The sequence below is a fragment of the Bacillus sp. FAU20 genome (genome assembly GCF_056033865.1).
The window spans coordinates 1-115,343 of record NZ_JBVYHY010000027.1 but is presented as its reverse complement, the minus strand read 5'-3'; the positions used below and the strand labels follow the sequence as shown (position 1 = coordinate 115,343).

Below are 115,343 nucleotides of genomic sequence, written 5' to 3'. Positions count from 1 at the left end.
ATAGAAGACGAAATCCTCTGCACCTGAAACTTTACCGTTAGCACCTACTAAGAAAATACTAACATCTAAATCGAAATCGTTTTGTCCGTCATAACGATTCGTATCCCAACCAAGTCCTACAAGAACTTTTGAAAGACCTGGATTCGTTTTTGTTAAGTCTACCTTTTGTCCTTTTTTCAATGAAATTGATGCCATACACAATTCCTCCTCGGTTTATTTTATTGATAACGTGATACAATCTCACTTAAGTTTTTATCTTGTGTACCTTCTCCAACAGCTGAGAATTTCCATTCACTTCCGTGGCGATACATTTCACCTGCAATTAGAGTCGTTTTGCCAGCATAATTATCCGATAAATTATAGCGTGCTAATTCTTCACCAGTTTGCGGATTTTGAATACGAATATATGCATTACGAATCATCCCGAAATCTTGACGACGATTTACACAGTCATAAATATTTACAACGAATACTAAACGATTAATACGGCTCGGAACTTTATGTAATTCTACGAAAATTGTTTCGTCATCACCAGCGCCTTCGCCTGTTAAATTATCTCCTGAATGAATAATACTACCACAAGTAGAAAGTTTATTTCCGAAGTAAACTAAATCATTTTTGTTTAAAAAACGATCTCCTTCTAACATAACAACAGATGCATCACAATCTACATTTGGTTTACTTCCAAATAATGAAGACAGAAATCCACCTGATTGCCCAATTGGATCCCAGCCTAAGCCAACCTGTAGTTTTGCTACTTTTGGTTGTCCTTTCGTTAAATCGATCTTTTGACCTTTTTCTAAAATAATAGGCATGAAGTTTCTCCCTCTCTACAAAGCATTTTCCAAATCGGAAAATATTGTATTCTTCTCTTATATTGTAGCATTATTTACCTAGCGATAAAAAGGATAAATTCTCAGTTATATGAAAACATTCATATAATTTACTTATGATGATGTAAGAAGTGGTAAATAGCACCAATCATTCCTGCACAATTACCGTTTTGTGCAAGTTCAATCTCACAATTATTATAAATCTCTTGATTTAAGTATTTACTGACCTCTTCTTTTACTTCTTTTAAAAACTTATTTCCTCTATCGGTAATTCCTCCACCAATAATAATCGTTTCTGGATTGAAAATATAAGCAAGATTACTAATTCCGATTGCCAAATGTCTAAAGAAAATCCCAACTGCTTGAGCAACTTCTCTATCTCCTTTATCATACAACTCAAAAATTGTTCTCCCATTCCACTCACCTTTGCCTTTATACTTTCTGACAAGACGAATTAATCCTGAAATCGAGGCAACCTCTTCAAACGTTTTTCCTTCTATTAACATATTCCCCCATTCACCAGCACTAAATGAATTTCCTCGGTACAATTCTCCATCTATAAAAATCGCTCCCCCAATCCCTGTTCCGAGGGTGAGCATAATAAAATTCTCTTTCTCTCTTCCACTACCATTCCATTTTTCTCCAAACGCTGCACAATTCACATCATTGTCAATCGATACTGAAACTTTTAATATCTCTTGCAATCTATCAATAATAGGAATAGTACTATATCCTGGAATATGATCCGCACCTCCCGTCACAATTCCTTTGTTAATATCAACAATTCCCGCAGTGCTAATACCAATTCCTACAATAGTATGTTCATTCATTATTTTTTTGGATACATATATAAGTTTTTGAATAATTTGTTCTCCACCTAAATGAATTTCTGTTGGAACTGTTTGATGCTTTCGTACTGTTCCTGTTTCTGAAACAATCCCATATTTAATTTGTGTACCACCAACATCAAATGCAATATATTCTTTCATCTGCTGTCACTTCCTCTATTATAATGAGTCTGAAACTCCCCACGCTCTACTTATTATAAAAAATTTACACTAACTCTTTTCTCTCTTTAGAAATACTCCACCTTTTTCTATATATAGTTTTTTTTGTATAAAACTCTTTTTCCTAAGAAATATTACAAAGGGATGTATTTTAGATGGAATATTAATTTCTTAGGAGGAAAACCATGAAGAAAATCTTCATTTTAGCCTCAACACTCTCTTTATCTTTTTTTAGCGGTTTAAATATCGGTAATGCAGCAACAGAAAACTTCTCTCCAGCAATAAACGCAATTGTACAAAATAACGATCATTTAGTAGAAGGTAACTCGAAAGATAATAATAAACCACCAGGAAACGGTGGTTCTCAGGACGATAGTGGCTCTGGTGGCAGTGGTTCTGGTGGTAACAGTTCTGGTGGCAGTGGTTCTGGCGGCAGTGGCTCTGGCGGCAATGGTTCTGGTGGTAACAGTTCTGGTGGCAGTGGTTCTGGCGGCAATGACTCTGGTGACAACGGTTCTGGCGGCAGTGGCTCTGGCGGCAATGGTTCTGATAGCAATGGTTCTGGTGGTAACGGTTCTGGTGGCAATGGTTCTGGCGGCAATGGCTCTGGTAGCAATGGTTCTGGTGGTAACGGTTCTGGTGGCAGTGGCTCTGGTGACAACGGTTCTGGTGGCAATAGCTCTGGTGGCAATGGTTCTGGTGGCAACGGTTCTGGTGGCAATAGCTCTGGTGGCAATGGTTCTGGTAGCAATGGTTCTGGTAGCAATGGCTCTGGTGGCAATGGCTCTGGTGACAATGGTTCTAGTGGTAGCGGTTCTGATGGCAGTGGCTCTCAAGGTGGCAACCGTGTTAAAGGCGATAGTAATTCTCAGGGTGGCAACTGTTCTCAAGGTGGTAATGTAAAAGATAATACGAAAAAACAAGGTGATAAATTACCGAATACAGCAACACATTATCCTACATCTATTTTAATGGGACTTTCAACATTCCTAATCGGTATGTTACTATTTATTCGCCGTAAAAACGTAAAATAAGAACAACATCCTTCCATCTAAATAACACATGAAATAATGTATAAAACTAAAAAGGACTTTGGATTGCATTTTATTATGCAGTCCAAAGTCCTTTTTATCACCTATCAGAAAAAGTATTAATACGCTTTTCCCCAATACACCATTTGTTTAGCGTCTTTACCACAACAAATACATTCTTCAGCTAAATGCTCTTGCTCAAAAGGCATACAACGTGAAGATACTCCAACTTCTTCTTTTAGTTTCTCTTCACAAGTTAATTCTCCGCACCACATTGCCTTAATAAATCCTTGTTTTTCGTCAGCTATTTTTTTCATCTCTTCGAAATTTGTCGCAACATACGTATTTTCATCACGAAATACTTTTGCTTTATTAAATAAAGAAATATGAATTTCTTCAAGTAATGCTGGAATACGTTCTTCTAATTGATCCATTGGTACAAACTCTTTTTCCTTCGTATCTCTTCTTACAAGTACAACTTGTTTCTTTTCAATATCTTTAGGGCCAACTTCTAATCGAATTGGAATCCCCTTCATTTCATACTCATTAAATTTCCAGCCTGGTGTTTTATTACTAGCATCTATTTTTACTCGTGCAACCTTTTGAATATGTGCTTGTAACTCTGTTGCTTTTGCTAAAACTCCTTCTTTATGCTGAGCAATTGGTACAATAACAACTTGCACTGGAGCGACTTTTGGTGGCATTACAAGTCCATTATTATCACTATGAACCATTATTAGCCCGCCTATCATTCTTGTTGATACACCCCAAGATGTTTGGTGCACATATTGCCACTTACCGTTACGATCTAAAAACTTAATATCAAATGCTTCTGAGAAATTCGTCCCAAAGTTATGAGAGGTTCCTGTTTGAAGTGCTTTTCCATCATGCATTAAACTTTCAATTGTATAAGTTGCCTTTGCTCCAGCAAACTTCTCTTTTTCTGTTTTTTGTCCTTTAATAACTGGTATTGCTAAATAATCCTCACAGAAAGAAGCATATAAGTTTAAAATATTTAATGTTTCAGCCTGCGATTCTTCTGCCGTTTCATGGATTGTATGACCCTCTTGCCATAAAAATTCAGTCGTACGAAGGAACGGCCTAGTTGTCTTCTCCCAACGAACTACTGAACACCACTGATTATATAACTTTGGCAAATCATTATAGGATTGCACAATTTTTGAAAAGTGCTCACAGAATAAAGTTTCAGATGTAGGACGTACACAAAGTCTTTCCGCTAACTTTTCATCTCCACCATGCGTAACCCATGCTACTTCAGGAGCAAATCCTTCAACATGATCCTTCTCTTTTTGCAATAAACTCTCTGGGATAAACATTGGCATATATACATTTTCATGGCCAGTTCCTTTTAACTTCTCATCCATCACCTTCTGCATATTCTCCCATAAGGCATAACCATACGGACGTAAAATCATGCACCCTTTTACACTTGAATAATCAACAAGTTCGGCTTTTTTTACAATATCGGTATACCACTGCGCAAAGTCCTCTTCCATCTTCGTAATGGCTTGCACTTGTTCTTTTGCCATAGTCAGTCTTCCTCCTTCTAGAAAATACAAAAAAGCCCGCATCCCTAAATAGGGACCGAGCTTTGCCGGCGTTACCACCCTGATTCATGCACAAAAATTGCGCATGCTCTCTTTTTGATAACGGGAAATTCCCGCTGCATATGCAGAACTCAAAGGCAGGTTCCATATTACCTTTTTAAGAATCTTTCAGCCTGACGGATTCTCTCTCTGCTAAAAAGGTTGAACATGTACTAATCCTTTTTCATCGTTATAACGAAATAAATTTATTGATTATCATAATACAAATTCTTTTTTTAAACAATAGCTAATTTTCTTATTTTTATATATTCTTTTCATTTTTTGCAGTTTTATACGTAGCTTTTCCGCGTAATTTTCACAAGTTGATGTGCAATCATACCGATAAGTGTACCAAGTAGGACGAAGAAACCAATAAATCCATATCCCATTCCTTCCCACCCACCAATGACCATCATTGTAACAGGAAAGGACGCTAAACAAAGAAGTATTAAACTAAGTGCAAATATAATATCAAACTGTTTGTCTGGAAACCGTTTCTTTAGTAAATATGAAATAGCAAATACAAGGATAATTGTGATTCCGCCAATGATGTAAAAGATACCAAATCCATCTAACCAATCCATAGTGTTTCCTCCTTCCATAGATTCCCTTATACTTAATTATATGTTTAATTTTTCTGAAAATAAATAATAAATTTTCACCTAAAAATATATTTTTATTACTAGGCATTAATAGCAATATATAATAATAGGTTTTATATAATCAGGAGGGAACTTTATGGATAAAGCATTAACAAACCACGTCATTATTTTATCATTCGACTGTTTATCAGCTTTAGATTTTCCTATACTACAAAAACTACCTCATTTCCAATCTCTAATAAAAAAGGGCACGATTGTCGAAAAAGTAGAACCAATTTATCCTTCTGTAACATATCCAAGCCACTCAACAATCGTAACTGGTAATTACCCTAACAAGCACGGTGTTGTTAGCAATACGTTACTTCAACCAGGGCGTGAATCACCTGATTGGCATTGGTATCGAAAATCAATAAAAGGAACAACATTGTATGATGAAGCGCGCAAAGCAAATTTAACGACAGCTGCCCTTCTATGGCCTGTTACTGGAAGAGCGAACATCGATTACAATTTACCAGAAATTTTTCCAAATAGACCTTGGCAAAATCAAGTGTTAGTTTCCTTATTTAGCGGTAGCCCGCTATATCAATTAGATTTAAATCGTCGTTTCGGCCATATAAGAAATGGTTTATCACAACCAGAGCTGGATGATTTCGTCCTCGCCTCTGCTGTGCATACAATCCAGACGAAAAAGCCTAATGTCATGTTCGTACATTTCACCGATTTAGACACACAAAGACACTATCACGGCTTTGAATCTAACGAAACAATAGCTGCTATCCAGAGGCACGACGGACGTCTAGGGAAAATTATTCAAGCACTAAAAGAAAGTGACCTATACGAAGAAAGTACAATTATTGCCCTTGGTGATCATAGCGCTTTAAGTGAAAACAAATCCATCCAATTAAATGTGCTATTCCATCAAAGAGGACTTATATCTCTTAATAAAAAAGGAAAATTAGTAGACTGGAAAGCCTATTGCCAAAGTTGCGACGGCTCTGCCTATGTATATGTAAAGGACAAAAATGATACGGATACAATTCGGGAGGTACAACTACTCCTTGAAGAACTACTTCAAAATAAACAAAACGGAATTGAATTTATACTTCTTGATGAAGCTGCCAAAGACTGCGGTGCAGACGGTAATTGTTTATTCATGTTAGAAGCACGAGAAGGGTATTATTTCACTGAAAACTATACAGGAGATTTTATAAAAGAAATTACTGAAAAAGATGTTACGCCTAGTAAAAAATATACATTTGGTACGCATGGATACTCTCCAACAAAACCTAACTATGAAACAATTTTTATCGCTGCTGGGAAAGGAATAAAAAGTGGCGTTACCGTCCCGTATATGAGACTTATTGATGAAGGTCCAACTATCGCTAGACTACTCGGTTTACACTTAGGTGAAACAGACGGAGCAATTGTAGAGGATTTACTCCAATTGTAAAGAACTGTGTATATATGTAAAAGTTATGTAAAATTCATCACTGTTTCTCTTTTTATAATTTTTATTTTTGTACACTGTTAGTAAAACAAATTTAAGGGGGAACATTATATGAAAAAAATGTCCAGACAAGAAAAAAGCTGGATATTATACGATTGGGCGAACTCGGTATATTCGCTCGTCATTACAACTGCATTATTTCCAATTTACTTTAAAGCAGCTGCAAAAGAAGCTGGACTATCCGGGGCAACTTCAACAGCATATTGGGGATATGCAAACTCGTTCGCAACACTTTTAATTTCTATACTTGCTCCTATTCTCGGCACAGTTGCTGATTATAAAGGATTTAAAAAACGATTTTTCACATTCTTCTTTGGACTCGGTATCGTATTTACAAGTATGTTAGCAGTCGTTCCAACATCTCAGTGGTACTTATTATTAGGATGCTATATGCTCGCCTTAGTCGGTTTTGCTGGAGCAAACATTTTTTATGATGCATTTTTAGTAGATGTCACTTCTGAAGATAGAATGGACCGAATTTCTACAAGAGGATTTGCATTAGGTTATATCGGGAGTACAATTCCTTTTATCGGTTGTATCGCTCTTATTATTCTTTCTCAAAAAGGAACTATCCCTTTATCTGTTGGTATTGCTAGTCAAATTTCATTTGCGATAACAGCTCTTTGGTGGGGGTTATTTACAATTCCAATGCTAAAAAACGTAGAGCAAACGCACTATATTGAACGTCACCCTAGACCAATTACAATGAGCTTCAAACGCCTTGCTGCTACTTTTAAAAATATTAAAGAATATAAAACTGTATTTATGTTTCTAATCGCTTACTTTTTCTATATTGACGGAGTCGATACAATTATTACTATGTCTACCGCTTACGGAACCGATCTCGGTATTAGTGCAACTAATCTATTAATCATATTATTTGTAACACAAATTGTCGCTTGTCCATTTGCTTTATTATACGGAAAATTATCAGCAACATTCACAGGTAAAAAAATGCTATATGTCGGTATCATTATTTATATCATCATTTGCATATATGCTTATTTCTTAAAAACGACACTTGATTTTTGGATTTTAGCAATGTTAGTTGCTACATCTCAAGGTGGTATTCAAGCACTAAGTCGTTCATACTTTGCAAAACTAGTACCAAAAGAATCTGCTAATGAATTCTTCGGATTTTATAATATATTTGGGAAGTTTGCCGCAATTATGGGTCCGGTATTAGTCGGTGTTACAACGCAATTAACAGGAAAAACAAACGCTGGTGTTCTTAGTATTATTGTTCTGTTTATTATAGGAGGATTCTTACTAACTAGAGTTCCAGAAAATAACACATCCGTTACACCACCTAGTCAAAAGACTAAAACGCTATAAGAAAAGATCCTCTTCTCATAAGAAGAGAATCTTTTTTATTTTTAAAGGTGCGCCTTATAATGAACGACTCTACTGCTTGTACAAAAATAATTTATCAACAGTTGTTCCTAATACTTCAGCTAAACGGAATGCTAACGCTAAACTTGGATCATATTTATTATTCTCAATTGCATTTATCGTTTGTCTAGAAACCTTACATTTATCAGCTAATGCGCCTTGTGAAATATTATTTTCAGTGCGTAATTCATAGATTTGATTTTTCACACCATTGCTCCTAACCTGTAAAATCGTTTTTACAACATCAGTATATAATTGGCTCATATAGTTGTCAAAAGTTCCTCAAAGAAAAAGGGAGCAATATTGCTCCCTTACAATAGTTATTTCGAAGCTAACGAATTTGTTAGTGCCTCTTTATTAGCAACATCTTCTTTTTTTATTTGCATACGTAGAACTGGCCCTATCGCTAATAAAATAAGTGCCATTGCTATACAAAACACAGTAACTAGTGAAGTTAGTTCCTTTAATCCTCCAGCTAGTGAAGTTCCAATTAGCATTGCCCCCATAAACAGTGGTAAAATCGTCCCATTTACTCTTCCAACCATATTTTCTGGTACAAGTTGAATCATAAGCGTACCGACAACAATATTAACACAAGCTAAACAAATACCTGTTCCAAATCTCATGAAACTAGTAATCCAAAATGATGTAGATAGCCCTTCTACTAAAAATGAAATCGCTAATATGCCCATACCGAATACAAACATCTTTTTCGGATTCACTTTTGAAGCGAAAATTGCAGCAACAATACCACCAATTAACATACCTATTCCATCAGCTGCAGCTAAATATTGAACTGCTTCCTTTTCCATTCCAAGGCGCTCTATTACAAGAAATACCTCTAATGGAGTTGTTAATCCAACAGCTAAGCCTATAATGGTGAAAGTGATCGTAATCATACGTAAATTTTTCGTATGAAGAACATACTTCCAACCTTCTTTTATATCATTTTTTAATGAATCTCTCGCCACTTGCTCTTTTTCAACCCATTTTGGTAAGAATGAAAGGGCGATAGCAGATAACAAAAATAAAATGATTAAGCTATATAGTGACGTAAATAAACCAAGTTGTGTATACACAAGCGATCCTACCACTGGTCCAAAAATCAGAAATAATGACTGTAATGTTTGGTTAAATGCAATCGCATTTGCTACCTCTTCTTCTTTTACATAGCGCTTAAATATACGCGAAGATGAGGGCTGAGAAAACTGACCTACAATCGCGGAAATGAGTGTTGCAAAAAATATAGCCTGCCAATAATCCATTTTTAACAACAAGACAATTCCTATAATAGACAGTACACTTAATACATCTCCAGCGACCATTGTTCTTTTCGGATTCCAGCGATCAGCTAGCGCACCACCGATAAACGAGAAAATAAAAATAGGTGCATATTCCATAACTGATAACAACGAAACAGAAACTGGATCATTATTCGTTCGCTCCATTATAAAATACAAAAGAGCCATATTTCTGATCCAAATTGCAAATTGTTGTAAAATATCAGACGCCATAACGAGCATAAATGCTCGGTTTTTAAATAAAGCGTTCATTTTCATTCCCCTTTCACAAACCGACCGTTCGGTCTAATTTATTTTGTAAGAAAAGCAACTGACCTATTATTCAGCTGCCATTCCTTTTAACAATACATCTATTGCCTTTTTATAAATACGTTTCAGCTCTTTATAATCTAATTCGTAGTAAAGCACTCCAAGTCCTGATAATAATCCGTTTACAATATACATAAGATCACGAGTATTATCTTCACGGAACTCTCCAGACTGTATACCTACTTCAATTAATTTCTCAAACATAACATATGATTCTCTAGTTAAAGCTAACAGTTCATCCAGAATCTCTTTACTTACAACTTGGCTCATAGAGAATTCCTCTATTGCATTTGAAATTGGTTGCTGTATGTCCTCTACATGATATTCCGCGAGACCATATAGTTTTTCAGTACTAGTGCTATACAACTTCTCTTTTTCATTCCATTTTTCAATCCAATCATACGTATGCTGTTTCACTACAAATAAAAATAATTCTTCTTTACTTTTAAAGTGATAATAAATACTTCCTTTACTTCGCTCTGTAATTTCACAAATCTCTTCCATAGATGTAGCTGCGTAGCCCTTCTGTGAAAATAGACTTTCTGCTTTATATGCAATTTCTTTCTTTATCTCTTCTGCGCTTCTTCTCATATTCACACCTCTTTAAACCGACCGTTCAGTCTAATAATAACAAATCAAAAACCTCTATCGCAAGAGGCTATATTCCTTATTTAAGAAAACGTACTTTCAAACCAAGTTCGAATCATATGTATGGTTCCAAATTTAAATGCTAATTTAACAAGAAATACGCCTCCCGCAGCTAATAAAAATAACACTACTTTCCCCTTATTTTTCACTTTCGGTTCCCTTTTCATTTCCATTCCCCTTAGTATGTTAAAAATATTAATCAAACGTTTGTTTAACTGTGTTTATGCATATGTAAGCCGACTAATCAAACGTTTGTTTAAAAAGAAATACGCCTATATAAGGCGCATTTTCATCAATCACCACCGCCACCGCAGCTTCCTCCGCTATCTCCCCCAAAAGACCCTCCACAATCATGTGAGCCGCCATCATGCGAGCTATCATTATCAGATCCAGCAAAGAAAAATAATGGTGATGAGCTGTTAGATGAATTATGAATGTTATTTTGTTTTGTAAGATTTACCTTCTTTTTGTTCGATCGAACTGCTGTTACGATTATTCCAACTACAACAAATAATAGTATGACAATAATAAATTCCATATAAAAGCCTCCCTTATTCCTCGAATAATTGAATGGTTCTTTCTAGATTTTCAAGTGAAATGAAGCGTGATTCACGAAGAATTTCTTTTCCATTATGAAATAATAAAATTGTTGGCCCTGTAAATACTCCATATCGCCCCGCAATCTCTTGCATATCTTGTAGTAATATCTCTATTTTCTCTACGTAATCATAATTCTCTAATACGCAATTTACTTTTCTTAGCATAACATCACAAACACCACAATTTTCCGTTTTAATAAACAGAAGTACCAATTGTTGTTCTTCGATATAGGTCGCTAATTCTTCTATCGTTTTAAATGTATTCATCTTATCCCTCTCAGCGTAATTTACGAAATACTTTGTCTTGATACATACGAAAAGCTGAACTATCTTTAATCTTTCTCTTTTCCATTACCTGCTGAAAACGCAGAGTTTTTGCTGTTAACTCTTCTCGTAATTTCTTTCTCTCTTCTTCATCATAACAGCAAGCAATTAGATCCTCTATTTTTAATATATCTTTTTGTAGTTCCATTTCTGGTGGAATCATTCCCGCATTTTTTAAAATTTTATAACTCATTCTAAGTTCTGGAGGTACCATTGAAAGATCTTCTAATTGTAGTGGTTTTCCTTTTCCCGGAAGATAATCAAGATCACCATTCCGTATTGCTTGTCGAATTTTTTCTTCAGCAATGTTCAAAAACACATCCACACTATTCCCTCCTTTACATATTTTTACTATTATTTTACATGATATTTCCTTATCTTTCTACGTCTTTAATAATTGGCTCTATACAATTTTTTCTCAAATTTATTTATAATGAGCTTTTTCCTCCCATACCGATTTTTCGTTTTCATATATAGTTTGTATTCAAGCCTTTTTGTATTGAGAAAGTCTTTTTCAACTTAATAAAGCGTTTACACTAAATCTTACATTTGTTACGATTTAATCACCCCCAGCTCCCTTGTATAGACTTCGTGATGTCTGATCATTTTATCTAGACGTTTCACACGTCTAGATTCATTTTGATTTATTGGCGTATGCCTTTAAATATATCTTTTATTTTGAAAGGAGAAATGGCTATGAGGTCTCAAAAATTCACACTGCTATTACTATCCATACTACTTTTCTTACCTCTTTTTCTCACAAATTTTATTACTCCAAATCTCGCATTAGCAGATTCACCAAAGCAAAGTCAAAAAATTGTTGGGTACTTTCCTTCGTGGGGGGTTTACGGACGTAATTATCAAGTTGCTGACATTGATGCATCAAAACTTACTCACCTTAACTATGCTTTCGCGGATATTTGTTGGAATGGAAAACATGGAAACCCTTCTACTCATCCTGATAATCCAAATAAACAAACGTGGAACTGTAAAGAATCTGGTGTACCATTGCAAAATAAAGAGGTTCCTAATGGTACTCTCGTACTCGGGGAACCATGGGCTGATGTTACCAAATCGTATCCTGGCTCAGGGACAACTTGGGAAGATTGCGATAAATATGCCCGTTGCGGAAATTTCGGTGAACTAAAACGATTAAAAGCTAAATATCCTCACTTAAAAACAATTATTTCCGTTGGTGGCTGGACTTGGTCTAACCGCTTTTCTGATATGGCCGCTGATGAAAAAACAAGAAAAGTATTTGCTGACTCTACAGTAGCTTTTCTTCGCGCATATGGGTTTGATGGCGTAGATTTAGACTGGGAATATCCGGGCGTTGAAACGATTCCTGGTGGTAGTTATCGTCCTGAAGATAAACAAAATTTCACTCTCCTTCTTCAAGACGTCCGAAATGCTTTGAATAAAGCAGGTGCTGAAGATGGCAAACAATATTTACTAACAATCGCTTCAGGCGCAAGCCAACGCTACGCTGATCATACAGAGCTAAAGAAAATTTCTCAAATACTCGATTGGATTAATATTATGACATATGATTTCCACGGCGGATGGGAAGCTACTTCTAATCATAATGCAGCTCTATATAAGGATCCAAATGACCCAGCAGCAAATACGAATTTTTACGTAGATGGTGCTATAAATGTTTATACAAATGAAGGTGTTCCAGTCGATAAACTAGTATTAGGCGTACCCTTTTACGGACGTGGCTGGAAAAGTTGTGGCAAGGAAAATAACGGACAATATCAACCTTGCAAACCAGGTAGTGATGGGAAACTTGCTTCTAAAGGTACTTGGGATGATTATTCTACCGGTGACACGGGTGTGTATGATTACGGTGATTTAGCAGCCAATTACGTTAATAAAAATGGTTTTGTACGCTACTGGAATGACACAGCTAAAGTACCTTATTTATATAATGCAACTACAGGCACATTTATTAGCTACGATGACAATGAATCTATGAAATACAAAACAGACTATATAAAGACGAAAGGTTTAAGTGGAGCAATGTTTTGGGAACTAAGCGGAGATTGCCGTACAAGTCCAAAATATAGTTGCAGTGGTCCAAAATTACTTGATACGCTAGTAAAAGAATTACTTGGTGGACCTATTAGTCAAAAAGATACTGAGCCACCAACGAATGTTAAAAACATTGTAGTTACGAATAAAAATTCAAATTCAGTTCAATTAAACTGGACTGCATCTACTGATAACGTAGGAGTTACGGAATATGAAATTACTGCTGGAGAAGAGAAATGGAGTACAACAACAAATAGCATTACAATTAAAAACTTAAAACCTAATACAGAATACACATTTTCAGTAATTGCCGAAGATGCTGCTGGAAATAAATCACAACCTACCGCTCTTACTGTCAAAACGGATGAAGCTAATACGACACCTCCTGATGGAAATGGCACTGCTACATTTTCAGTCACTTCGAATTGGGGCAGCGGTTATAACTTCTCGATTATAATCAAAAATAATGGAACGACTCCTATTAAAAATTGGAAATTAGAATTTGATTATAGCGGCAATTTAACACAAGTTTGGGATTCTAAAATTAGTAGTAAAACAAATAACCATTATGTAATTACGAACGCAGGATGGAATGGCGAAATTCCTCCTAGTGGATCTATTACAATTGGCGGTGCAGGAACGGGTAATCCTGCCGAACTTTTAAATGCCGTAATTAGCGAAAACTAGACGTAATATCCATTAATTCTTTCACTAAAGTTTGAATTTAGGTTTGAGCAATACCTCCTAAATTCAAACTTTTAATTTTATGAAAAATAAAAAAATAAAATAAACTATTATAATTATATTTAGTTTATATATGAAGTTTATATGAAGTTCATTTGAATTTTAAATGAATTCCCTTTAATTTCTATTGTCTTCCTATAATATCCATATTATCCTTTACATATAGGAATTATTTTCATTCCATTTTGAACTATCTATATATATAAAGAAAGATAGTCACCTGTTAGGGAAAGGCTTTCGTATTATTATAAATATAACAAAAGAAAAAGCACGCTTATAAGCGCACCATAAGAGTGCTTCTTCATACAATTCTCATGTAAGAGTTCTCGAAAATCATGTTAATCACAAAGAAAAGGCATTAGCTCATAAAAGCTAATGCCTTTTCTTTATTCATATTGTTCAGCATTCCAATCTTCTATATTCCATACTTTTGTTATCCACGATTCATAGAAAGAAGGTTCATGTGAGACAATTAAAACCGTTCCTTTGTATTGTTGTAACGCTTCCTGTAAAGCCATCTTAGTTTCTACATCCAAATGATTAGTCGGTTCGTCTAAAATTAAAACATCAGCTTTTTCTATTTTTTCATATAAGGAGCTAACACACTTAAAATCTCTTCTTTATCCTTTTTTAATTCGAGTGATGTTAACATATCCATCGTTCTCGGCCTAGGTAATTTCACTTGTACCTCGCCAACTATTGACGCTGGTCTTTGAGATAAAATAAATAAACGGTCAGACAGCAAGATTGCCTCATCTAAGTCATGTGTCACCATAACGATTGTTTGCTTCTCTTGATGCCAAGAGTTTAAAAGCCAGCTATGTACTTCCATTTTTGTAAATGCATCTAACTTTCCAAAAGGCTCATCAAGCAGCATAATTGGCTTTTCACATAAATAGGTGCGCAGAAAACTAATTCTTTGACGCATACCACCAGACAATTCATCTGGATAATGGTCTGCATATTCATCTAGTTCGAACTGCTTTAATGCTTCCATTCCTTCTGTCAGTCTTTGTTTTTTCGGCTTTCCTTCAATTTCTAACGGAAGAACGATATTTTGCAAAGCTGATCGCCACGGTAGTAATAAATCTTGTTGTGGCATATAACTAACAACATCTTGCTCTTGTACTTGCTTATCGTTATACGTTACATTCCCGCTTGTTGGTTTTTCAACATTTGCAATCATGTTTAATAATGTGCTTTTCCCGCAACCACTCGGGCCTACAAAGGAGACAAACTCTCCCTCTTGTATAGAGGCACTAATCTTCTCTAGTACATTCTTTCCATCGAAAGATTTCACTATATTTTTTATTTGTAATCCGCTCATTTTTCACTTGGAAGGAATTCATTTGTAAAAGCATCTTTTACATCGATTTTCTTTTTAATAACTTTGTTGTCATATAAGAAATTCATGTAATTCGTCCAAATTTCTTCCTTCTGTACTCCCCATGCTTTAGCATCATCTTGATACTTCGTACTTAACCATTTTTGGCTTTCTTGAACTAAATCTTTATTTACATCTGGAACAGCTTTAATTAAAATATCAGCAGCTTCTTTCGGTTCCTTAATTGCAAAATTATAACCTTCTGTTGTTGCACTCATAAACTTTTTCACAAAGTCTTTATCTTGCTTCGTATGTTTTTCACTCGTAATAATAACAGGACTATAGAAATCAAGCGCTGGGTCTAAGTCTTTTACCATAATCGTATTTAACTCTTTTCCTTGGCGCTTCGCTTCAATTCCATCCCATCCGTAATAAATCCATTCAAAGTCTGCATCACGGCCGATTGATTTAAAGAAATCGGTTTGTCCTAAGATGATTTTTTCAACTTTATTAAAATCAGCTTGATGCTTATCCATAATCGTCTTTAATGTCGCTTCTTCTGCTGGTCCTCCCCAGCCGCCGTAACGTTTACCTTCAAAATCTTTCGGTGACGTCATATTATCTTTCTTAAGTGATGCAAATGCTGAAGTGTTATGCTGAATAATCGCTCCGACAGATACAACAGGAATCCCTTCCACACGAGCCAACGTTACATTTTCTTGTGCGCTTATTGCGAAGTCAGCTTTTCCTGATGCTATCATTTGCTCTGCTGTTACATTGTCACCCGGTTGAATAATTTCTACATCTAATCCTTGCTTTTTGTAATAATCTTTCGTTTGTGCTACATATAAGCCAGTATGATTCGTATTTGGAAACCAATCTAATACTACTTTTACTTTTTGATCTTTACTTTTACTTTCTTCTTTCTTCGCCGGATTACATCCAGCCACACCTACCGCTACTAAGGCAGCTAACATAACTTTCAAACCTTTTTTCATTTTCTGCCGTCCTTTCTATATATCCATGGTGCTGTTATTCTTGCCATAAACTCTACGATAAAATACAGGCACAATGTCACCATAACGATGATTGCTGCAACACCAAATACTCGGGCAGTCAAAAAAGATTTTGTAGCCCTCGTAAGCATAACGCCTAATCCTTCACTTGCACCGAGCCATTCTCCGATAATTGCCCCCATTACGCTATATGTAACTGCAATTTTTAAGCCTGAGAAAAAGTATGGAAGCACTGCTGGAAATTTTACTTTCTGGTAAACTTGCCATTTCGTCGCCTTCATTGTTTGTAACAGCTTCAACATGTTTTTATCTACTGTTTGAAAACCTTCTAAAATACTAAGCGCAATTGGGAAGAAACAAACGAGTATTACGACCATTACTTTCGGCAACATCCCATATCCAAACCAAATAATAAATAGTGGTGCAAGTACAACAATTGGAATTGTTTGCGAAATAACGAGCAATGGATTTATTAAAATACGAAATAACGGTATAACGTCCATAATAATTGCGATGCTCGTCCCCAATAAAATTGCAAAGAATAGTCCAATTATAACTTCCTGCAGTGTTTGCATCGTATTTGGTAATAGTAAATCTTTCATCCCAATTAATTCTTGAACAATGGCAGAAGGCTTTGGTAAAATCCACGGTTCGATTTTAAATAATGAAACAGATCCTTCCCATATCGCAATGAGAAGGATAAGCCAAATAGTTGTAATAAGTTTAGATTGCTTCTGGTTTTGCATATTCATCACGGTACTTCCAAACCTTTTCATCTATCGTTACACCAGTGCTTGGACGATAATGGATTTTAATAGAAGTAATCACTTCTTCTGCTCCAGCATCGACGCAAGCTTGTTGTGCACGTTTAACGACATCAAGAAGTACATCTAATTCTCCTTCCAAAGTTGTTTCCATTGCCCCTACTTCATAACGAACTCCCGATTGTTGCACAACTTCAATTGCTTTATCGACAACAGAATATACATCTTTCGTTTTCGCTTGTGGTACTACTGAAAATGACATTGTAACTTGTTGTGACATAATAAAATCCCCCTTATAAAATTAAATTTCAAAAATAAGAAAAGGCTTTCCTACTGCGTAGGAAAGCCTTGTATGCAAGTTATTATAGAATAACATATGCTACATCACTTTAAGTAACTCCCTACGCTGGCATTATCCAGATCAGGTTGAGGGTCGATGTTTACTTACATCCTCTCAGCCAATTGGCTCCCCGGTCCTTAATTCGTTTTCATTGTAGCATGATTTATTTTATTGAACAAACAAAAGCATGCATAATCATTTCATTATTTTTGGAAAATATCCAACTTTTTCACCATAAGCTAATAACTGCTGTATAAATTCTTTATTAATTGCTGGTACTTTCAATTCTTTTTTCTTAATCCATTCATTCGTTCTACGCGTCCCCATTACAATTTCAGATTGCTGTGCTCCATCTCCTGCAACTTGAGAAGCAATTAACTCTGCTATTACTTCATTTCCCTTTGCTAATTCAAGTCCGGCATTTTCATATTCTGAAAGTGGAACCATTTCAAGATTGTATCCACACTCTCCAATTAGCTGTATAAATTGTTCAAACTCAATTTGATGTGGATGACAAATATGTAACGTCTCTCCTACAATTTGCGCATCTTGTAAATACGATACAATTGATTTACTAGCAAAATCAATTGGTGTGAAATCAACTTTCCACTTCACATTTGGTGCTTTCCCAATTAATAGCATTGTTTTAATAAGACGATAAAATGCGTTTCCTTCAATATTTTGTTGGAACGAACCTGTTTCTGAATGACATGCTAAATTACCTGCACGATAAATATTTCCACGCAAACCATTTTTCATTGCTTCACGAACAATGTTTTCCGCTTGTAGTTTACTATTTGAATATACATTCTCTAAGTCTACACTGTAATTAAAATCACCAGTTTTCATGTATGTATCCCATTGATCTACCGCTAATTCTAACGGGATACCAATTGTAGAAATAAAATGGAATGTAGCGCCTTTTTCCGCTAATGCTAGCATACGGCTAGTCCCTTGTACATTTATATTTTCAAATTGTTTTACATCTCCAAAATGTCTTACATCTGCACCGCAATGAATTATCGTATCCATCTTAGAACTGATGAACATAAATTCTTCTTCGCTCATCCCAAGATACTCTTCTCCTAGATCGCCAGCTACGGCCTGTATACGCTGTAACCATTCTTCACATATATCATTAAAGTAACCTGTTAATGTATCTATAATTCTTTGCTGCACATCTTTGGTTGGTCTTACTAAACAATAAATAGTAGCAGATGTATCTCTTAGCAATTCATATAATATGTGTGATCCTAAATAACCAGTAGCTCCTGTTAAAAAGACATTTGAAATCTGGGTTTCTTCCAAAACGTTTGCATACGTAATAGTATCCGGTTCGTGAATCACTTTATATTCACGAAATACTTCTTCTTTCTCTACTTTTACTTCTCGCTCAATTCGAGCTAATCCATATATCGTTCTTTCTTTAAAGAAATCTTGAATTGTTAAATGTGAGAAATCTTCTTTTAACAATGTTAAGACTCGTAATACTTTCAATGAATGTCCACCAATTGTAAAGAAATCATCATGCACTCCAACTTTTGAAATTCCTAATACTTTCGCCCAAGCATTCGCTATTTGTTTTTCTGCTTTATTAGAAGGTGCAACATATTCTTGTAGACGAACCGGTTCATACTTTTCTTCTAACTGAGCTAACTTCTTAACATCAATCTTTTTATTAGGTGTAAGTGGTAATTCATTAATATAAATTAGTTTAGATGGCACCATATAATCTGGTAATTGCTCTTGTAACTGATAAACTAATTCTGGTATTTCTTTTTTATTTAAAGTTGTATAGAACGCGATTAAATATTGGCTACCTTCCTTACTCTTCTTAGCAAAAACAGCATTTTCTTTTATATTATGATTTTGAAAAATTTTACTTTGGATTTCTCCTAGTTCAATACGATGTCCTCTAATTTTTACTTGATCATCTTTCCGATGTAAAAACTCTATATTTCCATCCTCTAGCAACTTAACGATATCACCTGTTTTATATATATTAACTATAGGATTAAAAGGGTTCGGAATAAAAGCTTCAATTGTTTTATTAGGTTTATTAAAATAGCCTTTTGCTAATCCTACTGAATCTATATATAATTCACCAGGTACACCAATTGGACAAAGATTCATATTCTCATCCAAAATCATAACTTGATAATTAGAACATGGTTTACCAATGGGAATACTCGCAACATCCTCATTTAACTGACTAGGTATTTTATAAGTTGTCGTCACTACAGTACATTCTGTCGGTCCGTATACATTATGAATTTCAACATTTGTACCTATTCTTTCTCTCCACAATTTAATAACCTCTACAGGCAACATTTCACCGCCAATCGCAATTCTTTTTAGGGAAGCTAGCTTATATATATCTTCTTCTGCTAAATACGTTGCTACTTGTCGAACAAAAATTGTTGCTAATGCCAAGATCGAAGTTGCTTTCACTTTATAGATTGCATGTGCAAATGCTTCTACAGACAATCGCTCTTCCTCTAATAATACATACAAGTTTCCTCCACAGAATAAAGAAGCAAATGACTCCCATACAGAGGCATCGAAACTAAAGGAAGGAAATTGGGCAAATACATCCTCTTCTGTCAATTCATATTGCTTTTTCATCCAAGTATACAGATTAACAACGCCTCTATGTGCTAACATCGTTCCCTTTGGATTCCCTGTTGAACCAGATGTATAAATCATATAAGCTACATCATCACAATGAATAGACAACTTTACATCTATATCTTCACAAGTTTCACTATCATAAATTGAAACAGTTTGAACTCCATCACATGTTATAGGCGTCTCTTTCATCAATATAACTTTCGCTTGGCTATCTTGAATAATGTACTGTATTCTACTTTCTGGATAATCTGGATCAATTGGAACATACGCTGCACCAGCTTTTAATATAGCTACCATACTTACTACTGTGTCTATGCTACGTTTCATAAATATTCCAACATAGTCTCCTAATCGTACGCCGTTTTTAATTAACATATGAGCTATTTGATTACTTTTTTTATTTAACTCCTCATAAGTTAAAGTACCTTCCCTTGAAGATAAAGCTATACGATTTGGAAATTGAGTAACAGTATTATAGAACATATCGACGATACTTTTCTCAGGATATACCGCTGTCGTATCATTCACTTGACTATAAAGTGCCATCTCGGCCTCTGTAATAATATTAAAATGTTTTATGTGTTTATTATTATTTTGTGATTTATCAATTAAAACAACTTGTATTTGTTGTGCATAACGAGTAATCGTTGTCTCTTTCCAATTAACACTATTAAATATTATTTCTACACTTTGCATATTTTTACTAAATACAAATTGTAATGTATTCGCATCTTGTAGCTCATAATATGTTTCACCAATAATAATAGGTGACATTTCATATAATTTCTTACCATTTTGAAACTCTTCTATTTCTTCCGCATTTATTTCTTTAATTTGTTCCAGTTGCTCTTCAATCTGTAGATTCAAACTTTCATAGGAAAGAAAATTAGAAACTTCAATAGTAATCGGAAATAAACTTCCTCTTACATGATAAAACACGACAATATGTTTTTCTTTAGAAATATGATATAACCACGTTGCAGTCGCTCCTATTAAATCTACAATGTGAGTCAAATTTAGAAACAGTTCCGTTTTTCTTTTCATTCTAATTTCTTTTCCTTGCACATCTTTAGGTATTGTAATATTTCCTTCTACTTTTCCTAAAAATTCTTTTACCATCTCATTATAAGAAATCGCTAATTTCATATTTATGTAAATTCCTCTCTCAAATATAATAAAGGTGTGAAAATTCACACCTTTTTCATCCCTTATTAACGGGCAGATTCGTTCAATTCATAATCAAAGGGGGATCCCCCCTTTGATTAGAATTGATCTTTCTTCTTATTCACTTTTAAACTCACCAATTAGCTCTTGTAATTCCTGAGAAAGCCAACTTAAAGAAGTCGCTAATTCTGCAATATCTTGTACTGATATTTCTTGCTCTTTCATGCTTTCTTCAACATTACTACTGCTGTTGGCATAAGTATTTGCAATATGCGATAATTCATTTACAACTTGAACAATATTTTGGCTATTTTGTAAAATGTCACTCGAATTACCAGAAACAGCTTTTACTTGATCTGTAACAGATTGCGCTGATTTTGAAATTTTTTCAAAGAAATCTCCACTACTTTGAACAAGTGAAATTCCAGTTTCTACTTCTTTTGAACCTTTTTGCATGGAAACTACAGCATCTTCTGTCTCAGCTTGTGTTTCACCAATTAATTTCGCTATATCTTTTGCAGACGCTTCAGTTTGTTCTGCTAATTTTCGTACTTCATCAGCAACAACCGCAAACCCTCTTCCAGCTGCTCCAGCACGTGAAGCCTCAATAGAAGCATTTAAAGCTAATAGATTTGTTTGATTTGAAATACCTGTAATTACAGTTACGATATCACTAATTTCTTTTGACCTTGTTTCTAACGAATAAATGATGGAAGATAAATCTTGTACTGCATTTTGGATTAAACTCATTTGATTAATAATTTGTCCAATCACTTCATTACCTTCAATTGAATGTTGCTCCATACCTTCAGAAGCAACCGCAACTTGTTTTGCAGCCCCAGTTATCTCTTCTACCTTATCTTCCATTCCATGTACAATTCCTAAACATTGTTGTACTGACGTTTTTTGAGACTGTGCCCCTACTCTTAAACCTTCAATAGAACTTGCAATCTCTTGAACTGCCATACTATTTTCCTCTGTACTCGCTGACAACTCTTGCGAAGAAGAAGAAACTTGCTCAGCAGTTTGCCTTACTTTATCTATAATCCCTTTAAATTTTTCAATCGTGTTATTGAAATAAACATTAATAATTCCAATATCATCTGGTCTTTCTTTTAATTTAATACTTAAGTCTCCTTCACCAATTTTACGTAACCCTTCTCGTAAATCTTTTAATGGAGCTAGCGAGTGACGCACGATAAAGAATTGAGTAATAGTCGCAATTGCTAATGAAATAATGATAAAGAGTAAGCCCTGTATCATAAACTTCTCTTTTGTAATAGGAACAATGGAAGCATCTAGGTCAGCCGCAATAATTGCAACAATATTGTTTTCTCCATCCGTAATTGGTTCTAATATTGTCACCCACGAACCTATTTCATCTTCATATACTTCTGTCATTTGTGCCTTTTTCGTATCAATCACTTTATCGTATGCCTTCATCCAATGAGCGGGTTGTTCATAATAATCTCCCGTCTTTATAGGGAATGCATTTGTTAACTCTGTAGTCAAACCAACGAGTTGTAATTCTCGCTTTTCATTCGGCTTTGCTCCTGTAACATACGTTTGTCCAACACTTTTCAATTCTTTTGAAACTTCATCTAATTTCTCTGTTAACTTTTCTTTTTTCACTTTTTCGGCTGTAGGATCTTTCGCCATGTCTCTAACTAACTCTAAATCCAATTTTTTTAATACTATTTCTCCTGTTTCAATAGACTGCCTTTCAAATAAAGACATCATACTATTTTGAAACATGTTGAAACTTAACGCACCCATACTTCCAACAAGCGTCAAAATAACTAGTACGGTTAATAAGACGTTCTTTTGAAGGAACGATAACTTATGCCAATATTTTTTCATTAATATCCACCTTCCTTAACTAACATAAACAAAAAAAACAAAATATATGAATATTTTGTTTAAAAATGTTTCTCAATATGTTCGAGAATAAAAAAAAGCCAATGTAAAAGCATTGGCAAAGACCAACCCTATCCGTCCGGTAACTGGCTAGCATAGCCTTTCGACCTTAGCTCCTGTAGTTTTGCGTCCTCATGTTTCCATCAGTTTGCCTTTCTCGCTGAACGAGTTGAACGATATGGGAGTTCTATGAGAATTAATTTATTCTCTTTCAAAGATTACAACATATAAATCAAAATGTCTACTTATTTAGAGATATAAATACAAATTTTTAACGCATTGTTTTTTCAAAATAATTTCAAAAAGTACGTGAATGTTACTTTTTTTGTGTTATATAATAAAAAATGTATTAATAACAAGGATTTCTTCGGGTATTTATTTAATTTTCATTCAAATTAAACTATTCGAATATATCTTAACTAATGAATTTCGGAGGTAGTTTATCATGTTTTGGCTACAATTTCTTACCTTGTTACTCTGTATTTTTATTGGTGCACGCCTAGGCGGAGTTGGTTTAGGAGTAATGGGTGGAGTTGGTATGGCAATACTCGTTTTTGTCTTCCACTTACAACCTACCGCGCCTCCTATCGATGTAATGCTTATGATTTTGGCAGTAATTACAGCTGCTGGTGCTTTGCAAGCTGCTGGAGGAATGGACTATCTTGTTCATCTAGCTGAAAAAGCATTACGAAAAAATCCAAAGCGTATTACTTTTTTTGCTCCAATTGTTACTTATTTATTCACACTATGTGCAGGTACTGGTCACGTTGCCTATTCTGTACTTCCTGTTATTGCAGAAGTCTCTCGTGAATCAGGGATTAGACCGGAACGCCCAATGTCGATTGCCGTAATCGCTTCTCAACAAGCAATTACAGCTAGTCCAATTTCAGCTGCCACAGTTGCTCTTTTAGCAATGTTAGCTGACTATAAAATCACTTTATTAGATATTTTAAAAGTGAGTATTCCTTCTACTTTCATTGCTTGTATGTTAGCAGCATTTGTTGCTAGTAAGATGGGAAAAGAATTAAATGAAGACCCTGAATACTTAAAACGATTAAACGAAGGAATGATTCCTAAACTTGAAGAGAAAAAAGAATTTGTAGGTGTAAAGGGCGCCAAATTATCAGTTATCCTTTTCCTTGTAGGAACCTTCCTTGTTGTACTTCTTGGTTCATTTGAAGCACTTCGTCCAGGATGGATAGTTGATGGGAAGTTAGCTCGTCTTTCCATGCCGAACACAATTGAGATGGTTATGTTAACTATCGCGGCCCTTATTATTATTTTCTGTAAACCAAATGTAGAAAGCATTGTATCTGGTAACGTCTTTAAAGCAGGAGCAACAGCAGTTGTTGCTATTTTCGGTATCGCTTGGATGGGAGATACTTTCTTTAACGGAAACTTAAATATGATTCAAGGATCCATTCAGCATTTAGTAACAAGTGCACCATGGCTATTTGCTATCGCATTATTCATTCTATCTATTTTACTGTACAGCCAAGCAGCAACAGTTCGTGCCTTAATGCCACTTGGACTATCTCTTGGTATTCCGCCAGCATTACTGATTGCTATGTTCCCTGCAGTGAACGGATACTTCTTCATTCCAAACTATGGAACAATCGTTGCTGCCATTAACTTCGACCGCACTGGTACAACAGGTATCGGTAAATACGTATTAAATCATAGTTTTATGATTCCGGGCCTAATTGCAACATTTACTTCTATCGGAATTGGAATGCTCTTAATTTCAATTATGTTTTAAAGAAAAAGCACAAACCTTTATTTAAAAAGGTTTGTGCTTTTTTAATCAAATATTTGTTTAAATTTTGGGGCAGTCTATTTCTCCATGTAGCACTTAAAATACTACACGTCCTTCCCTACAAACTTCTCTTTACTTCTTCAGCTAATTTTCTCGTACTTTCATACGCAGATTCAGCTAAGCTAATTGCTGAAATAACTGAAACACCGTCCGCACCCGCTTCTATAACTGCCACTGTATTTTCAATTGTAATCCCACCAATACCAACGATTGGCACTGTAATTCCTTGTTCTCTAAAATAAGCTAATCCTTTCGTTCCTTGAACCGCTTTCGTATCTTTTTTCGTACTCGTTGGGAAAATAGGTCCAACACCTAAATAATCTGCTCCGTTTTCGATTGCAAAGCGTGCTTCTTCAATTGTATGAGCAGATACGCCGATAATTTTATCTCCCATTTTTTCACGAACAGATGTAATTCCTTCATCATCTTGTCCTACATGAACACCATCTGCATCTAATTCAATGGCTAATTCTACATCATCATTTACAATGAAAGGAACACTATATTCCTTACAAAGCGCCTGCAATTCTTTTGCAAAACGCACTCTTTCTTCTCCAATTAAAGCCCCTTCTCCCTTTTCACGAAATTGAAAAAGTGTCACTCCACCATCTAATGCTTCTTTCAATACAGATAAAGGATCCTTCGCGCAATTATTACTTCCCATAATAAAATACACCTGTAATAACTTAGACATTTTCTTTGTTTCAATGCGCATCGTGTGTTTCCTCCCCCTTACTTTAACTCCTCAATCTTCCCATACTTCTCAATATCATCAGAAGTAGTATTCGCTAACTGATTTAAAAATTCAATTTGGAAACTACCAGGTCCTTTTTCTACCGTTTTAGCCGCTGCTAGTTCCGCTGCTACTCCATAAAATGTTAATGCAGCTACTGCTGCTTTTACATAATCTTTTTCTACTGCTACAAATGCTCCTATTACCGAAGTTAGTAAACAACCTGTTCCCGTAACTTTCGTTAAAATAGGGTGACCGTTTCGAATAACAATAGTTCTCTCTCCATCTGTAACAACATCTTCTTTTCCAGTAATAACCGCAACTGTATTTAATTCGTCTGCTGCCTGCCTTGCAATACTTACAACATTGCCATGTCCAGTACCAGCGTCTACCCCTTTAATTTCCCATTTCTCATTAATAACATTTGCTATTTCAGCTGCATTTCCGCGGATAATTGCTAAATCGATTTCAGCCGGAATATGTCTCGCAACTTCTGTTCGATACGAAGTTGCTCCTGCACCAACTGGATCAAATAGTACTGGCACATTGTTCGCATTTGCTGATTTACCTGCGAGTAACATCGCTTCTACTTCTTCAGGACGAAGTGTCCCCATATTTAATACTAACGCTCCAGCAATGCTAGCCATTTCTGCTACTTCTTCTTTTGCATACGCCATTACAGGCGATGCCCCAAGTGCCAACAAACCGTTAGCAGTAAAATTTGTTACAACAACATTTGTAATATTATGAACAAGCGGATTAGATTCTCTCACCAAATCCACTACTTTACTAATTTCTTTCATATTCATCCTTTTCATCTCCTAACTATAATGATGGGAGATACACAAAAAGACACTTCGCGCGTACGCAAAGTGCCTGAACATGTGCTTTTACACTCTCCCTACGCTGGCATTATCCAACAGGTTCAAATGGTCAATGACGGACTAGTCATACTCTCAGTTTGTATCCACAAACTCCCATGTGTTTCTTATTCATCTACTTCAAAGTCTACTCTTATTCTAGTAAAATAACAAGTTCTTTACTTTTCTATTTAATATAGAAGCAACTGATAAAGTGAAACTTTAATCAGTTGGGATTTTGTTCACTCCATTAAAAACAGCTCAAATATGGAGCGAAACTGAATCTCAAGAAGATGTATGCTATATTTAACTTATGGAAATTTGAAAGGATGTTTTTAATATGTCAAAAAGCGTTGTAATCGCTGAAAAACCTTCCGTTGCACGAGATATTGCTCGTGTACTGAAGTGTGATAAAAAAGGAAACGGCTATCTTGAGGGTAGTAAATATATTGTAACTTGGGCTTTAGGCCATCTTGTTACATTAGCTGATCCAGAAAGCTATGATGTGAAATATAAAAAGTGGAATTTAGAAGATTTACCGATGCTACCTGAGCGTTTGAAATTAACGGTTATTAAACAAACTGGTAAACAATTTAATGCTGTAAAAAGTCAGCTACTTAGAAAAGATGTAAATGAAATTATTGTAGCAACAGACGCTGGACGTGAAGGGGAATTAGTCGCACGCTGGATTATCGATAAAGTTAAGATAAATAAACCAATCAAACGTTTATGGATTTCTTCTGTAACCGATAAAGCAATTAAAGATGGTTTTGCAAATTTAAAACCAGGTAAAGCCTATGACAATTTATACGCTTCAGCAGTTGCGCGTTCAGAAGCTGACTGGTATATCGGTCTTAATGCAACTCGTGCTTTAACGACTCGCTTTAATGCCCAGTTAAATTGTGGGCGTGTTCAGACGCCTACTGTAGCCATGATAGCTGCACGTGAAGATGAAATTAAAAACTTCAAACCACAAGTGTACTACGGCATCGAAGCTCAAACAATGGAGAAGCTCAAACTTACTTGGCAAGATGCAAATGGCAATAGCCGTAGTTTTAATAAAGAAAAAATCGATGGTATTGTAAAAAGTTTAGATAAACAAAATGCTACTGTTGTGGAAATTGATAAGAAACAGAAGAAGTCATTCTCTCCTGGTCTTTACGATTTAACTGAATTGCAACGTGATGCAAATAAAAAGTTCGGTTACTCTGCTAAAGAAACATTAAATATTATGCAAAAATTGTATGAACAGCATAAAGTGCTAACGTACCCTCGTACAGATTCACGCTACATTTCATCTGATATCGTTGGAACACTTCCAGAACGTCTAAAAGCATGTGGTGTTGGAGAATACCGTCCCTTCGCACATAAAGTATTACAAAAGCCTATCAAACCTAACAAATCATTTGTCGATGATAGTAAAGTAAGCGATCATCATGCGATTATTCCAACAGAAGGATACGTTAACTTCTCAGCATTCACAGATAAAGAACACAAAATTTATGATTTAGTTGTAAAACGTTTCTTAGCTGTTTTATTCCCAGCATTCGAATATGAGCAACTAACATTACGTACCAAAGTTGGTAGTGAAACGTTCATTGCACGCGGAAAAACGATTTTACATGCTGGTTGGAAGGAAGTATACGAAAATCGATTTGAAGACGATGATGTAACTGATGACGTAAAAGAGCAGATTCTACCTCACATTGAAAAGGGCGATACATTAACTGTAAAGTTACTTATGCAAACATCAGGCCAAACGAAAGCACCTGCACGCTTTAATGAAGCAACTTTACTTTCAGCAATGGAGAATCCTACAAAATATATGGATACGCAAAATAAACAACTTGCTGATACGTTAAAATCAACTGGTGGATTAGGTACTGTAGCGACACGTGCAGATATTATCGACAAACTTTTCAATTCTTTCTTAATTGAAAAACGTGGTAAAGATATTCACATTACATCAAAAGGTCGTCAATTACTTGATTTAGTACCAGAAGAATTAAAATCACCTACACTAACTGGTGAATGGGAACAAAAACTTGAGGCAATTGCAAAAGGAAAATTAAAGAAAGAAGTATTCATTTCGGAAATGAAGAACTATACGAAAGAAATTGTTTCTGAAATTAAATCGATTGATAAAAAATATAAACATGACAATATTTCAACGAAGTCTTGTCCAGATTGCGGTAAACCAATGCTAGAAGTAAACGGCAAAAAGGGAAAAATGCTCGTATGCCAAGATCGTGAATGTGGTCATCGTAAAAATGTATCTCGTACAACAAACGCTCGCTGTCCGCAATGTAAAAAGAAACTAGAATTACGTGGTGAGGGTGCAGGCCAAATTTTCGCATGTAAATGTGGCTATCGCGAGAAATTATCAACATTCCAAGAGCGACGTAAAAAAGAATCTGGAAACAAAGCCGATAAACGCGACGTTCAAAAATATATGAAACAACAGAAAAAAGAAGAAGAACCATTAAATAACCCATTCGCAGAAGCATTAAAAAAATTAAAATTTGATTAAACAAAAAGGTTCCTACCTCTATCGGTAGGAACCTTTTATTTTAGTGAATGATTTTACTTCCTTTTGCATTCTCAACAAATTTTTCACTTGATTTGTTAATTGGTGTTTTCAGTAATAACGCAGCAACGATCATAACTACTACGAAAGCACTTAACACAAGTAAATCTCGCGTTACGATATCCCAAAGCATTCCGCCAACTGTTTCACGAATTGCGCTAATTGCGTATGTGAATGGTAAGAACGGATAAATCGCTTGGAAGAACGCTGGTGTCATTTGGATTGGGAATGTTCCGCCCGATCCTGCTACTTGCAGTACAAGTAAAATGATTGCCATCGATTTCCCAACGTTTCCGAAAATAGAAACGAGTGAGTATACGATACAAACGAAGACTCCACCAATAAATAAACTAAATAACACAAACCAGAACTTATCGACTACGTACGTACCGAGTAAGAATATATCTCCCATCGATACGATAAACGCTTGTGAAAGACCTATCGTTAAGAATGTTAATAAACGTCCGAAGTAAATTTCATGGCTCTTATAATTCGCGCCCTCTTCGTGTACTTCTACCGTTAATAATGAAACCATTAATAATGCGCCTACCCATAATGCAAGCACTGTATAGAATGGTGACATCGCTGAACCGTAGTTCGGCATCGCAAATAATTTATTCTCTTTTAAATTTACTGGATTCGCAAAGTAATCACTTTGCTTTTCAACATCGTTTTTCAATAAGCGTATGATGTCTTTTAAATCCTCTTCAGATTCAAAATCACGAATTTTATCTGCTAATTCTTTAATCTTTTTCTCAGTAGCTGGCATTTCAGCTTTAATATCTGCTAATTTCTTTTTCCCGTCTACTAAGCCTTTTGATGAATCTTCTAGTAATTTTTTAACATCTGGAAGCTTTTTGTCTGCATCATTTAAAATTTGAGTTGTATTTTTCGACATCTCTTTTGTACGAGCAATTGCTGTATTGAAATTAGGTACAATTTCTGAATCATACGTCGATAATACATCTGTTAATTGAGCTGATCCGCCCTTCGCAGCGTTGTTAATACTTTCAATTACATCTTTTGTAGGTTTCTGGCCATTGTTAAGAAGTGTAATTCCCTTATTCGTTGCCTCTACACCTTTTTGTAAGCTGCTTTTCGCTTTGTTTAATTTTGCGATTCCATTATTAAGGTTTTTATCACTATTTACATCCGCTAAAACCTTATTTGTACTTTCTAGAACTGGAATCATATCATCAATTAAACCGATTCCAGATTGGAATTGACCATTTAAGCTATTTAAAGCTACTTTCGTTGAATCTAAACCGTTAATACCTCTATTTTGTACATCTTCTTTTGCTTTCTGTAAATCTGCTTTTGCACCTTCAAGGCTATTTTTTGCTTTATCATAATCTGCTTTTGCATTATCATATATTTGATTTGCATCAGCTTTAGCTTGATCTACCGCGCTAACTGCCTTTTTATAATCAGCTACAAACGTTTCATTGTAATCTTTTTCAGCTCGATCGATTAAAGCATTTGTTTCATTTAATTTCTGATTAATTCCATCACGCACATCTTGTTTAACTTCCTGACCTGTGCTAATTAAATCGTTTAAACGTTTAAAACGATTATTTAAATCTTGTTGTCCATTCTTAATATCCGTTAAATGCTCTTTTCTTGTTTTAAAGAAATTTTGCCCAAACTCAGTTTGAGCCCCTTGCTCTAAACGAGCCATAACATCAATTACATAAGAAAGATTGTCAATATGCGTTTGAAGATTATTAGATATAGTCGAAATATTTTTCTTAGCTATCTCTGGATCAACGCTTCCATTTTGCAATCCATCCATAACACTTTGTGCATAAGCTGTTCCTGCACGTGATGAGCTTAGAACATTATTTACTGTTTGATTAATATTTTGTGCTATCCCTTTATACCCATCACTATTCAACTTAGAAAGATCTGGTCTCGCTGGGAATTCAGGTAATCCATTCATTCCAGACAAATCAGGAATATTTAATTCTACACCTGGATTCATTAAAAAGTCAGTAAATGCAGCTGCACTATCCATAACGCCTTTTGCTGCCACTAAATCATTTCTTATCGTCCCTGGAGCATTTTTTAATGTTTGATCTTGTCTTGCAAAGAACTTATCTAAATTCGCCAACGCTTCCTGCCCATCATTTATTACACTCTCTACAACAGGTAAATCTTTCTGCGCTACTTTCACAACATCTTCTGCTCGAGTTGCATCATCTAATGCCTTATCCATAAGTGTATTCATTTCTGGGAACTGCGCTTCTAACTTAAATACAAGATCTTTTACTTTTTCGATACTTGGTAAATTTGTTTCTAAATCGATTCCAAGATCATTGAAAACTTTAAAAATCTCACCGTTTGCTGTTTTTACAAAGTTTTTACTAATTTCTTCTGTAATGCCTGATGCACCTTTTGCTGTAATCTTCGGTGCAATCGCGTTTACTTTTTCATTCACATAATAATCCAGTTCTGGTTTTTTAGGATTTTCATCCAGAACAGTTGCAATTTTTTCAGAGAAGTCTTTTGGAATCGTAATACTTGCATAATAATCCCCACGCTCAACTCCGTAAATTGCTTGTTTTTCATCTACAAATTTCCAGCCAAGATTTTTGTTTTTCTTAAGGGAGTCTACAATCTCTTTCCCGATATTAATGTCTTTCCCTCTTAAATTAGAACCTGCATCTTGGTTAGAAACTGCAATGGGAACCTCTTTTGTATTTCCATACGGATCCCAAGAAGCTTTAATGTTAAACCATGCATATAACGATGGTAAAATCATTAATCCTAAAACAATAACAATTGCAGCCCAATGTTTGGCTACATTCCGTAAATCTGTCTTATAAATACGCCAAATCTGTTTCATAGAAGTTATCACCTAATTATATATTTTTCCTTCTTTAGAAAATGATACATACATTTTGCAATTATATCACTTTCTACATCGTGTATTAACCAAAAACGTACTATTTTTTCCCATTAACTTTCACTTACTTCATTATATAACGAAGTGAGTGAAAGTATGAATACAAAATGACCAAATCGGTTTTACATTCAATAATAACAAATATATATGAAATGTCATAAAAAATACAAGTATTTTCTCTTGGAAATACTTGTATTCCTAAAAAAATCCTCACAGCTTTTATTCTCTGTGAGGATTTCTTCTATTATATATCCAATTGAACCTCTACACCGAAATGATCTGAAATTACATTTCTGTTTGTACCATTAAAAATAACTTTTGAAGAATGAACCTTTTTACTTTGGTTACACAATATTAGATCGATTCGCAAACTATGTTTATTTTCATCCCAACCAGCAATCTCGCCTTGGACAGTCGTTCCTTCATCCTTCTCTATTGCTAATTCATATGTGTCATACAACCCTTTTTGCATCATATACTCATAACCTTCGCCTTTCAATCGAGCATTGTTATTAAAATCCCCCATTAAGAAGGCGAGCTTATTGCTATCTACACGCTCCATCAAACGATCGACTTGACCTTTGAATGACTCTTCTTCATCATTCCACCAACCGAGATGGCAAGAGTAAAACGTTATATCCTTACCATTATAAGCAAGTGTTGTACTTACAATTTTACGCGTTTTCCAATACGTTGTATCCTCGTTTTCTGAAATAAAGAACGTATCTTCTTTTATAATATTATGCTTCGTTATAATCGCTAATCCTTCTTCATACACGTCATAACCAATATGAGAGAAATCCCAAGTAATATTGTAATCTTTTACATGTAGCGCTTTTAACTCTTCTAATAGTAAAAGTCCAAAATTATCTTCTTTCTTGTTACCGCATACATTTTCAGCTTGTATGGACTGACTTACTTCTTGCAATGCGATGACATCGTACTCTTCTTCTTGAATTACTTTAGCAAGGTATTGTATCTTTTCTATTTGATTCTCTTCTTGCCAAGAATGACAGTTTAAAGTTAGCAATTTCATATTATTACGCACCTAACATATCTTGAATGTCTGACTTTAATACGTCAGCTTTCGGACCATATACCGCTTGTACACCTTTATCTTTTACAATAAGCCCTAAAGCACCATTTTGTTTCCACTGTGCTTCTGGTGCAACAACATCTAAGTCTTTTACTGTTACACGTAAGCGTGTCATACAAGCATCTACGTCAGCAATATTTTCTTTTCCACCTAATAAATCGATAACTTTTGTTGCTAATGAACCGTCTTGTACATTTCCTGTTCCTTCTGATGCCTCATCTTCATTATCAATATAGTTACCTGCACGCCCTGGTGTTGGTAAATTGAATTTTTTAATTAAGAAATTAAATAGTGTAAAGTTAAGACCGAAGAACACTAATGAAACAATAACAAAGTTGATTAAGTCTCTTGTTAAACCTGCATTAACCATCATTGGTGTACGAGTAATTAACTCAATAAATCCAAATGCATGAACACGTAAGTTAATTAAATCAGCTAGCGCGAATGCAAGTCCTGTTGTAATAGCATATACAACATATAATACTGGAGCAATAAACATGAACATGAATTCAATTGGTTCTGTTACACCTGTTAAGAATACTGCTAATGCTGCTGATAAAAACATTGGTTTATATTTTGCACGCTTTTCTTTATCAACGTTACGGAACATCGCAAATGCAATCCCCATTAACGCTGCTGTTGAGCCGATAACTTGTCCAGCTTTGAAACGAGCTGGTACAACGTTATTTAATAAATCGTTATATGCCTTCGTATCTCCATTTGCTAGTAAATTATTTAAATCTGTAATCCATGCAAGCCATAATGGATCTTGTCCTGCTACAACTTGTCCAACTTTTGAACCAGTTAACATCGTATATGTTCCGCCTAGCTCTGTATAGTTCATCGGAATCGTTAACATATGGTGTAAACCAAATGGTAATAATAAACGCTCTAACGTTCCATATACAAACGGTGCAACAACTGGTGCGCTATCTTTTGAAGCTGCAATCCAGCGACCAAATTCATTTAACCCACTTTGGATGAATGGCCATAGAAGTGATAATACAATCGCAGTAACTGTAGACCAAAGAATTACAACGAATGGTACAAATCGTTTTCCATTAAAGAATGCTAATGCCTGTGGCAGTTTATTATAGTTATAATATTTGTTATATAAAGTAGCTCCTAAGAAACCTGTGATGATCCCTACGAACACTCCCATGTTTAATGCAGGTGCACCAAGTACAGAAGTAAAGTAATCTTTTACAATTAAATCTCCCGCTATTACTGAAGAAACTTTCGCTTTTGAATCCGCTAACATTTCAGCGTTTACGCCAAATATAGCTCCTGTAATTCGGTTTGTTAAGACGAATGCTAATAGCGCTGCAAATGCACCACCCGCGCGATCTTTCGCCCAAGATCCCCCAATTGCTACTGCGAATAAGATGTGTAGATTTGTAATGATTGCCCAACCGATGTCTTCCATTACGCGAGCGATTGTATGAACTGCGTTAACATCCCCAGCAGACATACCAATTAACTTACCGATGGAAATCATTAAACCAGCTGCTGGCATTACGGCTACAACAACTAATAAAGCTTTCCCGAACTTTTGCCAAAAATCAAAAGACGTAATTTTCATCTGTTCTTCCTCCCCTTTATTTATAACAACATAATGATTTAAATTATAATTTCTGTCCCTTTTATGAAAACGATTCCTCATATCATTTTTCTTTTTACGCAACCGTTTTCATAAATCTATTTTAATAAAAGCGTTTTCACTTTGCAATAGAAATTTATTTTTTTTCATAAAAAAAGATGCTCAAAGAGCATCCTTTTTTATTATGAAATGCGATAAACCCTTGTTTCATAAGGTTTTAAAGCAATTGTTGTTACTTCTTCATGTTCCGCAACTTCATAGTTATTTAAAAGCAAACGTTTGCGTTCTAGTGCAAATGAACCCTCATTATACACAGCTTCCTCTTTTGAGATATTACTAATTACAATGACTTTTTCATCCTGTAACGTACGTGTATATGCATAAATTTGTGGATCGTCTTCTAAAAGTAAATCGTACGTACCATAGTTCAGTACATCGTGCTCTTTTTTCAGGGCAATCATTTTCTTATAGAAATTGAAAATAGACTTTTCTTCATTTTTTTGCTTCTCAACATTAATTTCTTTGTAATTTGGATTCATGCTAAACCAAGGTGTACTTGTTGTGAAACCAGCATTCATCTCATCATTCCACTGCATAGGTGTACGTGAATTATCGCGGCAAGAAGCCCATATAATCTCCATCATATCTTGATGTGGTACGCCCTCTGCAATTTTCTCGCGATATAAATTTTTAATTGCTACATCATCGTAATCTTCAATATTTGGTAACTGAACATTTGTCATACCAATTTCTTGTCCTTGATAAATAAACGGTGTACCGTGCATAAAGAAATACATCGCTCCTAGAGCTGTTGCACTTTCACGCCAATATTGTTTATCATCTCCCCATGTTGAAACGATACGTGGTTTATCGTGATTCTCAATATATAAAGCGTTCCATCCTTTATTTTCTAATCCTTTTTGCCATTTCGTTAATACTTTTTTCAATCCTACAACATCAAGGTCTTTCTTCTTCTCTGCATCCCATAAACTTAAATGTTCAAACTGGAATACCATATTGAACTTACCTTGCTCTTCTCCAACCCAAAGCTCAGCATCTTCAATCTTAACGCCATTTGCTTCACCAACAGTCATAATATCGTACTTAGAGAATGTATTTTCTTTTAGCTCTTCTAATAAAGGTTGAATACCTTTTACATTCATATGTTTATCAAAAGATGGCACATATTTTAACTCTTTTGGATTTGGCATATCCTTGAGACCTTCTTCTTTTTTAATATGACTAATCGCATCAACGCGGAAACCATCAATACCTTTATCAAGCCACCAATTAACTGTATCGTATAATACTTCGCGAACTTCTTTATTCTCCCAGTTTAAATCTGGTTGTTTACGCGAGAATAAGTGTAAATAATATTGTCCTGTTACTTCATCATATTCCCATGCCGAACCATTAAAAATACTTTCCCAGTTGTTTGGTTCCGCACCATCTTTACCATCATGCCAAATATACCAATCACGCTTCGGATTGTCTTTAGATGAACGAGACTCAATAAACCATGGATGTTCATCACTTGTATGATTAATAACTAAATCAATAATAAGCTTCAGTATCACGCTTATGAACTTCATCTAGTAAAGCATCAAAGTCTTCCATCGTACCAAACTCATCCATGATATCTTGATAATCACTAATGTCATAACCATTATCATCATTAGGTGACTTATACATTGGGCAAATCCAAATTACATCTATACCTAAATCTTTTAAATAATCCAGTTTCGCAATAATACCTTGTAAATCTCCAATACCATCTCCATTTGAATCCATAAAGCTACGTGGATAAATTTGATAAGCAACTGCTTCTTTCCACCATGTCTTATTCATAGTCCTTCTCTCCTTTTGCATCCCATCGGAATTTTATGCAAACGTTTTCGTAACACTATCATAACAAAATATGAACAGTTTGCAACTGTTTTCATTGAACTCTATGTAGATTCTTTATTCTTATGCTTTATTTATTTCTCACAAGAGCAAATCTCATTCCTCATCAGCTCTTGTCCACGCACGCGAACGTCGTATACCATTTCGATTAAGAAGCGGACATCATAGTTACGATAATTTTTCTCTTTTGTATCCCTCCTTTTCATATGTAAAAAGGTATACAATAAAAAATCATCCAATATGCCGTTACCTCGCAGCATGTTGGATGATTCAAATTGATTTTCTATATCGTTTCAAATTCTTGCTCCTACTCATAAACTTTTACTTATAGATTAATTGTATTTCGTATCATTTTCATGCAATGAATGTAATTTAATATTTGGAAATTTATCTTTTTCAATACCGCTATTATAAGAAACAGGAACTTGAAATTCGAATTGCTTTGTCTCGTGTTTTTGCAAATAGACTGGTTTCGGTACCGGATAACTTTTTGAATTTTCGTTTGCATTATCATATAAAACAACTTTTAATGCTTGTGAATGACTACGATAATTTTTTAAAGTAACGATGCACTTTCGTTCGATATCCTCTCCATTTTTCTCCACTCTACACTGGCTATCATCTTTTTTATATTCTATGGCTTCTACACCTGTTTTTCCTGCGTAGTACCATGTTTTATTCAATGTCTGGAGGATGTTATTTAAAATAAACGGCATCATTAAAATCAAAATACTAGTACCTACTACTTTTATCTTATTCATTTTTCTAAATGTACTAGACTCCTTTTTTCCTAGCCATTTTAAAAATAATATAAATGCAATTACATGTAGTATGAAAGAAACAATCAATATATTTGAGACTTTATAATCCATATAAACATACGTATGTATCGGAACCCTATAGACGTTGAATAGTTTTTCCCCAATTAATTCATTATCATTTGGAATTTTTAATAATAATAAAACCCCTATACTGTAACAAATAGCTACTAATCGATCATACTCAATGCGAATCATTCCTTCTCCCCTTTACTTTGTTTTTTATTATCGATTTTAGCTATTATTACCATACTATACAATCTTTTTATAGCGGATAACGTAAAAAAGTCCCTTATAAATATATAAAGAACCTTATTAATATACCGTATGAATTAAAAATCAATATACAATTTTCACATAGAGATTTCTTCAAAATATGTTGGATCATGTATTGTAATTTTTTTATCTAAAATTGTAACAATGCTATCATTTTTTAATTGTTTTAATACACCGCTAACTGTCTCTCGAGATGTTCCAGATATTTTGGATATTTCAATTGTTGTAAGTGGACATGAAATTACAATCTTTTCCCCACTCTGTTCTCCTAAATCCTGCATTAAATAATTTAACGTTTGGATAACACGATCTTGTGCATTAGGAATTGTAATATTTTGCACTCGATTTTCGTTCAATTTTAATATAGATGATAATTGCTGAACAACGTACATCAATTGCGTTCTGCTGGATTTTACCATATCTTCAAAGATTACCGTTGGAATATAATATACCTCCACATCCGTCATTGCTTCTGCTGTATAGTTATATCCTCTGTCTGTAAACATACCACCATAAGGAAAAATAGAATACCGCTTTACATAGTCATCGTATAATAAGTTCCCATTTTGATTAACCCGCTCTAACTTTACAAAACCATCTAACATGAAGTAAATTCTTTCCCTTGAATCCCCTTCTAAAAATAAAAATTGACCTTTTTTATAAGTTCGCCAATAAACAAACTCTGTTAACCCTTTCAATTTTTTTTCTGTTAAATGAGCAAATAATTCGAACTGCTTTAAGTCTTTCACTACGTTCCGTCTATTCATAAAATTCCCTCTCTCTTGCTGTATGTTGGAGCGAAAAATCAAGAAAGCGTATTCAATTTGAATTTTATCATAATTAACTTATATATTCAGATTTCATCATGAAAACTTTATGAACAATGAGCACAAAAAATATTAATAAATAAAAAGAATGAAGTTACTAACTCCATTCTTTTTTACTACTAAGTAGCGTACATAATAATTTAAACATACATGCATACATTCTGTTTTGAAATAATAGTACCAGCTTTTTCTTCTAGTGCTTCATATACTTTTTCTAAAGACGTAATAATCGTTTTTCTTTTTGGATTTGTATTAACAAAATTAATAGCAGCTTCAATTTTTGGAAGCATGCTTCCCGCAGCAAATTGTTGTTCTTCAATATATTCTTCTAATTGATTCACTGTGACATGCTCTAATTTTTTTTGATTCGGTTGATTATAATTTACATACACATGATCAACTGCAGTTAAAATAACGAGCGTATCAGCATCTACTAATTCTGCTAATTTCTGCGCAGCGAAATCTTTATCGATAACCGCTTCAGTTCCTTCTAACCCTTCTTCGGAATCAATTACTGGAATTCCACCTCCGCCAACAGCTATCACTATGTTTCCATCTTCGACCAAAGAATTAATAACTTTATGTTCATGAATACTTACAGGCTTCGGTGATGGAACAACACGTCTCCATCCTCTACCAGCATCTTCTTTAAACACTGCTTTTGTTTCATCCATTAATCTTCTGGCCTCTTCTTCTGTATAAAAAGGACCAATTGGTTTAGTTGGATTTTTAAATGCCTCATCTTTTTTATCCACAACAACGCGTGTTATAACCGTTGCTACGTCTTTATTTATATTCCGCTTTTTCAATGCCTTTTCAATCGCATTTTCCATCCAATATCCAATCATCCCTTGGCTCATTGCCCCACAAGTATCTAATGGCATTGCAGGTGTCTTTTCCGTTTCTGCAGCTTTTTGCTGTAATAAAATATTTCCCACTTGTGGGCCATTTCCATGCGCAATTACTATATCCACATCATTTTCCATTATTTTCACAAGTTGTTCCGCCGTTTTTTCCAACGCTTCTTGCTGCGCTCCCGCAGTAGCTTCTCCAGACTGTATCGCATTTCCCCCTAGTGCAACTACAATTTTTCTTCGTACCATATTCCAGCCCTCCAGTTGATTTCGCTTTCACAGCGCTTTATAAAGTAATACTGCCTGTAATTAATCCATAAATCGCAAAGAATGCTAAGGCACCAATTGCTACGGATGATGCTAATTCCACTCGAGTAAATATTTGCTTCGAACTCTTTTGCTTTTGAACATTGTAAAAAATAAAAATACCTGGCGCATATAAAGTCATTGTTAATAATAAATACTCTAAACCGGCTGCATAAACTAACCACACGCCATAAATACTTGCTATCAAGCCAATTATTATATTTTTATTTCGATCTGCTTCTTCAGACTTTAAGCTATGCTTCAGTTGATAAAATGCTGAAAAAGCATATGGGATTAAAATAGCTGAAGATGCTAAAGAGAATGCAAAGTTATACGCCTGATCAGAAACGACGAATGTTAACAAGAATATTTGTATTAAACCATTTGTTATCCATAATGAATTTACTGGAGCCTTATTTTTATTTTCTTTTGCGAACCATTTTGGAAATACTCCATCTTTAGCCGCTAAATATGGAATTTCAGAAGCGAGCAAAGTCCAACCTAACCAAGCACCTAATACAGAGATGACCAAACCTAAATTAATAAAGATAGCACCCCATTTTCCAACAACACTTTCAAATAAATAAGCCATAGCCGGATTTTTCAAACCTGCAATATCTGCTTGCTGCATAAGTCCAAGAGACAATAATGTGATTAAAATGTAAATGATGAGTGTACCAATTAAGCCAATAACGGTTGCTTTCCCTACATCACTTCTATTTTTTGCTCGACTGGATAAAACAACAGCCCCTTCTACCCCAATAAATACCCATAAAGTTACAAGCATTGTACTTTTAACTTGGCTGCCAACTGCTCCCCATGAAAAAGAACCAGTTTGCCCCCAAAATCCATCTAAGAACGTATCAATATGAAACGCGAAGATTCCTATGACAATAAATACAAATACAGGTACTAATTTTGCGATTGTAGTTACTAAATTCACAAGGGCTGCTGATTGAACTCCACGTAAAATTAACATGTGAACACACCATAATAATACGCTTGCACCAATAATAGACGCTACATTTTGCCCGCCTTCAAAGATCGGGAAGAAATATCCTAATGAAGAGAACAATAATGTACCGTAAGCTACATTCCCAAGCCAAGCAGATAGCCAGTATCCCCACGCACTATTAAATCCCATAAAATTACCAAACCCTGCTTTTGCATAGCTAAAAATACCACCATCTAAATCTGGTCGTTTTACAGTGAGATTTTGAAAAGATAATCCGAGTGCAATCATTCCAATTCCTGTTATAACCCAACCAATAATAATGGATCCCGCACCAGCACCTTTTGCCATATCACTTGCTAAATTAAATGCTCCACCACCAATCATAGACCCAACTACAAGAGCCGTTAGTGTAAACAACCCTAATTTCTTATCTTCACCCATTCCACTCACCTCTCTTTAATTGCAATAACAATACAAAAGCAATAGTGAATGATAGTGTCTAAAGGAGGAGAAAGAAGAAAGGAAAACTCCCTTTCTTCTTTACTCCATGTTTCCTAAAGTAGCTGCCATAACCGCTTTAATTGTATGCATTCTATTTTCAGCTTGATCAAACACTTTTGAATGTTTACTGCGGAATACTTCGTCAGTTACCTCCATTTCTTTCAACCCATATTTCTCATAAACTTCTTCGCCATACATCGTTTCAACATCATGAAATGCAGGTAAACAATGTAAGAAAATCACGTTTTCATTCCCTGTTTCTTTAATCATTTTCATATTTACTTGATAAGGTTTCAATAACTCCACACGTTCAGCAAATTTTTCTTCTTCCCCCATAGACACCCATACATCTGTATAAATTACATCTGCATTCGCAACAGCTTCTTCCACATTACTTGTTATCATTACCTGTTCGTTATATTTTTTTGCTAAATCAATTACTTCTTGTGCAGGCCATAAAGATTCCGGTGTACAAATACGTACATCCATTCCAATGATTGCTCCACCAACTAGTAAACTATTAGCAACATTATTTCGTCCATCTCCAACATAAACGAGCTTCACATTTTTTAATTTTCCTATATGTTCTCTAATTGTTAATAAATCTGCTAGTGTTTGTGTTGGATGCCACATGTCTGTTAATCCATTCCAAACCGGCACACCAGAATTTTGTGCTAAAGATTCTACAGTTTCATGACTAAATCCACGAAACTCAATTCCGTCAAACATACGCCCTAACACTTTTGCTGTATCCTCTACAGATTCTTTTTTCCCAAGTTGAATATCACCTTTCCCTAAATATTCAGGATTTGCCCCTAAATCTGTACATGCTACTGTAAATGCACAACGCGTACGAGTAGAAGTTTTTTCAAATAAGAGCGCTACATTTTTACCTTCTAAATAATGATGCGGGATACCATTTTTCTTTTTCTCTTTTAATTCTGCTGCCAAATCTAGAAAATATAACAATTCTTCTTGTGTAAAATCTTTTTCTGCTAGAAAGCTTCTTCCTTTTAAATTTGGTCTAGTCATTAACATACTTCATCCCTACTTTCTCCGTTATTTATACTAAATATCTTTACGAACAATTGGCATACTCATGCAACGTGGACCCCCACGACCACGAGATAATTCCGAACTTAGCACCTCAATCACTTCTATACCATGTTCCCGTAATAACGTATTGGATACATAGTTGCGATCATATGTAACAACTACACCTGGCGCGATTGCTAATGTGTTCGAGCCATCATTCCATTGTTCACGAGCAGAAGCAATTACATCTCCTCCTCCACATGGAATAAGAACTAATTCACTTAAGCCTAATATCTCTTTTAATGCTTCCATTAAAGAAGTACGATGTGTAATTTTAAGAGTTTCCTCATCTGATCCTTTTTCTAAAATATAAATATTCATATTCCCTTTTGGCCCTTGAATGGCTGGGTGAATTGTAAACTTGTCATAATCAACCATTGTAAATACTGTATCTAGATGCATAAATGCTCGGCATTTTGGAATTTCTATTGCTAACACTTTCTTAATTTTATTTTGTCGGCTAAAGAGATTTTTAGCTAAACGTTCAATTGCTTTAGCTGAAGTACGAGCAGATACTCCAATCGCAATTGTTTCTTCATTTAAAATTAGCTCGTCGCCACCTTCAATTGGAAATTTATAATCACGATCTAACCAGATTGGTACAGTATGTTTTGCGAATCTTGGATGATATTTAATGATGTACTCCATGAACAATGATTCACGTCTACGCGCTGGTTCTCTCATCTTATTTATCGTTAAGCCATCGCCCACGCTAGCTGCTGGATCACGAGTAAAATATAAATTAGGCATTGGATCTAAGTAAAACGGATAGTGATCTTCCATTAATTCATATAAATGTGTCTTCTTACTTGTTTCAATTTCGTTTTTCCGTACACCGCCCATAATTTTTTGAATTAATTCTTCATTTGAAAAGGAAAGTAAATATTCTTTTAAAGTTTGATGTGCAACATTTACGTCGGCCTGTCCTTCTTTTAAAATACGATCAACAAATTCTTCTCGAAGTTTTTTATCTACTAACGCCTCAGCGGCTAGTTTTTCTAAATAAAGAACTTCAACACCCCGATTGCGTAACGTTTGTGCAAAATAATCATGCTCTTTTTGAATAATTGGTAAGTATGGAATATCGTCAAATAATAATTGCTGCAAATAATCTGGCGTCAAGTTTTCCACTTCTTTACCCGGTCGTTTTAATAAAACCGTTTGTAATTCCCCAATTTCTGAAGTAACATGTATCGGATGTTTCATTTGTTGTACCTCCTTTTAAATATGTTTGATGTCTTACAAGTACATAATAAATGCTCTGCACTTTCATCTTTGTGAAAGCATCCACATTATCATTGTGAAATATTAAACAAGTTATTTTTTTAAAATCATACGAATATGTATTTTTATAACAAACTATCTCGCTTTCTCAATAAAAAATACATATATTATGCATATATGTTGAATATTTAACTTCCGTATTTAAACAAAAATCCTGTTTTTAATTTTATTAAAAACAGGATTTTTGTATCTAAATAATTAAATTTAATCTTTCTTCTATAATCTCCCTATCTGATTTCGACTGTGAAATTATAAGGCATGTATCATTTCCACATATACATCCTATTTTTTCTTTCCAATCTAACTCATCAAATAAAACACCAATAACATGTGCATTACCAGGTAATGTTTTAATAACCATTAATTGATCTACACAATCAATTTTTACAACAACTTCTCGTAATTTTTTCTTCAACTTTATATCAGTTTGTAAATGCTCTTCTGAGAAAACTTTATATATCATTAATCCTTCTTGAGAAGGTACCTTCGTTAAGTTTAACTCACGAATATCGCGAGAAACCGTAGCTTGTGTTACTAATACACCTTTTTTTGCTAACAATTCTACTAATCTTTCTTGCTTATCTATTTCATACTCCTTTACAAATTGTTTAATTAACCGTTGTCTTTTTTCTTTTTTCATAAAAGACACCCCTTTTAATATTATAGCTCGCTATAATTTTCATCCGAAAGGGACAGAAAAGAATGTTGCGGAAACGTTCATAGTTTAACTGTAAATATTAAATCAAGCTAAATAAAAAAGAGAAGAACAGCATTCTGTTCTTCCTTTTACATTGAAAATCGTTCAATTGTTTGTTTCAAATCAGTTGCTTGCTTCTCTAAATCCTTTAATAATTGATCGATTACTATCATATTTTTAGACTGTTGTAGCGTCACACGCGCCACTTCTTGCGAACCAGCTGACGTTTCTTCAGCAATTGCTGCTACAGCTTTTGTTTGTGCTCCTGTTTGATGAATGTGGCTCACTTGTTCATTCATATAACTACTAATTTGCTGAGTTGCATCGGCTACTTCCATAACACTTGATGACATTTCTTTTAAAATTAATTCCGTAGCTTCCCCACGTTTCGCCTCTTCTTTAGCTATTTTCACTTGTTCTGTCATTTTCATTGCAACTTGTTGTACTTCATCTTGCATATTCCGTAATAACTGCGATATGTTTCTTGCAGAATGATCACTTTCATCAGCAAGTTTACGTACTTCTTCCGCAACAACCGCAAAACCTCTTCCATGCTCTCCTGCGCGAGCTGCCTCAATAGAAGCATTTAGTGCTAATAAATTCGTTTGGCTAGCAATCGCACTCACAACAGACACAATATGTTCTACTTGTTTCATTCGTTCTTCTAACTTCTGTACATTTTGCATTGAATCTTCATTTTCTTTTGCCAATGTTTGAATACCTTGAATTAAAGACGTAAAAACACGAGTACTATGCCCTAAAGCTTCAACCATTTCTGAAGACAATGTATCAGACTGCTTCGCTTTTTCTTCTACTTCACTTGCAATAGACGTCGTTGTATCAACAGCAGAAACAATTGCTTGAATTGATGCCGCTGATTGCTCAGCGCCTGAAGAAATCTCTGCAAGTGTCTCAGATACACCTTGCGCTTGTCTCGTTGCTTCGCCTGTTTGTTTTCTAATCTGCTGTACTTGATTATTTGTATACGAAAATGTTGTATCAATATTTTTTACCATGCCCCTTAAGTTTCCTAACATCATATTAAATGCAACACTTAAAGATTTAATTTCATCATCTGTCTTCGGTAATGGAACATCTTCACGAATATCACCCTCAGCTGCTTTTCTTGCCGCTTCCTCTAACTTGCGAAGTGGTTTAATTAAAAATACGGCTGCTCCATATGCTAAAATTCCAGACCATACTACCCCTAATAACATAACGATAATATTATATACAGTTTGACTTACATAACTTTGAAAATAATCGTATATCACGTAAATAAAAAATATACTTGTTGAATATGTAATAAAAGCTAAAACTGTAGTGAATAGCATAAGTTGTGTACGTAATCCAAAAGAAAATGTTTTCCTTTCTTTTTCCATCTTCCCTTTCCCCCTTTTTATAAGCAATATAAATACTACCTATATATTATTATCCATATTTTCATTATAGAAGGATATAGAGATTTTAAAAATATTATTTCTTTGAATATCAAATTGCACGAAAAAAATAAAGGATTCTGACAATTTATGACTAATAACAGAAATAAGGGGCAACATTTGTAAAATATATTTTTAACTGGGGGTTTTTTATGATTCAAGTTCAAAATCTAGTAAAATCATTCGGTTCACTTGATGTGTTAAAAGGAATTGATTTAGAAGTAAAAGAAAAAGAAGTTGTTGTTTTAATTGGTGCCAGTGGTTCTGGTAAAAGTACATTACTTCGCTGTCTTAACTTTTTAGAAATGTACGATGAAGGCGAAATTCACTTACAAGGTGAGCGAATTGATCCAAAACATTCAAATTTAAATAAAGTCCGTGAAAATGTCGGTATGGTTTTTCAGCACTTTAACCTCTTTCCTCATATGACCTCACTAGAAAACATCATAGAAGCACCTATTCACGTAAAAAAATTAGAGAAAGCAAATGCAAAGGATATTGGAACTCAATTTCTCCAAAAAGTCGGCCTTCAGGATAAAGCGGATGTAACTCCTCATCTTCTTTCAGGTGGCCAAAAACAGCGCGTTGCCATTGCACGAGCTCTTGCAATGAACCCTAAGATTATGCTATTTGATGAGCCTACCTCAGCTTTAGACCCTGAACTTGTTGGAGAAGTATTGCAAGTTATGAAAGAACTTGCTGAAGAAGGGATGACAATGGTTATTGTTACTCATGAAATGAATTTCGCAAGAGATGTAGCTGATCGCGTCATCTTTATGGATGATGGAAAGATTGTAGAAGATGCTCCGCCAGCACAATTCTTTTCAGCTCCATCACATGAACGGGCAAAACAATTTTTACGCAACGTTTTATAGTGTAACTTCTGTTTCAAACGAAAAGAAATACATTCATACGGTGCACAACTAATCATCCAAATAAAATATTTCAATAACATACTTAAAATCATCCGTATGATCAATATATAGGAGGGGTTTTATGAAAAGAAAACTATTAACCATTGTTGCGAGCATTACACTATGTACATCCTTCATACTAGGAGCTTGTAGCAAAGAAAGCTCTACTACTTCATCAAATGGTGAAAAAGAATTTCGCTATGCAATGAGTGGATTATACAAACCTTTTAATTATAAAGAAAACGACGGCAAACTTGTCGGCTTTGATATAGAAATCGGTGAAGCTCTTGCTAAAAAGATGAACATGAAGGCTACGCCAGTTACAAACCCATGGGAAACGCTAATTCAAGGTCTTCAAGCGAAGAAATATGATGTAATACTGGGTAGTATGGCAATTACAGAGGAGCGCTTAAAAGCTGTTAGTTTCTCAAATCCGTACTATCGCTCTGGCGCTCAAATTTTTGTGACTAAAAAGAATACTGCTATCTCTTCTCCAGAAGATTTAAAAGATAAGAAAATTGGTGTTGTAAAAGCTAGTACCTTTAAAAATCTTGTTGCAAAATATACAGATCAAATTACAGAATATGACAGCGACATTACTGCTCTTATGGATTTAGAGCCTGGGCGTGTTGACGCAGTAATTACGGATCAAATGGTTGGTCTACGTATGATAAAAGAAGGAAAATCGAATATAAAAGAAGCGGGAAAACCATTAAATCTTGATGAAATGGGAATTGCTATTCGCAAAGATGATAAAGAAATGGTTGAGAAAGTAAATAAAGCGTTAGATGAAATCATTAAAGATGGTACGTATGAAAAGATCAGTAAAAAATGGTTCGGGCGTAATATTCTTGGTGAAGAGGAAAAAACGAAGTAAGTTAGCCATTCAAAAGATTCATAAACAGTGCCCCACTCATTAAATGTTCATTTTATGTGGGGCATTTCATTCTCTACTAAAATCTATACAATATGAGGTGAAACGCATGTTTGAAATTTTTATCTCTACCTATCCCACACTCTTAAAGGCTACCATTGTCACATTACAATTAACATTAACCTCCCTAGTACTCGGTTCATTAATTGGATTATTATTCGCTTTCTTTCGAATCTCGAATAACAAAGTTTTAAATAGCATTGCTCATATCTATATTGCTATTATTCGTGGTACACCTTTAATCGTTCAAATCGCAATTCTCTATTTTGGCATTACATCTGTCATTGTTTTCTCCCCTTTTTGGGCAGGAGCAATCGCTTTAGCAATTCATAACGGTGCATATATTACGGAAATCTTCCGAGGATCCATTCAATCCGTCGACCGAGGACAATTGGAAGCCGCTCGCTCCTTAGGTATGCCTTATCCTTTAGCTATGCGCCGGATTATATTACCACAAGCATTTCGTCTGTCTCTTCCTCCTCTAGGAAACCAGTTTATTATTGGATTAAAAGACTCTTCACTTGTCGCTTACGTAGGACTGTCCGAATTATGGGGATCAGGTTTATCAATTGCAGCAGGTAACTTCCAACAATTAGATACTTACATAATCGTTGGTGTATACTATCTCGTACTTGTTCTTCTATTTACTTACTTTGTTAATCTTTTAGAAAAACGACTACAACGAAAAGAAACTAACTCCGTCCAAGTCCATAAAAAGAACAAAACGGAAGTTTCTTTATAAGAAAAAGCAAGCCTGAGATGGCTTGCTTTTTCATTGCAAAAATATATTAATTTTTACTGATTTACTTTTTTAATACTTTCGTCTTCCTCTATATGTTCCTCACGATATGAAATATTATGAGGATCTAGTCCATTTCCTAAAGAACCATAGAAATGCTCTCTATGCGGATCCACTAATTCACTTCCTTGATAATACACACGTGGTGTATTCCATAGCGCTGCCAAAGCTTTTGTCATCGGCATCTCATGATAGCGTTCCGGCCACATTTCTTTAATCTTCTCTTTTACTAACGGATAGTATTTAGAACTCATAGCAGGAAACAGATGGTGTTCTGTATGATATGAGAAATTGAAATGTAAAACGTCTACCCAGCGCGGCACTGTTACTGACAAACAGTTTGCTAACGGATCATTTACTGGAACAATTGGATTTAAGCGGTGATTTGTTGCGATATATGCCATTACAATAAAGTTAGCAATTAACAACGGAATGACATATGCAAATAACCATTTTCCAGGTCCCATAATAAACAATAAACTAATCCAAACTGTCCAAGGCAAAAGAAGTTGAAGCCATACAGATTTTTGATTGGATGACTTGAACTCTTTTATAAAATGAAAGAACATTCGAGTCGAATGCAATGTAAATTGAATTGTTAGTGACAGAAAACTAAAGAATGAACGTACATGTAAAGGCATACGATATACCCAACTCAAAAACTTACTCTTCTTAAGTTTCTCAAGTGTCGGCCATGCATCCGGATCATTCTCTTCATGCTGTGTATGAACATGATGCGTTGCATTATGCCACTTTCTCCAAAGCTTTGGCCCTGTTGATAATGGCATAAATGCAATCGCGCCTAAGAAGTCACGAAGCCATGCCTTTCTTACAACAGTTCCATGTAAAATTTCATGCCCTAAAAATCCAAGTGAAGCAAAACATAATCCAAGAACAATCGCAATTCCTAGATTCGCCCACACATTCAATTCAAATACACCAATCGATATTAACCCCGCCAATGCCACAAGCAAATAAGCCAGTCCACCAAATAAACGAGTAGGCACTGGTTTAAATGCTTTTTTCGGCAAATGTGGTGATACACGTGCTGCATACCACCCAAACGTATGAAGCTCCTTCATCCTTTTGCCCCTTTCTTATGCCGCGCCTTGCGCAACTTACATATATCAATTCTTGCTTCCAGATTGATTTTACTAGATGATCCAAAAAGCATCTATTATAAGGAAAATATACTCACTCTATCGTCACTTATTTTTCGCTTTTATTATCAATGAAAAACATTTCTCTTTTTACTCTCTATCAACCTTTCCACATGATGAATCATAACAATAGAATTTCTATATTGTCAACACCTTTTATGACCTAGTAATAAAAGGTGGTTATGTTTTTATAATCATACTTTATTTCACTAAAGAAAATGTATAGATTCCATAAGGTTTTATCCACTATATATAGACATTTTCTTAAACGCCATAGACTCTATCTCATTCAATAACTCTCTATGTAATCAACAAATAGAATCACTTGAATTTAGTTTTATATAAATCCTACTTCTTCATAATGCCCTACCTAATTAATTATACTAAAATAATTTATATCCTCTTTTAATAAAAATAGACTTCTTCTAAAACAACACACATGATTTTCATATAATATGGAAATATTAAAAGGAAAATTGTTCTAAAATCAGGAGGTTTCCGCAATGACAAATGATACATTTCCACAACTGCCGCTATCTTATTGGATTGAATCTACCGAGTTTCCTACTTTTCCTCGTTTATCCGAAAATATAAAAACGAAAGTTGCTATTATCGGTGCTGGTATTACAGGTATTACCACTGCCTATTTACTTGCAAAAGAAGGCATCGATGTGGTTTTAATTGATTCTGGTCGTATTTTAAACGGGACGACTGGGCATACAACAGCGAAAGTAACAGCACAACATGATCTTATTTATGATGAATTAATAAATCATTTCGGTGTAGAAAAGGCCCGGCTTTACTATGAATCAAATAATCAGGCTCTACAATTCATAAACGAAACTGTTCAAACATATAAAATCGACTGTAATTTCTCAAATGAAGATTCATATTTATATACAACTACTGATAACGGATTAAGAAATTTATCGAAAGAATATGAAGCTTATCAAAAATTAAATATACCTTGTGATTATGTTCAATCTCTATCGATTCCTATTCCAGTACAATCTGCGCTTGTAATGAAAAATCAAGCACAATTCCATCCCCTTCTTTATTTAAAAACACTTTTAGAAAAGTTTGTGGAGATGGGCGGAAAGCTCTACGAACAAACAACAGCTATGAATGTGGAAAAGGGAGATTATCCACAAATAATTACAAAAGAGGGCCTTCATATCACTTGTGAATATGTCGTCTCTTGTTCACATTTTCCTTTTTATGATGCAAATAGCTTTTTCTTTACGCGAATGTACGCAGAACGCTCCTATGCTCTTGCAATAAAAGCAAAAATGGATTATCCAGGTGGCATGTATTTAAGTATTGATGATCCAAAGCGCTCCTTACGCTATATAACAAACAATGGAGAAAAATTAATTTTGATTGGCGGAGAGAGTCATAAAACAGGGCAAGGAATAAATACGATGCTTCATTATGAAGCACTCTATTCTTTTGCTGAAGCAACTTTTGGAATAGACGAAGTTCCTTATAGATGGTCAGCACAAGATTTAATCACTCTAGATAAGCTTCCTTATATCGGACATATTAACGAAAGAAATCCAAATATATTTGTTGCAACTGGATATCGCAAATGGGGAATGACAACTGGAACTGCTGCCGCTCACCTACTGAAGGACTCCATCCTAAAAGTCCACAGTCCCTATAAAGAACTGTATGCACCATCACGCTTCCATGCAAATCCAGATATAAAAACGTTCCTCTCCCAGAACATTGATGTTGCGAAACATTTAATTGAAGGAAAGATTGAAAATGCATTACGTAAACCAGAAGATCTCGAAGTTGGTGAAGGATCTGTCGTACATGTTAACGGTAAACGGGCAGGTGCTTATAAGGACAAAGAAGGAAAATTACATATCGTCGATACAACTTGTACACATCTCGGCTGCGAAGTTGAATGGAATAATGGTGATTGTACTTGGGATTGTCCTTGTCACGGTTCCCGCTTTTCAATTGAGGGAGACGTTATTGAAGGTCCAGCAGATCAACCGTTAAAACGAGTTGATAATGAGTAAACCAATAAAGAAGTTCAACAGGTTTCCTGTTGAACTTCTTTATTGATTATAAAACCTTTTCAGATAAATTTCGACACAGGGAGGAAAATATTAACATAAAATAAAATAATATATTCATCTACAAATAAAAAGGGGGGAATACTATGCAACCTTCAGCTCCACCTCATCTAGAATCTACAGAAACTATCTTTTCAAGCTCTATTACAAAACTTGTTGTTTTTATTTGTTGGCTAGCCATTCTAGCTGATGGATATGATTTAGGTATTTACGGTGCCGTTCTTCCAAAGCTCCTAGAAGACAAAAGCTGGGCACTTTCACCAGCTTACGCTGGCACAATTGCAAGCTATGCTTTATTTGGGATGTTTATTGGTGCTATTCTAGTTGGAACTATTACAGATCTAATTGGACGAAAATGGATGCTTATATGCTGTTTAGCGCTTTTTTCTATCACAATGGGACTAGCTGCACTTGCTCCTTCTCCCGAATTATTTGGTTTATCTCGATTTATTGGAGGAATCGGATTAGGCGGTGTTATTCCAACAGCTTCAGCACTTACTGTTGAATATTCACCAAAAAAACGACAATCTTTTATTTATGCTCTTATGTTTACTGGCTATCCTTTAGGTATCGTGTTAGGCGCTATTTTGTCTATGTTTATGTTAGAAAGTTTCGGATGGAGAACTATGTTTGGCATCGGAATGATTCCACTACTCCTCATTCCTTTCATTATTCGTTATTTACCTGAATCCATTCAATTTTTATTATCACGTAATCGCCAAAAAGAAGTGGACCAAATCCTTAATCGTTTTCAAATTGTATTCTATGCGAAAAATGAAACTTATCAAACTCCGTCTAATATACGAAAGAAAAATGGATTTCTTACTTTATTCTCAAAAGAATACATAAAAGCAACGCTACTTTTTTGGATCACTTATATAATGGGAATGTTTTTAATATACGGTTTAAATACTTGGTTACCTCAGATGATGCGACAGGCAGGATACCCTCTTGGATCTAGTTTATCATTTCTACTTATGCTAAATATTACTGCCGCTATCGGTGCATTATTTGCTGGAGCAATCGCGGATCGTATAGGAGCTAAAATCGTTATTAGCATCTCCTATCTTATGGCAGCTATATGTATTGGACTATTAACAATTAAACCATCTGTTACAATCATTTATCTTTTAATTGGTCTTGCTGGAATTGGATCAGTCGGTATTACTCAAATATTAAATGCATATGTAACCCAATACTTCCCATCACATATCCGAGCTACTTCCTTAGGCTGGGGACTTGGACTTGGCCGAGTTGGTGCAATTGCTGGCCCTATTCTCGTCGGTATTATTATGACAATGCAATATGACTTATCATGGAATTTTTACTTATTCTCCTTTGCAGGTCTTATCGCAGCTATATCTGTTTTCTTTATTCCTACAAAATAAAAAGAGCACAAACTTACTTGTGCTCTTTTTCATATGCTTCAAACAGCATGTCTCGAAATAGTTTATTTAAAATCTCAATATCGATCCCTAACCCCTTTTCAACACCTTTCACGTATTGCCCATAGTAATGAATTTGTTCTTCTAAAAATTGATTCAACACCTTAATTTTCAATCCAACATCTAATTCAGTACCTGCTTTTTTCTTTATTAACAACTTTTCAATTTCATCTAATACGCTACGTTCTAATGATAATTCTGTAATCAATCGGTCAAATTCTACAGGTGGTAAAGTTGCTTTCTCTTCTAGCCACTTACAAGCTAAAATAGGACGTAATACATAAAAGTACTTTTTCAGCTTTACATTCTCACCTTGCAAAAATTCACGATAATTTTTCGAAGCCATATGTAAATAATGATATATCGTTGCTTTTGGATCAAAATTCTTCTCACTCATCTGTTGAAGTAGTTCTGGAAAATTAGAGTTTTTCGAATAAAAAATTGGTGATCGAATCCACTCAAGTAAAGCTGGGTTCGACTTCGCGAATAGTTGCAACGCCTTTCTAATATCCCAACCACTTATATCTAAATCATCACTAATTGGATATTCAATTACATCTCGTTTGTCATGAATTGATAAATACCATTCTACCGGATGTATATAAACAAACCTAACATCATAATCGCTATCTTTCGATGGAAACCCCCAAGCACGACTCCCTGATTCCACCGCAAATAAAATTTTCACATCATTCTCTTTTTCAATTCTTTCTAACTCCAACTCGATTTTCTCTCTCATTTCATAACATCTCCATTTTTTGATTATTTCCTTGGAAATTCGACAATACACTATCAATTTTACTACATACTAAAAAAACTGTCAGAAATTACTGACAGCCCAATGAAACTTCTATTATTGCTTTTCGATTACAGTAGCAGCAATTCGTTCAAACTCTTTTTGAATCTCCTGTTTATATGCATCTACTACTGAAAAATCCATAGCAGCAATATAAATTCGTTCTAATTTATCACGAACCGATTTTGCTTTTGCTAAGAAAGACATCGCCTCATTCATTTTTGCTTTATATTGAATGGAAACATCACGAATTTCCTTCGCATATTTCTCATCCGTCCCTGGGGTAACAATAAGGGCATACATATCAATAATTTCATCACCCTCGCGACTTGGAAAATATTCATGTGGTGCAGTGCTATCAAAAATTGCAAAGCCTAATTCTCTTACGATAACCATATCAAGACTATTCGGATCAAATCCGCAATGATATACTTCAACTTCAAACCCTTTTTCTTCAGCTGCCCTAGCTAACTTTTTGAGCATCGTTGATTTTCCAGAGCCTGGGCGCCCTTTTATAAAATAACGATATGGTAACCCTTCTGTTAAATTAGGAACAAAATCAACTGCTCCTTTCGGTGTAGCAGCTCCTAAAAAACGATGTTTTACAAGCGATTGTCTCCCGCTTTTATCTGCAAATAATTTCTGGATTAGCTGATCGGTTAATTCATTTGCTTTATTAAAATCTATATTATCAATATATATCTTCTCCCACTCATCATGTATAAGCAATGCCTCTTTAAAACATGCGTAAGCAGACTGAAAAGCTTTGCTTGCTTCTGAAACAAATCTTTCAATTTCTAACTTCTGCTTCCTTAGTTTATCTGAATCCCAAGCAATTCCTAAATTTATATACTCTTCAACAACTCCTGGCATTTTGGGCTCAATTACATGTGGTGATGTCCCATCAACAATTCCTACTTTTAATTTTGGGATAATTACACCATCAACCGATTTATTGTCAGAAGAACAATGTAAAAATTCAATATCATATCCTTTTTCAACCCATTCACGACCGATTGCCTTTATTAAAGAAGATTTCCCCGTTCCTGGACCACCCTTTAAGATAAATAATCTGTCTAACCCTTTTAAATTCTCTTCATATAAATTATGAAATCCCCTAGCTGTATTACCACCAGCATAATAATTCAATACATTTCCTGTCACTGCACTCACTCCTTCGCAGCATTCTATTTACATAAGCTACAATATGCGCGTAGCTTTATTTGGGTGAATACCTATTTTGTATTGCACGCAAAAAGGAAATGAATTACAATTTAACTATCGGAAAATTCCGGTTTTAAAATTAAATACTTCTTTATCAAGAGAGGCAGAGGGACCGGCCCTTTGAAGCCCAGCAACCTCAGTTTATACAAACTGAATAGGTGCTAATTCCTGCAAAATGCATTGCATTTTGGAAGATAAAATTCAACTAGCATGTAAAGCTCACCTTTCTTGATATTGAAGGGTGAGCTTTTTATTATTTGAAAAACATATATTGGAGGTATGTAAAATGAAAGTAATTGATTTATCGCAAACATTTGAAAATAATATGTCTCAATTTCCTGGAACACCTAAAATACAACTAGAAGCTGTTACAAGTGTTGAAGAATCAGGCTATCAAGTTACAGATTTTCATTCTGTCGTTCATGTTGGCACGCATTGTGATGCTCCTGCGCATTTTATTTCAGGCGCAACGACTATCGATCAATTACCCCTAAATCAATTTGTAGGCGAAGCGATTCTTATTGATGTAACTCATGTACAAGAACGAAAACTACCTAAAGAAGTACTGCACGATGCTGATATAAGAGAAGGAGATATTGTTATTTTCCATTCCAATCTATCTACTAAATGGAATACAGAGGCGTATGAGAAAGAAGCTTTTTATCTTTCTGAAGAATTAGCCGAGGAACTAGTACAATTAAAAGTAAAATCTGTCGGTTTAGATTTTATTTCTCCTGATGAGGTAACGACAGAAACATCACCAATTCATCACATACTACTTGGGAATAATATTTATTTAATCGAAAACTTAACAAACTTAGATGCCATTCACACGAAACGTTTCTTCTTCTCAGCAGCACCTTTAAAAATTAAAGATAGCGACGGTGCTTTCGCAAGAGCATTCGCTGTAATTTTTTAAACAAACTATACAAAAAAGCAAAGATCATCATTGACCTTTGCTTCTATTTTTTTTATTTAAATTAAGAAAGAATTGCTCAACATGGGGACGTAACCAAGCTAAATAATCCTTCTCTTTCTTCTTTGTACAAGCTATTTCTTCCCCATCTACCATTTCAACAAGTTCTAGTTCTAACAGTTGCTTCGTGAATGCTAACATATTCACTTCTTCGGATGGATACTCTTCTTTTAATTTCTCCTCAATTTCCCCCAATAAAAAACCGTCACGCATCATTGCCAATGCATCAATCCAAAGTGGCGGCATTTCATATTTTTCTCCTGTAATTGTATCTTTTACAATATAATTCTTTTGCTCTTTTCGAAATTGAATCGTGTGTAAACATACAGTCGAATTTAATGTTAATTCCATCATACCACCTCTTTCATAATATCTGCATAGAAAAAAGGATGCGCGTGCACCCCTTCTTATCTTTTCATAACACTACTGAACCGCTACATGAGCAATCAATCTCATGTCGATATTTTCCTCCATTATAAACGAAGTATTTTATAAAAAAAACCCTTCTTGAAACATTTTATAAAATGTTTATATTTACACAACAAGAACACTTTTCTGAAAAATCTTTTCTCCCAATACATTAAACGGTCGGCAGAAAAATTTCTACTTTTGTTCCTACTCCTATACTACTTTGGATTGTGATACTCCCTTGATGTTCCTTAATAATTTTATATGTAATCATTAATCCAAGTCCTGTACCAGTTTCCTTTGTTGTGTAAAACGCCTTGCCGATTTTTTCTAACTTCTCATTCTCTATACCAAATCCTTGGTCTTCAACAGAAATACACAAATATCCTTGCGTTTTTTGATATGCACGGATATGGATTTCTCCACCCTCTGGCATTGATTCTATTCCATTTTTAATGATATTTAATAACACTTGTTTTAATTGCTTATCATTACCGTTTATAGTTGGTAAATTCCCATCTACTTGTAAATAACATTTAACTCTATATTGCATTGCATAACTTTCCATTAGATGCACAACATATAGAAGGATGTCTCGTATATTACACCTTTCATAATTTGTTGGCTTTGGTTTTCCTAACAACATTAATTCACTAACAAATCCATTGACTCTTTCAATTTCTTGTAGCATAATGTCGTAGCTCATCGTATCAGTTGGATTTCTTTCTTTTTGCATTTGCGTAAATCCTTTTAACGCTGTTAACGGATTTCGAATTTCATGGGCAATTGTTGTAGACATAGTCCCAATCACAGCTAAATTTTCCGTCTCTTTCATATTGTTCATCATTTCAACCACTGTTCTTACATAAGATTTAAATCGTTTTAATAAAGAATGTGAAATAATGAAATAAAATACACATAAAACAAGTGGAATTATCACTTTTAAATCTTGTAATAGCAATGTGAAAAATACGTACTTTCCAATTACACTAAAGGACACTAAATAAAAGTATTTTTTATTCACGAAAACTGGGGCAAATAAAATTAATAACATTTCTACCATACTGCCATGTTCAAAAGGTCTATCCGTTCGCAAATAAATCATTAAATTATTAACAAGATTGATAAACATGTACCCAAATAAAAATAAATATTTTACAGAATATACATATCCTCTTTTTTGAAGATATATAGAAATAGGTAATAATGCCATTACAAATATAGGCACACCTATCCCAAGACTACCTTCTGGCCAACCTACCGCTGTTCCACTAATATTCATAGCAGGATATACAAAATAATATATAGCGTCATATGAAAAGAATATAATATAGAATAATAATATAAATACCTTTAAGGCTCTTCTTTCTTCATAAATCAAGCTCTTGTATTTATTCATATAAAAACTCCCCTTGATCGATACAAAAAACTTTCATTGTTATTCTCCTTAAAGTATAAGTATGAAATTGCTTTCAGGGCAATATTTAACCTTATAATACTAAAAGGAAGGAGATCTCTCCTTCCTTTTAGTAACAACTTACATCCATCTTACCCTGTCATGTAGCAATCCATCCGTAAAATTATTATGCCCCATTACAAAATCCTTCATATATAAATTTAAATACTCACCGTACTTACTTTCTGTATTTAATAACAACTCCTCGACGTAATAAGCACCTTGTTCAAATTGATCTAAAAGTAAACTGGACAGGCCCGCATAAATCCCGCACCCTACCTGAAAATACGTTGCATTCGTTTTATATTTACGAAAAACCTTGCTACTATTCATCACATTATACATATATGTCTCACTATTTTCATAAACGAGTAACACACCCACCAAGTCCTCTCCAGCAACCTCTTCTTCCGCTGGATTAAACACTTTACGATTCCAGTTCCATAAATCTTCTACTTGATCTAAGTTCTGTCTAATTATATTTGTTGTATACTCATTAATTCGGTAAAGAAAACCAACTTCCATATTAAAGTTTTTCCCTAAAATTAATACTTCCTCATGTGGCATTAAACAACCATAGAATTCTTTTTCTCCTAACTTCACTTTATACTCTGAAGAATATACATCTTCATAAAAGTAAAGAGGACGATGATGACTCATATACATCGGATAACTCCAGATCGCTTCATCTAAAAATCGCTCTACTGCCCATGAAGCATAAAGTGTATGTGGCTTTATAAGTGCTGTATCATTCAAAAATGATGTGTCATGTTCTACAATATAACATGCTCTTGGCCTTTCATTTGGTCGTTCCTTCATAAGCTCAACAACCATCCATTGAACAACACCTGGATTCATACCTGAACCTATAATCGCTTTTGTATTTGTAAATTTCTCTTTCTCCTTCTCAAACCTTGTATATCTTTCCGTAAGCTGAAAGCCGATTAAGCTGTCGTCCTGATCTACTGCTTCATTTTCCAAGGCTGAATTAATATAGCAAATTCCTAATTCATTACAGCAGCTTAATACTCTAATTGTATCTGCCCCTGAAACATCAATCACAACACTCGTACTTTTTTCTTTTAAATGTTCTTTAAATTCCACTACATTTTGAAGGTTTATCTCATATAAATATAATTGACCTTTCAAATTCGAAAACAACTCATCATAATAAGTCCTATCTTTTTGTTTTATATCCACCAAATGAAATTTGGCATTCTTTAATACTTCATAAATTGGATCTTTTTCATTTGCTATCGCTTGATTTAAAATTGCTAAAACTGCTTTTGCTGCTCCACCAGCACTACCAAGTAATGTAATCGATAACGGATTTAGAAACTGCTCCACCAACAAAACTCCTTTAATAAATTAGTTGAGCAGCTCCTTCTCAAAAAATAAATTGAATACATAAAAAGATAGCTCGTACACATTTCTTTATAAATTAGTACAAAATTTTTTTAAAAAATCACACCATAATATATTTATATTCAATTCATTTTTCCCCTCATATTCAAATCGAGCTAAACAAATAGGCTCGACCTTTTCTTCTGCATATAAAAGAAAAAGCCAGCCCTTTCAACTAGCTTACGGACAATGGACAGATTTTACATGTTGAATATTTACATACATTTTCGCATCACGTGCTTTTAATATTTCAATATGCCCTTCATCAATCTTCGCCATCTTTCCGATCTTATTAGATTCCTCACCTAAATCGAACACCATGATTTTGCCAGACATTTTAATAAGTTGTTCTTCAAACGTTCGAGCTAACGTAATATTTAACGGATTTACGGGGAGTTCATTTTTATTGAGGTCATACGGCACTTGGTTTTCTTTATACGGAATTAACCATTTTAAATGTTTTAAAGATATATATACCGTTTTATAAACCGGACTATAAAAAACAATATAATCATTCATCACACTTGTAACATAACCATGTATTGGAGCACTTCCTGCTACATAAACTTCTGTAAAAATTCCTTTAGAAGTACTTAATACTTTTCTCAAAGAAATGGAAGGGGATTCTCTCTTAATTACAGAATCAACATCTGGTTTTAATATTTCTTCGTCATATGGTCTTAAAAATTTATAGTATTGTACATGATATAAAGATATATATACATAGTCTTGTCCATTGTAAAGAACAATGATATCATTTCCTACATCTATTAATACACCTTTAAACCTTTTTTCACCGATTAATTTAACATATATATTTTCTCCAATACTTTTGTTTAACTCATTCATCTATATCCTCCTTCCTATGAATTTCTTCTTACCTGTCTTCCATTTCTAAAAAAATAATCAGGGCAAAGTTCTGTTTTAATAGTAAGTAATTCCTTTTCATACTATCGAAATAAGAAATTGTTCTTCTCTTTCCCTCATAATGCCCCTCTTATTTATTAAACATTATTCATCTTCATTCTTTTTACATTTAACTACTTGGCTCACACTCTTAATATGAGACTTAATTACATAAATAACTTCATCACAGTTTACTAGTGTAATACAGTCATGGTGTACCTCACTTAATAAACCTTCCACACACTCTGGACCGCCACGATTAATTTTTACCCACTTATACTTCAAGTCTTTTAATATATCTAAAAAAGTATCCTCATCAGAGCAGAAACATGAACTATAGCAATCGCCACATTTACTTTCTTTCACTTTCTTAACTAGACTCTTCACATGTTTTAACTGGTAATACACTAATTCACCATGAGGTAATTGTAACGTTAGATAATCTTTGCCTAACGATACGAGCTCACCTACTCGACTTTCTGGTCCACGAAGGTTTACTTTTACAGTCTCACCAACTAAACATTTAATTTGGTCACAGCATAATACGTTCTCCAATTTTGTATCCCCCTTTCTTATTATCTTCCTCTACTTGATTGTCTTTGGGCACGAGCGCGACCTGAATTATTGCTACTACTTTCTTTACTGCTGCTATCGTCGCTCTCATCGCTCTCTCCGCATGCTAATGCATTATAGTTAACGCTTTTAATATGCTTTATTGCAATTAATATAACTTCTTCTTTTGCAATTACTGTCACAAAGTCACAAGAAACATCTTGTAAAATGCCTTCCACTTTCTCTGGACCACCGCGATTAATTTTCACCCAGCAATATTTGAAAGTTTGCAGTAGTGCTTCAAAGTCTTCTGCACATTCGCAATCTTCCCATTCGCAATCACTTGATCCACAGTCTTTCGCATTTTTTGTAATACTTTTTAGATGACTAAGTTGATAGTAATACAGTTCACCTTTTTCATTCTGCAATACGAAGTAGTCCGGACATACTGATATTATTGTTCCTTTTTGAGATTCTGGACCACCCCTGTTTACTCTCACAAAAGATCCAATTAAGTCTTTCAAAAAATCACAATGAAATATACTCACGAGAAAACCCCTTCCATTAATTTATAAGCTTTTGCACTGATAGTATATGTATCTGTACAGGTTACGTTCTCTATGTTTGTCCTAGCTAGAAAAAAATATGCTTTTAACATGGTAGACTACTACCTATCAAAATTTGAAGAAAGGCTAAGAACTCCTTATATTTTTGATATCTTCAAACAAAAAATCCCTTATGAAGATACATTTCTGCATATCTTCATAAGGGATTTCCCATAGTTTAATCTTCGTCTTTAACATCCATATCTTCTGGAATTGGTTCGTTCAATATTTCTTCCACTAATTGCTTATATTTCTCCATTTGTTCTAAATGTGTATTAAATTGTTCTTTATTTACTAAATATTGCTCTCCATCGAATAGCGCACGAATTTTTTTTTGCTGAATTAACTCTTCAATATACGATTTTGGTAAATTCAAATACTCCGCAGTCTCTTCTACTGTTATATACAATGTGTTCATTCCTTTATTATTTTTTCATCTATACTGTATCTTACTTTATTTTTGTAAACAAATAAAAAAGATTTTGTAAATGCAGTTCAAAAAGCAGGTAGATGCATTCCATATATTGTATAGTATTATATAGTAAGAATTTTTTAAATATAGAATGGTATTACCCATTTACACAAAGGAGAGTTAACATATGGCTACTCGTCACATCATTACAATGTTAGAAAAAACACTACAAGTTGAAACAGAAAACACAATTTCTCATTTGAATGTATCTTTATCTGATCGTTTTCTTTCTCAAAGCACAGCAATACATGAAAACAATTGTTATCATACAATTGGTGAATGGTACAAAAATCATTTCTTATTCCAACAAGATGATTTCCTTTGGGCTAAATATGCTTTCTATGACGCATATTGTGAAGCCATCAAAAAACAAGGTCATCTTACAAAACGTGTTCGCCAAATATTAGAATCATTAGCTCGAATGCATGGAAAACAGTATATTGCTTCTATACTAAATATGCCATTTCCTAATGAACGCGCTAAAGGGACAGCGTAATTTAGCCATGTTCTGCGTAAGCAAAACATAGCTAAATTGTTTTCTAGGATGCTTTACCAATAAAATGTTCATATGATATGAACTGATGAAACCGGTGTCATTATAATGATTGAAAATATAGTAAACAGGAAATCCCCCACGTACATCTCTCATCCATTTGAATAGAGAAGTATGTGGGGGTATACTTGTTCCTTATTATTTCATCATCTGCTTAATCAGTTCGCGATTTCTCTTCTTAAATACTTCATTATGAGAAGAAACCATTCCGTACTCACTTGCATCTGGTTGGATAAATTGCTTTGCTTTATTCACAGCATTTCCAGCATCTTGGAATGCACCTGCAATTAAGTGTAGTTTCCCTTCGTGCTTTAAAATATCTCCAGCAGCATATAATCCATCTACTGAAGACTCACTATTTGCATTACCTGCAATATAATAATTATCTATAATTGCAACGTCTAACTCACTATTTTCCAATAATGTAATGTCGCGTTCATATCCATGATTAATAATAACTTCATCAATAGGTAAATGAGAAATCTCACCTGTTTCATGATTTGTTAATTCTACATATTCGATCGCTTCATGATTATCACCAGCAATTAATTTTGTAATCGATGTATTAAAGAAACACTCCGCTGAGCTATTCATAAGTTGTTTTACTTGTGCTTCATGACCAGATAATTCTTCTTTTCTATACGTTACATACACTTTTTTCGCAATTGGTTCCAATTCATTTGCCCAATCAACAGCAGAATTGCCTCCACCGGAAATAATAACTGTTTTACCTTTGAAACGCTTTAAAGATTTAACTGTATAATTTAAATTCGATACTTCAAATCGCTCAGCACCTTCAATAGATAACTTTTGCGGTTTCAATATACCACTTCCTGTTGCGACGATAACTGTTTTTGAAAAGTGTTCTTCCCCAGTACTTGTTTTTAATGTAAAAGTACCATCTTGATTACGAATAATTGATTCCACTTTTGTATCTAATACAACTTCTGGCTTAAATGTTAACCCTTGCTGTACAAGTTGTTCAATTAACTTATCACCTGTAACTGGCAATAGTCCTCCTACATCCCAAATCATTTTTTCCGGATACACATGTATTTTTCCACCTAAATGTGGTTGAAATTCTATTATTTTCGTTCTCATTTCTCTGAGTCCACTATAAAAAGCTGAATAAAGCCCTGCAGGTCCTCCACCTATCACGGTTACATCAAACAATTCTTCTCGATTCATTCGTGCTCACTCCTCAGCTACTAATCATTGATTATCATTCTCAATAAAATATAACCTGTTTCCGCAAAATTTACAATCAAAATTACTATTGACAATACACCTATATAAAATTATATTATTTAAAGAATCAATAGTGATAATCATTATCATTTTGTTAATAATTAGCAAATTTGAGATTACATCTTCTTTCATTAATATGGTTAATACTATATTATAAAATCTCATATTCAAGATTTTTAATAAATTATTTTGCTTTACCACTACTCTTTCAAAAAGATTACAGTTAAACAAATTATTGTATACACATATCATCTATGTTAAAGGAGAAAGACGATGAAAAAGTTATTTATTTCACTAACAGTTCTTTTCGTTCTTGTTATGAGCGCTTGTAGCAATAGCTCTACAGACAAAAAGAACGATGCAAAAGGTAGTAAATCAGAAAAAATTACATACCAATCTGAAAATGGTAAAGTAGAAGTTCCTGCAAATCCAAAACGCGTTGTTGTATTATCATCATTCGCTGGTAACGTAATGTCATTAGGTGTAAATCTTGTTGGGGTAGATTCATGGTCTAAACAAAACCCACGTTTTGATAGCAAACTTAAAGATGTTGCTGAAGTATCAGATGAAAATGTTGAAAAAATCGCTGAACTAAATCCAGATTTAATCATCGGTTTATCAAATATTAAAAATGTCGATAAGTTAAAGAAAATCGCTCCTACTGTAACATACACTTACGGAAAAGTTGATTACTTAACACAGCATTTAGAAATCGGTAAGTTATTAAACAAAGAAAAAGAAGCAAAAACTTGGGTTGATGACTTCAAGAAACGTGCACAAGAAGCTGGTAAAGAAATTAAAGCAAAAATCGGTGAAGATGCTACAGTTTCTGTTGTAGAAAACTTCAACAAACAGCTTTATGTATACGGCGAGAACTGGGGCCGCGGAACAGAAATTCTGTACCAAGAAATGAAATTAAAAATGCCTGAAAAAGTAAAAGAAAAAGCATTAAAAGAAGGTTATTACGCATTATCTACTGAGGTATTACCTGAATTTGCTGGTGATTACTTAATCGTAAGTAAAAATAAAGATACTGATAACTCATTCCAAGAGACAGAATCATATAAAAACATCCCAGCAGTAAAAAATAATCGCGTATATGAAGCAAACATGATGGAATTCTATTTCAATGATCCACTTACATTAGATTTCCAACTAGACTTCTTCAAGAAGAACTTTCTTGGTAAATAATACAAACATGAGGAATTCTTAATTTAAGAATTCCTCTTCCTTTATTCTATGAACAGAAAAGATGTGAAACGAATGACAAAAGATCATGAAAATCCACGTTCTATAGCTTTTACATACAAACTAATTTTAAGCTTAATTGCATTCTTTCTTATTTTTATCGTTGCAATGGTATTAGGTGCTGCAGATACTTCGATAAAAGATGTATGGTTAGCACTCACTTCCTCGGCTAAAGGAGACAAAATATCTATTATTCGAGAAATACGTTTACCACGTGAAGTTGCTGCTATTTTTGTAGGAGCTGGATTAGCCGTTTCTGGAGCAATTATGCAAGGATTAACACGAAATCCACTTGCAGATCCTGGATTATTAGGGCTATCTGGTGGAGCGAATGCTGCGCTTGCACTGACACTTGCTTTCAACCCTTCCATCAGCTATCTTTACTTAACATTAGCTTGCTTTATCGGTGCTGCAATTGGCGCAATTATGGTATTTGGAATTGGTATGGTAAAAAAAGGCGGCCTTTCTCCTCTTCGAATTGTATTAGCGGGCGCTGCAGTTTCCGCATTTCTACTTGCAATTTCAGAAGGAATCGGCATTTACTTTAAAATTTCACAAGATGTATCACTTTGGACTGCTGGGGGCGTAATTGGAACAACTTGGAGCCAATTAAAAATTATTATTCCAGTCATTTCAATTAGTATCTTTATCGCTATCTTACTAGCAAAAAAATTGACAGTTCTTAGTTTCAGTGAGGAAGTGGCTATTGGACTAGGTCAAAAAATTATTGTTATTAAAACTATTTTATTTATCATTATTATCTTACTTGCAGGTGCATCTGTAGCACTTGTTGGAAATATGGCATTTATCGGCTTAATGGTACCTCACATGGTACGCCCAATTGTCGGTCCAGATTACCGATTTGTTATACCAATGTCAGCAATTGCTGGAGCTTCCTTTATGCTACTTGCAGATACAATCGGACGTACTATTAACGCTCCATACGAAACACCAGTTGCGGCAATTGTTGCGATTGTAGGGTTACCATTCTTCCTATTCATTGTACGTAAAGGGGGAAAAACATTCTCATGATGCAATCTATTTTAAGAAAACAGCGTCTTATTATACTCGCTTTACTTATAATAATCATCACAACCATTGTAGTTGGAATGGGGCTTGGTTCAGCATCTTTATCTTATGATCGACTACTCCCAACCTTAATGGGGAAAGGGACTTTTAAAGAGGAGTTCGTTTTATACTCTTTAAGACTACCTAGAATCGTCATTACATTATTAGCTGGTATGGCTCTCGCTTTATCAGGGGCTATATTCCAAGGAATTACTCGAAATGATTTAGCTGAACCTGGTATTCTCGGAATCAACTCTGGGGCCGGTGTTGCTGTTGCTATTTTCTTTTTATACTTTCCAATAGATGTAGGTTCATTTCTTTACTTACTACCTGTAGTTGGATTTATCGGAGCATTTCTGACAGCTGTTCTAATTTACGTATTTTCATATAGTAAATCAACTGGACTTCAGCCAATCCGATTAACATTAACCGGTATCGGTTTTGCATTTGCACTATCTGGAACGATGATTGTCCTTATCTCATCCGCAGATCGTATGAAAGTAGACTTTATTTCAAAATGGATTGCCGGAAATATTTGGGGAGATGACTGGATCTTTGTTTTAGCAATGCTCCCATGGTTAATCGTATTCATTCCATTTATTTTCTATAAAGCAAATCGATTAAACATTTTAGCATTAAACGAACCAGTCGCAATAGGCGTTGGAATTGAAATTGAAAAAGAACGCAGGTACTTATTAGTTGCAGCCGTTGCACTTGCAGCTGCAGCTGTTTCCGTAACAGGAGGAATTAGCTTTATCGGATTAATGGCTCCTCATATCGCGAAATCTTTAGTAGGTCCAAGACATCAAATCTTCATGCCTATCGCCCTTTTAATCGGCGGATGGCTATTATTATTAGCAGATACAATTGGACGAAATATCGTTGATCCTAATGGCATTCCAGCAGGTATTGTCGTTGCTTTAATTGGGGCTCCTTACTTTATGTATTTGTTGCTTAAGAAGGCGTAAAAAACACCCTCAAGATCTTTTCTTGAGGGTGTTTTCGTTTCATTCTACTGCTGCCCATACCCTTCAAACTTCTTTGCCAAATTCTCCATCTCATCTTCTGGCAATAGCTTCGGTTCTCCAACGCTTTTGGTTTGATAATAAATTTGAGCACAAAACTCAATCTCTTCTGCAACAGTAAACGCCATTTTTATATTATTTGCACCAGCAATTAAACCGTGATTTGCAAGTAGCACAGCACGACGATCAATCATGCCTTCAAAAGCAGCATCCGCTAATTGCTTCGTACCAAATGTTTCATACGGCGCACAGCGGACATTCGGACCTGCAAAAGCAATTAAATATGACACAGCAGGAAGCTCCCATCCTAATGACGCAATCGTCTTTGCGTAAGGAGAATGTGTATGCACAAGTGCATTTATATCTTCACGCTTCCTATAGTAAATAAGGTGCATATCTAATTCACTTGATGGTTTTCTCTCTCCTTCTACTACTTCACCATCTAGGTTTAATATAACTACATCTTCAGGCTTTGTTTCATAATACTCTAAACCACTTGGGCTAATCGCAACAAGACCTTGTTCACGATTGAAAATACTAATATTACCGCCTGTCCCCTTTGTTAAACCGCTAGAAATCATTTTCTTTCCGTATGCTACAATTTCTTCTCTTTCTTTTTGTAATAACATATACATCCCCCTAAGTATGAAGCTTATGATGACTGACTTTGTATCTATCTACTTACTAAAATAGCTTTTTTAAGTTTTCCGTAAATGGTGCCTTGACAATCCCTTTTTCTGTAATAATCGCTGTTACATTTTCATGTGGCGTAACATCAAATGCTGGATTATATACTTTACTTTCTTTCGGAGCAGAATATTGTCCGAAGCGATTAATCACTTCAGAACCATCTCTTTCCTCGATTGGGATTTCTTTTCCTGTCGGTGTTTTTAAATCAATTGTTGGTGTTGGTGCTGCTACATAAAACGGAATGTTGTAGTATTTCGCTAAAATAGATAAGCCTAATGTGCCAATTTTATTTGCTACATCACCATTTGCTGCCACACGGTCGCATCCAACAATTACCACATCAATCTTCCCTTGTGACATGACCATAGCTGCCATATTATCCGTAATAACAGTAACATCAATGCCCGCTCGCTGCAGTTCTAATGCTGTTAACGTTGAACCTTGTAACCTAGGACGAGTTTCATCTGAATAGATTTTTAAGTCCCATCCTTTTTCTTTCGCTAAGTACATTGGAGCTGTCGCAGTACCATACTTAGTCGTCGCTAACGCACCAGCATTACAATGTGTTAATACTCCCATTCCATCATGGAATAACGTTAATGCATGTTCCCCGATTTGACGGTTAATTTCCTCATCTTCTCTATGAATTTCTTTTGCCTCTTCTAGTAATCTATCTTTCAACTGAGCAATTGATAAATGTAAGTTCTCCGCCGCTATTGCCTCCATTCTTTCAAGTGCCCAAAATAGATTTACTGCTGTCGGCCTTGATGTTGCCAAATATGCACACACCTTTTTGACTTCTGCTATAAAGTCTTCTATCGTACTTTGAGTAACTTCCTTAGCACCTAAATACACACCATACGCTGCCGAAACACCAATCGCTGGCGCTCCTCTTACTTTCATTACTTGAATGGCATCCCACACGCTTTCAGCTGTCTTGAAAGATTCATAGACAACCTCATTCGGTAATAATGTTTGATCTAACAAAACTAAAGAATCATCTTTCCACTGAATGGGTATTAATTGCTCTTCCATCATCTTCTCCCCTTACTTCGCGTAGTGCATTGACTGTTCTTTTAATGTTTCTACAAAACTTGTGCCCGTTCTATATTGATTCGCTCGTAAAATAAAACTCTTTGCTACTTGAAGACAAATTCGCTCCGCTCTAGCACGTGCTTCCTCATTCTCAATACAAGTAATATCTTTTACTTTCGCTAATCCAACAATACGGCGGATTAATTCCAGACCTGTCACTGCAGCTGTATCCTCTAATACAGATTGTAAATAGACTTCGTTAAAGCCTTCTTCTTTCGCCATAATCTCGGTCACATGAATATCCCAAGCATCTAAAAACTTCTTCTTAAATAAATCAATTACCTCTACCATCGTAGTTTGTAACCAATCCATATACGTATCTTTCTCAGCTCCAGATGGCATCGTTGCATCTGCATTCACCCAAGCAAACATTAAATTCGCCATTACATTCCCAACGTCATATCCCATAGGTCCATAAAAAGCAAACTCAGGATCAATAACCTTTGTAGAATCCTCTCTTACAAAAACAGAACCAGTATGTAAATCACCATGAATAAGCGCCTGTGCATTTGTCATAAAAGAAAATTTACGTTTCGCTACTTCCATACGAAGCTCTTTATCACTATAAATATGCTCCCTAATCCATCCTTCATTTAACGGAAACAGCTCATTACGCTTATTATGATTTGTAAATGGCTCAGCGTATACGAGGTCTTCTGTAATCTCACATAATTCAGGATTTATATAATTCTTCACAAGTTCCTTCTTCTCTTTATGATTCATTACAACATCCGATGTTAATAAAAGTGTATTTACCATAAAAGTAGTTAAGTCGTCAGCAAGCCGCGGAAATATTTGATGATTTATAAGTGCTGTACGTAATATTGTATGATCCGATAAATCTTCCATTACGCAACAATTCATCACACTATCAAATAAATACACCTTAGGAACAAGTCCAGGTGCTAACTCATCCTCTAACTGCAAAACATCTGATTCTATACGAATACGATTTGTCGACAACTTAAACTCATCTGAAATGCGCGCTGTATCCCCAGCTTGCTTTACGATGACAGACATGTTCTCTTTTTCATCCCAAACGCGGAACACATAATTTAAATTGCCATCACCTATTTCTTTACACTGTAACCCCTTTACATGTTCAAACTTAGATAATTTCTCTTTCACATATGCAATCACATCGTTAGCTTCCATTAAAAAATACTTCGTGAACTTAGACATGGTTTCCCCTCCACACTAACTGTAAGCGTTTTCTAAAAGCTATAAAAAATAATAGGTTGAATTTTTTCATCCTATAAATATGTATTCTTCTTTTTGAAAGTTATATCTAGATTTTATTATATCTTGTTAGCACTTTGAGTCAATGTTTCTAACTATCATCGTAATATACTTCCTAATTATATATTTGAGATGACAAAAATTGTTCAAAAAATTTCCGATTCATTTTATTTTATTTATCACAAAATTCTTTGTAAAATAGAAGTAAGCAGTTCCTTTTCAAAACCACAACCTCTAAGAAATATTTCCTTCCTAAGAAATTAAACTTACACACTATCTCTAACATACACACTACTCTTTCAAACAATCATTGAAAATTTATAAACTTAAAGTTACCTTTCCACTCCCTGTTAGTCTTAATTGAGAATAAATATTAATTAAATTGGTATAAAGTTGGTTTATTCTCTTGACAAAATAACCACTTCTATATGATAATTAATATCGAATTAGAATTATTATAGTTAATTAAAAAATATATTTTATGAGCACACTATTTTTTGATGCTCAAAACCAACATTTAGGAGGAATTTTAACATGTTATTAATCGGCACAGAAGTAAAACCGTTTAAAGCTAATGCTTACCATAATGGAGAATTTATCCAAGTTACTGACGAAAGTTTAAAAGGAAAATGGAGTGTAGTTTGTTTCTACCCAGCTGACTTCACATTCGTTTGCCCAACTGAACTTGAAGACTTACAAAACCAATACGCAACTCTAAAAGACTTAGGCGTTGAAGTATACTCTGTATCTACAGACACTCACTTCACTCACAAAGCATGGCATGATAGCTCAGAAACTATCGGCAAAATCGAGTACATCATGATTGGTGACCCAACTCGCACAATCACTACAAACTTCAACGTTTTAATGGAAGAAGAAGGTCTTGCTGCTCGTGGTACATTCATCATCGATCCAGACGGCGTTATCCAATCTATGGAAATCAATGCTGACGGTATCGGCCGTGACGCAAGCATTCTTGTTAACAAAATTAAAGCTGCTCAATACGTACGTAACAACCCAGGTGAAGTTTGCCCAGCTAAATGGCAAGAGGGTTCTGCAACACTTAAACCAAGCCTTGACCTTGTAGGCAAAATCTAAGGAGTTCGATCAAAATGATACTAGATGCAGATATAAAAACACAACTATCCCAATACCTTCAGTTAATGGAGAACGATATTTTACTTAAAGTAAGCGCAGGAGATGATAACGTATCTAAAGATATGTTAGCTCTAGTAGACGAATTAGCTACTATGTCATCTAAGATTACAGTAGAAAAAGTTGAATTAGAGAGAACACCAAGCTTTAGCGTAAACCGCCCTGATGAAGACACTGGTGTCGTATTCGCTGGTATTCCATTAGGACACGAATTTACATCACTAGTGTTAGCTTTACTACAAGTAAGTGGACGCGCTCCAAAGATTGAACAAAAATTAATCGATCAAATTAAAAACATTCAAGGCGAATATCATTTTGAATCTTATATCAGCCTAAGTTGTCATAACTGTCCTGATGTTGTACAAGCTCTTAACGTAATGAGCGTTCTTAACTCTAGTATTACACATACTATGATTGATGGCGCTACATTCAAAGAGGAAGTAGAAAGTAAAGACATCATGGCAGTACCAACTGTTTACCTAAACGGCGAATCTTTCGGAAGCGGTCGTATGACACTTGAAGAAATTTTAGCGAAAATGGGTAACGGTCCAGATGCATCAGAGCTTTCTGATAAAGATCCATACGATGTTCTTGTTGTTGGTGGCGGCCCTGCTGGTGCAAGTGCAGCAATTTACGCAGCACGTAAAGGCATCCGCACTGGTATCGTTGCTGAGCGCTTCGGTGGTCAAGTAATGGATACTATGGGCATTGAGAACTTCATCAGCGTAAAAAAGACTGAAGGTCCTAAGCTAGTAGCAAGCCTTGAAGAGCACGTAAAAGAATACGACATCGATGTAATGAATCTACAACGTGCGAAACGTTTAGAGAAAAAAGAACTTATTGAAGTGGAACTTGAAAACGGTGCTATTCTGAAAAGTAAGAGCGTAATCGTTTCTACAGGTGCTCGCTGGCGTAATGTTGGCGTACCAGGTGAAGCTGAGTTCAAAAATAAAGGTGTAGCATACTGCCCACACTGTGACGGTCCATTATTCACTGGCAAAGACGTAGCAGTTATCGGCGGTGGTAACTCTGGTATTGAAGCAGCTATCGACTTAGCAGGTATCGTTAAGCACGTAACTGTTCTTGAATTCATGCCAGAATTAAAAGCTGATGCTGTATTACAAGAGCGTCTTAACAGCTTACCAAACGTAACTGTTCTGAAAAACGTTCAAACGAAAGAAATCACTGGTACTGATAAAGTAAACGGTATTTCTTACATCGATCGTGAAACTGAAGAAGTTCATCACGTTGAATTACAAGGTGTATTCGTACAAATCGGTCTTGTGCCAAACACAGACTGGTTAGGCGAAACAGTTGAACGCGTTCGCGGTGAAATCGTAACAGACAAGCACGGTGCTACAAACGTACCAGGAGTGTTTGCTGCAGGTGACTGTACAAATAATCCGTACAAACAAATTATCATCTCTATGGGTTCAGGTGCAAACGCAGCTTTAGGTGCATTTGATTACTTAATCCGTAACTAATAAAAAACAGGTGCCTTGGCCCCTGTTTTTTATTACCCTAATGTATAAACTAAAAACCTCTCATTCCCATTCTTCTCATAAGCACCTGGCAATCTAACTTCTTTCTTCAGCACAAACGCAGTCTGATTTTCTAAGAAGAAAATATAGTCCTCAGAAGGATAATATAAAATAATATCCACTTCTCTCCCCGTGTTTTCTACTGAAAGCAAAATGTTATTTACTACATTCATAAACACTTGTACAGAAAATGGATTAAAGAAATAAAATCTATTATCATGTGGATCAATCTCATATTCCTGCGCTAAACAACATTGGAATTGAATTTTCCCCTTACTGTTTCGTGCCTTTCGTGCATAACGATCTCGATTATCCATCGCTTCTTTATAAAACTCTTCATTCATTTCAATTCCAACTGCTGAAGCACCACATTTATGATGAATATAAAAGTTTAATCGCCCTTTTCCGCACCCAAAGTCTACAATTCGATCGCTACTTCGTATTTCATATTGATTCAATAACTCATCTAACCCGCTATACGGCGTCGGTTCATAACGGTGATAGTGCATAGACTTGTTAAACCCTTTTTGCTCACCGACTGTTTTTATATGTAAAACTGCATCGTAATATTGTTCATTCATTTGTTTTCTCCTATTAAAAAATGGTACTTATTATTATACACCATGTACTGGAGGCTCATTTTTCATCAAATTAATAGGTACGTGAAATTATATTAACGATTTTCTTAATATATCTATCGTAACTTCAAATATATCAACGATTTTTCAAATATATCGATTTACCGACAATTCACGACAAAAAAACAGGAGCTCTTTAGCCCCTGTCTTCTAACACTTTCAATACAGTTTGTTTCAATATTTCTACCCCATCCATAATACAACTATGATCAAATCTCATATACGGATGGTGTAATCCAGGTTGTAGGTCTGCTCCTAGTCCAAGCATGACAGCTTTTAAATGTGGTCTTTTCACTGTATAGTAATGGAAATCATCGCTTCCTGTCGTATAGAGGGGCCCTGTGCATCTCTCTTCCCCATACACCTCGAGAATACCTTTACGCATAAAACGCTCTGCTTCTTCGGAAACCTCTGCTCCTGGTGCAAGATCCATCCATTCGTATGAAGTTTTTGATCCCATCGATGCAGCTGATTCTATTACATGCTCAATCTTTTTCTTTAATTCTTCTAATAGTATATTACTCTCTGCTCTTACATCTAAACTAAAATGACCATTTCCCGGAATAATATTTAAATTATCACCACCAGCTTGGCATCTCGTCATTTTTACTGAATAAGAACTTTGCGGTGGCAGCCAAATATTTTTCAAACCGATATTAATCATGGAAATGACATCAATTGCATTCACACCTTGGTGTGGTCTTGCCCCGTGTGCATCCTCCCCATGAATCATACCCTCTAAAAATCCTGCTGCTCCATGGCGAATAGATGAGGCTGCTTGTTTCAAAGATAGTTCTTCAATTGGTCTTAGATGGACGCCAAATAAGAAATCAGCATCATCTACAGCACCTTTCTCCACCATCTTTAAAGCACCATTCCCCTTCTCTTCTGCCGGCTGAAAAATAAATCTAACCGTACCACTTTTCCATCTCATATTTTTCAATTGTAAAATAAGTCCCATTACAATGGTCATATGAGCATCATGGCCACATGAATGGTTCGCTTTAAATTCTCCATTTACTTCTTGCCAAAGTGCATCCATATCAGCACGAATCGCAATAACTGGATTCCCGCCTCCAATCTCAGCAATTACACCTGGACAATCATCAAATGTTCTATATGAAATTCCTTCTTCTTTTAAAAAGTCAGTAATATACGCTGTCGTTTCATATTCTTTCCAACTTACTTCAGGGTTTTCGTGTAAATGCTGAAAAATCTCCGTTAAGCGCTCTTGTAGCTCTAATGTTTTCAACGTTCCAGTCTCCTTCCCACATTACAAACGATTCGGGTTAATTATACTTATGAAAAACAGATGTTTTTATGAACATATTGAATTTTAAGAAAAAAGTCAATTATTTATTTTTAAACACTTAAAAATCTTACTCTGCACTTATATTACAAACTAAACAAACAACTAGAACATTCCTTATTTTCTGTTTTTTATGTTGACGCTTACATAAACTTTTAGTTATCATAACCTAATAAACGTCTATTTTACGACAATTCTAAAAATACAAACAAACATACGTAACAAGGAGGAACTTTATGAAAAAAGAAATACCTTTTGGAATAGCGATTATCCCTATTATCATTACCGTTGCAGTTATGATGGTTACAATTGTTGTATTAAAACAAAGCCCTCACGTTCCACTTATTATCGGTACAACCGTTGCCTCTATTGTCGCTTGGCGTTACGGTTACAAATGGAATGATCTTGAAGAAGCAATGTATAAAGGGATTCGTCTTGCATTACCCGCTATCGTCATTATTATTCTTGTCGGCTTAACAATTGGTGCTTGGATTGGCGGTGGAATCGTCGCAACGATGATTTATTACGGTTTAAAACTTTTAACTCCATCACTATTTTTAGTTTCCATTACCGTCATTTGTTCTATCGTTGCATTAGCAATTGGTAGCTCTTGGTCTACAATGGGCACAATTGGTGTTGCTGGAATGGGAATTGGCCTAAGTATGGGAATTCCAGCTCCAATGGTTGCTGGTGCCATTATTTCAGGCTCTTATTTTGGCGATAAAATGTCACCGCTTTCAGACACAACTAACTTAGCCGCAGGATTAACAAATACAGATTTATTCGCACACATTCGTCACATGTTATTTACTACAGTTCCAGGTTTAATTATTACTCTTATCGTCTATGCTCTCTTAGGAAGAAGCTTCGGCGCTAACAATATTGATGCGAAGAGCATCGATCAAACGTTACAAGTATTGCAACAAAACTTTGTTATCTCGCCTTTCCTACTCATTATACCCGTAGTCGTTATGATATTGGTCGCTAAAAAAGTCCCTGCTATACCAGCGATTCTCGTCGGTATTATTTTAGGATTCTTATCACAAGTCTTTATTCAAGGTGGTTCTGTCTCAGCATCTGTCGGTGCACTCCAAGCTGGATTTGTTATAGACACTGGAAACAAACTAGTAGACGAACTATTTAACCGCGGTGGCTTAGATTCGATGATGAATACAGTCTCTATGACAATTGTCGCTATGACTTTCGGAGGAGTATTAGAACATACAGGTATTCTTCGCTCAATTGTAAATCAAATTTTAAAGTTAGCGAAATCAGCAAAAGGGCTTATCGCTTCTACTATCGCATCTTGTTTTGCAACAAACCTTACTTGCTCTGAACAATATATTTCAATTGTTGTCCCTTCAAGAATGTACGCAAATGCATACACGGAAAAAGGACTACATTCAAAAAACTTATCCAGAGCATTAGAAGATGGTGGAACATTAACTTCTGTCTTCGTTCCTTGGAATACGTGCGGTGTATTTATTCTCGCAACACTTGGCGTAGGTGCATTTGAATATGCTCCTTATGCTATTTTGAATTTCATCGTACCTATTATCTCAATCATTTATGGTATAACAGGCTTCACAATTGTAAAACTATCAGACATTGAAAAAGCAGAACTACTAAAGAAACAAAAAGCTCAACTAGAAGCTTAAAAATAGCGGTAAATTCAGTTCATATAGTGCGCGAGGTCGCCCTTGTTGATAGGGCATTTCCTCGCCGCAAATATGAGCATACCCGTAATCAACTAATTTCTTTAACAACCTTTCTGTCGATCTTCGAGTCACTTGTAAATACTCAGAAAGGTCAGCTGCTGTAAACTTCAATGACGGGTGCGATTGACTAAATTGAATGATCTTTGACAAGTTGGCCGGACTAAGCTTTGTTTCCTTCGCTATTTTCATTAGTTCCGGATTATCATTTTTCAAACTTTGTACTCTCTGTTCTTTCGGGAACGGACCAAATAAATCTTTATCACTTGTTAGTATATAAAAACAACGATCTATTGGATTGTTCTTTGCAAAACTTTGAGCAATTTTTGCATTTTGCTCCGCTTCTTTCACGGTTTTCCCATAACCAAATCCAATAGCTATCGTTCCTTCTACGCTCGCAAACAAGTTATCTATTGCATTTGTTTTAATAATTGATTCGATATCACCACGAGTTGTATACAAAATGCATGTCATTTCATCCACTTGTTTAAATGAACCACGTAGTTCTTTTGAAATGACATCTAGTTTTTCAAGCAAACTCGCTCGTAATTCTAAGGAAGAAATAATACAAGCACCAACAGTAGCTGAATAGCTTTTTGCTAACTCAGCTTTTATTTTTGCATCTTTTAGCCCATGTATAATGGATTGTGTTGGATCAATCATGCGCTCTGAAGGAACACCTATTTTTTGAAGCTCGTCGTAAACAGCGTGAATACTAGTTAAAGCTAAATGAGCTTCTCCAGATTGATATTTAGCTACATGAAAATCGATAACTCTATTTATCTCATCTTTACTCCACAGCATATTTTCATAATCCAACACTTGCGGACTTTCTTTTATACCGATATCATGGAACACATTTGTAATAAACGAGCGGTCTACTAAATCGATGGAAATGTTATGTGGTTGAATACTTTGATGATACATGATAGAAAGAATGGAAGATGCGACAGTTGTCTCGTCTTGCTGTAAGTATGTACTTGGAATTCGTAATTGTTCTCTTATTTCTTTTGCCATATAATAAGGTAAAGCACCTGAGAAAAAGATGACATCACAAGGCTTTAGACACTTTAATAGTTCAGAAGATTCCGCCGGATGAAGGTAAATATATGGATCAATTTCTATTCCCTCTAATTTTTGAGCAATAGGAAAAAGGTTCTCCATAAACTCCTTTGAACCGACAACTGCAATTTTTATCATCATTTTCTCTAACTCCTTATCATTAATTAACGACTATTTAACGTCAACTATATCAAATGTATAAAACTATTGTAAACAGGAAGGGGTTTCTATTCAATGAAAATTACAGCTATTCATCTTTACGCAATTCGTTTACCGCTTCGCAATCCGTTTGTTATTAGTTATGGCTCTTATTCTGATATGCCCTCTATTATCGTCAAAATGGAAACAGATGAAGGTATTATCGGTTACGGTGAAGGCGTTGCTGATGATCACGTCACAGGTGAATCATGGGAAAGTACTTTCCATACTTTAAAACATACGCTAACCCTGGCCCTAATCGGACAAAATCCAATGAATATCGAAAAAATACACGACATGATGGACAATACAATTTACGGTGTTCCAACAGCGAAGGCCGCAATTGATATTGCTTGTTTTGATATAATGGGCAAAAAACTAAATCAACCTGTATATCAATTAATTGGCGGGCGCTATCATGAAGAATTCTCTGTCACTCACGTTTTAAGTATTGCCGATCCTGAAGATATGGCTGAAGAAGCTGCTTCTATGATTCAAAAAGGTTACCAATCTTTCAAAATGAAAGTTGGTACGAATGTAAAAGAAGATGTGAAACGTATTGAAGCTGTACGAGAACGTGTAGGAAATGACATTGCTATTCGCGTTGATGTAAACCAAGGCTGGAAAAATAGCGCAAACACATTAACAGCACTGCGTTCATTAGGACATTTAAACATTGACTGGATTGAACAACCTGTTATCGCGGACGATATTGATGCCATGGCTCATATTCGTTCTAAAACAGACCTCCCGCTTATGATTGATGAAGGATTAAAAAGTTCTCGTGAAATGCGCCAAATTATTAAATTAGAAGCTGCTGATAAAGTAAATATAAAACTAATGAAATGCGGCGGCATATATCCAGCTGTAAAGCTCGCTCATCAAGCAGAAATGGCAGGCATTGAATGCCAAGTGGGATCAATGGTCGAATCATCTGTTGCCTCTTCCGCAGGATTCCATGTCGCTTTCTCAAAGAAAATCATTACGAGCGTAGAGCTAACAGGACCATTAAAATTCACAAAAGACATCGGAAACTTACATTATGATGTACCATTCATTCGCTTAAACGAAAAGCCCGGACTCGGCATTGAAATAAACGAAGATACACTACAAGAACTAACCGTCTTTCAAGACGTTGTACGCTAAAGGAGGACTATCATATGACGGTTCTATACGAAGGAACATTAAAACAAAATAACGAATCATTTCACGTTACATTACTATCACTAGAGCACATCGAACAAATTTTATCACTACAAAACATCGTAGTTAAAGCATTAGAAGATAAAAGTCGTTTACAACCACTCTCACAAGAAGAATTTCAATACATTTTAGAAGGAAACGGCATGATGATCGGTGCTTTTATCGAAAACGAACTCATCGCATTTCGTGCCCTACTCGTCCCTCCTATCGACGAAGAACATTTAGGACTTGATATTGGTTTGCCAGAAAGTGAACTACACCGCGTCATCTATCAAGAAATCTCAAACGTTCATCCGAACTACCGAGGAAATGGTATGCAAAAAATATTAGCAAACGTCATCATGGACGAATTGCAAAAAGAAGACAGCAAATATGATTACGTATGCTGCACCGTTGCTCCTTTTAACATTCCGAGCTTGAAGGATAAGTTTACGCAAGGGATGGAGATTGCTGCGCTGAAGGAGAAGTATGGTGGTAGTCTGCGGTATGTTTTTGTGAAGGAATTGCGCAGAGATAAGGAAAACGATTGGACAGATGTTCAAAGTATTCTAATGAGTGATGCTAGTGGACAGCAGGCTTTGCTTTCGGAGGGGTATCGTGGGTATGAGATGGCGAAAGTGGATGGGGATTTTGTTGTGATGTTTGGACGATAATCTATATGGTCGAAAAGAGGAGATGTCTGCTGTGACCTCTTCTCTTTTCGATTTGTTGAACAATCCTGTAGTAAATGAAATTATATCAACGATTTTTCGAATATATCTATCATAACTTACAATATATCAACGATTTTTAAAATATATCTATCAAAACTCACAATATATCAACGATTCGACAAGAAATATCGATTTACAGACAAAAATCGATATCCCTTCCTAAACCGTCATCTTCCAACTAGATAACGCTAACCAATTCTCCATTTCCTTATAATCAGGCATTATCTTCCCGACAAGACGCCAAAAAGAGCGATCATGATTTAAATGAACCATATGACACATTTCATGAACGACTACATAGTCAATTACTCGCTGTGGTGCCATTGCTAGCTTCCAATTGAATGTTAGTTGTAAATTTGAATCGCAAGTACCCCAAGTACGACTACTATCTGTAATACGAATAGAACGTGGTTTTGTTTTGAAATTACTTTGATACGCTTTAATACTCTTCTCTACTAAAGTTTTACACTGCTTATAATAAAATCGTTTTAAAGCTTGTTGTATTTTCTCATCCTTAAGCTCTTTCACATAAATATGTAACTTATCTCCTTCAAAAATTGCATTGTCTTGCTCAATGCTTGCATCTTGGGAAATCTGTATCGGATACGTATTCCCTAAATACAAAAAGCCCTCTCCTTGATCGTAATCCTTTTCCTGTGGTCCATGCGCTCGCTCCTGCATTTCCTTACGTGTTGTCTGAATCCAATCCCACTTCTCCTCTAGCAACTGGACTAAGTATTCAACAGGTGTTCCTTTCGGAGCTTGCACTTCCACATTTCCGTATGAATCTACAAAAAGACGCACGGACTTTTTCTTCTTATAAGTTATATGAAAATTAATTGTCTCACCTAAATATGTATGTACCATTTCATCACCTAGCATAGTATTTTTACAAATAAAAAAGAGTAGGATACAAACGTCCTACTCTACCTATTATATCATTTACTGCTTTAACGAACTCATTATCCTCTATACTTTACAGCTAATCCTTTAATGAAATTCCTTGCGTATTTATCGCCGCACTCTTTGTAATTTTTATGGCCTTTTTTTCTTAACAGAGCGCCTAACTCTCCTTTTGTTACCGTAACGCCCACGCTATCTAATATATCAAGTACATCCTCACTCGTTAAAGATAGTGCGATTTTCATTTTCTTTAGAAGAAGGTTATTGGCACTCTCCTTGCTCTGTACAGGTGCAGGCTGCCCTGGTTTTGGATCTTGCTTCCCTCTTTTTAAAGTAATAAATCCATTTAAAAACGCCTCTAACATCATCATATCGCATGTTAATACGTACTCATCTTCGATTACATCAGGGTTTTCAGGCTCGTGCTGAGGCTCTCTTTTTATTTTTGTAAGCATATCAACTACATCTTCTTTCGTTACTTCCATCCCGCCAAGTTTAAAGATTTCCACCATATCTATATCTCTTATATCTAAAGCGTATCTTACTCTTTTTAATATATCGTTGTTGCTCATTGCCATTGGGTTTCCTCCTGAAATGTTGATTATTTATTCAGCGGTTAAAGTTTATGCTATAACCTGCTTTAAATTATCATGTTTAATCTAACCTTTTAGTTATTGTCCGCTAAATTAATACTTTAACATTTTAAAGATATGTTTTATAGTCTTACCCGAACTTTTCTCTATCATTGTATCTACAGAGCTCTTACATGTTTTTTATATGCCTATAAAAAGATTTCTCTCTTAACATTAACTAAAAGAAAAAAACAGTGCTTTGATTTCTCAAATACACTGTTCTTTTCCAGCTCTGCACTTATTTTCAACTCACTCATGTCATGCACTACATATGAAATGATTTAACTGCTTAAAAGTTAAACCGTCTCACTATCCCTAGCCTCACCAACACTATCCTCAAACTTATCCAACAAAGCACGCACCTCATCCGTCGACTTCGTGCTCATCAATTGATTTCTCAATTCCGCAGCTCCTGGGAAGCCCTTCACATAAATTTTGAAGAAGCGGTGAAGCCCTGTGATTGAGCGTGGCAGTACTTCTGCATATTGATCTTGTAAATCAAGTTGTAGTCTTAAAAGATCTAGATGTTCTTTACTGCTATGCTCTCTTGGCTCTTTTTCAAACGCAAATGGATTTTTGAAGATGCCTCGTCCGATCATTACGCCATCAATGCCGTATTTTTCAGCAAGTTCCAGTCCCATTTTACGATCAAGGATGTCTCCATTGATTGTTATTAACGTATTGGGTGCAATGCGGTCACGTAATTTTTTGATTTCCGGAATTAGTTCCCAGTGCGCATCTACTTGGCTCATTTCTTCTCTTGTGCGTAAATGAATAGAAAGATTTGCAATATCTTGTTTGAAAATATGCGTTAACCAATCTTCCCATTCGCTTAACTCTTTAAAGCCCAGTCGTGTTTTTACGCTGACAGGTAGTCCGCCCGCTTTTGCTGCTTGAATAAGTTCTGCCGCAACGTCTGGACGTAGAATAAGACCACTACCTTTTCCTCTTGATGCTACGTTCGGTACAGGGCAACCCATGTTAATATCGATGCCTTTAAATCCTAGCTCTGCCATACCGATACTCATTTGACGGAAGTATTCGGGATTGTCTCCCCAAATATGTGCCACCATCGGTTGTTCATCTTCTGTAAAAATTAAACGGCCACGTACACTTTTCATACCTTCTGGATGACAATAGCTATCCGAGTTTGTAAACTCTGTGAAGAATACGTCCGGACGACCAGCTTCACTTACTACGTGACGGAAAACAACGTCTGTCACATCTTCCATTGGTGCAAGTACGAAAAATGGTCGTGGTAATTCACGCCAAAAATTATCTATCATTTCAAATTCAAATCCTCTCACTATGAATACAATTTCAAAATCTCAATTTATAATTTGTGAAAATCAGCAATATTTATTTTAACTAAAATCGCTTATGAATGGTATTTTTGTAAACCAAAAAGCAGGTGGTATAGATTTTTTCTATATCAACTGCTTTCCTATTATACTAACTTAAGCCAAGCCACACACTCCACATGCGTCGTATGCGGGAACATATCAACAGGTTGTACTTCCTGTGTTTTATATCCGCCTTCTTCTAGTACTTTTAAATCACGTGCTAATGTTGCTGGGTTACATGATACGTATACGACGCGGTTTGGCTTCATGTCGATGATTGTGTTTAGTAATGCTTCGTCACAGCCTTTACGCGGTGGGTCTACGACCATTGTGTCAGCAATTACGCCTTCTTTGTACCATTTTGGAATGACTACTTCTGCTTCTCCTACCCCAAATTCAGCGTTTGTCATGTTGTTTAGTGTTGCATTTCGGTTTGCGTCTTCAATTGCTTCTGGGACGATTTCAACGCCGTACACTTTTTTCGCTTTTTGCGCTAGGAATAACGAGATTGATCCGATTCCGCAATAGGCATCAATTACTGTTTCGTTACCATTTAATTTTGCGTATTCTAACGTTTTATCGTATAGCACTTTCGTTTGTTCTGGGTTTACTTGATAGAATGAACGTGCTGAAATCGCAAATTTAATGTCACCGATAAAGTCATAAATATATTCTGATCCGTACAGTACTGTCGTTTTATCTCCGAAAATTACATTCGTACGCTTCGTATTTACGTTTTGAACAATCGATTTTACTTCTGGAAATTTCGCTGCAATTTCTTCAATAATTGCTTTTTTGTTTGGTAGTTCTGCTGTACGTGTAATGAAGACAAGCATAATTTCCCCTGTTACTTGTCCATAACGAGCCATTACGTGACGAAGTGTTCCTTTGTTACGTTCTTCGTTGTACGCAGTGATACCATGCTTTTCACAAATACGTTTTACTTCTTGAATTAATGTATCGTTTTCTTCTGCCTGAATTAAGCATGATTCCATATTAATGATGTCATGCGTTCCTTGGCGATAGAAACCAGCTACAAGCCCACCTTCACGTTCTCCGATTGGTACTTGTGCTTTATTGCGGTATACCCACGGATTCTTCATACCAAGTACAGGATGAACAGGAACATCGCCTAGTCCTCCGATGCGCTGCATAACGTCACGTACTTGTTTTTCTTTCGCTTGTAATTGTCCTTCATAAGTTAAGTGCTGAAGCTGACAACCGCCGCACTGATTATATACTGGGCATTCAGCATCTTTACGATATGGACTTTCTGTATGAAGCTTCATTAAACGACCAAATGCGAAGTTTTTCTTCACTTTAATAATTTTAATTTGCGCTTCTTCACCTGGTAATCCGTTTTTAACGAAAATAGGATAGCCCTTTACTTTCGCAACACCGGCACCATCATGTGTTAAATCTTCAAATACTACATCTATAAACTCGTTTTTCTCAACTGGTGGCGTCATTTTAGTACTCATTTTCCGACCTCTCTTTTTCATAACACTGCGTTACATTTTATCATACTTATATGGTCTTTTTCTATTGGAAGAAAAAAAGCTATTGACGATACTTCTCTGTTAATGTTACGCTACTACTAATTTAATACGGACGATGTTACCTCATATATACTTGATAATATGGATCGAGAGTTTCTACCCGGCAACCTTAAATTGCTGGACTATGGGGAAAACTAATGAATATTAGCCTATGCGCAAAAAAGGACTCATATTGATTAGCTTTCTCTCATAGATGAAAGTGAATCCATATGGGTCTTTTTTTATTTTTATTTTTCTAAAAGGTCAGACATCTTACGTATGACATAAAACCTCATTCCTTTATTTTTAGTAATATAACGAGCGTTTTATGTACAAACTTTATACGAACTTCTGAAAGGGGCAACTACATGCAATATGTAATGAGCATTATCGGTATTATTGCCGTGTTAGGTTTATGTTTTGCTTTGTCAAACAACAAAAGTAAAATCAACTTCCGTGCAATTGCAATTATGATTGGTTTCCAAATTTTAATCGGTTGGTTTATGTTTGCTACAAAGATTGGTCAACAAATCATTATTTTCATTAGTAAAGTTTTCAACAAACTAATTAAACTTGGTACGACAGGTGTCGATTTTCTCTTTAATGGAATTCACAGAGATTTTGTCTTTTTCTTAAACGTATTATTAATCATCGTATTTTTCTCAGCACTACTTTCAATCTTTAGTTATTTAGGTGTTTTACCATTCATCGTTCGCGTTGTCGGCGGTGCAATTTCAAAAATTACTGGTTTACCACGCGTTGAGTCATTCCACGCAGTAAACTCTGTATTCTTCGGTTCAAGTGAAGCATTAATCGTTATTAAAAACGATTTACAGCATTTCAATAAAAACCGTATGTTTATCATTTGTTGTTCTGCGATGAGCTCCGTTTCTGCTTCTGTTACAGCATCATACGTAATGATGTTAGATGCAAAATACGTACTAGCAGCTCTTCCGCTAAACTTATTCTCAAGCTTAATCGTTTGTTCGTTATTAACACCAGTTGATACGAAGAAAGAAGATGAAGTGATTCAGAAATTTGATAGAACTCTATTCGGAGACAGCTTTATCGGCGCAATGATTAACGGTGCGCTTGATGGTTTAAAAGTAGCTGGTATCGTTGCCGCATTAATGATCGCCTTTATCGGTGTGATGGAAGTTGTAAACTACGTAATTAGTGCAGCTTCAGGCGCAATGGGACATGCTGTTACTTTACAACAAATCTTCGGTTACGTACTTTCTCCATTCGCATTCTTAATGGGTATTCCAGCTCAAGATATTATCCCAGCTGGTGGTATTATGGGTACGAAGATTGTTTTAAACGAGTTTGTAGCAATCCTTGATTTAAAAGACACAGCTACAACATTAGCTCCACGTACAGTTGGAATCGTTACAGTATTCTTAATTAGCTTCGCAAGTATTAGCCAAATTGGTGCAATCGTTGGTACAATCCGTGCCCTTTCTGAAAAACAAGGAAGCGTTGTTTCTAAATTTGGTTGGAAAATGCTATTTGCATCAACACTTGCTTCTATTTTATCTGCGACAATCGCTGGATTGTTTATTTAATAAAAAATCACCTTTGCTTAGACAGCAAGGTGATTTTTTTATTATCATCATTTAAGAAACTGAAGAAAACTCTAATGCCTCTTCCTTATTAATAATTTCCCCCTTATATTTACCTTTCACCGAAATATCAATAATTGATTTATTTTCTGCTTCCATTTTCCCTAAAGAAAATATATATATTAAATCATCTTTTTTTAACATCCATTGTTTTCCGTGCCAAGGACCAGTTAACTTCTGTTCTGGTGACGCCAGTATTTCTCCAAAATATTCACATTCGCCTAGAGATGTTTTTACTGTATTCTTCTTCGTATTAATAACTACATATTTAAGGAGCTTTATACTTTCACTTGAAAAAATCTCTACTTCATGATCATTTTTTTTCTTAAATTTCAGCTTTCCATCTTTTGTATTAACCAATTTACTTTGATCAATTGCATTTAGTACAAACTCATACTCTTCTTTTGTAACACCGAAATTAGGGTGATATGGAAAACTTTTTTTCTCTGCATGTTCTTCTACATATTTTAAATACCATTCCATATTACTCGCTAGATGCTCTCTCATTCTTTGACCAATACTCCCTACCTTTTTAAGAGTATCTGGTTCCATCTCTAGTGTCATAATATCCGCCGTCACTTCCGCATTCATAAGATGCGATGGAATATACTCTTCCACACTATTCGCTTTACTCACTTCACTTTGGCAACCAACTATAAATAGTGATATGAAAAAGATATATATTATTTTTTTATATTTCATTTCTATTCTCCACTCCATACATTGTTCTTACTTAGTTTTATAGCGGTTTTTATTATAGTATAAAATCTTTATATTTTAATAAAATCCATATCTGTATGCAAAATTGCATATTAATAAGTCTTCTTCTTACTTTAAAATTAGCTTAAATCACTTTCCAAATTATACAAATAACAAGTTTAAAATGTTATAATTTTCAAAAAAACCATTGGAGGATATTATGAAAGCCCACGCAATTTTCGATTTCTTACATTTACTAGTCTTAACGCTGAAAAGCTATTATGTATGGGGAATGCCTATCTATGTCTTCATTATTCCTCTTATTTTTGTAGTCGGTTATATTATTATTAATTCTAATAAGAAACAAAAAAATACATCTATTCAAAGTCACTAATCTATTACCTTAATAGCCTCCTAAAAATCATATTCCCCTCATTTTCTTCAAATGATATGATGAACAAGGGTATATCCCCACCACTCTTATAGCGGTGGGGATTTTAATGTCAATATGCAACATACTACACAATAGAAGGTGATTTTCATGAGAAAATACGCAGCAATTGCTTTATGTACGTCTGCCATTCTAGCAGGCTGCAATACTAGCAATGTAAGCCAAGAACCTAAAAAAGAGAAAAAGGTTCAAGAAGTAGCTATACAAAAAGAGACTCTACACGAACAAGGTAACATTTCTTATACTCCCATCACACACGAATCTACAAACACAAGTATTCATATTACAGACTTAAAAGATTCTTTAAATGAAGTACAATATAAAATTTGGCGCACAGCTGATGGAAAGGAACGTGCTAAATCTTTTTCTTCTAAAGAAAAGGAGAAACAATTTACAATTCCTTTTGACATAAAAGAATTTGAAGGAAAACGCGGTGAGTTCCAAATTGAAGCAACAGGAATGAAAGAAGATGGGAAAACAATCCCGCTTACGAAATCTACTATTACTTTCGAACAAAAGGTTCCTGTTCTTATGTATCACGCAATCGATGATTATCATGGTCAAGGTATTAAAGACTTATTCGTATCACCAGCTAACTTTGAAGCACAAATAAAATATTTAAAGGATAATGGTTATACGCTTTTAACGTTTGAACGCTGGGGCGATATAAATAAAGTAAATAAGCCGATTTTTGTTACATTTGATGACGGTATGAAAAATAATATGAATGCATTTCGCATTTTACAAAAGCTAAAAGATGATACTTTTAAAACGGCAGCAACAGAATATATGATTGTTGATAACGTTGATGTAGAAGGAGCATTGTCTACTTCTGAAATAAAAGAAATGGTTGATTCCGGCATTTTCTCGGTGCAATCTCATACTGCAACACATGCAGACTTACCGAAAATTACAAACTATGAGGAAGAGTTAAAAGGTTCAAAAGAAAAGCTAGAAAAAATAACAGGTAAGCCTGTTATCGCGATTGCTTATCCATTCGGTCATGTAGATGATAAGGTTGTTACAGAAACGAAGAAGTATTATCAATTTGCGACGACGACAAAGCCTGGCCAATTCATTACGAAGGGTGAACCTGATGAATTGTTAAAGATGAAGCGCGTTCGTATACACCATACAACGACTGTAGAGCAGTTTGCTTCTTCAATTAAGTAAATATAAGGGCTCAACACATTTTGAGCTCTCTTTTTACTTTATATTTATATATATTTTTAGAATTTTCTTGTATTATATATAGTAAGAAATCTTTCAAATTAAAGGAGATTATACATATGTCATTTGAACAAACGTTAGAGAAATATGCTGCTCTTGCAGTTAATGTTGGTGTTAATATTCAACCTGGACAAACTTTATCAATTAGTGCACCTCTTGAAGCTGTACAATTTGTACGCCTCGTTACAGAAAAAGCATATAAATCTGGTGCAAAACACGTATATGTAGATTGGAATGATGAGACGTTAACACGCTTAAAATTCGATCTAGCTCCTGAAGAAGCTTTCGCTGAATTTCCATCTTGGAAAGCACATGCTCGTGAAGAATTAGCAAAAGAAGGCGCTGCATTTATGTCTATCTATGCAGAAAACCCTGATTTATTAAAAGGTGTAGAACCATCGCGTATCGCAACAGCTCATAAAGTAGCTGGAGAAGCAATGAAAGTATACCGTGATTACGTACAAGCAGATAAAGTAAGTTGGTGTGTCATTTCTGTTCCTACGAAAGAATGGGCTGCGAAAGTATTCCCTGACGTAGCGCCAGAAGAACAAGAAGCAAAGTTATGGGATGCTATTTTCAAAGCTACTCGTGCTGATTTAGAAAACCCTGTAGAAGCATGGAAAGAACATGATGAAACATTACATACAAAAGTGGATTACTTAAACGAAAAGCATTATAAAGCTCTTCACTATACAGGTCCTGGAACAGATTTAACAATCGAACTTCCAGAAAAACATGTATGGGCTGGTGCTGGTAGCTTAAATGAAAAGAACGTACCATTTATGGCTAATATTCCAACTGAAGAAGTATTTACAATGCCACTTAAAACAGGTGTAAACGGCCAAGTTTCTAGTACAAAACCGTTAGTATTTGCAGGTAATATTATCGATAATTTCACGTTAACATTTGAAAACGGACGTATCGTAGACTATAAAGCTGAAGTTGGTGAAGAAGCTTTAAAACATTTAGTAGAAACAGATGAAGGTTCTCACTTCTTAGGGGAAGTAGCTTTAGTACCTCATGACTCACCAATTTCAAACACAAATGTTTTATTCTACAATACACTATTTGACGAAAATGCATCTTGCCACCTTGCGATTGGAAATGCTTACGCATTTAACTTAGTTGGCGGAAAAACAATGTCTAAAGAAGAACTTGCTGAAAACGGCGCAAACGCTAGTATCACACACAACGACTTTATGATTGGATCAGCTGAGCTTGATATTGACGGTATTACTGCTGATGGCAGACATGAGCCTATCTTCCGTAAAGGTAACTGGGCGTTTTAAATCTATTACCATAAAGAAACACATTGGATAATCCAATGTGTTTCTTTATTTATTTGGTTTCAATTCAAATTTTATCGTTCTATTTTCACGCGTAAACTCCGGTCTATACGTAGCGATATACGTATTTTCTTTCGCTACGTCAAATAGCATGATATCTTGAATTTTTTCATCTGGTGCTAACTTTTTACTAATAAAGCTATCAGGGTTATTATATTCTTTAAATCTTGTACCTTTCTTATCGGTAATCTCAAATTCATAAAATGCAAAAGGTATTTCCTTTTTACTATTATTTTCTACTTTGAAAATAATCCCCAAAATCTCCTCTTTCTTTTTATCCTCATCATAATCCGGATATCCTAATTTAACTGAATCGATAGTTACTTGCAAACCATCTACGTCTACTGTCTCCCCTATTTTATACACTTTATCTTGAACATCTTCTTGTTTACTTTCATTACTATCTTTAGTCTCAGTGCAAGCACTTAAACTAAAAGCTATGCCAAAAATTAAAACAATTTGACTTACCTTTTTTAACATACTCTTTCCTCCACATAAGACAATATTTCATATGTATTATAACAAAACGCTTTACTCTTTCTTGTCATATTTTGTCGTATTAATTGCTAACTGCACAAATAGAAAAAAGCTATCTTCTACAAAAGATAGCTTTCAGGATGCCGATGAAACCTTAAGCCCAATGACACCCAAAACAATAAAAAGAATACAAAATGCTTGAAATAAACTAATATGCTCTTTAAAAAAGTACACACTAATGATTGTAATAAGTAATGTTCCAACGCCAGACCAAATAGCATAAGCAATACTTAAATGAATCTTCTTCACAACGATGGCGAACACACTGAAGCAAATTCCATAAAATACGAAAATCAATACACTTGGAACGAGCTTTGTTAAACCATTTGATAGTTTCATCGCAATTGTTCCAGCCACTTCAAAAATAATTGTAACAAGTAATAATAGCCAATATACCATACTAGAATCTCCTTCTCTGTTACCTTATAGAGATTCTAGTATACTACTTATAGTCCTAATGAAATATATTTAATTTCTAAATATTCCTCGATGCCGAAATGGCCTCCTTCACGGCCGATACCACTTTCTTTAAAGCCACCGAATGGTGCTTGTGCAACTGATGGAAGACCGTCATTTAGACCGATAATACCGTACTCTAACGCTTCACTAATTTGGAATGCTTGGCTAATGTCTTTCGTGAAAATATACGCAGCTAAACCGTATGGTGTATTATTTGCACGTTCGATTACTTCATCAACTGTTTTAAATTTCGCAACTGGTGCCACTGGCCCAAATGTTTCTTCATTCATACAAAGCATCGTATCATTTGCCAACCCAATTACAGTCGGTTGAATGAAATGTCCCTCTAACTCTGCGACCTTTTCACCACCATATAAAACGGTTCCACCTTTTTGAATAGCATCTTCAATATGTTCTTGTACTTTTGAAACTGCATTCTCATCAATAAGTGGTCCGACAGTCGTTCCGTCACCGAAACCGTCTCCTACTTTCAACTGCCCTACTGCCCTTTGGAACTTCTCTACAAATACTTCGTATACTTCTTCTTGAACGAATACTCGGTTTGTACATATACACGTTTGTCCTGCGTTACGGAATTTCGAACCAATCACCGCTTCTACTGCTTTATCTAAATCTGCATCATTCATTACAATAAACGGAGCGTGACCACCTAACTCAAGTGAAACTTTTTTCATCGTTTGCGCCGCACTAGCCATTAACTCTTTCCCAATTTCCGTTGACCCTGTAAAGGACACTTTTCGAACGCGACTATCTTCCATCCATGTATCAGCAATTGCTTTTGCACTACCTGTTACGATATTAATTACACCCTTTGGAATATCCGCTTCATGAGCTAATTCAGCTAATTTTAATGCAGTTAGCGGCGTTTGACTTGCCGGTTTCACAACGGCTGTACAGCCTGCTGCAAGCGCTGGGGCTACCTTTCTCGTAATCATAGCAGCTGGGAAGTTCCAAGGTGTAATAGCTGCCATAACGCCAACTGGTTGCTTCATAACTAAAATGCGCTTATTCGGATGAGAAGCAGGAATCATTTCACCATACACACGTTTCCCTTCTTCTGCATACCATTCAACAAAACTATTTGCATAATTTACTTCACCAAGCGCTTCTGCAAACGGCTTTCCTTGTTCCTTCGTCATAATCGCTGCGATCTCTTCTTTATTTTTATCAATAAGCATGAACCACTTTTTTAACTTCGTTGCACGATCTGCTGCCGTTAACTTAGACCACGTTTTAAAAGCTTCATGTGCAGCATCAACAGCTTGCTTTGCCTCTGTTACTCCGCCTTTTGGTACAGTTGCAAATATTTCCTTCGTCGCAGGATTATTTACTTCAATTTGTTCTTGTAGTGTAATCCACTCACCATTTATATACATCGCCTTTCTATCTATACTTACGAAAGTCGCCTTTTTATCCAATGTTTTCTTCCTCCTCTATGAACTTCTTAATTTTCCTAGTAGCAGCAGATTGACTAATTTGCAAAAACTCAGCTACTTTATAACTTGATCCATACGTTTTATACGCTTTAAGAATAATATTTCTCTCTACCTCTTCCAGCATTTTATAAAGGCTTTGCCCCGATTGTTCAACTGCAGCCTCTTGCATAGAGAGTGGCAAATCCTCTACCGTTACAACATCATCGACAGTAATAACAATTCTCTCAATTACATTCTCTATTTCTCTATTGTTTCCTTCCCACGGATATCCAACAAACATTTGTAACGTACTCGGCGCTAGTTTCACATCACGTCCGTATTTTTTATTAAAGTGCTGCAAGTAATGATAAATAAGCGGTAAAATATCTTCTGTCCTTTCCCTAAGCGGGGGAATTGCAATTGGAATGACATTCAAACGATAGTATAAATCTTTCCGAAATGTTCCTTGTTTCACCATCTCACTTAAATCTCTATTTGTTGCTGCCACAATTCGAACATCCACTTTTTTTAATTCTCTTCCGCCTATAGGACGAAATGTTTTTTCTTGCAATACTTGCAAAAGCTTCGCTTGAATTTCAATCGGCATTTCACCGATTTCATCTAAAAAAAGAGTTCCTTTATGCGCGGATTCTAATAGTCCCTTTTTCCCTTCACGATTCGCACCTGTAAAAGATCCACCTGAATATCCAAAAAGCTCTGATTCAATTAAATTAGTTGGCAATGCCGCACAATTAATTTCATAGAAACTTTCATTCTTACGGTGACTCACTTCATGTAAATGGCGTACTAATCGACTTTTCCCAACTCCAGTTTCGCCTAAAACGAGAACAGTACTATCCACTACAGATACTTTTTTAATTGTATCGACTATTTTTTGCATAGCTAGACTTTTAAAAATAAGTCCTTCATGCTCATATGTTTCTCTTAATTCTTTTTTATATGTTTTTAGCTGATTATCCATTTCCTCTACCTTTTGACGTAATTGATAGAGTTCAGTAAGGTCCCGAGAATAACTAATCACTCTTCTTAAATTTCCCTCATCATCAAAAACAGGCCTTGTACGAACGTGTAAATACTCTCCTGATTTTGTAGTTTGAACGAGTTCAATTGGCCTCTTTTTTTCAATCACTTCTAATGTCGCTGATGGATAAAAGATTCCATCCTTTTGTAGTTCTTTTACATGCTTACCCACTAACTCTTCGGCAGCTAGTTGGTAGTGCCTTTCACATGTACTATTTACACGCACAACGATTCCCTGCTCATCTGTAACAAAAATTTCGTCAAACGCATATTCAAATACATCTTTTAAATCCATTAAAACTCGTTCCTTTTCTGCAACCATCCTAGCCACCCCTAACTTCAAATCCATCGATCCACTTCACTACCTTTATTATAAAGTGAATTTTCTGTATTTAATATAGAGTCAGCTAGAATGTTTGCTATTTATCCTTCAGTTTTTAAACACGAGCTATGTTTGTTTGCTCATAACAAGCTTGCAATGATTCTTCAATTATTGTTAAACCTTCTTCAAGTTGCTCATCTGTAATAACTAAAGGCATTAACACACGGATAACATTTCCATATGTTCCTGCTGATAATAACAGTAACCCACGCTTATTTGCTTCTGCACATAGATTAGCCGTTAACGTTTTGTCAGGTGCTTTCGTCTTACGGTCTTGAACGACCTCAAATGCACACATTGCTCCTAACCCACGCACATCACCAATGCAATGATATTTATTTTTCATCTCTTCGAATCGGTTCATTACGACTTTTCCTAATTCTATCGCTCTATCATTTAAATTCTCTTTTTCTATTACATCCAGTACTGCTAATGCTGCCGCACATCCTAATGGACTTCCTGCATACGTTCCACCAAGTTCACCTGGTGCAGATTCATTCATAATTTCTTTACGTCCAATGACACCACTTATCGGTACACCAGCCCCTAATGATTTAGACACTGTAATTAAATCTGGAACGACATCATAGTGATCAATTGCAAAATATTTTCCTGTACGACTAAAGCCTGTTTGTATTTCATCCGCTACAAATAAAATGCCGTTCTCTGAACAAATGCGGCGTACTTCTTGAACAAATTTCTTACTTGGGACGATAAATCCACCTTCCCCTTGAACAGGTTCCATTACAACAGCTGCGATTGTTTCTGGTGCTACTTCCGATATGAAGAAGTTCTTAAACTCTTCAATAATAAAATCATCATACTGCTCTTCCGTTAATCCCTCTGGGCGACGGTATTCGTATGGAAATGGCGCTTTATATACTTCTGGAGCAAAGGGACCAAACCCAAATTTATATGGCTTCACTTTACTTGTCATCGTCATTGTCATTAATGTACGCCCGTGGAAACCTTTAGAAAATGCGATAATACCAGGTCTCTTCGTATATTTACGAGCGATCTTCACCGCGTTCTCAACTGCTTCTGCACCACTATTTAAAAAGAGGACTTGCTTATCGAAACTTCCCGGTGCCAATGCCGCAAGCTTTTCCGCTAATTCAATATATGGCTCATACATCATGACATTAAATCCAGTATGAATGTATTGATCGACTTGTTTATGGAGCGCTTCTTTAACCGTTGGATGACAATGCCCTACGTTAATTGTCCCAATTGCTCCTGCAAAATCAATGTACTGATTACCATCAACATCCGTTACAAGAGCACCATTGGCAGATTGTACAAACGTTGGGATGCCATTACTTACTCCTTTTGGTACTATATTTTGACGGCGTTCTAATAAAGATGCCGCTTTCGGTCCTGGAATTTGTTCATTTACTTTAGCAAATTTTTTTGTGTTCATTGCGTACCCCATCCTTTTCTTTACATTGTTTTCTCTTTTTATTGCAAAATGTATGCCAACTTTCTTTTCTAGCATTTATCCTATATTCTTTGTATCCAGGCATAAAAAATAAGTCTATAAAGACTCATTAAGAGTCTTTATAGACTTATTTTCCTTACACATTAGACTTTTCTTTCTCCCAGAAAAACTTCACCCGATTGAGAAATAAACTCTCCAACAGAATCTAACACTAAATCAGCAAGTGGTTCTAATGTTGGACGGTCTCCCGTACCAGATAGCACCCCAATTGCATAGCAATCGCCATTTTTGGCTAAATGTAAATCAGTTGGCGTATCTCCAACAACCGCAACCTCACATGATTCTAAATTAAATTTCTCACAAAACACTTCTATAATCTTTTTATCTGGTTTTTGCGCAGGGAATGTATCCGAGGCTATAATATAATCAAAAAAGTTCTCCAACTTATATTGTTTTAAAAATAATTCTGTTGGTGCGAAATCATCTGCCGTGACAACCCCTAATATAAATCCTTTATCTTTTAATGCCTGTAACACTTTCGGTAAATCTGCTGTCATTTTCATATGCGAACGATGCTCATACATAAGGGAAAATAACTTCTCACTTACCCAATGGTGCATCTCTTCTTCTCTAGCAGACTCAATATAATTACAAAGCCCCTTCGCTACATCAAGGCTTGTTCCAGCAGCTATTGCACTCCTCGGATTAACAAATGCTCCCTCTACACCAATCTCTTCTAATAAGGTCTGCCCTATTGTACTTGGTAAATGATATAAACTTATACATTCAGCTACAAGTTCTTCAGCTACTTTTATCCATATTGAATGAAAATCCATTAATGTCCCATCTTTATCAAATAGTATTGCTTTTACCTTCTCCATAGCATCCTACCTCTCGTTTCTTATCTCCTCCAGTGTATCAATAAAATATGGATGTAAAATAAAAGAATTGTAAAAATACCATAAAAATCAAACTAACTCCCAATTTACAATTCATTTTAACAAAGTAAAAAAGGATGCCTTTACAGGGCATCCTCTTGATGTTCAGGAACAAATAGTTCTAAACAATGATATATATTTTCGAATTCCATCGGTGCATCTCCACCATACTCACCATCTAAATTAATCATTAGTTTATCTGGTGAATGTACTTTAATTCGGTTCGCTTGTGTATATAACACTTTTGGATTATTAATATGTTCACCACGTTGTGCTTGTGTTGCTGCTTTAATTAAATCAGCGATAGAACCTTTTTTCAGTACTAATAGGTCAAATAACCCATCGTTAATAGATGCATACGGTGCTACCTTTTCAAATCCACCTACTGAACGAGTATTCGTAATTAAAAACATCGTAATTTCTTCTTGTAGTAACTTTCCATCATACTCAATTTCAACATATGTCGGATGCAATGATGGTAACATCTCGATACCTTTTAGGTAATAAGCAAGTTGTCCTAATACTGTCTTTAACTTACTCGGTACTTCGTATGTTAATTCTGTAATACGACCGCCACCAGCGATGTTAATAAAATATGTATCGTTCGCTCTACCAAGGTCTAATGGCACTGTTTTTCCTTCGCAAATAATATCTGCTGCCTCTTCAATAGAACGAGGTACACCAATTGCACGTGCAAAGTCATTTGTCGTTCCAACTGGAATAATTCCAAATTTCGGACGGAATTCATGCCCAACTAAACCGTTTACTACTTCATTTAATGTACCGTCGCCACCAGCCGCAATAACAACATCAAACTTACGATCCGCAGCTTGCCTCGCCGCCACAGTAGCGTCTCCAGGACCCGTTGTCGCATGACAAGATGTCTCATAGCCAGCTTGTTCTAATTTTTGTAATACTTCTGGTAAGCTCTTCTTAAATAGCTCACGCCCAGAAGTAGGATTATAAATAATTCTTGCTCGCTTCATCATTTATTAGCACAGGAAATTTCTTTATGTATCGAAAAAGAACATACTGAACTTCTATTCAGTATTCCCATGCCTACCTCCTCTCATCTTGCTATCCTTCTTTTATCCCGCTCAAACAGGCAGTAAGAACCCGATTCGTGTAGTCCATCAAAAGTAAATATTCATTTCAATGGTTTTTTATTTGACTCCAAAATTTATCCCGCTATTTGCGGGCAGTAAATGCCCAATTGGTGAGGGCTAATAATCAGCTTTGGATGAACCTCCTACTGATTAAAGTTTCACTTTATTTCTATCCATTCTTCCATAAAAATTTACATATAACGAATAATAACTATCTATTATTTCATGAGATGAAAAAAACCTCTATGTTTAGATTTATCATTATTCCCACCTTTTTGCAACTATCATACCATAGTTGCTATACAAACATTTTTCCACTTTTGACAGTTAATCAAACGTTTGTTTAAACGATTTTGTCTCATTTAAACAAACGTTTGATTAACCTAGAAAAACACCCATGTACGGGTGTTTTTCTGCTTAATCTTTAAAAGTCACTACTATTATCGCTTATTAATCTCTTCAAGTAAGATTTTGTTAACAAGTGGTGGATTTGCTTGTCCTTTTGTAGCTTTCATAATTTGACCAACTAAGAAGCCAATTGCACGGTCTTTACCGTTTTTAAAGTCTTCGATAGATTGCTCATTATTATCAAGAATTTCTGTTACAACTTTACGAAGTGTACCCTCGTCAGAAATTTGAACAAGACCTTTCGCTTTAACGATTTCTTCTGGGTCTCCACCTTTTTCAATTAATTCGTTAAATACTTTCTTCGCGATTTTAGAAGAAATTGTACCTTTTTCAATTAATTGAACCATTTTAGATAAACCAGCAGGCGTTAATGCAACGTCTTTTAATTCTTTTTGTTGTTTGTTTAAGTATGCAAGTACTTCACCCATTAACCAGTTCGATGTTAATTTCGCATCAGCACCGTCTGCAACAGTTGCTTCAAAGAAATCAGACATCTCTTTCGTTAATGTTAACACGTGTGCATCATAAGCTGGTAAGCCTAATTCTGCAACGTAGCGAGCTTTACGTGCATCTGGAAGTTCTGGAATAGAAGCTCGAACTGCTTCTTTCCACTCATCATCGATGTAAAGTTCAACTAAGTCTGGCTCCGGGAAGTAACGGTAATCGTCAGATCCTTCTTTCACACGCATTAAGATTGTTTTCTTTGTTGCTTCATCATAACGACGTGTTTCTTGTTGGATGATGCCACCAGATAACAGTTCTTTTTCTTGGCGCACTTGCTCATGCTCAAGACCTTTTTGTACGTAAGTGAATGAGTTTAAGTTTTTCAGTTCCGCTTTTGTACCGAACTTCTCTTGTCCAACTGGACGAAGAGAAATGTTCGCATCACAACGTAAGGAACCTTCTTCCATCTTACAATCAGATACACCGGTGTATTGAATGATTGATTTTAACTTCTCTAAGTATGCATATGCTTCTTCTGGCGTACGCATATCTGGCTCAGATACGATCTCGATTAAAGGCATACCTTGACGGTTGTAGTCTACTAATGAACCATCAGCTGTATGCGTTGATTTACCAGCATCTTCTTCTAAATGAAGACGTGTAATACCGATACGTTTCTTTTTACCGTCTACTTCGATTTCAATCCAACCATTTTCACCAATTGGCTTATCAAATTGAGAGATTTGGTAAGCTTTCGGGTTATCTGGATAGAAATAGTTTTTACGGTCAAACTTCGTTTCCGTTGCGATTTCACAGTTTAATGCCATTGCAGCTTTCATTGCAAAGTTAACTGCTTCTTTATTTAAAGTAGGAAGTACCCCTGGGTATCCTAAGTCAATTACACTTGTTTGTGTATTTGGCTCCGCTCCGAATTCTGTTGGACTCGCAGAGAAAATTTTCGAATTTGTTTTTAACTCAACGTGAACCTCTAAACCAATAATTGTTTCTAAATTCATCTATGCTCGCCTCCTTACAGACTTGCTTTTTTTGTATGATAGTCTGTTGCTTGCTCAAACGCATGTGCAACGCGGTAAATAGTCGCTTCATCGAAGTGTTTACCAATGATTTGTAAACCAAGTGGCATGTTGTTAGCACCGAATCCACATGGAACAGAAATCGCTGGAACACCCGCTAAGTTTACTGGGATTGTTAAAATGTCATTTGCATACATTGTCATTGGATCATCAACTTTTTCGCCCACTTTAAATGCCGGAGTTGGCGTTGTTGGTCCAATAATAACATCATAGTTAGCAAATACATTTTCAAAGTCGTTCTTAATTAATGTACGTACTTGTTGTGCTTTTTTGTAATATGCATCATAGTAACCAGAGCTAAGCGCAAATGTACCAAGCATAATACGACGTTTAACTTCATCACCGAAACCTTCACTACGTGTGTTTTTGTAAAGATCTAATAAGTTATTTACATTATCAGAACGAACACCGTAACGCACGCCATCAAAGCGTGAAAGGTTTGCAGATGCTTCAGAAGAAGATAGTAAGTAATACGTTGCTAGAGCGTATTTAGAGTGTGGAAGCGATACTTCCTCCCAAGTTGCGCCCATACCTTCTAATACTTTTAAAGCAGCTAGTACTGACTCACGAGCTTCTTCGCCAACACCTTCGCCTAAGTATTCTTTCGGTACAGCAATGCGTAAACCTTTAACATCGCCTGTTAAACCAGCTAAATAGTTTCCAACTTCAACGTTTGCAGAAGTTGCATCCATGCGGTCAATACCTGAAATAGCTTGTAATAAGTATGCATTGTCTTCTACTGTACGTGTAATCGGTCCGATTTGGTCAAGTGAAGATGCGAATGCTACTAATCCGTAACGAGATACGCGTCCATAAGTTGGTTTTAAACCTACAACACCGCAATATGCAGCTGGCTGACGGATAGAACCACCCGTATCAGAACCTAGAGAGAATAGTACTTCTCCTGCTGCTACAGCTGCTGCAGAACCACCACTAGATCCGCCCGGAACGTAATCTAAGTTCCATGGGTTTTTCGTAGCGTAGAATCCTGAGTTTTCATTTGAAGAACCCATTGCGAACTCGTCCATGTTTAATTTACCGATTGTAATTGTGTCAGCAGCTTTTAGCTTTTGCACAACTGTCGCATCATAAATTGGATCGAAGTTTGCTAACATTTTGCTCGCACAAGTTGTACGAAGACCGTTAGTTACAATGTTATCTTTTACACCAATTGGCATACCGAATAATAAACCATTATCTTCAGCGCCGATTTTTGCATCTAATTCTTTCGCTTTTGCGCGTGCATTTTCTTCATCTAATGTAAGAAAAGCTTTTACGTTATCTTCAACATCCGCAATACGTTTGTAAGATTCTTCTACTAAATCCGTAACGGAAATTTCTTTGTTGTTTAACTTCTTATGTAACTCTGATACTGAATGATCAAATAATGACATCGAAATTCCCCTCCTCTATTCTAATACTGCTGGAACACGGATTTGATTATCTTTGTGATCCGGTGCATTTTTTAATACTTCTTCAACTGGTAAACCTTTTTCTGGTACATCTTCACGCATAACATTTTTCATAGTTAATACATGAGTTGTTGGTTTTACATCTGTTGTATCTAATTCATTTAACTGTTCTGCAAATGTAACAATTGCATCTAGTTGTTTTTGAAATTTTTCTGCTTCTTGATCAGTAATTGCAAGACGTGCTAAATGTGCTACGTGCTTTACATTCTCAACGGAAATTCTTGACACGGCTAGGCCACCTCCATAATATATCGTTCAATCTACAATACTATTGATGATACCAAATTTTCAGTACTTCAAGCAAGTCAACACAGAGTACTTACGCCATTTTTACATAAAAAAAGAAAGGCAAATGCCTTTCTTTACAATTTACTCTTTATCTAACGGTTTATTTTTCGGAAATCTCTCGTTATCTTCTTCATTATCACGAATTGTTTTTTGTAATACAAAACAAGACATCGTTAAAAATAATGTTCCAATTAAATAGTATCCTTTTACACTAAGCGTTTCATCTAACGTATAAATCCCAATTAGCATACCTGAAAGTGCACAAACAAATGAAGTCCATGCTAAAAACGTGAACGCTTGCGTATTACGTCTTCTCATCGTTCTCCCCCTCGTTAGCTGTATACCCATTATAGATAAGTATATTTACCATGATGGATTTTTATGTAAATTCTAGTTTTATATTTATAAATCTATCATAAAAGAATACTATTTTAAAGAAAGTTTTCTGCCTAATCTGAAAAAATAATTAAAATCATTGACAATTATTTCTATTCTACATAAAATAAAAATAAATATTACGAACCTCGAAATATACGGGAGTGGAATTAATTGTTGCAATATGAACATTTTTTAGACTTACTGCTAGATAACGCCAAGAAACTTTTCTATCCTGAAGAATGGGTAAGCCTAGATTTAACACTTTCTAAAACAGAAGTATTTTGTTTACTTTGGATGGAACGAAATACAGATATTACAATGACGAAAATTGCTGATCTTCTTGATATACCGATGAGTACAACAACGGGCGTTGTAAATCGTCTTGTAAAAAAGGGATATATTGAACGCTACCGTGATGAAAATGACCGACGTATTGTATTAATTCGGTTAACAGAAAACGGCGTAATGCTCGTTCAAGAATTAAAACAAAATGCGGCCCATTACTTTAGCTTAGTAACAGAAGCATTATCAGAAGAAGAAAAAGCATTCTTACTACAAATCTTCCAAAAAATCATGGATCACATCGCTACGTCACAGCAAAAAACAGAAGAAAAGATTTCTACACCTAAAATGAAAAACATTCCGATTGAATAAAACCCTATCTGGGTTTTTATTCAATCATTTACTTCGACACTCGTAATATTCGACATTCGAAACAAAGGGGATATGAATGATGAGAATTATCTTGTATACAGGTAAAGGCGGCGTAGGAAAAACTAGCATTTCAGCAGCAACAGCAATTCAAAGTGCGAAACAAGGATTAAAAACATTAGTAATGAGCACAGATCCTGCTCATAGTTTAGGAGATTCATTTGGTATAAAGCTATCTTCTGAGCCATTAGAAGTTCGTAAAAATTTGTGGGCACAAGAAATTAATACGATTTATGAGATGGAAAAAGGCTGGGGAAAATTACAGAAATATATTACACTACTCTTCACTTCCAAAGCAGCCGATGATATTACAACAGAAGAATTAACGATGTTTCCCGGTATGGAAGATTTAATTAGCCTACTTCGCGTACTCGATTATTATAAACAAAACACATATGATGTTATCATTATTGATTGTGCCCCAACAGGAGAAACATTAGCAATGCTAAGCTTTCCAGACATGCTCGGCTGGTGGATGGAAAAATTATTTCCTATTAAAAGAAAAGTTTTAAAAGTCGTTCGTCCTGTAGCTCAACCACTCCTTGGTGTCCCTCTTCCAACCGACGATATTATGGACGAATTAACAAGTACACTTGAACAGCTCGGAGAAATGAGAGATATTTTATCAAATCGAGAAGTAACAAGTATCCGCATCGTTGTAAATCCTGAAAAAATGGTCATTAAGGAAGCCCAGCGCAGCTTTACTTATTTGAATTTATACGATTATAACGTAGATGCCATTATGATTAACCGCGTCATCCCTAACACTGTCACCGATCCTTATTTTCAGGCATGGAAAGATGCACAGAAGAAATATAAAACATTAATTCAAGATAGTTTTCAACCCCTTCCTATTTACGAAGCTCCAATGTTTGAACAAGAAGTTGTTGGTTTGTCTATGTTAGAACGTGTAGGAGATTCTTTATTTAAAACTGATCATTCCCCTACAGAAGTGAAATTTAACGGGCGCACTCAATATGTAAAAAAGGATGGCGATGAGTATATTTTCGTTCTGTCCATTCCCTTCTCAAACAAAAGTGAACTTTCCTTAAATCAAAAAGGTGATGAACTTATTATTCGAGCGGGTTCTGTTAAACGGAACATCACGTTACCAAAAACATTAACACACCTTTCTATTCAAGGAGCAAAATTTGATGAAGATGTACTAAATATTCGGTTTGGAGGTGTAGTCCATGCATGAGGAATTACTACGAAGGGTAATTCGTACAAAAGTAAAAGTCGGGATGCATATATTAGAAGAGCTACCTAATCCAATCCAGCAATCCGCTAAGCAAATATTAAATATTTTACAAGAGGAACTAGCTGCTTATTCGATAGAACGAGAGCATCATGAAGTTAATTTAAAAAATATCATAATTGATTAACTATCTCTGTATAGATGGCCTTTTTTTAGGCTTTCTATACTTTATTGGAGTGATGTAAATTGATGAAAAAACATTCCACTACTATACTCTGGATTATTCCCTTATTATTTTTCATTCATAACCTTGAAGAAGCTTTCCAAATGCCACAATACCTTGCTAATCAATTTTCAATCCGTCTTATAACTAGCCAACAATTTTTCATTGCCATTTCCGTATTAACAATCTTTGTATTACTTATCGTCTTTCTATATCAACTTAACTTCTTGTCTTCTATATGCTGGATTATTTTTATACAAGGGGCCATCTTCTTCAACTCTGTTCAACATATTATTTTGTTTTTCATTTATCGCTCCTATAACCCCGGCGTAATATCCGCATTTTTCATTACTCTCTTTTCTATTTTCTTTTTTTTATCAAAAAAACACTTAATTCATCAAAAGCAATTCGTAATTACACTCCTTTTCAGCTTATTTTCTTATCCCATTATAATTTGGATTACCTTACTACTCGCTAGCTGCTTTCAGTAATAAAAAAAGACCAGGAAAACTCCTGGTCTATTACTCTACTTAACAAACATTGGATTCTATATTATACAGAATTGGAAGGTACAGAATTATGGTTTGTTTTGTTTGTTAAGTAGATTATATGTTGAACGAACTAACAGCGGAGGGGTTCCTTCTGTTAGTCCATTAAACCCAATGATTATTTTACGATTTTTTCAAGCTCCTCAAGTGAAAGATCTACTGAAATGGAACCATCATTTGTTTCTTTCTTAATTGCATCTGTTACTTCTTTTGAATGGTATAATTCAATTACTTTTTTCAGTGTTGGATCATCTTTATCTTTCGTACGAGCTGCGAAAATATTAATATAAGGCTTCGCATTTTCATTCTTTGGATCTTCTAAGAAAATAGGATCCTTCGCTGGATCTAATCCAGCTTGACCAGCAACACCGTTATTAATAACTGATGCCGCTACATCTTTTAACACACGAGGTGTTTGCTGTGCGATAACCGGTGTAATTTTTAATTTCTTCGGATTTTCAGCAATACCACTTGGATCTCCAAATAGACCAAAGTCTTTTTTAAGCTTTAATAATCCAGCTGCATCAAGAAGTTTTAATGCCCGTGCTTGGTTCGTTGGATCGTTTGGAATTGCAATTTCTGAACCATCTGGGATTTCATTTGCTTTCTTATATTTTTCAGAGTATAAACCCATTGGCGCAATTTGCGTTGTACCAACAGCTGTAATATCTAACTTATGCTCTTTTTTAAATTGCTCTAAGAAAGCAATATGCTGGAATGAGTTTAGTTCAATATCTCCATCAGCTAGCGCCTTATTTGGCGTTGTGTAATCAGAGAACTCAACCAGTTTAATTTTAATTCCTTCTTTTTCAGCTTTCCTCTTCAAAATTTCCCAAGCGTCTCCATCCGTTCCAGTTACACCAACGCGAACTACTTTTTCTTTAGCTCCTGCCCCTATGTCTCCACTTGAACAGCCACTTAACGCTGAAACTCCTACAATCGCTGATAATGCAAATGCTAAAATTTTCTTCATTTTCTTTTACCCTCTTCCTTTTTATGATCTGCGTAAAAAGACTTTCGCAAAGTAGTTTCCTAAATTTTGAGCTACCTGTACAAGAATGATAAGTAAAACGACCGTTACGAACATAACTGATGTATCAAAACGTTGATAACCATATGTCATCGCTAAATCACCAAGACCGCCACCACCGACAAGCCCAGCAACTGCAGAAAATTCAATTAAACCAACTGTCATAAATGTAACCCCTAAGATCAATGGCGCTAACGCTTCTGGCACAAGAATTTCAAAAACAATTCTAATTGGCGAAGCCCCCATTGCTTGAGCTGCTTCAATGACTCCCTTTGGAACAGAAACAAGATTTGTTTCAACCATTCTAGCAATGCCGATTGATGCAACTAACGTCATTGGGAAGATTGCTGCTGCTGTTCCAATCGTCGTTCCGATAACACTTCTTGTTAGTGGGCTTAAAGCTACTAAAAAGATAATGAATGGAACCGGACGAATTGTATTAATAATGATATTAAGAATAGAAAAGACCCATTTATTTTCTAAAAAGTTTCCTTTTCTCGTTACATATAATAGTAAACCTAGGGGTATACCAAGAATTGTAGCGAATATAAGGGTTACAATTACCATTAAGAGGGTATCCCCCGTCGCATCTAGTATGCGCGGCCAAAATATACTCCAATCAACTCGCATGAGCTTCTACCTCCTTCAGCTGCACTTGCAGTCTTAGATGTTGTAATGCTTTTTGAATTTCCCTCTGCTCACCTTGCAACTCTACAAGAAGATTTCCAAATAGCACATTTTGAAGTTCAATAATATTTCCGTACAGTACATTTACATCGACGTTATAGTTTTTTGCGATATATGATAGTACCGGCTGTCCTGTCTCCTCACCAGTAAATGTTAGACGATAAATTTGACCACCATTTTGAATTTTCGCTAGAACACTTTCCGGTAAATGATCATTAATGACAGAACGTACAAAGTTTTGAGTCGTCTTTGTTTTTGGTTGCGTGAAAACATCAAACAGTTTTCCTTCTTCAATAACTTTTCCTTTCTCCATTACAGCTACACGGTGACAAATTTCTTTCACAACATGCATTTCATGTGTAATAAGAAGAATTGTTAAATTGTATTCTCTATTTACTTTCTTTAATAAGTTTAGAATTTCTGTCGTTGTTTCTGGATCTAAGGCTGATGTTGCCTCATCACATATAAGAATATCTGGCGATGTCGCAAGTGCTCTAGCAATGCCCACACGCTGCTTTTGTCCACCTGATAGCTGCTCTGGGTAATAGTTTGCTTTATCTTCTAACCCTACAAACTTCAGCAGTTCATTTACTCTTTCTTTTATCTCATTCTTTGGTACTTTCGCTAACTTTAATGGATAAGCAATATTTCCAAATACTGTTCTTGAATTAAATAAATTAAAACTTTGAAAAATCATTCCAATTCTTTGTCTCAGTTTACGTAATTCTTTCGTGGATAATGATGTAATATCTTTATCATCTATTGAAATCGTTCCTGCCGTCGGTCTCTCTAACATATTTACTAAGCGTAATAACGTACTCTTTCCAGCGCCACTAAAACCAATAATGCCAAAAATTTCGCCTTTCTCAACTGATAATGTTACATCCTCCACCGCATGAACAGATTGCCCAGCTGATTCATACACTTTACTTACATTGTTAAAAGAGATCATTTTTTCCCCTCCTATATGCTGTAAAAACTTGAAGCAGAGCTTTCGAGGTAAAATAAAAAGTGCCCTCCTTCTTATCAACCATAAAGATAAGAAGGAGAGCACTTATATGTACTCGTTCACATCTTCTCATCTTCCAAGCCTTTATATGGCTTGCTGGAGTTAGCACGGTATTAAAAAAACCCGTTGCTGAGGTATCGTAGGGCCAGTCCCTCCACCTCTCTGGATAAGAATGTATCGATTTAATTGTCGTTTAATTAATTCTCATTATAGAACTCAGAATAATAAGAGTCAATACATTTTTTAGAAAAATATTAATTATTCCTTTATTAAAATTTTCAGATGAAAATTCATGAGAAAATAGTAACTTTCAAGGTTATTTAAAATTCTTTTTCCTCATATTTTTAAACAGGAGAATCCTCTCTACGAATTGAATAAATTTATTTGAATATGAAACTCGGAGGAAGATAAATATATGAAAACAGCTCTTTTACTCGTCGATATTCAAAACGATTATTTTCCAAATGGAAAGATGGAATTGCGTAATCCAGTAGAAGCAAGCGAATATGCTAATCAGTTATTACAACACTTTAGAACAAACAACGAACCTATTTTTCATATCCAACACGTAGCTATAAAAGATGACGCTACTTTTTTCCTACCTAATACAGAAGGTGTACATATTCACGAAAGCGTACGTCCACTTAGAGAAGAAACAGTTATAGTCAAACATTATCCAAATAGCTTCCGAGAAACTAATCTTCTAGAGCAATTAAAACGTTTAGATATTGAACATGTCGTTGTATGCGGGATGATGACTCATATGTGTATTGATGCTACAGTAAGGGCTGCATTCGATTTTGACTTTCAATGTACCGTTATACATGATGCTTGTGCTACAAAAGACCTTTCTTTTAAGAACGCTACTATACCAGCTGTTTATATTCACAATACAATTTTAGCTAGTTTAAATGGTGTATATGCAAATGTAATAAGCACGAAAGAATTTTTAGCTACATAAAAAAAACACTCCTTTCAGTGAGCAAAACCGAAAGGAGTGTTCCTTGTCGAACCATAGATTTTCTTTCAAATTGTATTATACAGGAAATTCTCAAAATGAATACTAAAAAAAATGACTAATAAGTCAACTTTTCTCATCATTTTATTTCTGTTCACATGTTTATCCCGCTATTAATAGGTTTTAGCTCATTCCTTTCGAACGATAGTAATATATAGGATTTCAATTTTAAAAGGAGCTCTTCACATTCTGTGAAGAGCTCCTCTACTATTTCTTATAAAGTTTCAGAAGTAGTTTTTGCTTGCATGTGAAGTGCTAAGTAATCAGGTCCACCAGCTTTAGAGTCTGTACCAGACATGTTAAAGCCACCGAATGGTTGGTATCCTACGATTGCACCAGTACATCCACGGTTGAAGTATAAGTTACCTACGTGGAAGTCTTCACGTGCTTTTTCAATATGGTCACGGTTGTTAGAGATAACTGCTCCTGTTAAACCGTATTCTGTATTATTTGCAATTGCAAGTGCATGATCGAAGTCTTTCGCTTTACAGAATGCTACTACTGGTCCGAAGATTTCTTCTTTCATTAAGCGAGCATCTTCTGCAACGTCGGCAACGATTGTTGGTTGGATGAACCAGCCTTTAGAATCGTCTCCTTCGCCACCTGCTAAGATTCTACCTTCTTCTTTACCAATTGCAACATAGCTCATTACTTTATCGAATGCAGCTTGGTCATTAACAGGACCCATGTTTGTACCTAATACTGCTGGGTTAGCAACTGTTAATTCTTTTGTTAATTCAACAGCACGATTTAATACGTGATCGTATACATCTTCATGGATTACTGCACGAGAACATGCAGAACATTTTTGTCCTGAGAATCCGAATGCTGATGCAACGATAGACTTAGCTGCTAATTCAAGATCTGCTTCTTTATCAACAACGATTGTATCTTTACCGCCCATTTCAGCGATAACGCGTTTTAACCAAATTTGTCCTGGGTTTACTTTCGCTGCACGCTCATAGATACGGATACCTACATCACGAGATCCCGTGAAGCTTACGAAACGTGTACGAGGATGATCTACTAAGTAGTCACCAACTTCAGAACCGTTACCTGGAACGAAGTTTACTACGCCAGCTGGTAATCCAGCTTCTTCCAATACTTCCATAAATTTCGCTGCTACTACAGGAGTTGTACTAGCTGGTTTTAGTAATACTGTGTTACCAGAAACTAAAGCAGCTGTTGTCATACCTGCCATAATTGCGAATGGGAAGTTCCAAGGAGAAATGATAACACCTACTCCTAATGGAATGTAAGAGAAACGATTATATTCAATTGGACGGCTTTCTACTGGAATACCGTCTTTTAATTTTAACATTTGACGACCATAATATTCCATAAAGTCGATTGCTTCTGCTGTATCAGCATCTGCCTCATTCCATGGCTTACCTGCTTCTTTTACAAGAATAGCAGAGAATTCATGTTTTCTGCGACGAACGATTGCTGCAGCACGGAATAAAATGTCTGCACGCATTTCTGGCTTTGATTTTCTCCAAGTTTGGAATGTTTCATCCGCTACTTGCATTGCTTTTTCAGCTAACTCACGGCTTGCTTTTGAAACACGACCAACAAGTTCCTCTTTATTTGCAGGGTTTACAGAAACAATTTTGTCTTCTGTAGTGATTTTTTCTCCCCCAATAATTAATGGATAGTCTTGTCCAAGATAAGATTCTACTTTCTTTAAACCTTCTTCAAACGCTAATTTGTTAGCCTCCACTGAAAAATCTGTAAATGGCTCATGTTTGTATGCTACTACCATTCTTTTTAGCCTCCCCTTAGAAAAACGTTTACATTTTACAACATTATTCTACACGATAATTTAGATTTATTCAAATATTCCTAGACTTATATTTTAAAAATTAATAAATTTTTAAAATATAATAAAAAAAGAGATCCATACATGGGTATGAATCTACAAAATATGAGTATATTCCAAAACATTTTTTCCAATCAATAATATGGTAACTAATAAAAATAAAGTCCTCACATATCCAACACCTTTTTGAACCGCAAACTTCGATCCAAAATAAGCACCTAAGATCATTGATAATCCCATGATAATACCGTATTCAAAATGAATTATGTCTAAAAATAAAAAAGTAATTAAAGATACAATATTACTAACAAAATTCAAAAGTTTTCCAGATGCTGCTGCTTGAATAAAATCCAAGCCAATTAATAAAAATGCAAAAATTAAAAACGACCCTGTCCCTGATCCAAAAAATCCATCATAAAATCCTATCATTAAAATAACAAAGAAAAATATTAATGTTTTTCTTTGCGTCATCTTCTTATAGGTAGACACACTTCCCCAATTCTTTTTTGCAATAATATAAATAGCAATAAATACCAACATTACAAGTACTATTGGGCGTAAAATATCCGATGGAATAAATTTTACTACTAAAGCGCCTGCCACAGCTCCAACAATAGTTAACGGGATTAACTTTCCTACAATTTTAAAATCAACTTTTCCTGATCGAATGAAATACATCGCACTCGTAAATGTCCCCATTGTTGCCGCTAATTTATTCGTTGCAATTGCCGAAGCTGGCGATAGGCCAACAAACATAAGTGCAGGAAGCGAAATTAACCCTCCTCCTCCAACAACGGAATCAATAAAAGCTGCTAAAAAACCGAATGCAATTAATAAAATAATGACTTGAAAACTTAATTCGTCCATGAGCTTTACCCCTTCCCCCTATTTTTTACAACATTTTAAATTATAACAAAATTACATAAGAAAAAAAGCTGTTCCATAGAGGAACAGCCTTCATATTTAATCTAAAATTTTCACAAGTGGTTCATCTTTTTTTGCTTCACGTATAATAATAGCTTCTGGGCGTTCTACAGATTTAATCGTTACTTGTACTTTCATATAATTCGGGAAGTATTCCATAACAAGCCCTGCCACATATTGTGTAAAACCAACTATTTCAGCTTTTCCATTAAACTGGACAGGAATATCAAGCTTCATTTCTCTTAATTCATCATCTCTATACATACCAGTACCAATAACAGCTGTATAGTCTCCTTGGAAATAATCGCTTAGTTTTGCCTTAAAGTTGGATACTCTTGCAAGATCTTCACGTTTATTATCTGTTTTCGCTTGCTCTGATGGGAACAAATAATATTTTTCATTAATTTGTTTCCAATCTTCAACCGTTTCACTACCTTTTTCGACATTTGCATAAGAAACAAAATTACCTGGCACGAGCGAAGACTTTGGAGCTTGGCGATAAATCGCAAATGTTATCGGAATATTTTTTGTTTCAGGTTCTTTTTGATGTATGACTTTCAAAATTTCTTGCGCCATTTTTTTCCCTTCAGCTAACATCTTTTCATCTGGGATTGCAGCTTCACGTGGGTAACCATGCTCTTCGTTAAAATATTGAACAGAATTCATCGCTAATCCAACTACCATACCAACACGTTCCTCGTCGTTATCGCCTTTTTTCACATAATAATCATGCTCTAAAATATTTGAAATATATATTGGATTTTTTTTATTTTTCACTTCTAGTGATTCGGATCCTGTTCCTAAGGCAGGATTTAATCCTATATTAGGAAATTTAACTGCATCTTTTTTTAATTTTTCCTCTAGTTCCTTTTGTTCAGCATCTGTACGTTTTCTTTTAACAAGCATCTGTATAGTTTGAGTATCTAGAGCTTTTCCGCCTTTTAAAAAATTATCTTTCGTACTAAATGATTCTTTTGCAATTCGCATTAATCCTGTTTCAAATTCATCTATATCAAGGCGACTATTTAACCCTTGCACCACTAAACCACGTGCCTTTCCACCATCAAATGGAATAGTCGTCTTATAATATTCATCCGAAATAGCGTATTTTGGAACAACTGATTGTTCTTTTGCTTTCCCCGATTTCCCAGCCACTTTTTCATCTTTGTCGGCACCTGCACTACACCCACTTACAAGTAGGCCAAGGCTTAATACCGCTAATGCTATTTTTTTCATGGTAAGTTTGCACCTCTTACTTATTTAGCTCTTGTAAGAACCTCTCTTCATTCCAAACCTCAACATTATGTTTCTCCGCTTGTGCTAATTTCGAACCAGCTGCTTCACCTGCAACAACCAAATCCGTACTCTTACTAACACTTCCTGTTACTTTTCCACCTAATGCCTCAATCTTCTTCTTCGCTTCACTTCGTCCCATAACTTCTAGCTTACCTGTTAAAACAACCGTTTTTCCTGCGAAGTAAGATTCAACATTTTGTAAATCTGCAATTTTTATACCTTTGTATGTCATATTCACGCCATACTCTTTAAACTGCTGTAATAACTCTAATACATCTTCATTATCAAAATATGTCACAACAGATTGAGCCATTTTTTCGCCAATTTCATTAATTGCTTTTAGTTCTTCTTCCGTTGCTTTTACAAGCTCATCCATCGTTTCAAAGTGCTCTGCAAATGTACGTGCTGCTTTCGCTCCAACGTGGCGAATTCCAAGACCAAATAATAATCGCTCTAACGAGTTTTCTTTAGAATTTTCAATTGCTTGTATTAAGTTTGTTGCTGATTTTTCACCAAAACGTTCTAACTGTAATAATTGCTCTTTCGTCAATGCATATAAATCAGCAAATGTACGAATGTAATCAGCATCAAAGAGTTGTGTAATAACACGTTCTCCAAGTCCATCAATATTCATTGCATTTCTTGAAACGAAATGGATTAACCCTTCTCGAATTTGAGCAGGACAAGTTGGATTTATACAACGAAGTGCTACTTCTTCTTCTAAACGAACAAGTTCACTCTCACATGCTGGACAATGAGTTGGCATGCGGTATTCTTCTTCCTCACCAGTACGCTTATCAAAAATAACGTTCACAACTTCAGGAATAATATCTCCAGCCTTCTTCACAACAACGTAGTCACCAATTCGAATGTCTTTTTCGCGAATTAAATCTTCGTTATGTAAAGAAGCACGACGAACAATCGTACCAGCAACTCTCACTGGCTCTAGTTCTGCAGTCGGTGTTACAACCCCTGTTCGGCCAACACTTAATTCAATGCCTGTTAATCTCGTTACAACTTCTTCAGCCGGAAATTTATAAGCAATCGCCCACCTTGGACTCTTCGCTGTAGTTCCTAGACTTTCTTGAAGAGCAACATCATCTACTTTTATAACGATTCCATCAATCTCATAATCAAGATGCGGACGTTTTTCTTGCCATTCTTCTACATAAGCTATAACTTCTTCAATTGTTTCACATGTACGGCGATTTGGATTTGTCTTAAATCCAAGTTCACCTAAGAAATCCAGCGATTCACTATGTGATGAAATTGTTTTTTCTTCTACATTCGCAAGACCATACACAAACATAGATAAGTTACGCTTCGCTGCAATTTTCGGATCAAGTTGACGTATTGAACCTGCTGCTGCATTACGCGGATTCGCAAATACATCTTCTCCATTTTGCTCTTTTTCTTCATTTAGTTTAACGAATGAACGCTTCGGCATATAAGCTTCGCCTCGTGCTTCTAACGTTACTTCTTCATTTAAACGAAGTGGGATAGCTTTAATCGTTTTTAAATTTTGAGTAATATCTTCACCCGTTACACCATCACCACGTGTTGCCCCTTGAATGAAGCGTCCTTTTTCATAATGAAGCGAAACGGCAAGCCCGTCAATTTTTAATTCACATATATATCTTACATTCGCACCATCAATTCCTTGACGTACTCTTCTGTCGAAATCACGTAAATCTCCTTCGTTAAATGCATTTCCTAAACTTAACATTGGTGACTTATGTGTTACTTTTTCAAATATATCAAGAACAGTTCCCCCAACGCGAACGGAGGGAGAATCTTCACTCATAAACTCTGGGTTCTCTGCTTCTAATTTTATAAGCTCCTGCATATTACGGTCATATTCCGCATCAGAAACAGAAGGATTGTCTAATACGTGATATTGATAGTTAAATGTATTTAACAAATCACGTAATTCTTCTATACGTTTTTTTGCTATCTCTTTTGACATATCCTCATTCCTTTCTATTGTTTCGTCACAGGTGCAAATTTTGCTAACAAACGTTTAACACCAATCGGGCTTGGGAACGCAATATCTAATTCTTTTGCATCACCTTCACCTTTTACACTTACAACTGTACCGATTCCCCATTTTTGGTGGGAAGCTTTATCGCCTACTGCCCAGCCAATTTGCTCACCGCCTGTCGTCTTAGCTGCAGGGCGCGCGAAAGCTGAACGAGAGCGTGTTGTCGTTGTGATTGTCGTTTTGCCGCTACTTGCTGTTCTGCCTTTTGCACCAAACGAATTTTCACGCTTCGGCGCTGTTTCATTTAATGATTCCACTAGTTCTGTCGGGATTTCTGTAATGAAGCGAGACGCAGCGTTCATACTTGTTCTACCAAATAAAGTACGCATTTGCGCATTAGATAAATATAGCTCTTCTTCTGCACGAGTAATACCTACATAAGCAAGACGACGTTCTTCTTGCATTTCATCCTCTTCCATAAGAGAACGAGTATGCGGGAATATCCCTTCCTCTAAGCCAACAATAAAGACAACCGGGAACTCTAATCCTTTCGCTGAGTGCATCGTCATTAAAATAACTTCTTCACCAGCAGTTGGGTCTTCATCTACACGATCAATATCAGCAACAAGTGCTAAATCTGTTAAGAATGCAACAAGGCTCTTATCTTCGCTTTGAGATTCAAATGTTTGCGTAACAGATAAGAACTCGTCTAAGTTTTCTAAACGACCTTCCGCTTCTAAAGAACGTTCATTTTTCAACATATCGCGATAGCCTGTTTTTTCAATAACTTCTTCTACTAATTCTGTAACAGATAAATACTCTTGCATATTTACCCAGTTATTTAATAAATTCGCGAATTCTTTTACTGCCTTTGTAATTTTTGCACTTACTCCAACATGCTCAATCTCATCAAATACAGCAGTTAATGAAATTCCGTTTTGCACACCATAATTAATAATTTTATCAATAGAAGTCGCACCAATACCACGCTTTGGCATGTTAATAATACGTGCAAAACTAATTTCATCATCTGGATTACCGATTAAACGTAAGTACGCCAAAATATCTTTAATCTCTTTACGATCGTAGAACTTCGTACCCCCCACAATTTTGTACGGAATGTTAGATTTAAGGAAAATCTCCTCGACCATACGAGACTGAGCATTCGTACGATATAGCACTGCAAAATCAGTATATTTTCGTTTCCCCATTTGAATATCGTCGCGAATTTTTTTTGCAACAAAATACGCTTCGTCCTTTTCAGTTGCGGCACGATAATACGAGATTTTACTTCCAACTTGATTGTCTGTCCATAATTTCTTCGGCTTACGATTCGTATTTTTTTCAATAACGGCATTCGCTGCATTTAAAATATTTTGTGACGAACGATAGTTTTGTTCTAATAAAATTACTTGTGCATTCTCATAGTCTTTTTCGAATGACAAAATGTTAGAAATATCTGCACCACGCCAGCGATAAATAGACTGGTCAGAGTCACCTACAACGCAAAGATTTTTAAAACGCGCTGCCAAATGTTTAACAAGAAGATATTGTGCTTTGTTCGTATCTTGATACTCATCAACATGAATATATTGGAACTTACGCTGATAAAACTCTAATACTTCTGGAACACGTTCAAATAGCTGAATCGTCGTCATAATTAAATCATCAAAGTCTAATGAATTATTTTTCAAAAGACGTTTTTGATACTCTGTGTATACATCGCTCGTTAATTTTTCGTATGGATCAGCCATTGTAATTTTTTTTGCATATTTATCCGCAGATAACAGTTCATTTTTCGCATTACTAATACCCGCTAAAATAGAGCGCGGCTCAAATTTCTTCGGATCAACATTGCGCTCTTTCATAATTTTTTTGACTACAGTTAGCTGATCACCTGAATCTAAGATTGTAAAGTTACGATTAATACCAATACGATCGATATCGCGTCGTAAAATACGTACACACATAGAGTGGAACGTCGAAATCCAAATATCTTCTGCTTCTGGTCCCACAAGTGTATCAATACGCTCACGCATTTCACGAGCTGCTTTATTTGTGAAGGTAATAGCTAGTACATTCCATGGTGCTACACCTTTTTCACCAAGTAAATACGCAATACGATGTGTTAACACACGTGTCTTACCACTACCTGCACCTGCCATTAGTAGAAGTGGTCCATTCGTTGTTTGTACTGCTTTTTGTTGCTGTGGATTTAAACCGTTTAA

100 protein-coding genes, 5 pseudogenes, 6 riboswitches and 1 other annotated feature (1 of these 112 running past the window's edge) are annotated in these 115,343 nt (G+C 35.4%); of the genes and pseudogenes, 30 read left to right on the top strand and 75 right to left on the bottom strand.

Translation table 11 applies throughout. The annotated features are described in order from the left end of the window. The 3 genes from AC0OM3_RS26280 to AC0OM3_RS26270 form a co-directional block, all read right to left on the bottom strand. Nucleotides 1-195, bottom strand: partial view of a TerD family protein gene (locus AC0OM3_RS26280; RefSeq protein WP_000146731.1) — the beginning only. Its footprint begins 390 nt before the window's first position; only the first 195 of its 585 coding nucleotides appear in the window; the start codon lies at nucleotides 193-195; its stop codon lies off the left edge, out of view. A 23-nt stretch (nucleotides 196-218) separates the two neighbouring features. Further along, nucleotides 219-815, bottom strand: a complete 597-nt coding sequence (locus AC0OM3_RS26275; protein WP_001121586.1) for a TerD family protein — start codon at nucleotides 813-815, stop codon at nucleotides 219-221. A 128-nt stretch (nucleotides 816-943) separates the two neighbouring features. Continuing rightward, a complete protein-coding gene (locus AC0OM3_RS26270; RefSeq protein WP_000666141.1) occupies nucleotides 944-1,822 on the bottom strand; it encodes an ROK family protein in 879 nt (292 codons plus the stop codon). A gap of 203 nt (nucleotides 1,823-2,025) precedes the next feature. Between AC0OM3_RS26270 and AC0OM3_RS26265 the strand changes: the two genes are divergently transcribed. Beyond that, nucleotides 2,026-2,874 carry an LPXTG cell wall anchor domain-containing protein gene (locus AC0OM3_RS26265; RefSeq protein ID WP_474213245.1) on the top strand — a complete coding sequence of 283 codons (849 nt, stop codon included), beginning with the start codon at nucleotides 2,026-2,028 and terminating at the stop codon, nucleotides 2,872-2,874. Nucleotides 2,875-2,990: 116 nt separating this feature from the next. On the opposite strand, the gene proS is transcribed toward AC0OM3_RS26265, so the two are convergent. Both proS and AC0OM3_RS26255 read right to left on the bottom strand, forming a co-directional pair. Continuing rightward, nucleotides 2,991-4,421, bottom strand: a complete 1,431-nt coding sequence (proS, locus tag AC0OM3_RS26260) for a proline--tRNA ligase (protein ID WP_001040993.1) — start codon at nucleotides 4,419-4,421, stop codon at nucleotides 2,991-2,993. Between the two features lie 47 nt (nucleotides 4,422-4,468). After that, nucleotides 4,469-4,675: a binding site (T-box leader), on the bottom strand. A 93-nt stretch (nucleotides 4,676-4,768) separates the two neighbouring features. Beyond that, a complete protein-coding gene (locus AC0OM3_RS26255) occupies nucleotides 4,769-5,062 on the bottom strand; it encodes a YesK-like family protein (protein WP_000383853.1) in 294 nt (97 codons plus the stop codon). A 154-nt stretch (nucleotides 5,063-5,216) separates the two neighbouring features. On the opposite strand from AC0OM3_RS26255, the gene AC0OM3_RS26250 reads away from it, so the two are divergent. Next, nucleotides 5,217-6,530: an alkaline phosphatase family protein gene (locus AC0OM3_RS26250; RefSeq protein ID WP_474213244.1), complete on the top strand. Its 1,314-nt coding sequence runs from the start codon at nucleotides 5,217-5,219 to the stop codon at nucleotides 6,528-6,530. Nucleotides 6,531-6,638: 108 nt separating this feature from the next. Next, a complete protein-coding gene (locus AC0OM3_RS26245; protein WP_000738827.1) occupies nucleotides 6,639-7,922 on the top strand; it encodes an MFS transporter in 1,284 nt (427 codons plus the stop codon). 69 nt (nucleotides 7,923-7,991) lie between these two features. On the opposite strand, the gene AC0OM3_RS26240 is transcribed toward AC0OM3_RS26245, so the two are convergent. From AC0OM3_RS26240 to AC0OM3_RS26210, 7 genes are all read right to left on the bottom strand, one after another. Then, nucleotides 7,992-8,243 (bottom strand): helix-turn-helix transcriptional regulator, encoded by a 252-nt coding sequence (locus AC0OM3_RS26240; RefSeq protein WP_002023181.1) that lies wholly within the window; start codon nucleotides 8,241-8,243, stop codon nucleotides 7,992-7,994. A gap of 56 nt (nucleotides 8,244-8,299) precedes the next feature. Next, nucleotides 8,300-9,532, bottom strand: a complete 1,233-nt coding sequence (locus AC0OM3_RS26235) for an MFS transporter (RefSeq protein ID WP_474213243.1) — start codon at nucleotides 9,530-9,532, stop codon at nucleotides 8,300-8,302. A 66-nt stretch (nucleotides 9,533-9,598) separates the two neighbouring features. After that, complete coding sequence (locus AC0OM3_RS26230; RefSeq protein ID WP_001254434.1) at nucleotides 9,599-10,180, bottom strand: TetR/AcrR family transcriptional regulator; 582 nt, start codon at nucleotides 10,178-10,180, stop codon at nucleotides 9,599-9,601. An 80-nt stretch (nucleotides 10,181-10,260) separates the two neighbouring features. After that, complete coding sequence (locus AC0OM3_RS26225) at nucleotides 10,261-10,404, bottom strand: hypothetical protein (RefSeq protein ID WP_000817981.1); 144 nt, start codon at nucleotides 10,402-10,404, stop codon at nucleotides 10,261-10,263. 125 nt (nucleotides 10,405-10,529) lie between these two features. Further along, nucleotides 10,530-10,775, bottom strand: a complete 246-nt coding sequence (locus AC0OM3_RS26220) for a hypothetical protein (RefSeq protein ID WP_000394364.1) — start codon at nucleotides 10,773-10,775, stop codon at nucleotides 10,530-10,532. Nucleotides 10,776-10,788: 13 nt separating this feature from the next. Continuing rightward, nucleotides 10,789-11,103, bottom strand: a complete 315-nt coding sequence (locus AC0OM3_RS26215; RefSeq protein WP_001091336.1) for a thioredoxin family protein — start codon at nucleotides 11,101-11,103, stop codon at nucleotides 10,789-10,791. 10 nt (nucleotides 11,104-11,113) lie between these two features. After that, complete coding sequence (locus AC0OM3_RS26210; protein ID WP_000382375.1) at nucleotides 11,114-11,485, bottom strand: DnaJ family domain-containing protein; 372 nt, start codon at nucleotides 11,483-11,485, stop codon at nucleotides 11,114-11,116. Nucleotides 11,486-11,856: 371 nt separating this feature from the next. Between AC0OM3_RS26210 and AC0OM3_RS26205 the strand changes: the two genes are divergently transcribed. Further along, nucleotides 11,857-13,881 carry a glycosyl hydrolase family 18 protein gene (locus AC0OM3_RS26205; protein WP_474213242.1) on the top strand — a complete coding sequence of 675 codons (2,025 nt, stop codon included), beginning with the start codon at nucleotides 11,857-11,859 and terminating at the stop codon, nucleotides 13,879-13,881. 443 nt (nucleotides 13,882-14,324) lie between these two features. Here the strand turns inward: AC0OM3_RS26205 and AC0OM3_RS26200 are convergent. The 7 genes and pseudogenes from AC0OM3_RS26200 to AC0OM3_RS26170 all read right to left on the bottom strand — a co-directional run. Next, nucleotides 14,325-14,519 (bottom strand): annotated as a pseudogene (locus AC0OM3_RS26200) (P-loop NTPase family protein); the annotation flags it as partial. Beyond that, nucleotides 14,516-15,265, bottom strand: a complete 750-nt coding sequence (locus AC0OM3_RS26195; RefSeq protein WP_474213241.1) for an ABC transporter ATP-binding protein — start codon at nucleotides 15,263-15,265, stop codon at nucleotides 14,516-14,518. The gene AC0OM3_RS26195 and the pseudogene AC0OM3_RS26200, both read right to left, overlap by 4 nt. Beyond that, a complete protein-coding gene (locus tag AC0OM3_RS26190; protein WP_000715577.1) occupies nucleotides 15,262-16,260 on the bottom strand; it encodes an ABC transporter substrate-binding protein in 999 nt (332 codons plus the stop codon). Before AC0OM3_RS26190 ends, AC0OM3_RS26195 begins: the two co-directional genes overlap by 4 nt. Continuing rightward, nucleotides 16,257-17,030, bottom strand: a complete 774-nt coding sequence (locus tag AC0OM3_RS26185; protein WP_001057166.1) for an ABC transporter permease — start codon at nucleotides 17,028-17,030, stop codon at nucleotides 16,257-16,259. Before AC0OM3_RS26185 ends, AC0OM3_RS26190 begins: the two co-directional genes overlap by 4 nt. Next, nucleotides 17,002-17,322 carry an MTH1187 family thiamine-binding protein gene (locus AC0OM3_RS26180; RefSeq protein ID WP_000082906.1) on the bottom strand — a complete coding sequence of 107 codons (321 nt, stop codon included), beginning with the start codon at nucleotides 17,320-17,322 and terminating at the stop codon, nucleotides 17,002-17,004. The genes AC0OM3_RS26185 and AC0OM3_RS26180 overlap by 29 nt, the downstream gene beginning before the upstream one ends. Nucleotides 17,323-17,423: 101 nt before the next feature. Then, nucleotides 17,424-17,525: riboswitch (TPP riboswitch) on the bottom strand. 52 nt (nucleotides 17,526-17,577) lie between these two features. Further along, on the bottom strand, nucleotides 17,578-21,159 hold the full coding sequence (locus AC0OM3_RS26175; protein ID WP_474213240.1) for a non-ribosomal peptide synthetase family protein: 3,582 nt from the start codon (nucleotides 21,157-21,159) through the stop codon (nucleotides 17,578-17,580). Nucleotides 21,160-21,294: 135 nt separating this feature from the next. Beyond that, a complete protein-coding gene (locus AC0OM3_RS26170) occupies nucleotides 21,295-23,037 on the bottom strand; it encodes a methyl-accepting chemotaxis protein (protein WP_474213239.1) in 1,743 nt (580 codons plus the stop codon). Between the two features lie 135 nt (nucleotides 23,038-23,172). Further along, a riboswitch (cyclic di-GMP riboswitch) is annotated at nucleotides 23,173-23,257 on the bottom strand. Nucleotides 23,258-23,539: 282 nt separating this feature from the next. Here AC0OM3_RS26170 and AC0OM3_RS26165 point away from each other — a divergent pair. After that, nucleotides 23,540-24,853 (top strand): anaerobic C4-dicarboxylate transporter family protein, encoded by a 1,314-nt coding sequence (locus tag AC0OM3_RS26165; protein ID WP_000498707.1) that lies wholly within the window; start codon nucleotides 23,540-23,542, stop codon nucleotides 24,851-24,853. Between the two features lie 115 nt (nucleotides 24,854-24,968). Here AC0OM3_RS26165 and thiE read toward each other — a convergent pair whose 3' ends face one another. Both thiE and thiM read right to left on the bottom strand, forming a co-directional pair. Then, nucleotides 24,969-25,625, bottom strand: coding sequence for a thiamine phosphate synthase (gene thiE, locus AC0OM3_RS26160; RefSeq protein WP_001217745.1), 657 nt, complete (start codon nucleotides 25,623-25,625; stop codon nucleotides 24,969-24,971). Nucleotides 25,626-25,642: 17 nt separating this feature from the next. Next, nucleotides 25,643-26,452 (bottom strand): hydroxyethylthiazole kinase, encoded by an 810-nt coding sequence (gene thiM, locus AC0OM3_RS26155; protein WP_001056091.1) that lies wholly within the window; start codon nucleotides 26,450-26,452, stop codon nucleotides 25,643-25,645. A 72-nt stretch (nucleotides 26,453-26,524) separates the two neighbouring features. After that, a riboswitch (TPP riboswitch) is annotated at nucleotides 26,525-26,634 on the bottom strand. Nucleotides 26,635-26,843: 209 nt separating this feature from the next. Here thiM and topB point away from each other — a divergent pair. Continuing rightward, entirely contained in the window at nucleotides 26,844-29,033 is a 2,190-nt protein-coding gene (topB, locus tag AC0OM3_RS26150; RefSeq protein WP_474213238.1) for a DNA topoisomerase III, read from the top strand. Nucleotides 29,034-29,073: 40 nt separating this feature from the next. On the opposite strand, the gene AC0OM3_RS26145 is transcribed toward topB, so the two are convergent. The 13 genes and pseudogenes from AC0OM3_RS26145 to AC0OM3_RS26085 all read right to left on the bottom strand — a co-directional run. Continuing rightward, nucleotides 29,074-31,935, bottom strand: coding sequence for a YhgE/Pip domain-containing protein (locus AC0OM3_RS26145; RefSeq protein ID WP_000810095.1), 2,862 nt, complete (start codon nucleotides 31,933-31,935; stop codon nucleotides 29,074-29,076). A gap of 304 nt (nucleotides 31,936-32,239) precedes the next feature. After that, a complete protein-coding gene (locus AC0OM3_RS26140) occupies nucleotides 32,240-33,031 on the bottom strand; it encodes an endonuclease/exonuclease/phosphatase family protein (RefSeq protein ID WP_000771990.1) in 792 nt (263 codons plus the stop codon). 4 nt (nucleotides 33,032-33,035) lie between these two features. Next, nucleotides 33,036-34,673, bottom strand: a complete 1,638-nt coding sequence (locus tag AC0OM3_RS26135) for a PTS transporter subunit IIBC (RefSeq protein WP_000705560.1) — start codon at nucleotides 34,671-34,673, stop codon at nucleotides 33,036-33,038. Nucleotides 34,674-34,873: 200 nt separating this feature from the next. Then, a pseudogene (locus AC0OM3_RS26130) lies at nucleotides 34,874-36,539 on the bottom strand (glycoside hydrolase family 13 protein). A gap of 389 nt (nucleotides 36,540-36,928) precedes the next feature. Then, complete coding sequence (locus AC0OM3_RS26125) at nucleotides 36,929-37,612, bottom strand: hypothetical protein (RefSeq protein ID WP_000619197.1); 684 nt, start codon at nucleotides 37,610-37,612, stop codon at nucleotides 36,929-36,931. A gap of 155 nt (nucleotides 37,613-37,767) precedes the next feature. Continuing rightward, nucleotides 37,768-38,457: a Crp/Fnr family transcriptional regulator gene (locus AC0OM3_RS26120; RefSeq protein WP_001081904.1), complete on the bottom strand. Its 690-nt coding sequence runs from the start codon at nucleotides 38,455-38,457 to the stop codon at nucleotides 37,768-37,770. A gap of 200 nt (nucleotides 38,458-38,657) precedes the next feature. Continuing rightward, entirely contained in the window at nucleotides 38,658-39,620 is a 963-nt protein-coding gene (gene arcC, locus AC0OM3_RS26115; RefSeq protein WP_000252337.1) for a carbamate kinase, read from the bottom strand. A gap of 37 nt (nucleotides 39,621-39,657) precedes the next feature. Then, nucleotides 39,658-41,073: an arginine-ornithine antiporter gene (gene arcD / locus AC0OM3_RS26110; protein WP_474213237.1), complete on the bottom strand. Its 1,416-nt coding sequence runs from the start codon at nucleotides 41,071-41,073 to the stop codon at nucleotides 39,658-39,660. A gap of 99 nt (nucleotides 41,074-41,172) precedes the next feature. Further along, nucleotides 41,173-42,171, bottom strand: a complete 999-nt coding sequence (gene argF, locus AC0OM3_RS26105; RefSeq protein ID WP_000930301.1) for an ornithine carbamoyltransferase — start codon at nucleotides 42,169-42,171, stop codon at nucleotides 41,173-41,175. Between the two features lie 30 nt (nucleotides 42,172-42,201). Then, nucleotides 42,202-43,434 (bottom strand): arginine deiminase, encoded by a 1,233-nt coding sequence (gene arcA, locus AC0OM3_RS26100; RefSeq protein WP_000682333.1) that lies wholly within the window; start codon nucleotides 43,432-43,434, stop codon nucleotides 42,202-42,204. Between the two features lie 268 nt (nucleotides 43,435-43,702). Beyond that, nucleotides 43,703-44,152, bottom strand: a complete 450-nt coding sequence (gene argR, locus AC0OM3_RS26095) for an arginine repressor (RefSeq protein ID WP_000711829.1) — start codon at nucleotides 44,150-44,152, stop codon at nucleotides 43,703-43,705. A gap of 146 nt (nucleotides 44,153-44,298) precedes the next feature. Next, nucleotides 44,299-44,871: pseudogene (locus tag AC0OM3_RS26090) on the bottom strand (methyl-accepting chemotaxis protein); the annotation flags it as partial. Between the two features lie 369 nt (nucleotides 44,872-45,240). After that, a pseudogene (locus tag AC0OM3_RS26085) lies at nucleotides 45,241-45,426 on the bottom strand (HAMP domain-containing protein); the annotation flags it as partial. A 374-nt stretch (nucleotides 45,427-45,800) separates the two neighbouring features. On the opposite strand from AC0OM3_RS26085, the gene AC0OM3_RS26080 reads away from it, so the two are divergent. From AC0OM3_RS26080 to AC0OM3_RS26070, 3 genes are all read left to right on the top strand, one after another. Beyond that, complete coding sequence (locus AC0OM3_RS26080; RefSeq protein WP_474213236.1) at nucleotides 45,801-46,523, top strand: amino acid ABC transporter ATP-binding protein; 723 nt, start codon at nucleotides 45,801-45,803, stop codon at nucleotides 46,521-46,523. Between the two features lie 121 nt (nucleotides 46,524-46,644). After that, entirely contained in the window at nucleotides 46,645-47,439 is a 795-nt protein-coding gene (locus tag AC0OM3_RS26075; protein ID WP_000823749.1) for an ABC transporter substrate-binding protein, read from the top strand. A gap of 43 nt (nucleotides 47,440-47,482) precedes the next feature. After that, nucleotides 47,483-48,238, top strand: coding sequence for an amino acid ABC transporter permease (locus tag AC0OM3_RS26070; protein ID WP_003299858.1), 756 nt, complete (start codon nucleotides 47,483-47,485; stop codon nucleotides 48,236-48,238). Between the two features lie 53 nt (nucleotides 48,239-48,291). Here the strand turns inward: AC0OM3_RS26070 and desB are convergent, their stop codons facing one another. Further along, nucleotides 48,292-49,377: a Delta(10) desaturase DesB gene (desB, locus tag AC0OM3_RS26065; RefSeq protein ID WP_000661223.1), complete on the bottom strand. Its 1,086-nt coding sequence runs from the start codon at nucleotides 49,375-49,377 to the stop codon at nucleotides 48,292-48,294. Between the two features lie 581 nt (nucleotides 49,378-49,958). On the opposite strand from desB, the gene AC0OM3_RS26060 reads away from it, so the two are divergent. Both AC0OM3_RS26060 and AC0OM3_RS26055 read left to right on the top strand, forming a co-directional pair. Beyond that, nucleotides 49,959-51,485 (top strand): FAD-dependent oxidoreductase, encoded by a 1,527-nt coding sequence (locus AC0OM3_RS26060; protein ID WP_474213235.1) that lies wholly within the window; start codon nucleotides 49,959-49,961, stop codon nucleotides 51,483-51,485. A 143-nt stretch (nucleotides 51,486-51,628) separates the two neighbouring features. Further along, complete coding sequence (locus AC0OM3_RS26055) at nucleotides 51,629-52,930, top strand: MFS transporter (protein WP_001183097.1); 1,302 nt, start codon at nucleotides 51,629-51,631, stop codon at nucleotides 52,928-52,930. Between the two features lie 13 nt (nucleotides 52,931-52,943). Here AC0OM3_RS26055 and AC0OM3_RS26050 read toward each other — a convergent pair whose 3' ends face one another. Both AC0OM3_RS26050 and AC0OM3_RS26045 read right to left on the bottom strand, forming a co-directional pair. Further along, the gene (locus tag AC0OM3_RS26050; protein WP_001208239.1) at nucleotides 52,944-53,726 is read right to left on the bottom strand and encodes a nucleotidyltransferase domain-containing protein; all 783 of its coding nucleotides are present in this window, start codon (nucleotides 53,724-53,726) and stop codon (nucleotides 52,944-52,946) included. A gap of 114 nt (nucleotides 53,727-53,840) precedes the next feature. Beyond that, nucleotides 53,841-54,947, bottom strand: a complete 1,107-nt coding sequence (locus AC0OM3_RS26045) for a PRK06851 family protein (protein WP_474213234.1) — start codon at nucleotides 54,945-54,947, stop codon at nucleotides 53,841-53,843. 148 nt (nucleotides 54,948-55,095) lie between these two features. After that, nucleotides 55,096-55,208, top strand: a riboswitch (SAM riboswitch). A gap of 85 nt (nucleotides 55,209-55,293) precedes the next feature. On the opposite strand from AC0OM3_RS26045, the gene AC0OM3_RS26040 reads away from it, so the two are divergent. Further along, complete coding sequence (locus AC0OM3_RS26040) at nucleotides 55,294-55,926, top strand: cyclase family protein (RefSeq protein WP_000862984.1); 633 nt, start codon at nucleotides 55,294-55,296, stop codon at nucleotides 55,924-55,926. A 27-nt stretch (nucleotides 55,927-55,953) separates the two neighbouring features. On the opposite strand, the gene AC0OM3_RS26035 is transcribed toward AC0OM3_RS26040, so the two are convergent. The 7 genes from AC0OM3_RS26035 to AC0OM3_RS26005 form a co-directional block, all read right to left on the bottom strand. Beyond that, complete coding sequence (locus tag AC0OM3_RS26035) at nucleotides 55,954-56,334, bottom strand: hypothetical protein (RefSeq protein WP_000424114.1); 381 nt, start codon at nucleotides 56,332-56,334, stop codon at nucleotides 55,954-55,956. 229 nt (nucleotides 56,335-56,563) lie between these two features. Then, nucleotides 56,564-57,790, bottom strand: coding sequence for an ATP-binding protein (locus tag AC0OM3_RS26030; protein ID WP_474213233.1), 1,227 nt, complete (start codon nucleotides 57,788-57,790; stop codon nucleotides 56,564-56,566). Between the two features lie 138 nt (nucleotides 57,791-57,928). After that, a complete protein-coding gene (locus AC0OM3_RS26025) occupies nucleotides 57,929-59,194 on the bottom strand; it encodes a hypothetical protein (protein ID WP_000434668.1) in 1,266 nt (421 codons plus the stop codon). A 237-nt stretch (nucleotides 59,195-59,431) separates the two neighbouring features. Further along, nucleotides 59,432-60,100, bottom strand: coding sequence for an LSm family protein (locus tag AC0OM3_RS26020; protein WP_001004269.1), 669 nt, complete (start codon nucleotides 60,098-60,100; stop codon nucleotides 59,432-59,434). Between the two features lie 162 nt (nucleotides 60,101-60,262). Further along, nucleotides 60,263-60,712 (bottom strand): PI-PLC domain-containing protein, encoded by a 450-nt coding sequence (locus AC0OM3_RS26015; protein ID WP_000432506.1) that lies wholly within the window; start codon nucleotides 60,710-60,712, stop codon nucleotides 60,263-60,265. A 20-nt stretch (nucleotides 60,713-60,732) separates the two neighbouring features. Further along, complete coding sequence (locus AC0OM3_RS26010; RefSeq protein WP_000021529.1) at nucleotides 60,733-61,257, bottom strand: hypothetical protein; 525 nt, start codon at nucleotides 61,255-61,257, stop codon at nucleotides 60,733-60,735. 235 nt (nucleotides 61,258-61,492) lie between these two features. Continuing rightward, the gene (locus AC0OM3_RS26005; RefSeq protein WP_098256805.1) at nucleotides 61,493-61,732 is read right to left on the bottom strand and encodes a helix-turn-helix domain-containing protein; all 240 of its coding nucleotides are present in this window, start codon (nucleotides 61,730-61,732) and stop codon (nucleotides 61,493-61,495) included. 181 nt (nucleotides 61,733-61,913) lie between these two features. Between AC0OM3_RS26005 and AC0OM3_RS26000 the strand changes: the two genes are divergently transcribed. Further along, nucleotides 61,914-62,282, top strand: coding sequence for a hypothetical protein (locus AC0OM3_RS26000; RefSeq protein ID WP_000235475.1), 369 nt, complete (start codon nucleotides 61,914-61,916; stop codon nucleotides 62,280-62,282). Nucleotides 62,283-62,477: 195 nt separating this feature from the next. Here the strand turns inward: AC0OM3_RS26000 and AC0OM3_RS25995 are convergent, their stop codons facing one another. Further along, the gene (locus tag AC0OM3_RS25995; protein WP_001078297.1) at nucleotides 62,478-63,527 is read right to left on the bottom strand and encodes an NAD(P)/FAD-dependent oxidoreductase; all 1,050 of its coding nucleotides are present in this window, start codon (nucleotides 63,525-63,527) and stop codon (nucleotides 62,478-62,480) included. A 333-nt stretch (nucleotides 63,528-63,860) separates the two neighbouring features. Between AC0OM3_RS25995 and AC0OM3_RS25990 the strand changes: the two genes are divergently transcribed. Genes AC0OM3_RS25990 through AC0OM3_RS25980 form a run of 3 tightly spaced genes read left to right on the top strand, consistent with a single transcriptional unit; the run spans nucleotide 63,861 to nucleotide 66,871 of the window. Beyond that, nucleotides 63,861-64,778 carry an iron-hydroxamate ABC transporter substrate-binding protein gene (locus tag AC0OM3_RS25990; RefSeq protein WP_000732595.1) on the top strand — a complete coding sequence of 306 codons (918 nt, stop codon included), beginning with the start codon at nucleotides 63,861-63,863 and terminating at the stop codon, nucleotides 64,776-64,778. A gap of 48 nt (nucleotides 64,779-64,826) precedes the next feature. Further along, nucleotides 64,827-65,867 carry a FecCD family ABC transporter permease gene (locus tag AC0OM3_RS25985; RefSeq protein WP_002163833.1) on the top strand — a complete coding sequence of 347 codons (1,041 nt, stop codon included), beginning with the start codon at nucleotides 64,827-64,829 and terminating at the stop codon, nucleotides 65,865-65,867. Further along, on the top strand, nucleotides 65,864-66,871 hold the full coding sequence (locus tag AC0OM3_RS25980; protein ID WP_000983739.1) for a FecCD family ABC transporter permease: 1,008 nt from the start codon (nucleotides 65,864-65,866) through the stop codon (nucleotides 66,869-66,871). Before AC0OM3_RS25985 ends, AC0OM3_RS25980 begins: the two co-directional genes overlap by 4 nt. A 44-nt stretch (nucleotides 66,872-66,915) precedes the next feature. Here the strand turns inward: AC0OM3_RS25980 and AC0OM3_RS25975 are convergent, their stop codons facing one another. Genes AC0OM3_RS25975 through mtnK form a run of 3 tightly spaced genes read right to left on the bottom strand, consistent with a single transcriptional unit; the run spans nucleotide 66,916 to nucleotide 69,895 of the window. Beyond that, nucleotides 66,916-67,557, bottom strand: a complete 642-nt coding sequence (locus AC0OM3_RS25975; RefSeq protein ID WP_000926555.1) for an L-fuculose-phosphate aldolase — start codon at nucleotides 67,555-67,557, stop codon at nucleotides 66,916-66,918. Between the two features lie 55 nt (nucleotides 67,558-67,612). Further along, the gene (gene mtnA / locus AC0OM3_RS25970) at nucleotides 67,613-68,653 is read right to left on the bottom strand and encodes an S-methyl-5-thioribose-1-phosphate isomerase (RefSeq protein WP_000392499.1); all 1,041 of its coding nucleotides are present in this window, start codon (nucleotides 68,651-68,653) and stop codon (nucleotides 67,613-67,615) included. 12 nt (nucleotides 68,654-68,665) lie between these two features. Beyond that, a complete protein-coding gene (gene mtnK, locus AC0OM3_RS25965) occupies nucleotides 68,666-69,895 on the bottom strand; it encodes an S-methyl-5-thioribose kinase (RefSeq protein ID WP_474213232.1) in 1,230 nt (409 codons plus the stop codon). Nucleotides 69,896-70,486: 591 nt separating this feature from the next. Here mtnK and ahpC point away from each other — a divergent pair. Further along, nucleotides 70,487-71,050 carry an alkyl hydroperoxide reductase subunit C gene (gene ahpC, locus AC0OM3_RS25960; protein ID WP_000924420.1) on the top strand — a complete coding sequence of 188 codons (564 nt, stop codon included), beginning with the start codon at nucleotides 70,487-70,489 and terminating at the stop codon, nucleotides 71,048-71,050. A gap of 14 nt (nucleotides 71,051-71,064) precedes the next feature. Beyond that, complete coding sequence (ahpF, locus tag AC0OM3_RS25955) at nucleotides 71,065-72,591, top strand: alkyl hydroperoxide reductase subunit F (RefSeq protein WP_474213231.1); 1,527 nt, start codon at nucleotides 71,065-71,067, stop codon at nucleotides 72,589-72,591. Between the two features lie 32 nt (nucleotides 72,592-72,623). Here ahpF and AC0OM3_RS25950 read toward each other — a convergent pair whose 3' ends face one another. Both AC0OM3_RS25950 and AC0OM3_RS25945 read right to left on the bottom strand, forming a co-directional pair. Continuing rightward, complete coding sequence (locus AC0OM3_RS25950) at nucleotides 72,624-73,229, bottom strand: SAM-dependent methyltransferase (protein WP_001005618.1); 606 nt, start codon at nucleotides 73,227-73,229, stop codon at nucleotides 72,624-72,626. A gap of 193 nt (nucleotides 73,230-73,422) precedes the next feature. Further along, nucleotides 73,423-74,538: a M20 peptidase aminoacylase family protein gene (locus AC0OM3_RS25945; RefSeq protein ID WP_000853517.1), complete on the bottom strand. Its 1,116-nt coding sequence runs from the start codon at nucleotides 74,536-74,538 to the stop codon at nucleotides 73,423-73,425. Between the two features lie 293 nt (nucleotides 74,539-74,831). Here AC0OM3_RS25945 and nhaC point away from each other — a divergent pair, with 293 nt between their 5' ends. Beyond that, complete coding sequence (gene nhaC, locus AC0OM3_RS25940; RefSeq protein ID WP_089149201.1) at nucleotides 74,832-76,253, top strand: Na+/H+ antiporter NhaC; 1,422 nt, start codon at nucleotides 74,832-74,834, stop codon at nucleotides 76,251-76,253. Here the strand turns inward: nhaC and AC0OM3_RS25935 are convergent. Continuing rightward, nucleotides 76,242-77,513, bottom strand: a complete 1,272-nt coding sequence (locus AC0OM3_RS25935) for a hypothetical protein (RefSeq protein WP_000972806.1) — start codon at nucleotides 77,511-77,513, stop codon at nucleotides 76,242-76,244. The genes nhaC and AC0OM3_RS25935 overlap by 12 nt on opposite strands. A 93-nt stretch (nucleotides 77,514-77,606) precedes the next feature. Here AC0OM3_RS25935 and AC0OM3_RS25930 point away from each other — a divergent pair, with 93 nt between their 5' ends. Both AC0OM3_RS25930 and AC0OM3_RS25925 read left to right on the top strand, forming a co-directional pair. Next, a complete protein-coding gene (locus AC0OM3_RS25930; RefSeq protein ID WP_474213230.1) occupies nucleotides 77,607-78,716 on the top strand; it encodes a mandelate racemase/muconate lactonizing enzyme family protein in 1,110 nt (369 codons plus the stop codon). A 14-nt stretch (nucleotides 78,717-78,730) separates the two neighbouring features. Continuing rightward, nucleotides 78,731-79,426: an N-acetyltransferase gene (locus AC0OM3_RS25925; RefSeq protein WP_474213229.1), complete on the top strand. Its 696-nt coding sequence runs from the start codon at nucleotides 78,731-78,733 to the stop codon at nucleotides 79,424-79,426. A 219-nt stretch (nucleotides 79,427-79,645) separates the two neighbouring features. Here the strand turns inward: AC0OM3_RS25925 and AC0OM3_RS25920 are convergent, their stop codons facing one another. From AC0OM3_RS25920 to rlmD, 4 genes are all read right to left on the bottom strand, one after another. Next, nucleotides 79,646-80,353, bottom strand: coding sequence for a M48 family metallopeptidase (locus AC0OM3_RS25920; RefSeq protein ID WP_474213228.1), 708 nt, complete (start codon nucleotides 80,351-80,353; stop codon nucleotides 79,646-79,648). Between the two features lie 95 nt (nucleotides 80,354-80,448). Next, nucleotides 80,449-80,967: a YehS family protein gene (locus AC0OM3_RS25915; RefSeq protein WP_001251741.1), complete on the bottom strand. Its 519-nt coding sequence runs from the start codon at nucleotides 80,965-80,967 to the stop codon at nucleotides 80,449-80,451. A 350-nt stretch (nucleotides 80,968-81,317) separates the two neighbouring features. Beyond that, nucleotides 81,318-82,307 carry a tRNA dihydrouridine synthase gene (locus AC0OM3_RS25910; RefSeq protein ID WP_474213227.1) on the bottom strand — a complete coding sequence of 330 codons (990 nt, stop codon included), beginning with the start codon at nucleotides 82,305-82,307 and terminating at the stop codon, nucleotides 81,318-81,320. A 161-nt stretch (nucleotides 82,308-82,468) separates the two neighbouring features. Further along, a complete protein-coding gene (gene rlmD, locus AC0OM3_RS25905; protein WP_474213226.1) occupies nucleotides 82,469-83,845 on the bottom strand; it encodes a 23S rRNA (uracil(1939)-C(5))-methyltransferase RlmD in 1,377 nt (458 codons plus the stop codon). Between the two features lie 121 nt (nucleotides 83,846-83,966). After that, nucleotides 83,967-84,068: riboswitch (purine riboswitch) on the top strand. A 202-nt stretch (nucleotides 84,069-84,270) separates the two neighbouring features. On the opposite strand from rlmD, the gene AC0OM3_RS25900 reads away from it, so the two are divergent. Next, the gene (locus AC0OM3_RS25900; RefSeq protein ID WP_061883727.1) at nucleotides 84,271-85,467 is read left to right on the top strand and encodes a NupC/NupG family nucleoside CNT transporter; all 1,197 of its coding nucleotides are present in this window, start codon (nucleotides 84,271-84,273) and stop codon (nucleotides 85,465-85,467) included. A 51-nt stretch (nucleotides 85,468-85,518) separates the two neighbouring features. On the opposite strand, the gene AC0OM3_RS25895 is transcribed toward AC0OM3_RS25900, so the two are convergent. Then, nucleotides 85,519-86,226, bottom strand: a complete 708-nt coding sequence (locus AC0OM3_RS25895) for a hypothetical protein (protein ID WP_000875609.1) — start codon at nucleotides 86,224-86,226, stop codon at nucleotides 85,519-85,521. Nucleotides 86,227-86,443: 217 nt separating this feature from the next. Here AC0OM3_RS25895 and AC0OM3_RS25890 point away from each other — a divergent pair, with 217 nt between their 5' ends. The 3 genes from AC0OM3_RS25890 to AC0OM3_RS25880 all read left to right on the top strand — a co-directional run bounded on the left by AC0OM3_RS25890 (nucleotide 86,444) and on the right by AC0OM3_RS25880 (nucleotide 89,193). Next, entirely contained in the window at nucleotides 86,444-86,617 is a 174-nt protein-coding gene (locus AC0OM3_RS25890; protein WP_000643592.1) for a hypothetical protein, read from the top strand. Nucleotides 86,618-86,764: 147 nt separating this feature from the next. Continuing rightward, on the top strand, nucleotides 86,765-87,847 hold the full coding sequence (locus AC0OM3_RS25885; protein ID WP_474213225.1) for a polysaccharide deacetylase family protein: 1,083 nt from the start codon (nucleotides 86,765-86,767) through the stop codon (nucleotides 87,845-87,847). Nucleotides 87,848-87,963: 116 nt separating this feature from the next. Then, on the top strand, nucleotides 87,964-89,193 hold the full coding sequence (locus AC0OM3_RS25880) for an aminopeptidase (RefSeq protein WP_474213224.1): 1,230 nt from the start codon (nucleotides 87,964-87,966) through the stop codon (nucleotides 89,191-89,193). A gap of 45 nt (nucleotides 89,194-89,238) precedes the next feature. Here AC0OM3_RS25880 and AC0OM3_RS25875 read toward each other — a convergent pair whose 3' ends face one another. From AC0OM3_RS25875 to AC0OM3_RS25825, 11 genes and pseudogenes are all read right to left on the bottom strand, one after another. Continuing rightward, nucleotides 89,239-89,730 (bottom strand): DUF4352 domain-containing protein, encoded by a 492-nt coding sequence (locus AC0OM3_RS25875; protein ID WP_000915104.1) that lies wholly within the window; start codon nucleotides 89,728-89,730, stop codon nucleotides 89,239-89,241. A gap of 132 nt (nucleotides 89,731-89,862) precedes the next feature. Then, nucleotides 89,863-90,186 carry a DMT family transporter gene (locus AC0OM3_RS25870; protein ID WP_000263262.1) on the bottom strand — a complete coding sequence of 108 codons (324 nt, stop codon included), beginning with the start codon at nucleotides 90,184-90,186 and terminating at the stop codon, nucleotides 89,863-89,865. Between the two features lie 47 nt (nucleotides 90,187-90,233). Then, the gene (gene gabD / locus AC0OM3_RS25865; protein ID WP_474213223.1) at nucleotides 90,234-91,685 is read right to left on the bottom strand and encodes an NADP-dependent succinate-semialdehyde dehydrogenase; all 1,452 of its coding nucleotides are present in this window, start codon (nucleotides 91,683-91,685) and stop codon (nucleotides 90,234-90,236) included. Then, nucleotides 91,678-93,045, bottom strand: coding sequence for a sigma-54 interaction domain-containing protein (locus tag AC0OM3_RS25860; protein WP_000225140.1), 1,368 nt, complete (start codon nucleotides 93,043-93,045; stop codon nucleotides 91,678-91,680). Before AC0OM3_RS25860 ends, gabD begins: the two co-directional genes overlap by 8 nt. Nucleotides 93,046-93,160: 115 nt before the next feature. Further along, complete coding sequence (gabT, locus tag AC0OM3_RS25855) at nucleotides 93,161-94,525, bottom strand: 4-aminobutyrate--2-oxoglutarate transaminase (protein ID WP_002163831.1); 1,365 nt, start codon at nucleotides 94,523-94,525, stop codon at nucleotides 93,161-93,163. A gap of 154 nt (nucleotides 94,526-94,679) precedes the next feature. Then, nucleotides 94,680-95,424: pseudogene (locus AC0OM3_RS25850) on the bottom strand (HAD family hydrolase). A gap of 140 nt (nucleotides 95,425-95,564) precedes the next feature. Beyond that, the gene (locus tag AC0OM3_RS25845) at nucleotides 95,565-96,470 is read right to left on the bottom strand and encodes a diacylglycerol kinase (protein WP_000977679.1); all 906 of its coding nucleotides are present in this window, start codon (nucleotides 96,468-96,470) and stop codon (nucleotides 95,565-95,567) included. A gap of 557 nt (nucleotides 96,471-97,027) precedes the next feature. Then, a complete protein-coding gene (gene gatB / locus AC0OM3_RS25840) occupies nucleotides 97,028-98,455 on the bottom strand; it encodes an Asp-tRNA(Asn)/Glu-tRNA(Gln) amidotransferase subunit GatB (protein ID WP_001047685.1) in 1,428 nt (475 codons plus the stop codon). Between the two features lie 14 nt (nucleotides 98,456-98,469). Beyond that, nucleotides 98,470-99,927, bottom strand: a complete 1,458-nt coding sequence (gene gatA / locus AC0OM3_RS25835) for an Asp-tRNA(Asn)/Glu-tRNA(Gln) amidotransferase subunit GatA (protein ID WP_000051441.1) — start codon at nucleotides 99,925-99,927, stop codon at nucleotides 98,470-98,472. Nucleotides 99,928-99,942: 15 nt separating this feature from the next. Then, a complete protein-coding gene (gene gatC / locus AC0OM3_RS25830; RefSeq protein WP_000086999.1) occupies nucleotides 99,943-100,233 on the bottom strand; it encodes an Asp-tRNA(Asn)/Glu-tRNA(Gln) amidotransferase subunit GatC in 291 nt (96 codons plus the stop codon). Between the two features lie 141 nt (nucleotides 100,234-100,374). Continuing rightward, nucleotides 100,375-100,611 (bottom strand): YiaA/YiaB family inner membrane protein, encoded by a 237-nt coding sequence (locus AC0OM3_RS25825; protein ID WP_001254393.1) that lies wholly within the window; start codon nucleotides 100,609-100,611, stop codon nucleotides 100,375-100,377. Between the two features lie 231 nt (nucleotides 100,612-100,842). Between AC0OM3_RS25825 and AC0OM3_RS25820 the strand changes: the two genes are divergently transcribed. From AC0OM3_RS25820 to AC0OM3_RS25805, 4 genes are all read left to right on the top strand, one after another. Then, on the top strand, nucleotides 100,843-101,325 hold the full coding sequence (locus tag AC0OM3_RS25820; RefSeq protein ID WP_000942475.1) for a MarR family winged helix-turn-helix transcriptional regulator: 483 nt from the start codon (nucleotides 100,843-100,845) through the stop codon (nucleotides 101,323-101,325). Nucleotides 101,326-101,401: 76 nt separating this feature from the next. Next, entirely contained in the window at nucleotides 101,402-102,583 is a 1,182-nt protein-coding gene (locus AC0OM3_RS25815) for an ArsA family ATPase (RefSeq protein WP_002181833.1), read from the top strand. After that, nucleotides 102,576-102,767, top strand: a complete 192-nt coding sequence (locus AC0OM3_RS25810) for a DUF3926 domain-containing protein (RefSeq protein WP_000544110.1) — start codon at nucleotides 102,576-102,578, stop codon at nucleotides 102,765-102,767. Before AC0OM3_RS25815 ends, AC0OM3_RS25810 begins: the two co-directional genes overlap by 8 nt. A gap of 62 nt (nucleotides 102,768-102,829) precedes the next feature. After that, on the top strand, nucleotides 102,830-103,294 hold the full coding sequence (locus AC0OM3_RS25805) for an HXXEE domain-containing protein (RefSeq protein WP_002181829.1): 465 nt from the start codon (nucleotides 102,830-102,832) through the stop codon (nucleotides 103,292-103,294). Between the two features lie 175 nt (nucleotides 103,295-103,469). On the opposite strand, the gene AC0OM3_RS25800 is transcribed toward AC0OM3_RS25805, so the two are convergent. From AC0OM3_RS25800 to AC0OM3_RS25790, 3 genes are read right to left on the bottom strand one after another with little or no spacing between them, the layout of a single operon-like run. Next, nucleotides 103,470-104,324 carry a MetQ/NlpA family ABC transporter substrate-binding protein gene (locus AC0OM3_RS25800; protein WP_000721592.1) on the bottom strand — a complete coding sequence of 285 codons (855 nt, stop codon included), beginning with the start codon at nucleotides 104,322-104,324 and terminating at the stop codon, nucleotides 103,470-103,472. A 21-nt stretch (nucleotides 104,325-104,345) separates the two neighbouring features. Beyond that, nucleotides 104,346-105,011, bottom strand: coding sequence for a methionine ABC transporter permease (locus tag AC0OM3_RS25795; RefSeq protein ID WP_001261868.1), 666 nt, complete (start codon nucleotides 105,009-105,011; stop codon nucleotides 104,346-104,348). Next, on the bottom strand, nucleotides 105,001-106,020 hold the full coding sequence (locus AC0OM3_RS25790) for a methionine ABC transporter ATP-binding protein (RefSeq protein ID WP_000622969.1): 1,020 nt from the start codon (nucleotides 106,018-106,020) through the stop codon (nucleotides 105,001-105,003). The genes AC0OM3_RS25795 and AC0OM3_RS25790 overlap by 11 nt, the downstream gene beginning before the upstream one ends. 123 nt (nucleotides 106,021-106,143) lie before the next feature. Continuing rightward, nucleotides 106,144-106,250, bottom strand: a riboswitch (SAM riboswitch). A 242-nt stretch (nucleotides 106,251-106,492) separates the two neighbouring features. Here AC0OM3_RS25790 and AC0OM3_RS25785 point away from each other — a divergent pair. Next, nucleotides 106,493-107,038, top strand: a complete 546-nt coding sequence (locus tag AC0OM3_RS25785) for a cysteine hydrolase family protein (RefSeq protein WP_000844905.1) — start codon at nucleotides 106,493-106,495, stop codon at nucleotides 107,036-107,038. 271 nt (nucleotides 107,039-107,309) lie between these two features. Here AC0OM3_RS25785 and pruA read toward each other — a convergent pair whose 3' ends face one another. From pruA to pcrA, 5 genes are all read right to left on the bottom strand, one after another. After that, entirely contained in the window at nucleotides 107,310-108,857 is a 1,548-nt protein-coding gene (pruA, locus tag AC0OM3_RS25780) for an L-glutamate gamma-semialdehyde dehydrogenase (protein ID WP_000259554.1), read from the bottom strand. Between the two features lie 153 nt (nucleotides 108,858-109,010). Then, on the bottom strand, nucleotides 109,011-109,781 hold the full coding sequence (locus AC0OM3_RS25775) for a TSUP family transporter (protein WP_474213222.1): 771 nt from the start codon (nucleotides 109,779-109,781) through the stop codon (nucleotides 109,011-109,013). A 96-nt stretch (nucleotides 109,782-109,877) separates the two neighbouring features. Continuing rightward, entirely contained in the window at nucleotides 109,878-111,074 is a 1,197-nt protein-coding gene (locus AC0OM3_RS25770) for a CamS family sex pheromone protein (RefSeq protein ID WP_000717032.1), read from the bottom strand. Between the two features lie 16 nt (nucleotides 111,075-111,090). Continuing rightward, the gene (gene ligA, locus AC0OM3_RS25765; protein ID WP_000031452.1) at nucleotides 111,091-113,100 is read right to left on the bottom strand and encodes an NAD-dependent DNA ligase LigA; all 2,010 of its coding nucleotides are present in this window, start codon (nucleotides 113,098-113,100) and stop codon (nucleotides 111,091-111,093) included. Nucleotides 113,101-113,114: 14 nt separating this feature from the next. After that, the coding region (gene pcrA, locus AC0OM3_RS25760) for a DNA helicase PcrA (RefSeq protein ID WP_474213221.1) at nucleotides 113,115-115,343 on the bottom strand (2,229 nt) is incomplete at its 5' end.

Excerpts from the sequence above, each read along its gene's own strand:
- AC0OM3_RS26275 (WP_001121586.1), bottom strand. The coding sequence starts at position 815 with ATGCCTATTATTTTAGAAAAAGGTCAAAAGATCGATTTAACGAAAGGA.
- AC0OM3_RS26270 (WP_000666141.1), bottom strand. The coding sequence starts at position 1,822 with ATGAAAGAATATATTGCATTTGATGTTGGTGGTACACAAATTAAATAT.
- AC0OM3_RS26265 (WP_474213245.1), top strand. The coding sequence starts at position 2,026 with ATGAAGAAAATCTTCATTTTAGCCTCAACACTCTCTTTATCTTTTTTT.
- proS (WP_001040993.1), bottom strand. The coding sequence starts at position 4,421 with ATGGCAAAAGAACAAGTGCAAGCCATTACGAAGATGGAAGAGGACTTT.
- AC0OM3_RS26255 (WP_000383853.1), bottom strand. The coding sequence starts at position 5,062 with ATGGATTGGTTAGATGGATTTGGTATCTTTTACATCATTGGCGGAATC.
- AC0OM3_RS26250 (WP_474213244.1), top strand. The coding sequence starts at position 5,217 with ATGGATAAAGCATTAACAAACCACGTCATTATTTTATCATTCGACTGT.
- AC0OM3_RS26245 (WP_000738827.1), top strand. The coding sequence starts at position 6,639 with ATGAAAAAAATGTCCAGACAAGAAAAAAGCTGGATATTATACGATTGG.
- AC0OM3_RS26240 (WP_002023181.1), bottom strand. The coding sequence starts at position 8,243 with ATGAGCCAATTATATACTGATGTTGTAAAAACGATTTTACAGGTTAGG.
- AC0OM3_RS26235 (WP_474213243.1), bottom strand. The coding sequence starts at position 9,532 with ATGAACGCTTTATTTAAAAACCGAGCATTTATGCTCGTTATGGCGTCT.
- AC0OM3_RS26230 (WP_001254434.1), bottom strand. The coding sequence starts at position 10,180 with ATGAGAAGAAGCGCAGAAGAGATAAAGAAAGAAATTGCATATAAAGCA.
- AC0OM3_RS26225 (WP_000817981.1), bottom strand. The coding sequence starts at position 10,404 with ATGAAAAGGGAACCGAAAGTGAAAAATAAGGGGAAAGTAGTGTTATTT.
- AC0OM3_RS26220 (WP_000394364.1), bottom strand. The coding sequence starts at position 10,775 with ATGGAATTTATTATTGTCATACTATTATTTGTTGTAGTTGGAATAATC.
- AC0OM3_RS26215 (WP_001091336.1), bottom strand. The coding sequence starts at position 11,103 with ATGAATACATTTAAAACGATAGAAGAATTAGCGACCTATATCGAAGAA.
- AC0OM3_RS26205 (WP_474213242.1), top strand. The coding sequence starts at position 11,857 with ATGAGGTCTCAAAAATTCACACTGCTATTACTATCCATACTACTTTTC.
- AC0OM3_RS26195 (WP_474213241.1), bottom strand. The coding sequence starts at position 15,265 with ATGAGCGGATTACAAATAAAAAATATAGTGAAATCTTTCGATGGAAAG.
- AC0OM3_RS26190 (WP_000715577.1), bottom strand. The coding sequence starts at position 16,260 with ATGAAAAAAGGTTTGAAAGTTATGTTAGCTGCCTTAGTAGCGGTAGGT.
- AC0OM3_RS26185 (WP_001057166.1), bottom strand. The coding sequence starts at position 17,030 with ATGAATATGCAAAACCAGAAGCAATCTAAACTTATTACAACTATTTGG.
- AC0OM3_RS26180 (WP_000082906.1), bottom strand. The coding sequence starts at position 17,322 with ATGTCACAACAAGTTACAATGTCATTTTCAGTAGTACCACAAGCGAAA.
- AC0OM3_RS26175 (WP_474213240.1), bottom strand. The coding sequence starts at position 21,159 with ATGAAATTAGCGATTTCTTATAATGAGATGGTAAAAGAATTTTTAGGA.
- AC0OM3_RS26170 (WP_474213239.1), bottom strand. The coding sequence starts at position 23,037 with ATGAAAAAATATTGGCATAAGTTATCGTTCCTTCAAAAGAACGTCTTA.
- AC0OM3_RS26165 (WP_000498707.1), top strand. The coding sequence starts at position 23,540 with ATGTTTTGGCTACAATTTCTTACCTTGTTACTCTGTATTTTTATTGGT.
- thiE (WP_001217745.1), bottom strand. The coding sequence starts at position 25,625 with ATGCGCATTGAAACAAAGAAAATGTCTAAGTTATTACAGGTGTATTTT.
- thiM (WP_001056091.1), bottom strand. The coding sequence starts at position 26,452 with ATGAATATGAAAGAAATTAGTAAAGTAGTGGATTTGGTGAGAGAATCT.
- topB (WP_474213238.1), top strand. The coding sequence starts at position 26,844 with ATGTCAAAAAGCGTTGTAATCGCTGAAAAACCTTCCGTTGCACGAGAT.
- AC0OM3_RS26145 (WP_000810095.1), bottom strand. The coding sequence starts at position 31,935 with ATGAAACAGATTTGGCGTATTTATAAGACAGATTTACGGAATGTAGCC.
- AC0OM3_RS26140 (WP_000771990.1), bottom strand. The coding sequence starts at position 33,031 with ATGAAATTGCTAACTTTAAACTGTCATTCTTGGCAAGAAGAGAATCAA.
- AC0OM3_RS26135 (WP_000705560.1), bottom strand. The coding sequence starts at position 34,673 with ATGAAAATTACGTCTTTTGATTTTTGGCAAAAGTTCGGGAAAGCTTTA.
- AC0OM3_RS26125 (WP_000619197.1), bottom strand. The coding sequence starts at position 37,612 with ATGATTCGCATTGAGTATGATCGATTAGTAGCTATTTGTTACAGTATA.
- AC0OM3_RS26120 (WP_001081904.1), bottom strand. The coding sequence starts at position 38,457 with ATGAATAGACGGAACGTAGTGAAAGACTTAAAGCAGTTCGAATTATTT.
- arcC (WP_000252337.1), bottom strand. The coding sequence starts at position 39,620 with ATGGTACGAAGAAAAATTGTAGTTGCACTAGGGGGAAATGCGATACAG.
- arcD (WP_474213237.1), bottom strand. The coding sequence starts at position 41,073 with ATGGGTGAAGATAAGAAATTAGGGTTGTTTACACTAACGGCTCTTGTA.
- argF (WP_000930301.1), bottom strand. The coding sequence starts at position 42,171 with ATGTTAATGACTAGACCAAATTTAAAAGGAAGAAGCTTTCTAGCAGAA.
- arcA (WP_000682333.1), bottom strand. The coding sequence starts at position 43,434 with ATGAAACATCCGATACATGTTACTTCAGAAATTGGGGAATTACAAACG.
- argR (WP_000711829.1), bottom strand. The coding sequence starts at position 44,152 with ATGAAAAAAGAAAAAAGACAACGGTTAATTAAACAATTTGTAAAGGAG.
- AC0OM3_RS26080 (WP_474213236.1), top strand. The coding sequence starts at position 45,801 with ATGATTCAAGTTCAAAATCTAGTAAAATCATTCGGTTCACTTGATGTG.
- AC0OM3_RS26075 (WP_000823749.1), top strand. The coding sequence starts at position 46,645 with ATGAAAAGAAAACTATTAACCATTGTTGCGAGCATTACACTATGTACA.
- AC0OM3_RS26070 (WP_003299858.1), top strand. The coding sequence starts at position 47,483 with ATGTTCATTTTATGTGGGGCATTTCATTCTCTACTAAAATCTATACAA.
- desB (WP_000661223.1), bottom strand. The coding sequence starts at position 49,377 with ATGAAGGAGCTTCATACGTTTGGGTGGTATGCAGCACGTGTATCACCA.
- AC0OM3_RS26060 (WP_474213235.1), top strand. The coding sequence starts at position 49,959 with ATGACAAATGATACATTTCCACAACTGCCGCTATCTTATTGGATTGAA.
- AC0OM3_RS26055 (WP_001183097.1), top strand. The coding sequence starts at position 51,629 with ATGCAACCTTCAGCTCCACCTCATCTAGAATCTACAGAAACTATCTTT.
- AC0OM3_RS26050 (WP_001208239.1), bottom strand. The coding sequence starts at position 53,726 with ATGAGAGAGAAAATCGAGTTGGAGTTAGAAAGAATTGAAAAAGAGAAT.
- AC0OM3_RS26040 (WP_000862984.1), top strand. The coding sequence starts at position 55,294 with ATGAAAGTAATTGATTTATCGCAAACATTTGAAAATAATATGTCTCAA.
- AC0OM3_RS26035 (WP_000424114.1), bottom strand. The coding sequence starts at position 56,334 with ATGGAATTAACATTAAATTCGACTGTATGTTTACACACGATTCAATTT.
- AC0OM3_RS26030 (WP_474213233.1), bottom strand. The coding sequence starts at position 57,790 with ATGAATAAATACAAGAGCTTGATTTATGAAGAAAGAAGAGCCTTAAAG.
- AC0OM3_RS26020 (WP_001004269.1), bottom strand. The coding sequence starts at position 60,100 with ATGAATGAGTTAAACAAAAGTATTGGAGAAAATATATATGTTAAATTA.
- AC0OM3_RS26005 (WP_098256805.1), bottom strand. The coding sequence starts at position 61,732 with ATGAACACATTGTATATAACAGTAGAAGAGACTGCGGAGTATTTGAAT.
- AC0OM3_RS26000 (WP_000235475.1), top strand. The coding sequence starts at position 61,914 with ATGGCTACTCGTCACATCATTACAATGTTAGAAAAAACACTACAAGTT.
- AC0OM3_RS25995 (WP_001078297.1), bottom strand. The coding sequence starts at position 63,527 with ATGAATCGAGAAGAATTGTTTGATGTAACCGTGATAGGTGGAGGACCT.
- AC0OM3_RS25990 (WP_000732595.1), top strand. The coding sequence starts at position 63,861 with ATGAAAAAGTTATTTATTTCACTAACAGTTCTTTTCGTTCTTGTTATG.
- AC0OM3_RS25985 (WP_002163833.1), top strand. The coding sequence starts at position 64,827 with ATGAACAGAAAAGATGTGAAACGAATGACAAAAGATCATGAAAATCCA.
- AC0OM3_RS25980 (WP_000983739.1), top strand. The coding sequence starts at position 65,864 with ATGATGCAATCTATTTTAAGAAAACAGCGTCTTATTATACTCGCTTTA.
- AC0OM3_RS25975 (WP_000926555.1), bottom strand. The coding sequence starts at position 67,557 with ATGTTATTACAAAAAGAAAGAGAAGAAATTGTAGCATACGGAAAGAAA.
- mtnA (WP_000392499.1), bottom strand. The coding sequence starts at position 68,653 with ATGGAAGAGCAATTAATACCCATTCAGTGGAAAGATGATTCTTTAGTT.
- mtnK (WP_474213232.1), bottom strand. The coding sequence starts at position 69,895 with ATGTCTAAGTTCACGAAGTATTTTTTAATGGAAGCTAACGATGTGATT.
- ahpC (WP_000924420.1), top strand. The coding sequence starts at position 70,487 with ATGTTATTAATCGGCACAGAAGTAAAACCGTTTAAAGCTAATGCTTAC.
- ahpF (WP_474213231.1), top strand. The coding sequence starts at position 71,065 with ATGATACTAGATGCAGATATAAAAACACAACTATCCCAATACCTTCAG.
- AC0OM3_RS25950 (WP_001005618.1), bottom strand. The coding sequence starts at position 73,229 with ATGAATGAACAATATTACGATGCAGTTTTACATATAAAAACAGTCGGT.
- nhaC (WP_089149201.1), top strand. The coding sequence starts at position 74,832 with ATGAAAAAAGAAATACCTTTTGGAATAGCGATTATCCCTATTATCATT.
- AC0OM3_RS25935 (WP_000972806.1), bottom strand. The coding sequence starts at position 77,513 with ATGATGATAAAAATTGCAGTTGTCGGTTCAAAGGAGTTTATGGAGAAC.
- AC0OM3_RS25930 (WP_474213230.1), top strand. The coding sequence starts at position 77,607 with ATGAAAATTACAGCTATTCATCTTTACGCAATTCGTTTACCGCTTCGC.
- AC0OM3_RS25925 (WP_474213229.1), top strand. The coding sequence starts at position 78,731 with ATGACGGTTCTATACGAAGGAACATTAAAACAAAATAACGAATCATTT.
- AC0OM3_RS25920 (WP_474213228.1), bottom strand. The coding sequence starts at position 80,353 with ATGGTACATACATATTTAGGTGAGACAATTAATTTTCATATAACTTAT.
- AC0OM3_RS25915 (WP_001251741.1), bottom strand. The coding sequence starts at position 80,967 with ATGGCAATGAGCAACAACGATATATTAAAAAGAGTAAGATACGCTTTA.
- AC0OM3_RS25910 (WP_474213227.1), bottom strand. The coding sequence starts at position 82,307 with ATGATAGATAATTTTTGGCGTGAATTACCACGACCATTTTTCGTACTT.
- rlmD (WP_474213226.1), bottom strand. The coding sequence starts at position 83,845 with ATGAGTACTAAAATGACGCCACCAGTTGAGAAAAACGAGTTTATAGAT.
- AC0OM3_RS25900 (WP_061883727.1), top strand. The coding sequence starts at position 84,271 with ATGCAATATGTAATGAGCATTATCGGTATTATTGCCGTGTTAGGTTTA.
- AC0OM3_RS25895 (WP_000875609.1), bottom strand. The coding sequence starts at position 86,226 with ATGAAATATAAAAAAATAATATATATCTTTTTCATATCACTATTTATA.
- AC0OM3_RS25890 (WP_000643592.1), top strand. The coding sequence starts at position 86,444 with ATGAAAGCCCACGCAATTTTCGATTTCTTACATTTACTAGTCTTAACG.
- AC0OM3_RS25885 (WP_474213225.1), top strand. The coding sequence starts at position 86,765 with ATGAGAAAATACGCAGCAATTGCTTTATGTACGTCTGCCATTCTAGCA.
- AC0OM3_RS25880 (WP_474213224.1), top strand. The coding sequence starts at position 87,964 with ATGTCATTTGAACAAACGTTAGAGAAATATGCTGCTCTTGCAGTTAAT.
- AC0OM3_RS25875 (WP_000915104.1), bottom strand. The coding sequence starts at position 89,730 with ATGTTAAAAAAGGTAAGTCAAATTGTTTTAATTTTTGGCATAGCTTTT.
- AC0OM3_RS25870 (WP_000263262.1), bottom strand. The coding sequence starts at position 90,186 with ATGGTATATTGGCTATTATTACTTGTTACAATTATTTTTGAAGTGGCT.
- AC0OM3_RS25860 (WP_000225140.1), bottom strand. The coding sequence starts at position 93,045 with ATGGTTGCAGAAAAGGAACGAGTTTTAATGGATTTAAAAGATGTATTT.
- gabT (WP_002163831.1), bottom strand. The coding sequence starts at position 94,525 with ATGAACACAAAAAAATTTGCTAAAGTAAATGAACAAATTCCAGGACCG.
- AC0OM3_RS25845 (WP_000977679.1), bottom strand. The coding sequence starts at position 96,470 with ATGATGAAGCGAGCAAGAATTATTTATAATCCTACTTCTGGGCGTGAG.
- gatB (WP_001047685.1), bottom strand. The coding sequence starts at position 98,455 with ATGAATTTAGAAACAATTATTGGTTTAGAGGTTCACGTTGAGTTAAAA.
- gatA (WP_000051441.1), bottom strand. The coding sequence starts at position 99,927 with ATGTCATTATTTGATCATTCAGTATCAGAGTTACATAAGAAGTTAAAC.
- AC0OM3_RS25825 (WP_001254393.1), bottom strand. The coding sequence starts at position 100,611 with ATGAGAAGACGTAATACGCAAGCGTTCACGTTTTTAGCATGGACTTCA.
- AC0OM3_RS25815 (WP_002181833.1), top strand. The coding sequence starts at position 101,402 with ATGATGAGAATTATCTTGTATACAGGTAAAGGCGGCGTAGGAAAAACT.
- AC0OM3_RS25810 (WP_000544110.1), top strand. The coding sequence starts at position 102,576 with ATGCATGAGGAATTACTACGAAGGGTAATTCGTACAAAAGTAAAAGTC.
- AC0OM3_RS25805 (WP_002181829.1), top strand. The coding sequence starts at position 102,830 with ATGAAAAAACATTCCACTACTATACTCTGGATTATTCCCTTATTATTT.
- AC0OM3_RS25800 (WP_000721592.1), bottom strand. The coding sequence starts at position 104,324 with ATGAAGAAAATTTTAGCATTTGCATTATCAGCGATTGTAGGAGTTTCA.
- AC0OM3_RS25795 (WP_001261868.1), bottom strand. The coding sequence starts at position 105,011 with ATGCGAGTTGATTGGAGTATATTTTGGCCGCGCATACTAGATGCGACG.
- AC0OM3_RS25790 (WP_000622969.1), bottom strand. The coding sequence starts at position 106,020 with ATGATCTCTTTTAACAATGTAAGTAAAGTGTATGAATCAGCTGGGCAA.
- AC0OM3_RS25785 (WP_000844905.1), top strand. The coding sequence starts at position 106,493 with ATGAAAACAGCTCTTTTACTCGTCGATATTCAAAACGATTATTTTCCA.
- pruA (WP_000259554.1), bottom strand. The coding sequence starts at position 108,857 with ATGGTAGTAGCATACAAACATGAGCCATTTACAGATTTTTCAGTGGAG.
- AC0OM3_RS25775 (WP_474213222.1), bottom strand. The coding sequence starts at position 109,781 with ATGGACGAATTAAGTTTTCAAGTCATTATTTTATTAATTGCATTCGGT.
- AC0OM3_RS25770 (WP_000717032.1), bottom strand. The coding sequence starts at position 111,074 with ATGAAAAAAATAGCATTAGCGGTATTAAGCCTTGGCCTACTTGTAAGT.
- ligA (WP_000031452.1), bottom strand. The coding sequence starts at position 113,100 with ATGTCAAAAGAGATAGCAAAAAAACGTATAGAAGAATTACGTGATTTG.